This window comes from Parvimonas parva (assembly GCF_045866535.1).
GTDB lineage: Bacteria > Bacillota > Clostridia > Tissierellales > Peptoniphilaceae > Parvimonas > Parvimonas parva.
Genome location: NZ_AP038371.1, coordinates 288,358 through 403,700, shown reverse-complemented (window position 1 = coordinate 403,700; position 115,343 = coordinate 288,358). Strand labels below are relative to the sequence as shown.

At 28.0% G+C, this 115,343-nt stretch carries 124 protein-coding genes, 1 tRNA gene, 1 other RNA gene, 6 pseudogenes, 1 CRISPR repeat array and 1 other annotated feature (2 of these 134 only partly in view); of the genes and pseudogenes, 19 read left to right on the top strand and 113 right to left on the bottom strand.

What is annotated here, in order from left to right; all coding sequences use genetic code 11:
• The 4 genes from pepD to ACKTSI_RS02075 all read right to left on the bottom strand — a co-directional run.
• On the bottom strand, positions 1-21 hold the 5' end (the start) of the coding sequence (gene pepD / locus ACKTSI_RS02090) for a beta-Ala-His dipeptidase (protein WP_201275250.1). It extends 1,395 nt beyond the left edge of the window; 21 of the gene's 1,416 nt are visible here — the first part of the coding sequence; it begins with the start codon at positions 19-21; its stop codon lies beyond the left edge, outside the window.
• Between the two features lie 79 nt (positions 22-100).
• The gene (locus ACKTSI_RS02085) at positions 101-364 is read right to left on the bottom strand and encodes a glutaredoxin domain-containing protein (RefSeq protein WP_407863001.1); all 264 of its coding nucleotides are present in this window, start codon (positions 362-364) and stop codon (positions 101-103) included.
• 9 nt (positions 365-373) lie between these two features.
• On the bottom strand, positions 374-1,765 hold the full coding sequence (locus tag ACKTSI_RS02080; RefSeq protein WP_407863000.1) for a glycine--tRNA ligase: 1,392 nt from the start codon (positions 1,763-1,765) through the stop codon (positions 374-376).
• A gap of 241 nt (positions 1,766-2,006) precedes the next feature.
• Positions 2,007-2,906: a YitT family protein gene (locus ACKTSI_RS02075; protein ID WP_068472520.1), complete on the bottom strand. Its 900-nt coding sequence runs from the start codon at positions 2,904-2,906 to the stop codon at positions 2,007-2,009.
• A 139-nt stretch (positions 2,907-3,045) separates the two neighbouring features.
• Here ACKTSI_RS02075 and ACKTSI_RS02070 point away from each other — a divergent pair, with 139 nt between their 5' ends.
• Both ACKTSI_RS02070 and ACKTSI_RS02065 read left to right on the top strand, forming a co-directional pair.
• Positions 3,046-3,579 (top strand): hypothetical protein, encoded by a 534-nt coding sequence (locus ACKTSI_RS02070; RefSeq protein WP_288979597.1) that lies wholly within the window; start codon positions 3,046-3,048, stop codon positions 3,577-3,579.
• 388 nt (positions 3,580-3,967) lie between these two features.
• Positions 3,968-4,084, top strand: a complete 117-nt coding sequence (locus ACKTSI_RS02065; RefSeq protein WP_231723248.1) for a DUF3343 domain-containing protein — start codon at positions 3,968-3,970, stop codon at positions 4,082-4,084.
• Between the two features lie 104 nt (positions 4,085-4,188).
• On the opposite strand, the gene ACKTSI_RS02060 is transcribed toward ACKTSI_RS02065, so the two are convergent.
• From ACKTSI_RS02060 to infC, 6 genes are read right to left on the bottom strand one after another with little or no spacing between them, the layout of a single operon-like run.
• A complete protein-coding gene (locus tag ACKTSI_RS02060) occupies positions 4,189-4,974 on the bottom strand; it encodes a TrmH family RNA methyltransferase (RefSeq protein ID WP_407862999.1) in 786 nt (261 codons plus the stop codon).
• The gene (locus tag ACKTSI_RS02055) at positions 4,949-5,590 is read right to left on the bottom strand and encodes a potassium channel family protein (protein WP_407862998.1); all 642 of its coding nucleotides are present in this window, start codon (positions 5,588-5,590) and stop codon (positions 4,949-4,951) included. The genes ACKTSI_RS02060 and ACKTSI_RS02055 overlap by 26 nt, the downstream gene beginning before the upstream one ends.
• An 8-nt stretch (positions 5,591-5,598) precedes the next feature.
• Positions 5,599-6,948 carry a TrkH family potassium uptake protein gene (locus ACKTSI_RS02050; protein WP_231723249.1) on the bottom strand — a complete coding sequence of 450 codons (1,350 nt, stop codon included), beginning with the start codon at positions 6,946-6,948 and terminating at the stop codon, positions 5,599-5,601.
• Positions 6,949-6,993: 45 nt separating this feature from the next.
• Positions 6,994-7,338, bottom strand: a complete 345-nt coding sequence (rplT, locus tag ACKTSI_RS02045; protein ID WP_004832268.1) for a 50S ribosomal protein L20 — start codon at positions 7,336-7,338, stop codon at positions 6,994-6,996.
• A 19-nt stretch (positions 7,339-7,357) separates the two neighbouring features.
• On the bottom strand, positions 7,358-7,549 hold the full coding sequence (gene rpmI, locus ACKTSI_RS02040; RefSeq protein WP_004832272.1) for a 50S ribosomal protein L35: 192 nt from the start codon (positions 7,547-7,549) through the stop codon (positions 7,358-7,360).
• Between the two features lie 15 nt (positions 7,550-7,564).
• Positions 7,565-8,077 (bottom strand): translation initiation factor IF-3, encoded by a 513-nt coding sequence (gene infC, locus ACKTSI_RS02035; RefSeq protein WP_288868861.1) that lies wholly within the window; start codon positions 8,075-8,077, stop codon positions 7,565-7,567.
• 297 nt (positions 8,078-8,374) lie between these two features.
• Between infC and ACKTSI_RS02030 the strand changes: the two genes are divergently transcribed.
• Positions 8,375-9,355, top strand: coding sequence for a DDE-type integrase/transposase/recombinase (locus tag ACKTSI_RS02030; RefSeq protein ID WP_407862668.1), 981 nt, complete (start codon positions 8,375-8,377; stop codon positions 9,353-9,355).
• Positions 9,356-9,570: 215 nt separating this feature from the next.
• Here ACKTSI_RS02030 and ACKTSI_RS02025 read toward each other — a convergent pair whose 3' ends face one another.
• From ACKTSI_RS02025 to lpdA, 3 genes are read right to left on the bottom strand one after another with little or no spacing between them, the layout of a single operon-like run.
• Positions 9,571-9,882: a hypothetical protein gene (locus ACKTSI_RS02025; RefSeq protein WP_407862997.1), complete on the bottom strand. Its 312-nt coding sequence runs from the start codon at positions 9,880-9,882 to the stop codon at positions 9,571-9,573.
• Positions 9,883-9,938: 56 nt separating this feature from the next.
• Entirely contained in the window at positions 9,939-12,032 is a 2,094-nt protein-coding gene (locus ACKTSI_RS02020) for a Tex family protein (protein WP_407862996.1), read from the bottom strand.
• 57 nt (positions 12,033-12,089) lie between these two features.
• A complete protein-coding gene (gene lpdA, locus ACKTSI_RS02015; protein ID WP_308578241.1) occupies positions 12,090-13,490 on the bottom strand; it encodes a dihydrolipoyl dehydrogenase in 1,401 nt (466 codons plus the stop codon).
• Positions 13,491-13,707: 217 nt separating this feature from the next.
• On the opposite strand from lpdA, the pseudogene ACKTSI_RS02010 reads away from it, so the two are divergent.
• Positions 13,708-14,346 (top strand): annotated as a pseudogene (locus ACKTSI_RS02010) (transposase); the annotation flags it as partial.
• Positions 14,347-14,415: 69 nt separating this feature from the next.
• On the opposite strand, the gene ACKTSI_RS02005 reads toward ACKTSI_RS02010, so the two are convergent.
• The 21 genes and pseudogenes from ACKTSI_RS02005 to ACKTSI_RS01905 form a co-directional block, all read right to left on the bottom strand.
• Entirely contained in the window at positions 14,416-14,661 is a 246-nt protein-coding gene (locus ACKTSI_RS02005) for a cytoplasmic protein (RefSeq protein WP_407862995.1), read from the bottom strand.
• 77 nt (positions 14,662-14,738) lie between these two features.
• Positions 14,739-15,017, bottom strand: a complete 279-nt coding sequence (locus ACKTSI_RS02000; protein ID WP_407862994.1) for an RNA methyltransferase — start codon at positions 15,015-15,017, stop codon at positions 14,739-14,741.
• A gap of 126 nt (positions 15,018-15,143) precedes the next feature.
• Positions 15,144-15,623 carry a Csac_0668 family 2Fe-2S cluster-binding (seleno)protein gene (locus ACKTSI_RS01995; protein WP_026478197.1) on the bottom strand — a complete coding sequence of 160 codons (480 nt, stop codon included), beginning with the start codon at positions 15,621-15,623 and terminating at the stop codon, positions 15,144-15,146.
• Positions 15,624-15,766: 143 nt separating this feature from the next.
• Entirely contained in the window at positions 15,767-17,611 is a 1,845-nt protein-coding gene (locus tag ACKTSI_RS01990; protein ID WP_407862993.1) for a heavy metal translocating P-type ATPase, read from the bottom strand.
• A 15-nt stretch (positions 17,612-17,626) separates the two neighbouring features.
• A complete protein-coding gene (locus tag ACKTSI_RS01985) occupies positions 17,627-17,848 on the bottom strand; it encodes a cation transporter (RefSeq protein ID WP_003145146.1) in 222 nt (73 codons plus the stop codon).
• A gap of 145 nt (positions 17,849-17,993) precedes the next feature.
• Complete coding sequence (locus ACKTSI_RS01980; protein WP_068472545.1) at positions 17,994-18,362, bottom strand: metalloregulator ArsR/SmtB family transcription factor; 369 nt, start codon at positions 18,360-18,362, stop codon at positions 17,994-17,996.
• 172 nt (positions 18,363-18,534) lie between these two features.
• Positions 18,535-18,642, bottom strand: a pseudogene (locus ACKTSI_RS01975) (DUF1413 domain-containing protein); the annotation flags it as partial.
• Positions 18,643-18,795: 153 nt separating this feature from the next.
• Positions 18,796-18,882, bottom strand: a pseudogene (locus ACKTSI_RS01970) (DNA recombinase); the annotation flags it as partial.
• Positions 18,883-18,889: 7 nt separating this feature from the next.
• Positions 18,890-18,985, bottom strand: a complete 96-nt coding sequence (locus ACKTSI_RS01965) for a hypothetical protein (protein WP_201275920.1) — start codon at positions 18,983-18,985, stop codon at positions 18,890-18,892.
• Entirely contained in the window at positions 18,979-19,323 is a 345-nt protein-coding gene (locus tag ACKTSI_RS01960; RefSeq protein WP_407862992.1) for a DNA cytosine methyltransferase, read from the bottom strand. The genes ACKTSI_RS01965 and ACKTSI_RS01960 overlap by 7 nt, the downstream gene beginning before the upstream one ends.
• Complete coding sequence (locus ACKTSI_RS01955; protein WP_407863117.1) at positions 19,304-19,408, bottom strand: hypothetical protein; 105 nt, start codon at positions 19,406-19,408, stop codon at positions 19,304-19,306. The genes ACKTSI_RS01960 and ACKTSI_RS01955 overlap by 20 nt, the downstream gene beginning before the upstream one ends.
• A 160-nt stretch (positions 19,409-19,568) precedes the next feature.
• Positions 19,569-19,908 (bottom strand): annotated as a pseudogene (locus tag ACKTSI_RS01950) (phage replisome organizer N-terminal domain-containing protein); the annotation flags it as partial.
• Between the two features lie 127 nt (positions 19,909-20,035).
• Positions 20,036-20,563: a PcfB family protein gene (locus ACKTSI_RS01945; RefSeq protein ID WP_407862991.1), complete on the bottom strand. Its 528-nt coding sequence runs from the start codon at positions 20,561-20,563 to the stop codon at positions 20,036-20,038.
• 183 nt (positions 20,564-20,746) lie between these two features.
• Positions 20,747-20,920, bottom strand: coding sequence for a hypothetical protein (locus ACKTSI_RS01940; RefSeq protein WP_197415910.1), 174 nt, complete (start codon positions 20,918-20,920; stop codon positions 20,747-20,749).
• A gap of 73 nt (positions 20,921-20,993) precedes the next feature.
• Positions 20,994-21,230, bottom strand: coding sequence for a hypothetical protein (locus tag ACKTSI_RS01935; protein WP_407862990.1), 237 nt, complete (start codon positions 21,228-21,230; stop codon positions 20,994-20,996).
• 72 nt (positions 21,231-21,302) lie between these two features.
• Entirely contained in the window at positions 21,303-21,674 is a 372-nt protein-coding gene (locus ACKTSI_RS01930) for a hypothetical protein (RefSeq protein ID WP_407862989.1), read from the bottom strand.
• Between the two features lie 788 nt (positions 21,675-22,462).
• Positions 22,463-22,567: pseudogene (locus ACKTSI_RS01925) on the bottom strand (replication initiator protein A); the annotation flags it as partial.
• A 90-nt stretch (positions 22,568-22,657) separates the two neighbouring features.
• The gene (locus tag ACKTSI_RS01920) at positions 22,658-22,903 is read right to left on the bottom strand and encodes a cytoplasmic protein (RefSeq protein ID WP_407862988.1); all 246 of its coding nucleotides are present in this window, start codon (positions 22,901-22,903) and stop codon (positions 22,658-22,660) included.
• Positions 22,904-23,332: 429 nt separating this feature from the next.
• Positions 23,333-25,120 (bottom strand): InlB B-repeat-containing protein, encoded by a 1,788-nt coding sequence (locus ACKTSI_RS01915; RefSeq protein ID WP_407862987.1) that lies wholly within the window; start codon positions 25,118-25,120, stop codon positions 23,333-23,335.
• A 15-nt stretch (positions 25,121-25,135) separates the two neighbouring features.
• Positions 25,136-25,861, bottom strand: a complete 726-nt coding sequence (locus ACKTSI_RS01910) for a hypothetical protein (RefSeq protein WP_407862986.1) — start codon at positions 25,859-25,861, stop codon at positions 25,136-25,138.
• 197 nt (positions 25,862-26,058) lie between these two features.
• Positions 26,059-26,268: a hypothetical protein gene (locus ACKTSI_RS01905; protein WP_407862912.1), complete on the bottom strand. Its 210-nt coding sequence runs from the start codon at positions 26,266-26,268 to the stop codon at positions 26,059-26,061.
• Positions 26,269-26,429: 161 nt separating this feature from the next.
• Here ACKTSI_RS01905 and ACKTSI_RS01900 point away from each other — a divergent pair.
• A pseudogene (locus ACKTSI_RS01900) lies at positions 26,430-27,411 on the top strand (DDE-type integrase/transposase/recombinase).
• 413 nt (positions 27,412-27,824) lie between these two features.
• On the opposite strand, the gene ACKTSI_RS01895 reads toward ACKTSI_RS01900, so the two are convergent.
• From ACKTSI_RS01895 to rplJ, 11 genes are all read right to left on the bottom strand, one after another.
• The gene (locus ACKTSI_RS01895; protein ID WP_068472624.1) at positions 27,825-28,472 is read right to left on the bottom strand and encodes a YaaA family protein; all 648 of its coding nucleotides are present in this window, start codon (positions 28,470-28,472) and stop codon (positions 27,825-27,827) included.
• Between the two features lie 253 nt (positions 28,473-28,725).
• Entirely contained in the window at positions 28,726-29,898 is a 1,173-nt protein-coding gene (locus ACKTSI_RS01890) for a cation diffusion facilitator family transporter (protein ID WP_407862985.1), read from the bottom strand.
• A 2-nt stretch (positions 29,899-29,900) separates the two neighbouring features.
• Complete coding sequence (gene nrdG / locus ACKTSI_RS01885; protein WP_068472626.1) at positions 29,901-30,395, bottom strand: anaerobic ribonucleoside-triphosphate reductase activating protein; 495 nt, start codon at positions 30,393-30,395, stop codon at positions 29,901-29,903.
• A gap of 12 nt (positions 30,396-30,407) precedes the next feature.
• Complete coding sequence (gene nrdD, locus ACKTSI_RS01880; protein WP_407862984.1) at positions 30,408-32,531, bottom strand: anaerobic ribonucleoside-triphosphate reductase; 2,124 nt, start codon at positions 32,529-32,531, stop codon at positions 30,408-30,410.
• 249 nt (positions 32,532-32,780) lie between these two features.
• Positions 32,781-33,158: a YbaN family protein gene (locus ACKTSI_RS01875; RefSeq protein WP_407862983.1), complete on the bottom strand. Its 378-nt coding sequence runs from the start codon at positions 33,156-33,158 to the stop codon at positions 32,781-32,783.
• A gap of 62 nt (positions 33,159-33,220) precedes the next feature.
• On the bottom strand, positions 33,221-34,876 hold the full coding sequence (locus tag ACKTSI_RS01870) for an ABC transporter ATP-binding protein (protein ID WP_407862982.1): 1,656 nt from the start codon (positions 34,874-34,876) through the stop codon (positions 33,221-33,223).
• Entirely contained in the window at positions 34,866-36,656 is a 1,791-nt protein-coding gene (locus tag ACKTSI_RS01865) for an ABC transporter ATP-binding protein/permease (protein ID WP_407862981.1), read from the bottom strand. Before ACKTSI_RS01865 ends, ACKTSI_RS01870 begins: the two co-directional genes overlap by 11 nt.
• Before the next feature lie 133 nt (positions 36,657-36,789).
• Positions 36,790-38,493, bottom strand: a complete 1,704-nt coding sequence (locus ACKTSI_RS01860; RefSeq protein WP_407862980.1) for a proline--tRNA ligase — start codon at positions 38,491-38,493, stop codon at positions 36,790-36,792.
• Positions 38,494-38,791: 298 nt separating this feature from the next.
• The gene (locus tag ACKTSI_RS01855) at positions 38,792-40,339 is read right to left on the bottom strand and encodes an ATP-binding cassette domain-containing protein (RefSeq protein ID WP_407862979.1); all 1,548 of its coding nucleotides are present in this window, start codon (positions 40,337-40,339) and stop codon (positions 38,792-38,794) included.
• Positions 40,340-40,489: 150 nt separating this feature from the next.
• Positions 40,490-40,861, bottom strand: a complete 372-nt coding sequence (rplL, locus tag ACKTSI_RS01850) for a 50S ribosomal protein L7/L12 (RefSeq protein ID WP_311526091.1) — start codon at positions 40,859-40,861, stop codon at positions 40,490-40,492.
• Positions 40,862-40,890: 29 nt separating this feature from the next.
• Positions 40,891-41,394: a 50S ribosomal protein L10 gene (rplJ, locus tag ACKTSI_RS01845; protein ID WP_068472640.1), complete on the bottom strand. Its 504-nt coding sequence runs from the start codon at positions 41,392-41,394 to the stop codon at positions 40,891-40,893.
• A gap of 21 nt (positions 41,395-41,415) precedes the next feature.
• Positions 41,416-41,533 (bottom strand) — a sequence feature (ribosomal protein L10 leader region).
• Positions 41,534-41,647: 114 nt separating this feature from the next.
• Here rplJ and ACKTSI_RS01840 point away from each other — a divergent pair.
• Together ACKTSI_RS01840 and ACKTSI_RS01835 are read left to right on the top strand one after the other, a co-directional pair.
• Complete coding sequence (locus tag ACKTSI_RS01840) at positions 41,648-42,103, top strand: small multi-drug export protein (protein ID WP_068472642.1); 456 nt, start codon at positions 41,648-41,650, stop codon at positions 42,101-42,103.
• Between the two features lie 97 nt (positions 42,104-42,200).
• Positions 42,201-43,643: a leucyl aminopeptidase gene (locus ACKTSI_RS01835; protein ID WP_407862978.1), complete on the top strand. Its 1,443-nt coding sequence runs from the start codon at positions 42,201-42,203 to the stop codon at positions 43,641-43,643.
• Positions 43,644-43,685: 42 nt separating this feature from the next.
• Here the strand turns inward: ACKTSI_RS01835 and ACKTSI_RS01830 are convergent, their stop codons facing one another.
• From ACKTSI_RS01830 to trkA, 7 genes are all read right to left on the bottom strand, one after another.
• On the bottom strand, positions 43,686-46,019 hold the full coding sequence (locus tag ACKTSI_RS01830) for a heavy metal translocating P-type ATPase (RefSeq protein WP_407862977.1): 2,334 nt from the start codon (positions 46,017-46,019) through the stop codon (positions 43,686-43,688).
• Positions 45,994-47,049, bottom strand: coding sequence for a DNA polymerase III subunit delta (gene holA, locus ACKTSI_RS01825; RefSeq protein ID WP_407862976.1), 1,056 nt, complete (start codon positions 47,047-47,049; stop codon positions 45,994-45,996). Before holA ends, ACKTSI_RS01830 begins: the two co-directional genes overlap by 26 nt.
• Entirely contained in the window at positions 47,003-49,417 is a 2,415-nt protein-coding gene (locus ACKTSI_RS01820; RefSeq protein WP_407862975.1) for a DNA internalization-related competence protein ComEC/Rec2, read from the bottom strand. Before ACKTSI_RS01820 ends, holA begins: the two co-directional genes overlap by 47 nt.
• A gap of 306 nt (positions 49,418-49,723) precedes the next feature.
• The gene (locus tag ACKTSI_RS01815) at positions 49,724-50,749 is read right to left on the bottom strand and encodes an L-threonylcarbamoyladenylate synthase (RefSeq protein WP_068472657.1); all 1,026 of its coding nucleotides are present in this window, start codon (positions 50,747-50,749) and stop codon (positions 49,724-49,726) included.
• 3 nt (positions 50,750-50,752) lie between these two features.
• Positions 50,753-51,373 (bottom strand): viroplasmin family protein, encoded by a 621-nt coding sequence (locus ACKTSI_RS01810; RefSeq protein ID WP_407862974.1) that lies wholly within the window; start codon positions 51,371-51,373, stop codon positions 50,753-50,755.
• 12 nt (positions 51,374-51,385) lie between these two features.
• On the bottom strand, positions 51,386-52,831 hold the full coding sequence (locus ACKTSI_RS01805) for a TrkH family potassium uptake protein (RefSeq protein WP_288867780.1): 1,446 nt from the start codon (positions 52,829-52,831) through the stop codon (positions 51,386-51,388).
• Positions 52,832-52,838: 7 nt separating this feature from the next.
• Positions 52,839-54,194: a Trk system potassium transporter TrkA gene (gene trkA / locus ACKTSI_RS01800; RefSeq protein ID WP_288867782.1), complete on the bottom strand. Its 1,356-nt coding sequence runs from the start codon at positions 54,192-54,194 to the stop codon at positions 52,839-52,841.
• A gap of 180 nt (positions 54,195-54,374) precedes the next feature.
• On the opposite strand from trkA, the gene ACKTSI_RS01795 reads away from it, so the two are divergent.
• Complete coding sequence (locus ACKTSI_RS01795) at positions 54,375-55,019, top strand: superoxide dismutase (protein ID WP_201275309.1); 645 nt, start codon at positions 54,375-54,377, stop codon at positions 55,017-55,019.
• A 56-nt stretch (positions 55,020-55,075) separates the two neighbouring features.
• Here the strand turns inward: ACKTSI_RS01795 and ACKTSI_RS01790 are convergent, their stop codons facing one another.
• Positions 55,076-55,201: a hypothetical protein gene (locus ACKTSI_RS01790; protein WP_269902518.1), complete on the bottom strand. Its 126-nt coding sequence runs from the start codon at positions 55,199-55,201 to the stop codon at positions 55,076-55,078.
• Between the two features lie 144 nt (positions 55,202-55,345).
• On the opposite strand from ACKTSI_RS01790, the gene ACKTSI_RS01785 reads away from it, so the two are divergent.
• Together ACKTSI_RS01785 and ACKTSI_RS01780 are read left to right on the top strand one after the other, a co-directional pair.
• The gene (locus ACKTSI_RS01785) at positions 55,346-55,993 is read left to right on the top strand and encodes a thiamine diphosphokinase (RefSeq protein ID WP_407862973.1); all 648 of its coding nucleotides are present in this window, start codon (positions 55,346-55,348) and stop codon (positions 55,991-55,993) included.
• Between the two features lie 138 nt (positions 55,994-56,131).
• Positions 56,132-57,631 (top strand): C69 family dipeptidase, encoded by a 1,500-nt coding sequence (locus ACKTSI_RS01780; protein ID WP_311525839.1) that lies wholly within the window; start codon positions 56,132-56,134, stop codon positions 57,629-57,631.
• Between the two features lie 23 nt (positions 57,632-57,654).
• Here ACKTSI_RS01780 and ACKTSI_RS01775 read toward each other — a convergent pair whose 3' ends face one another.
• On the bottom strand, positions 57,655-57,891 hold the full coding sequence (locus ACKTSI_RS01775) for a hypothetical protein (protein ID WP_068472690.1): 237 nt from the start codon (positions 57,889-57,891) through the stop codon (positions 57,655-57,657).
• 107 nt (positions 57,892-57,998) lie between these two features.
• Between ACKTSI_RS01775 and ACKTSI_RS01770 the strand changes: the two genes are divergently transcribed.
• Positions 57,999-59,024, top strand: a complete 1,026-nt coding sequence (locus tag ACKTSI_RS01770; RefSeq protein ID WP_407862972.1) for a M42 family metallopeptidase — start codon at positions 57,999-58,001, stop codon at positions 59,022-59,024.
• Positions 59,025-59,070: 46 nt separating this feature from the next.
• On the opposite strand, the gene ACKTSI_RS01765 is transcribed toward ACKTSI_RS01770, so the two are convergent.
• The 12 genes from ACKTSI_RS01765 to ACKTSI_RS01710 all read right to left on the bottom strand — a co-directional run bounded on the left by ACKTSI_RS01765 (position 59,071) and on the right by ACKTSI_RS01710 (position 70,129).
• Positions 59,071-60,105, bottom strand: coding sequence for a PotD/PotF family extracellular solute-binding protein (locus ACKTSI_RS01765; protein ID WP_407862971.1), 1,035 nt, complete (start codon positions 60,103-60,105; stop codon positions 59,071-59,073).
• Positions 60,098-60,874: an ABC transporter permease gene (locus tag ACKTSI_RS01760; RefSeq protein ID WP_068472693.1), complete on the bottom strand. Its 777-nt coding sequence runs from the start codon at positions 60,872-60,874 to the stop codon at positions 60,098-60,100. Before ACKTSI_RS01760 ends, ACKTSI_RS01765 begins: the two co-directional genes overlap by 8 nt.
• Entirely contained in the window at positions 60,864-61,691 is an 828-nt protein-coding gene (locus ACKTSI_RS01755) for an ABC transporter permease (protein WP_068472695.1), read from the bottom strand. The genes ACKTSI_RS01760 and ACKTSI_RS01755 overlap by 11 nt, the downstream gene beginning before the upstream one ends.
• Positions 61,692-62,741, bottom strand: coding sequence for a spermidine/putrescine ABC transporter ATP-binding protein (gene potA, locus ACKTSI_RS01750; RefSeq protein WP_068472697.1), 1,050 nt, complete (start codon positions 62,739-62,741; stop codon positions 61,692-61,694).
• A gap of 9 nt (positions 62,742-62,750) precedes the next feature.
• Positions 62,751-63,293: a helix-turn-helix domain-containing protein gene (locus ACKTSI_RS01745; RefSeq protein WP_201275302.1), complete on the bottom strand. Its 543-nt coding sequence runs from the start codon at positions 63,291-63,293 to the stop codon at positions 62,751-62,753.
• A gap of 265 nt (positions 63,294-63,558) precedes the next feature.
• On the bottom strand, positions 63,559-63,798 hold the full coding sequence (locus ACKTSI_RS01740) for a Veg family protein (protein WP_068472702.1): 240 nt from the start codon (positions 63,796-63,798) through the stop codon (positions 63,559-63,561).
• Positions 63,799-64,119: 321 nt separating this feature from the next.
• On the bottom strand, positions 64,120-65,727 hold the full coding sequence (locus ACKTSI_RS01735; RefSeq protein ID WP_407862970.1) for an ABC transporter transmembrane domain-containing protein: 1,608 nt from the start codon (positions 65,725-65,727) through the stop codon (positions 64,120-64,122).
• Between the two features lie 155 nt (positions 65,728-65,882).
• Positions 65,883-66,308, bottom strand: a complete 426-nt coding sequence (locus ACKTSI_RS01730; RefSeq protein WP_308578025.1) for a cytidine/deoxycytidylate deaminase family protein — start codon at positions 66,306-66,308, stop codon at positions 65,883-65,885.
• Between the two features lie 8 nt (positions 66,309-66,316).
• Complete coding sequence (locus ACKTSI_RS01725; RefSeq protein WP_082713876.1) at positions 66,317-66,841, bottom strand: NYN domain-containing protein; 525 nt, start codon at positions 66,839-66,841, stop codon at positions 66,317-66,319.
• On the bottom strand, positions 66,831-67,568 hold the full coding sequence (gene rlmB, locus ACKTSI_RS01720; RefSeq protein WP_407862969.1) for a 23S rRNA (guanosine(2251)-2'-O)-methyltransferase RlmB: 738 nt from the start codon (positions 67,566-67,568) through the stop codon (positions 66,831-66,833). The genes ACKTSI_RS01725 and rlmB overlap by 11 nt, the downstream gene beginning before the upstream one ends.
• A gap of 1 nt (position 67,569) precedes the next feature.
• A complete protein-coding gene (cysS, locus tag ACKTSI_RS01715; protein WP_068472710.1) occupies positions 67,570-68,955 on the bottom strand; it encodes a cysteine--tRNA ligase in 1,386 nt (461 codons plus the stop codon).
• A gap of 262 nt (positions 68,956-69,217) precedes the next feature.
• Entirely contained in the window at positions 69,218-70,129 is a 912-nt protein-coding gene (locus ACKTSI_RS01710) for a glycerophosphodiester phosphodiesterase (protein ID WP_407862968.1), read from the bottom strand.
• Positions 70,130-70,245: 116 nt separating this feature from the next.
• Here ACKTSI_RS01710 and ACKTSI_RS01705 point away from each other — a divergent pair, with 116 nt between their 5' ends.
• Positions 70,246-71,112 (top strand): YitT family protein, encoded by an 867-nt coding sequence (locus ACKTSI_RS01705; RefSeq protein WP_407862967.1) that lies wholly within the window; start codon positions 70,246-70,248, stop codon positions 71,110-71,112.
• 12 nt (positions 71,113-71,124) lie between these two features.
• Entirely contained in the window at positions 71,125-71,955 is an 831-nt protein-coding gene (locus ACKTSI_RS01700; protein ID WP_082713877.1) for an aminoglycoside 6-adenylyltransferase, read from the top strand.
• 845 nt (positions 71,956-72,800) lie between these two features.
• Here the strand turns inward: ACKTSI_RS01700 and ACKTSI_RS01695 are convergent.
• The 38 genes from ACKTSI_RS01695 to ACKTSI_RS01510 all read right to left on the bottom strand — a co-directional run bounded on the left by ACKTSI_RS01695 (position 72,801) and on the right by ACKTSI_RS01510 (position 102,792).
• Complete coding sequence (locus ACKTSI_RS01695) at positions 72,801-73,076, bottom strand: hypothetical protein (protein ID WP_068472718.1); 276 nt, start codon at positions 73,074-73,076, stop codon at positions 72,801-72,803.
• Between the two features lie 141 nt (positions 73,077-73,217).
• On the bottom strand, positions 73,218-73,676 hold the full coding sequence (locus ACKTSI_RS01690; protein ID WP_407862966.1) for a methylated-DNA--[protein]-cysteine S-methyltransferase: 459 nt from the start codon (positions 73,674-73,676) through the stop codon (positions 73,218-73,220).
• Between the two features lie 8 nt (positions 73,677-73,684).
• Entirely contained in the window at positions 73,685-74,836 is a 1,152-nt protein-coding gene (locus tag ACKTSI_RS01685) for an acyltransferase family protein (protein WP_068472720.1), read from the bottom strand.
• Between the two features lie 44 nt (positions 74,837-74,880).
• Positions 74,881-75,975 carry a DNA-processing protein DprA gene (gene dprA, locus ACKTSI_RS01680; RefSeq protein ID WP_407862965.1) on the bottom strand — a complete coding sequence of 365 codons (1,095 nt, stop codon included), beginning with the start codon at positions 75,973-75,975 and terminating at the stop codon, positions 74,881-74,883.
• A gap of 2 nt (positions 75,976-75,977) precedes the next feature.
• Entirely contained in the window at positions 75,978-77,504 is a 1,527-nt protein-coding gene (locus ACKTSI_RS01675; protein WP_068472722.1) for a YifB family Mg chelatase-like AAA ATPase, read from the bottom strand.
• A 7-nt stretch (positions 77,505-77,511) separates the two neighbouring features.
• Positions 77,512-78,003, bottom strand: coding sequence for a molybdenum cofactor biosynthesis protein B (locus ACKTSI_RS01670; RefSeq protein ID WP_068472723.1), 492 nt, complete (start codon positions 78,001-78,003; stop codon positions 77,512-77,514).
• 9 nt (positions 78,004-78,012) lie between these two features.
• Positions 78,013-78,357, bottom strand: a complete 345-nt coding sequence (locus ACKTSI_RS01665; protein ID WP_068472725.1) for a YraN family protein — start codon at positions 78,355-78,357, stop codon at positions 78,013-78,015.
• Positions 78,347-78,979: a ribonuclease HII gene (locus ACKTSI_RS01660; protein WP_407862964.1), complete on the bottom strand. Its 633-nt coding sequence runs from the start codon at positions 78,977-78,979 to the stop codon at positions 78,347-78,349. Before ACKTSI_RS01660 ends, ACKTSI_RS01665 begins: the two co-directional genes overlap by 11 nt.
• The gene (ylqF, locus tag ACKTSI_RS01655; protein ID WP_068472729.1) at positions 78,969-79,850 is read right to left on the bottom strand and encodes a ribosome biogenesis GTPase YlqF; all 882 of its coding nucleotides are present in this window, start codon (positions 79,848-79,850) and stop codon (positions 78,969-78,971) included. Before ylqF ends, ACKTSI_RS01660 begins: the two co-directional genes overlap by 11 nt.
• A 125-nt stretch (positions 79,851-79,975) precedes the next feature.
• Positions 79,976-80,509 (bottom strand): hypothetical protein, encoded by a 534-nt coding sequence (locus ACKTSI_RS01650; protein WP_068472730.1) that lies wholly within the window; start codon positions 80,507-80,509, stop codon positions 79,976-79,978.
• 74 nt (positions 80,510-80,583) lie between these two features.
• Positions 80,584-81,409: direct repeats of the CRISPR family, unit length 36 nt; unit sequence GTCTTAGTACCTTTGTGAATTACACTACTCTCAAAC.
• A 51-nt stretch (positions 81,410-81,460) separates the two neighbouring features.
• The gene (gene csn2 / locus ACKTSI_RS01645; RefSeq protein ID WP_201275280.1) at positions 81,461-82,123 is read right to left on the bottom strand and encodes a type II-A CRISPR-associated protein Csn2; all 663 of its coding nucleotides are present in this window, start codon (positions 82,121-82,123) and stop codon (positions 81,461-81,463) included.
• The gene (gene cas2, locus ACKTSI_RS01640; protein WP_068472733.1) at positions 82,120-82,425 is read right to left on the bottom strand and encodes a CRISPR-associated endonuclease Cas2; all 306 of its coding nucleotides are present in this window, start codon (positions 82,423-82,425) and stop codon (positions 82,120-82,122) included. The genes csn2 and cas2 overlap by 4 nt, the downstream gene beginning before the upstream one ends.
• Before the next feature lie 4 nt (positions 82,426-82,429).
• Positions 82,430-83,311, bottom strand: a complete 882-nt coding sequence (gene cas1 / locus ACKTSI_RS01635) for a type II CRISPR-associated endonuclease Cas1 (RefSeq protein ID WP_201275279.1) — start codon at positions 83,309-83,311, stop codon at positions 82,430-82,432.
• Positions 83,290-87,504, bottom strand: a complete 4,215-nt coding sequence (cas9, locus tag ACKTSI_RS01630) for a type II CRISPR RNA-guided endonuclease Cas9 (RefSeq protein WP_407862963.1) — start codon at positions 87,502-87,504, stop codon at positions 83,290-83,292. The genes cas1 and cas9 overlap by 22 nt, the downstream gene beginning before the upstream one ends.
• A gap of 610 nt (positions 87,505-88,114) precedes the next feature.
• Positions 88,115-88,471 carry a PBECR2 nuclease fold domain-containing protein gene (locus ACKTSI_RS01625; RefSeq protein ID WP_068472741.1) on the bottom strand — a complete coding sequence of 119 codons (357 nt, stop codon included), beginning with the start codon at positions 88,469-88,471 and terminating at the stop codon, positions 88,115-88,117.
• Between the two features lie 95 nt (positions 88,472-88,566).
• Positions 88,567-88,833, bottom strand: an RNA gene (gene ffs, locus ACKTSI_RS01620) — signal recognition particle sRNA large type.
• Positions 88,833-88,923 (bottom strand) — tRNA-Ser (locus ACKTSI_RS01615). Before ACKTSI_RS01615 ends, ffs begins: the two co-directional genes overlap by 1 nt.
• Before the next feature lie 54 nt (positions 88,924-88,977).
• Positions 88,978-89,613, bottom strand: coding sequence for an alpha/beta hydrolase (locus tag ACKTSI_RS01610; protein WP_269754407.1), 636 nt, complete (start codon positions 89,611-89,613; stop codon positions 88,978-88,980).
• A 19-nt stretch (positions 89,614-89,632) separates the two neighbouring features.
• Positions 89,633-89,995, bottom strand: coding sequence for a fluoride efflux transporter CrcB (gene crcB / locus ACKTSI_RS01605; RefSeq protein ID WP_068472742.1), 363 nt, complete (start codon positions 89,993-89,995; stop codon positions 89,633-89,635).
• A gap of 8 nt (positions 89,996-90,003) precedes the next feature.
• On the bottom strand, positions 90,004-90,558 hold the full coding sequence (locus ACKTSI_RS01600; RefSeq protein ID WP_308577440.1) for a class I SAM-dependent methyltransferase: 555 nt from the start codon (positions 90,556-90,558) through the stop codon (positions 90,004-90,006).
• Entirely contained in the window at positions 90,539-90,928 is a 390-nt protein-coding gene (locus tag ACKTSI_RS01595; RefSeq protein ID WP_068472743.1) for a hypothetical protein, read from the bottom strand. Before ACKTSI_RS01595 ends, ACKTSI_RS01600 begins: the two co-directional genes overlap by 20 nt.
• Positions 90,928-91,620 carry a pseudouridine synthase gene (locus ACKTSI_RS01590; RefSeq protein ID WP_288868098.1) on the bottom strand — a complete coding sequence of 231 codons (693 nt, stop codon included), beginning with the start codon at positions 91,618-91,620 and terminating at the stop codon, positions 90,928-90,930. Before ACKTSI_RS01590 ends, ACKTSI_RS01595 begins: the two co-directional genes overlap by 1 nt.
• A complete protein-coding gene (gene scpB, locus ACKTSI_RS01585; RefSeq protein ID WP_374044725.1) occupies positions 91,607-92,188 on the bottom strand; it encodes an SMC-Scp complex subunit ScpB in 582 nt (193 codons plus the stop codon). The genes ACKTSI_RS01590 and scpB overlap by 14 nt, the downstream gene beginning before the upstream one ends.
• The gene (locus ACKTSI_RS01580; protein ID WP_407862962.1) at positions 92,178-92,912 is read right to left on the bottom strand and encodes a segregation and condensation protein A; all 735 of its coding nucleotides are present in this window, start codon (positions 92,910-92,912) and stop codon (positions 92,178-92,180) included. The genes scpB and ACKTSI_RS01580 overlap by 11 nt, the downstream gene beginning before the upstream one ends.
• Positions 92,912-93,523: a site-2 protease family protein gene (locus ACKTSI_RS01575; RefSeq protein ID WP_068472756.1), complete on the bottom strand. Its 612-nt coding sequence runs from the start codon at positions 93,521-93,523 to the stop codon at positions 92,912-92,914. Before ACKTSI_RS01575 ends, ACKTSI_RS01580 begins: the two co-directional genes overlap by 1 nt.
• A 1-nt stretch (position 93,524) precedes the next feature.
• Positions 93,525-94,043, bottom strand: a complete 519-nt coding sequence (locus tag ACKTSI_RS01570; RefSeq protein ID WP_407862961.1) for an NUDIX hydrolase — start codon at positions 94,041-94,043, stop codon at positions 93,525-93,527.
• Positions 94,028-95,746: a DNA repair protein RecN gene (gene recN, locus ACKTSI_RS01565; protein WP_407862960.1), complete on the bottom strand. Its 1,719-nt coding sequence runs from the start codon at positions 95,744-95,746 to the stop codon at positions 94,028-94,030. Before recN ends, ACKTSI_RS01570 begins: the two co-directional genes overlap by 16 nt.
• A gap of 7 nt (positions 95,747-95,753) precedes the next feature.
• On the bottom strand, positions 95,754-96,206 hold the full coding sequence (locus ACKTSI_RS01560) for an arginine repressor (RefSeq protein ID WP_068472758.1): 453 nt from the start codon (positions 96,204-96,206) through the stop codon (positions 95,754-95,756).
• A 9-nt stretch (positions 96,207-96,215) separates the two neighbouring features.
• The gene (locus ACKTSI_RS01555; protein ID WP_407862959.1) at positions 96,216-96,947 is read right to left on the bottom strand and encodes a TlyA family RNA methyltransferase; all 732 of its coding nucleotides are present in this window, start codon (positions 96,945-96,947) and stop codon (positions 96,216-96,218) included.
• Positions 96,947-97,795 carry a polyprenyl synthetase family protein gene (locus ACKTSI_RS01550; protein ID WP_068472762.1) on the bottom strand — a complete coding sequence of 283 codons (849 nt, stop codon included), beginning with the start codon at positions 97,793-97,795 and terminating at the stop codon, positions 96,947-96,949. The genes ACKTSI_RS01555 and ACKTSI_RS01550 overlap by 1 nt, the downstream gene beginning before the upstream one ends.
• Complete coding sequence (gene xseB / locus ACKTSI_RS01545) at positions 97,795-98,052, bottom strand: exodeoxyribonuclease VII small subunit (RefSeq protein WP_407862958.1); 258 nt, start codon at positions 98,050-98,052, stop codon at positions 97,795-97,797. Before xseB ends, ACKTSI_RS01550 begins: the two co-directional genes overlap by 1 nt.
• A complete protein-coding gene (gene xseA, locus ACKTSI_RS01540; protein WP_288868092.1) occupies positions 98,042-99,241 on the bottom strand; it encodes an exodeoxyribonuclease VII large subunit in 1,200 nt (399 codons plus the stop codon). The genes xseB and xseA overlap by 11 nt, the downstream gene beginning before the upstream one ends.
• 13 nt (positions 99,242-99,254) lie before the next feature.
• Positions 99,255-99,602 (bottom strand): hypothetical protein, encoded by a 348-nt coding sequence (locus ACKTSI_RS01535; RefSeq protein WP_308577432.1) that lies wholly within the window; start codon positions 99,600-99,602, stop codon positions 99,255-99,257.
• Between the two features lie 15 nt (positions 99,603-99,617).
• Positions 99,618-100,028: a transcription antitermination factor NusB gene (gene nusB / locus ACKTSI_RS01530; RefSeq protein WP_068472771.1), complete on the bottom strand. Its 411-nt coding sequence runs from the start codon at positions 100,026-100,028 to the stop codon at positions 99,618-99,620.
• A gap of 9 nt (positions 100,029-100,037) precedes the next feature.
• A complete protein-coding gene (locus ACKTSI_RS01525; RefSeq protein ID WP_068472772.1) occupies positions 100,038-100,376 on the bottom strand; it encodes an Asp23/Gls24 family envelope stress response protein in 339 nt (112 codons plus the stop codon).
• Positions 100,377-100,701: 325 nt separating this feature from the next.
• Entirely contained in the window at positions 100,702-101,151 is a 450-nt protein-coding gene (locus ACKTSI_RS01520; protein WP_288868090.1) for a pyridoxamine 5'-phosphate oxidase family protein, read from the bottom strand.
• Positions 101,152-101,164: 13 nt separating this feature from the next.
• Positions 101,165-101,764 carry a response regulator transcription factor gene (locus tag ACKTSI_RS01515; RefSeq protein WP_068472776.1) on the bottom strand — a complete coding sequence of 200 codons (600 nt, stop codon included), beginning with the start codon at positions 101,762-101,764 and terminating at the stop codon, positions 101,165-101,167.
• The gene (locus ACKTSI_RS01510) at positions 101,764-102,792 is read right to left on the bottom strand and encodes a sensor histidine kinase (RefSeq protein WP_201275268.1); all 1,029 of its coding nucleotides are present in this window, start codon (positions 102,790-102,792) and stop codon (positions 101,764-101,766) included. Before ACKTSI_RS01510 ends, ACKTSI_RS01515 begins: the two co-directional genes overlap by 1 nt.
• A 121-nt stretch (positions 102,793-102,913) precedes the next feature.
• Between ACKTSI_RS01510 and ACKTSI_RS01505 the strand changes: the two genes are divergently transcribed.
• Genes ACKTSI_RS01505 through ACKTSI_RS01495 form a run of 3 tightly spaced genes read left to right on the top strand, consistent with a single transcriptional unit; the run spans position 102,914 to position 106,000 of the window.
• Positions 102,914-103,843 (top strand): ABC transporter ATP-binding protein, encoded by a 930-nt coding sequence (locus ACKTSI_RS01505; RefSeq protein ID WP_201275267.1) that lies wholly within the window; start codon positions 102,914-102,916, stop codon positions 103,841-103,843.
• A complete protein-coding gene (locus ACKTSI_RS01500) occupies positions 103,843-104,895 on the top strand; it encodes an ABC transporter permease (RefSeq protein ID WP_068472780.1) in 1,053 nt (350 codons plus the stop codon). The genes ACKTSI_RS01505 and ACKTSI_RS01500 overlap by 1 nt, the downstream gene beginning before the upstream one ends.
• A complete protein-coding gene (locus ACKTSI_RS01495; RefSeq protein ID WP_068472783.1) occupies positions 104,885-106,000 on the top strand; it encodes an ABC transporter permease in 1,116 nt (371 codons plus the stop codon). The genes ACKTSI_RS01500 and ACKTSI_RS01495 overlap by 11 nt, the downstream gene beginning before the upstream one ends.
• Positions 106,001-106,022: 22 nt before the next feature.
• Here the strand turns inward: ACKTSI_RS01495 and ACKTSI_RS01490 are convergent, their stop codons facing one another.
• Genes ACKTSI_RS01490 through queA form a run of 3 tightly spaced genes read right to left on the bottom strand, consistent with a single transcriptional unit; the run spans position 106,023 to position 108,868 of the window.
• Complete coding sequence (locus ACKTSI_RS01490) at positions 106,023-106,703, bottom strand: SdpI family protein (RefSeq protein ID WP_068472785.1); 681 nt, start codon at positions 106,701-106,703, stop codon at positions 106,023-106,025.
• 3 nt (positions 106,704-106,706) lie between these two features.
• The gene (gene tgt, locus ACKTSI_RS01485) at positions 106,707-107,825 is read right to left on the bottom strand and encodes a tRNA guanosine(34) transglycosylase Tgt (protein ID WP_068472787.1); all 1,119 of its coding nucleotides are present in this window, start codon (positions 107,823-107,825) and stop codon (positions 106,707-106,709) included.
• Entirely contained in the window at positions 107,825-108,868 is a 1,044-nt protein-coding gene (gene queA / locus ACKTSI_RS01480) for a tRNA preQ1(34) S-adenosylmethionine ribosyltransferase-isomerase QueA (RefSeq protein ID WP_068472789.1), read from the bottom strand. The genes tgt and queA overlap by 1 nt, the downstream gene beginning before the upstream one ends.
• Positions 108,869-109,097: 229 nt before the next feature.
• Here queA and ACKTSI_RS01475 point away from each other — a divergent pair, with 229 nt between their 5' ends.
• Genes ACKTSI_RS01475 through ACKTSI_RS01465 form a run of 3 tightly spaced genes read left to right on the top strand, consistent with a single transcriptional unit; the run spans position 109,098 to position 111,059 of the window.
• Complete coding sequence (locus ACKTSI_RS01475; RefSeq protein WP_255353726.1) at positions 109,098-109,226, top strand: hypothetical protein; 129 nt, start codon at positions 109,098-109,100, stop codon at positions 109,224-109,226.
• Between the two features lie 53 nt (positions 109,227-109,279).
• A complete protein-coding gene (locus ACKTSI_RS01470) occupies positions 109,280-109,915 on the top strand; it encodes an ATP-binding cassette domain-containing protein (protein WP_068472792.1) in 636 nt (211 codons plus the stop codon).
• Positions 109,902-111,059 (top strand): hypothetical protein, encoded by a 1,158-nt coding sequence (locus ACKTSI_RS01465; RefSeq protein WP_201275263.1) that lies wholly within the window; start codon positions 109,902-109,904, stop codon positions 111,057-111,059. Before ACKTSI_RS01470 ends, ACKTSI_RS01465 begins: the two co-directional genes overlap by 14 nt.
• A gap of 87 nt (positions 111,060-111,146) precedes the next feature.
• On the opposite strand, the gene ruvB is transcribed toward ACKTSI_RS01465, so the two are convergent.
• The 6 genes from ruvB to ACKTSI_RS01435 all read right to left on the bottom strand — a co-directional run.
• Complete coding sequence (gene ruvB / locus ACKTSI_RS01460; RefSeq protein ID WP_288980855.1) at positions 111,147-112,154, bottom strand: Holliday junction branch migration DNA helicase RuvB; 1,008 nt, start codon at positions 112,152-112,154, stop codon at positions 111,147-111,149.
• A gap of 8 nt (positions 112,155-112,162) precedes the next feature.
• On the bottom strand, positions 112,163-112,765 hold the full coding sequence (gene ruvA / locus ACKTSI_RS01455; RefSeq protein WP_068472797.1) for a Holliday junction branch migration protein RuvA: 603 nt from the start codon (positions 112,763-112,765) through the stop codon (positions 112,163-112,165).
• 7 nt (positions 112,766-112,772) lie between these two features.
• A complete protein-coding gene (ruvC, locus tag ACKTSI_RS01450) occupies positions 112,773-113,267 on the bottom strand; it encodes a crossover junction endodeoxyribonuclease RuvC (protein ID WP_407862957.1) in 495 nt (164 codons plus the stop codon).
• 119 nt (positions 113,268-113,386) lie between these two features.
• The gene (locus tag ACKTSI_RS01445) at positions 113,387-113,905 is read right to left on the bottom strand and encodes a hypothetical protein (protein WP_068472800.1); all 519 of its coding nucleotides are present in this window, start codon (positions 113,903-113,905) and stop codon (positions 113,387-113,389) included.
• A gap of 88 nt (positions 113,906-113,993) precedes the next feature.
• Positions 113,994-114,407 (bottom strand): hypothetical protein, encoded by a 414-nt coding sequence (locus ACKTSI_RS01440; protein ID WP_407862956.1) that lies wholly within the window; start codon positions 114,405-114,407, stop codon positions 113,994-113,996.
• Between the two features lie 91 nt (positions 114,408-114,498).
• On the bottom strand, positions 114,499-115,343 hold the 3' portion of the coding sequence (locus tag ACKTSI_RS01435) for a DMT family transporter (protein ID WP_407862955.1). 85 nt of this gene lie beyond the right edge of the window; 845 of the gene's 930 nt are visible here — the last part of the coding sequence; the start codon falls outside the window, past its right edge — the gene reads right to left on this strand; the stop codon is at positions 114,499-114,501.

The window sequence follows — 115,343 nt, the reverse complement described above, 5'->3', positions numbered from 1 at the left end:
AGGTTTTAAATTTTCTAACATATTTACCTCCATAAAATTTAATATATAACAAATATATTATATACTTTTTTGATATGCTTTTGCAAGACATAAATATGAACTAAAAAAGTTTATCGAACTCTTCTATACTAAAAATAATTTTTTCTCCGTCATTAATTATCATAGCAGGAATACCGATTGAACCGTTTTTCTTTGCAAAATCAAAAGCAGAATTTTCTCTAAAAATTAAAAATTTCTTTAAATTTGCTAAATTTTCATTAATGTCAAGATATAAATATTTTATCCCTCTTTTATCCAATTCGTTTTTCATAACAATGCAATCAGGACACATACTTGACCCAAAAACAACTTTTTTATTAATCATAATTTCTCCTTAAAATTCTAAAGATTTTTCTATGAAATCTTTTAATTCAGAAATTTTTATTCTCTCTTGTTCCATAGTATCTCTAAATCTAACCGTTACACAATCATCTTCCAAAGTATCAAAGTCAACAGTTATACAAAATGGAGTTCCAATTTCGTCTTGTCTTCTATATCTCTTTCCAATACTTCCTGAAACGTCTGTATCTATCATAAAATATTTTGAAAGTTCATCATAAATTTCATCAGATTTTTCTGATAATTTTTTAGTTAATGGTAAAATCGCTGCTTTAAATGGAGCTAAAGCCGGGTGCAATCTTAAAACAGTTCTTATGTCTCCATCTCCAATTTCTTCTTCATCATAAGCATTACACAAGAAAGCTAACGCAACTCTATCTGCACCTAATGATGGCTCAATACAATATGGAACATATTTTTCATTTGTAACAGGATCGATATATCTTAAATCTTCTCCGGAAACTTCAATATGTCTTGATAAGTCATAATCAGTTCTGTCAGCAATTCCCCAAAGTTCTCCCCAACCGAATGGGAATAAAAATTCTATATCACAAGTGGCCTTACTGTAAAAACTTAATTCTTCTTGTTCATGGTCTCTAAGTCTTAAAGTTTCTTCGTTCATTCCTAAAGATAATAAGAAATTGAAAGAATAATTTTTCCAATAGTCATACCATTCTAAATCTTCTCCCGGTTTACAGAAAAATTCCAATTCCATTTGTTCAAATTCACGAGTTCTAAAAGTAAAATTACCCGGAGTAATTTCATTTCTAAAAGATTTTCCAACTTGAGCAATTCCAAAAGGAACTTTCTTTCTTGAAGTTCTGGCAATATTTTTAAAGTTTACAAAAATGCCTTGAGCAGTTTCAGGTCTTAAATAAATTTCAGCTTTACTATCTTCAGTTACACCTTGAAAAGTTTTGAACATAAGGTTGAATCTTCTTATATTTGTAAAATTTTTCTTTCCACAACTTGGACAGCAAATATTTTTTTCTTCCATTAATTCTTCAACTTTTTCACTTTCCCAACCATCAACATTTATATCACCAAGATTATTTTCAAAATAAAAATCTTCTATAAGTTTATCAGCTCTAAAACGTGATTTACAGTCCTTACAGTCGATCAAAGGGTCACTAAAACTACCAACATGACCTGATGCAACCCAAACTTCCGGATTCATCAAAATCGCACTATCAAGTCCAACATTATATTTTGATTGTTGAACAAATTTTTTCCACCAAGCCTTTTTAACATTATTTTTAAATTCAACACCCAAAGGACCATAATCCCAAGTGTTTGCAAGTCCACCATAAATTTCTGAACCCGGATAAATTATTCCCCTACTTTTACATAAAGAAACTACTTTTTCCATACTTTTTTCTGATTTCATAATATCCTCCTAAAATTTTACACATAAAAAGGCCATATCGCAAGGGACGATATGACCGTGGTTCCACCCTAATTATGCCTAAAAGACATCTCTTCTTAAAACTATTTACTCCTGATTTCCCCATAATACAAAAATATAATTTCACACCAAACAATTACTCTCTAAAAATTTCATATTATTTTTTATCATTCAACGTAACTATTAACGAGTTAATTTTAACATATTTATAATTTAAAATCAATTACATTTTTCTAACTTTATTTTTTTCTTTTAATACTCTTAGATTATCTTCTGTTAAGTAACTGAAACCTTCTCCGGAAACTTCACTAACTGTTGCAACATTTACAAACGCATTGCTATCAAACTCTCTTATAAATGTCATTAGTTTTATGTATTCCGGTCTTGTAAGAATTGTTTCAATCATAACTCTTTTACTTTTATTAAATCCACCCTTTACTTCATAAAGCGTACTACCTCTAACTATTTCATTTAAAATATAATCGTTAATTCCTTCCCATTTTTGTGAATTAATATATACTTTAATCCTTGTTTTATAACCTGTAAGCACTTTGTCAATAACAACGGCATTAAACATTATTCCAACAATAGCATACATAGCGGCATTAATTCCATAAGCAAAATATCCCATAATCACAACAGAAAAGTCTGCAATAAAAACGCCGACACTTAAGTCAACATGTATATACTTATTCAAAATCTTACCGACAATATCCGTTCCTCCTGTTGATGCATTTTGATTCAATGTCATTGCTATACCGATTGCTGTAACTCCAACTCCTATAACCATACTCATAAAAGGTGTATCCACTAATGGTTTAATATTTGGAAATATTTTTTCAAAAGAAATAAGTGCTATTGACACCACAATTGTTGAATAAATACTAAGTCCACCAAATTCTGCTCCTATAAGTAAAAATGCTAAAATAAATAAAATTACATTTATACTAAGCTGGAATACCCCAACCGGCACTCCAGGTATAAATTTAGACAATGCTATTGAAAGCCCTGCTGTTCCACCAATCGTTAAATTATATGGAACCATAAAGAAATAAACTCCAGCTGATACTAAAACAGACCCCAATGTTGTAATTATAATTTTTTTTAATGTATCCGAATTCATAATTCACCCTCCTATAACAAACAATACAATTATAACAAAAGTTTTTAAAATTTACAACAATAAAAGTCTAGTAGTATTGATTTTTTCATAAAAAAAGTTTACAATTATAATAAATAAAAATTATATATTGGAGGCTTATATGATTAAACAAATCGAATTAAACTTAGAAACTATCGAATCTATGTTATATTTATGGACAGCTTTAGCAGAAAAAGAAAAAGTTGCTGAAAGTTTTTTTGTTGATGTAGCAAAACAATATCCATTAAAAGCTATAATGACTAAAGATTTCGATGAAGAATCAGTAAGAAAAGTTCTTTCTGCTATTCAAAACAGAGAATTGCTTTCTGGAGCAAGTAAAGAAGAAAAAAGATTTTGGAACAACAATATGTGGATGATGGAAGACCTTGAACTTCCAAAACTTATGGCAAAACCTATTAAAGTTTTGAATGTAAACCACCTTATTGATGAACTAAACAAAGAATTTCCAAACAATGATAAAGAAGTTTTAAAGGTATATATAGCTCCTTTACATTTAGATGATTATTATATCGTTGATGGAAATTTAATCATCAACTTCTTTAGAATTATATTACCAGATGGAGAAAATGCATTCATCGAAGGACAACCTATCGACGAATATATTCTTACAAAGTTAAAAGAAGTTTTAAAATAATAATATTTTTATTATATTATTTGTAGGCTTTTAAATTATAAACGTTAAAAATTACACTTTTTTTAATTTTAAATATTTTGTAGGTTTACGATATATGACTATATCCGTAGTCAGTTCGTAGTCAAGTACCACAGCAGAAAAAAAGATTTTTATATGTAGAAAAAGCACCGTTATAGTGCTTTTTTTATTCTTCATCTATTCCATTTTTACAAAATTCTTTGAAGTCCTCTTCTGATGCTCTCCAACATTTACCAAATTTTACCCCTTTTATTTTTATTATAAAAACGTTGAAAATTAGTTGTTTTTATCGATATGGCCTATACACTAAAAAATAGATTATTATATATTTTTTAAAGATACTCAAAATGGTCAAGAACTTTACAAATTAATGAAAGAAAATGGTATAAAATGCACATTAGCCCCTACTCCAAAGACGGCTGACCATTGTTGTAGCATAAGCATTTTATATTATGATAATTCATATAATGATTTGATAAAAAAATGATTGAAGAGCATCATTTAGAAATATTAAAATTTTTCGAAAAAGAAAGAGATATAAATCAAAATAGAATGAGATTCTGTTTCACAATAAAGGTAGTGTCATAGACACTACCTTTTAAATATCTTATACATTATGATTGCCGTTGCGATTGAAACATTTAAAGATTCCATTGAATTATCCATATCTATTTTCAAATGTTCATTTGAAATTTCAAGCATTTCTTTTGAAACTCCATTTGCCTCATTTCCCATAACAACAATATTTTTTTCATCAAAACTAAATTCTTCTAAAAATTTTGAATTTTCACTTAAAGTTGTAGAAATTAATCTGTACCCTAATTTTTGCAACTCTTTTATTTTTTCAATATCACAGCTTACAATATTTGTTCTAAACATAGCCCCCATTGTTGCTCTTAAAACTTTTGAATTATACTTATCTACACAATTTATAGTAAGTATATCCTTTATTCCAAAAGCATTAGCCGTTCTAATTATAGTCCCAAAATTTCCGGGGTCACTAACATTTTCAAGACAAATTATATTTTTAGATGAAATTTTTCTTTCTTCTAAATAATTTACAATTGTTATAACACCTTCAGAATGTTGCATTTCTGTTAGGGATTGAAATAATTTTTCAGATAAAACAATAACTTTATCCAAAACAGTTTCCGGAAAACTAAAATTTTTTAAAAATTCTTTTGTACAAATTATATTTTCAACATTAAGATTCTCACTTAATACCTCAATCAAAAGTTTTTTTCCATCAAGTAAAAACAATTTATACTTATCCCTATTTTTCTTTAAAGATAAACTTTTAAAAAGTTTATATTTTTTATTTTCTTTGCTATCTATTGTTTTAAATTCCATATTATACCAATTTACTAATTCTATCATTTCTACCAGCAACAAGTAAAATATCGCTATCTTTTATAACATAATCAGCACTAATATTTATTTCCAAGCCTTTTTGTGTTTTAACTGCAACTATATTGATATGATACTTTTGTCTAATTTCAGATTCTTTGATAGATTTGCCAATCCAATCTTCAATAGGTGCAATTTCAACAAGAGAATATTCATCTGACAAATTTATAGAGTCCAAAATATTTGAATTACTTATATTATTTGCAACTCTAATTCCCATATCTCTTTCCGGAATAATGACTCTATCCGCTCCTATTTTACTAAGCACCATAGCTTGAACACTATCTGTAGCCTTTGCAATAATTTTTGGAATACCAAGCTCCTTAGCCTCAACAGTTGCAATAATAGAAGTTTTGTAATCAGAACCTATCGCAACAACACAAATATCAAAATTTGAAAGTCCTAGTTCCTTTAAACTTCCCTCAACTCTAACGTCGCAAATGATACTATGAGTAACTTTATTTGCAATAGAGTTAATAACCTCTTCATCTTTATCTATAACCATTACTTCATTTCCAAGTTTTTCTAAGGTAATGGCTAAATTTGTTCCAAATCTTCCACAACCTATAACAACAATTTGTTTCATATTATCTCCTATCCAACAATAACATTTCCGTTTGAATACTTAAATTTCTTTTTATTAACCTTATTATAAAAAGAAAAAATAATTGTAAGTGGTCCAACTCTTCCAATAAACATTAATATAATTATAAATACTTTTGTAATATCTTTCAAGTGTGGTGTTAAATCTTTACTTAACCCAACCGTTGCAAAAGCTGAAACAGTTTCAAAAAGTAGATTTATAAAATCAACATCTTCAATCAAAGTCAAAGTAAATACCACTGTTCCAACCAATAAAAGAGATATAACAAAAATCCCTATCGCCCTTTTAACTAAAGAAAAAGAAATTCTTCTTTTAAAAACTTCTATTTCATCATTATTTTTAATAAAGGAAATAGTTGTTACAATCAATAAAAATATCGTAGTAGTCTTAATACCACCGGCTGTACTTGCAGGAGAACCTCCTATAAACATCAAAAATATCGTAAAAATCGTTGAAGATTCAGTAAAATAAGTTTGATTTATAGAATAAAATCCTGCCGTTCTAGTCGTTACCGATTGAAAGAATGCATTTGATATTTTATCAAAAAAGTTTAAATTTTTTAAAGTATTTACATTAGAATATTCTAAAACAAAAAACATAAATGTTCCAAGGATAACCAATCCTAAAGTCATAACCAAAACAATTTTAGTATGCAAAGAATATTTATTAAATTTAAACTTAGAATTATTTATATCTATATAAACATTAAATCCAAGTCCACCTAAAATTATCAAAGCTGATACAACAAATAACATATACGGTGTTGCATTAAACATTTCAAGACTGTTTTCTCCCAAAATATCAAATCCTGCATTACAAAATGCTGAAATCGCATGAAAAACAGAATAGAAAATTCCTTTAATGCCAAACTTTGGAATAAAAACAAATGACATAAGAAAAGCGCCTACTCCTTCTATTAATAAAGTAGAAAAAATTACATATCTTATCAGCTTAACCATTCCACTAAGTTTTGTAGATCCCATTTGTTCTTGAATAACAAGTCTATCTTTTAAAGTTATCTTTTCGCCCAAAATCATAGCAACCATGGTAGCCATTGTCATAAAACCTAATCCGCCTGCTTGAATTAAGAGCATTATTACGGTCTTACCAAAGTAATTAAACTCGTTAGTTATATTTATAGTCGAAAGTCCCGTTACACAAACAGATGAAGTCGATATAAATACACAATCTAAAAAATTTGTAAAATTTAGGTTTTTAGATGAAAAAGGTAAAAACAAAAGAATTGATCCAACAGTTATAATTAGAAAAAATCCCATAGTCAAAACTGCCGGTGGATTCGTTTCAAGTTTATCTTTTAATTGTTTTATAAAATTTCTCAAAAGAACCTCCAAAAAAAAGTCCCTCTATTTATGAGGGACATCTCTCTATCTTACTAATTCAACTAATTTTTTGAATCCTTCAGGATCATTTATAGCCATTTCAGAAAGCATTTTTCTATTCATATTTATGTTGTTTTTCTTTAGTCCATACATAAATTTGCTATAACTTAAACCATATTGTCTTGTTCCAGCATTGATTCTTGCAATCCATAAACTTCTGAAATCTCTCTTCTTTCTCTTTCTTCCTATAAATGCGTAAGTCATAGATTTCATAATTGCTTGATTAGCAACTTTGAATAATTTAGACTTTGCACCATAATATCCTTTAGCTTGTTTTAATACTTTTCTATGTTTTTTTCTTGCATTTAAACTACGTTTTATTCTTGCCATTATTCTTTACCTCCATAACCTACGGAATCATATGATTGATTCTTTTTTGATCTCCACTGCTAATAACTGTTGATTTTCTTAAGTTTCTAATTCTCTTTGGTGATTTTTTACTTGTTAAGTGGCTCTTATAAGCCTTAAATCTTTTAATCTTACCAGTACCAGTTCTTTTAAATCTCTTAGCTGATGCTCTATGTGTTTTCATTTTAGCCATATCTAAAACCTCCTATTAATCTTGTTTTGGTGATAAAAACATTGTCATATTTCTACCTTCCATTACGGAATCTTTTTCTACATTTCCAAATTCCACAGTAAGTTCTTTAAATTTATCTAAAACAACCTTACCTATTTCAGTATGTCCAAGTTCCCTACCTCTAAATCTTACAGAAACCTTAACCTTATCTCCAGCTTTTAAAAAGTTATTGGCATGTTTAGCCTTAACTTCTATATCATGCTTATCAATACTTGGAGTAAGTCTAATTTCCTTTACATTTATAACTTTTTGTTTTTTCTTAGACTCTTTTTCTTTTTTCAAAGAATCATATTTATATTTTCCATAATCTAAAATTTTGCAAACCGGCGGATTAGAATTTGGAGAAATATTTACAAGGTCTAATTTCTTCTCACTTGCCATATCCAATGCCCTTGAAATTGAAACAACTCCAATTTGATTACCTTCTGCGTCAATTAACCTAACGTCTTTTGCTCTAATCTCTTCATTAATTAAAAGCTCTTTTATAATAACACCTCCACGATAAAAAAATGGCGAGTAAAAAACTCGCCATAATAATTACAAAATCAAAATTATTAAAATATACCTGAAACTAAAAAGTAACAAGGTGAGAGCGAGCACTCTACTTCATTCATCATATTACTCAAATATTTTACCATAAATGAATAAAATAGTCAAGCAATTTAAAAAATTTTTCTAAATCATCATGTTATGATACAATTGATGTGAGACCAAGGGTACAAAAAAAAGAGAATATCCTGTATAATTATTAAAACAAAAAAATTAACTAGAAAGGAACTCTCTTTTATGAATAATATTATATCACAAAATCAAGAAAATATAAAACACAACCAACGTTATATCCCTCATTTACTTCAAACAAGATACCACGCTGTTAAAACTTACAGAAACGGCAATTCTGTTAGCTTTGTTTGTAGAAGATATAAAATATCCAAAGCCTCTCTTATGCGTTGGAATAAAAGATTTGATGGCTCTATTGAATCCCTTAAGGATAAATCTCATAGACCTTTATCTAAACACCCTAATTCTCATACCGATACTGAAATTTATTGGATTAAAAATCTCATTAGAAGAAATCCTAATATTTCTTTGATTGAACTTTACGCTAAACTTAAACTAAATAAAGGTTATACTAGACACCCTTGCTCTCTTTTTAGGTTTCTTAGAAAACTTGGATTTTTTAAAGACGTTAAACAGCCTTCCAAACCCTATGTTCCTAAACCTTATCATACTCCTACTAAAATTGGTGTTAAAATGCAACTTGATGTTAAATATGTTCCTAATTCTTGTTATGTTGGTAAATATCCCGATAAATTCTACCAATATACGATTATTGACGAAGCTACTCGCGAAAGGTTTATTTATCCTTTTAAGGAACAATCTTCTTATAGTACTGTTACTTTTGTTAAAATGGCTATTAAATACTTTGGTTATATTCCTGAAATTATTCAAACCGATAATGGCTTTGAATTTACACATTTTAAAGATACTAAAAGAGTTCATCCTTTTGACAAACTATGTAACGAATTGGGTATTAAACATCAATTAATCAGACCTAGAACGCCTAGACACAATGGAAAGGTTGAAAGAAGTCATAGAAATGACAATGAAAGATTTTATAGTAATCTATCTTTTTATTCTTATGAAGATTTGATTGTACAAATGAAAAAATATCTCTATAAATCTAATAGATTACCTATGCAAACTTTAAATTGGCTCTCACCTATTGAAAAACGTAAAGAATTATTAGAATTAAAGGAGAATTAATTCTCCTTTAATTCTAACATACAGGTTATATTTTTTTATAATTTTTGGTCTCACATCATTTACAAATGTACATTTAAAAAATTTTTCTAAATCAAATTTACGTCATTTATTTGAACATATTTCCATTTTGATAAATTTAAAGTGGTAAATATGATGAAATAAATATTCTTTTACACAAGAATCGTAAATTCATATTTATTTTAACATAAAATTTTTTAAAAATCAAATTTTAATTTTCTTTTTTGAATAAAAACTTCATATATCCTACAAAAACAAATTACATTTGCAAAGCTTTGTGAATATGGTTTTGCATAAGTGCTTATCAACATCGTAGCCATTGTACTTGTTAAAAGTACAATTGCAATAAAAGGATTTTCTAAAACTTCTTTTAATTTACAATTTAAAACTAAAACTTTTAAAACAAATATTAAATATAAAATAAAAGCTACTGCTCCTATACAAAGTCTAAGCCCATTGCTATATGATTGCAACAAATTTACCATTTTTATAAATATTTTACATAACATCACTATTTGTAGTCCTATTATTTTTATGAAAAAAGAAATGCTAATAATCGCATTTCTTACTTCATTGTCAATTTTACTTTTTGTTTTTTAAGGTCTATTTCTAAAATTTTTACCTTTACTATATCAGAAACTTTTAAAACTTCTGAAGGGTGTTTTATAAATTTATTTGAAATTTGTGATATATGAACAAGTCCGTCGTTTTTAATTCCAATGTCGATAAACGCACCGAAATCTACAACATTTCTAACAGTTCCTTTTAATTCCATTCCAACTTCCAAATCTTCTATTGAAAGTACATCTGACCTTAAAATCGGTTTTGGCATATCCTCTCTTATATCACGTCCCGGTCTTTTTAACTCATCAATTATATCTTTCAAAGTTAATTCCCCTACTTCTAATTCTTTAGAAAGTTTTGAAACATTTACTTTATCTAAATCTTTTCCGTAAAGTTTTTTTGCTATTTCATAACTTTCAGGGTGAACCGCCGTATTATCAAGTGGATTTTCTCCATTTCTAATTCTTAAAAATCCTGCTGATTGTGTGTAAGCCTTCGGCCCTATTCCTTTTACTTTTTTAATTTCATCTCTATTTTTAAAAGCACCATTTTCATCACGATAAGAAACCAAATTTTTAGCCATTGTCTTAGTCATTCCTGAAATGTAAGATAAAAGTGAGAATGATGCAGTATTAACATCAACTCCAACTTTATTTACACAATCTTCAATAACATCAGATAGTGTTTCTGTTAATTGTTTTTGATTTACATCGTGTTGATATTGTCCTATACCGATATGTTTAGGTTCAATCTTTACAAGCTCAGCCATTGGGTCTTGGATACGTCTGGCTATTGAGATAGCTCCTCTAACTGTTACGTCCAAGTCCGGAAATTCTTCTTGTCCAAGTTTTGATGCAGAATAGATTGATGCTCCGGCCTCGTTTACGATTGAATAGAATAAATCTTCTTTTTTCAATTCATTTATAAGTTCAACAACAACTTTTTCTGTTTCACGACTTGCAGTTCCATTTCCGATAGCAATTAAACTTACATCATATTTTTTAATAAGTTTTGCTAAAATTTCCTTACTTTCTTTTATCTTTTCTTGTGGCTTTGTAGGATAGATATTTACATGGTCCAAAACTGAACCGGTTTTTGAAATGACTGCCACCTTACAACCTGTTCTATATCCCGGGTCAATTCCCAAAACAACTCTGTCTAAAATTGGAGATTGCATAATATAAGGCTTTAAGTTTTTTCCAAAAACTTCGATTGATTGTGTATCAGCCATTTCTTTTAGATTAGCTCTTATTTCAGTTTCTATTTGTGGGAATAAAAGTCTATTATATCCGTCAACAACTGCATCTTTTAAAAATTTATAACAGAAGTTTTCCTTATCCATACATAATGAAAATAAAATATCATCAATATTTTTTTCATCACTTAGCTTAACAGAAACTTTTAAGGCTTTTTCTTTTTCTCCTCTATTTATAGCAAGTATTCTATGTGCCGGAAGTTTTGAAATCTTTTCAGAAAATTCATAGTACATATCATAAACATTATTTTCTTCTTTTCCTTTTTCAGAAACAAGCACACCATTTTTATTGGCATCAATTCTTAAAACATCTCTAAAATCTTTATCTTCAGAAATCATTTCAGCAATAATATCTAAAGCCCCTGCCATTGCCTGTTCAATATTTAAAACTTCTTTTTCTTCATTTATAAATTCTAAAGTTTTTTGTTCAAAATTATTTTCATTAAGTTTTCTATCTAAAATCAACTCTGCAAGTGGTTTTAATCCTTTTTCCTTTGCAATAGTTGCTCTAGTTCTCTTCTTAGGTCTGAAAGGAAGATAAATATCCTCAACTTTTGAAAGAGTTTCAGCATTTAAAATTTCACTTTTTAATTCGTCAGTCAACTCTCCAAGATCGTCAATTAATCTTATAACATCTTCTTTTCTTTGTTCTAAATTTCTTAAATATTGTAACTTTTGTTCTAAATTTCTAAGTATTTCATCATCTAAATTTCCAGTTACTTCTTTTCTATATCTTGCGATAAAAGGAATTGTATTTCCCTCATCGATAAGTTTTACAGTATTCTCAACTTGAGAAAGTTTTATACTCAATTCTTTTGCAATTTGTTCAAAAATATTCATTACTACCTCTTTACATAAAAAAGGGAGCTAACGCTCCCTTAAATTCTAACAAAATAATTATTTTGCAGGTGCACTGTGGATTGATTTTCCTTCTAATTGGTGAATTGCTTCCATAAATGCTTCTGATAGAGTTGGGTGTGCGTGAATCATTTTTCCAATTGACTCAACTCCCATATCATTTGCCATAGCAACAGTTCCTTCATGAATTAAGTCATTTGCATGAGGTCCTATAATATGGATACCTAAAATTTTCTTTAAGTCTTCAGTTGCAATAACTTTTACAAATCCATCAGCCTCTCCTAATGAAACAGCTTTACCATTTCCACTAAACATAAATTTACTCTTAACATAAGGAATATTTTGAGCGATAACTTCTTCTTCAGTTAAACCAACTTGAGCAACTTCTGGTAAAGTAAATGTACAAGCAGGAACAATTCCTAAGTTAATTTCTGGGTGTTCTCCCATTAATTTTTCAACAACGTGGATTGCTTGAGCACTTGCAACATGAGCAAGTTGAACATTTCCATAAACAACGTCTCCAATAGCATAGATATGGTCAACATTTGTCTTAAATCCTTCATCAGTAAGAACAGCTCCTCTTTCAGTAGCAACACCGGCTTTTTCGATTTCTAATCCATCGATATTAGCTTTTCTTCCTGTTGCTAAAAGAACCATTGTACCTTCAGCTTCTTCAACTTTGTCTTTATCAACTCTCTTAGCTACAACTTTTAATTTACCGTTAGATTCTGCAATTTCACTTGCACGAACTTTGTTTATAATCTTAATTCCAGCTTTTTTAAAGATGCTTGGAATTCTCTTTTGGATTTCTCCGTCTGTTGCAGGTAAAACACCATTAGTAATTACAGTTACTTTTGAACCGAATTGAGCGTAAATACTTGCAAATTCCATACCAATAACTCCACCACCAACAACTACAAGTTCTTCTGGAATTTCTTTTAAATCTAAGAATTCATCACTTGTAATTACATTTGGTAAATTAGTTCCAGCGATTGGTGGAACACTTGGTTTTGAACCAGTAGCAATAATTATGTAATCAGCTGTTACATCTTTTTGTGAACCATCATTTAATTTAACATGAATTGTATGTGGGTCAACGAAAGAACCAAATCCTTTTAGGTATTCAATATTTGGATAAGAACCGATTAAGAATTCTACTCCACCTACGATTTTTTCAACAACTTCACATTTTCTTTCATTAAGTCTTAATGGATCGATTTTACATTCATCCATAAGTAATCCGAATTCAGCTTTTCTGTGAATGTTTTCCATAATTTCAGCATTTTTCCAAAGTGTTTTTGTAGGGATACAACCTCTATTTAAACAAGTACCACCTGGTCTGTCTGCCTCAATAAGTACAACTTCTGCTCCCATTTGTGCAGCTCTAATAGCAGCCTCATATCCTCCTGGGCCTGCTCCGATAACAGCTATCTTAGTCATAAAACACACTCCTTAATTAAATTTTTTAATTTCTAAGTTTTTTAAGTTTTCACTTACTTAAAATTATAGCTCAAAAACAAATTTTTTTCAAGTTTTTAAATAAATTTAACAAAAAAATGTTATGATACAATTGATGTGAGACCAAGGGTACAAAAAAAAGAGAATATCCTATATAATTAAAACAACAAAAAAATTAACCAGAAAGGAACTCTCTTTTATGAATAATATTATATTACAAAATCAAGAAAATATAAAACACAACCAACGTTATATCCCTCATTTACTTCAAACAAGATACCATGCTGTTAAAACTTACAGAAACGGTAATTCTGTTAGCTTTGTTTGTAGAAGATATAAAATATCTAAAGCCTCCCTTATGCGTTGGAATAAAAGATTTGATGGCTCTATTGACTCCCTTAGGGATAAATCTCATAGACCTTTATCTAAACATCCTAATTCTAATACCGATACTGAAATTTATTGGATTAAAAATCTCATTAGAAGAAATCCTAATATTTCTTTGATTGAACTTTATGCTAAACTTAAACTAAATAAAGGTTATACTAGACACCCTTGCTCCCTTTTTAGATTCCTTAGAAAACTTGGTTTTTTTTAAGATGTTAAACAACCTTCCAAACCCTATGTTCCTAAACCTTATCATACTCCTACTAAAATTGGTGTTAAAATGCAACTTGATGTTAAATATGTTCCCAATTCTTGTTATGTTGGTAAATATCCTGACAAATTCTACCAATATACAATTATTGATGAGGCAACTCGTGAAAGGTTTATTTATCCTTTTAAGGAACAATCTTCTTATAGTACTGTTACTTTTGTTAAAATGGCTTTTTCCTATTGAAAAACGTAAAGAATTATTATTTTCTATCGTCTAAAATTTACATATTAAATTTTTGCTATGTTTTTACTAAAACCATTCTTTGTGCATTTTTTCTAACGACTCTTTTGTTAGTGGATATCCAATAGATTCTCCTATCACAGAGTCAATCCCACAATATGGACAAATAGCTGTCCAATCTGGTTCATCTTCACACCAATCTTCTATTTCATTTGGAGAAAATATTTTACAACAATAAAAACAACCACACTTCTTTTCATTTTTAAGTATAGTTTTATTTGCAAAAGAATACTTATGAGCTTCTATACAATCCATAATACCTCCTTATAAAATTTATAATCTTTATTTAAATTGGTATGCTATTTACAATATCCATTATTAAAATGGACACTCTAAGTAGCACACCAACTATTTATTTTTTGAGTTTTAAACTTTGGTACTCTTTGATTTTTATTTTTGCTAGTATTGTAATTTTCTCTTTCTATTAGACCATATTTCCTTTTTACTTGTGCAATATATAGGCTTGAAACTTTTAACCCATATTTATCTAACACATACTTTTTAATTTCTCTATAAGTTGCATCTTTTGAAAAGTCAATTTCAGATAATTCATCTTCAGCTATTTCTATATCTAAATGATGTTCAGTGTTTAGTTTGGACAATAACGCCACCGTCTCAACCCCTATGGTTAAGGGGAACATATCCACACTCGTAGTTGGAAACATATCCAACATTGGCTCTCGTTTGTGGGAAGATATCAACGGTTTTGTCTGTTCGTGAGAACATATCAACTCAAATCATTTCATGGTTAATCCCTTATCAATGGCTTCCTGAATAATCTTATGACAACATACCCCCAAAGGATTGTTTTCCTTACAAAGCGAATTTTTCATTGCTCCAGTTATGGCATTTACTTCTTTAACGGTTTTCGCACCATGCTTTACAACTGCTTCAATTACCTGATCTTCTGTGACTTTGCTGCAATAACAAGCATACTTAGGATCTGCATCTTTCTTAAACCAGATAGGAACCCTAACTTGGTCTTTTAAGAATTTTATTTCTTTATCTAAGTTATAGTAAATAACGTCGCAGTCCTCATTCATGCATATCTTATATTGATCTCCATCAACGGCATTACGATAATCATCTGTCACCAAGTGTTCAACGGTTATCCTACTAACTGTTACTCCTTCATTATTACAGACAGGGCAACTCTCCTTTGTTCTATTTAAATTTTGTGTGATACATTCACAGCAACATTCATCAATAACTTTCAATTACATAACCTCCATATCTTTAAAACCATTTAATTCAAGGTAAATCCCAACCAATTTTCATTTATAGTTTTTAAATTAAAAAATACACCTTGATTGTATCGTCAATTATCGGTATCATTCAAGGGGTGAATAGGAAAAATAGTTTATAGATTCTTTACATTCAAAGCTCTAAAAGCATTTAATACTGCGATGATAGTTACACCTACATCTGCAAATATAGCTGCCCACATAGTAGTTATTCCAAAAGCACTCAAAATAAGAACAATTATTTTTATTCCAATTGCAAATACTATGTTTTGATGTGCAATTTTTAGTGTCTTTTTAGAAATCTTCATTGTAGTAGCAATTTTCGATGGCTCATCAGTCATAATTACAACATCAGCAGCTTCAATGGCCGCATCAGAACCTAAACCACCCATTGCTATTCCAATGTCTGCACGAGCTAATACAGGTGCATCATTGATTCCGTCACCAACAAAGGCAAGTTTACCTTTTTTAGATTTTTGCGAAAATAATTCTTCTAGTTTTTCAACTTTGTCTGCTGGCAACAGTTCTGCATAAACCTTATCAAGACCAAGCTCTTTAGCAACTTTTGAACCAATACTTTTATTATCACCTGTCAACATAACTGTTTGTTTAATATTAGCTGCCTTAAGTTCCTTGATTGCTTGTGCTGAATCTTCCTTTACCTCATCGGCAATTACAATGTAACCTATATATTTGTTATTAACAGCAACATGTACAATAGTACCGATCAGCTCTCCCTTGAAATAAGGGATATCCATCATTTTCATAAGTTTGATATTTCCTGCCATAACCTTTTTGCCATCTACTGTTGCAATAACACCATGACCTGATATCTCTTCTACATCTAAAATACGTTCATTGTCTATTTCTTTGCTATATGCACGTTTCAGTGAAAGTGAAATCGGATGATTGGAATAGCTTTCCGCATGTGCAGTTAATTCTAGTAGCTCTTCTTTGGAAACTCCTTCTGGATGAATTTCCTGTACATTAAATACACCTTTCGTTAGTGTTCCAGTTTTATCAAAAACAACAATTTCAGTTTCTGCTAATGCCTCTAAATAATTACTACCCTTGACTAAAACACCTTTTTTTGAGGCTCCACCTATTCCACCGAAGAAACTCAAAGGAATTGAAATAACTAAAGCACACGGACAGGATACCACAAGGAATGCTAGTGCTCTATATATCCAATCACTAAAAGTCGCCCCGTCTATAACAAGAGGTGGTATAATAGCTAGAAAAACTGCAATTATAACCACAACCGGTGTATAATATCTCGCAAACTTCGTAATAAATTGTTCTGAATTGGATTTTTTACTACTTGCATTTTCAACTAAATCAAGAATTTTACTTACAGTAGATTCTCCAAATTCCTTGGTAACCTCTACTGTAATAACCCCATTAATGTTGATGCACCCACTTAGGATATCACTTCCAACTTCTACTTTACGAGGAACAGATTCGCCTGTTAGTGCCGATGTATCAATCATTGAACTTCCCTCAATTATCTTGCCATCAAGAGGAATTTTTTCTCCTGCTTTAATTACAATAATATCTCCAATTTGTACTTCATCTGGGTCAACTTTGACAAGTTCATCACCTTTTTTAACATTTGCATAATCTGGTCGAATATCCATAAGGCTTGCAATTGACTTTCTCGACTTGCCAACTGCATAGCTTTGAAACAGTTCTCCAACTTGATAAAACAGCATAACTGCAACACCTTCAGGATACTCACCAATAAAAAATGCACCAATTGTTGCAATACTCATTAAAAAATTTTCATCGAAAACTTGACCTTTAAAAATATTTTTTACAGCTCTTTTTACAACATCTCCACCTACAATAATGTAACTTATTATAAAGAGAGCAATCTGTAACCATTCGTTATTTAAACTAAGCAATACTGCTGTAGCTAACACGGCTGCACCAATAATTATTCGCCATAGTCGTTTTGTCATACTAAATAGCCTCCTTTAAGCCTTTTTCATAGTTGTATCGGGTTCGATTTTTTTAACTATTTTTTCGGCCTCTGCTATTATTGTTGGCATTTTTTCATCCTCACCATCAATAACGAGTTTTGTGGTCATAAAGTTAACAGTAGCTTCTTTCACTCCATCAAGCTCATTAATAGCCTTTTCCATTTTTGCCGCGCAATTTGCACAATCTAAACCTTCAAGTATAAATTTCTTTTTCATTATTAAATCCTCCTAAATATTATTTGTAATTTTATTATGAATACTACAAGTCTTTTTCAAATTTTCTTGAAGCATTGCTCATTTGAAATGAAGACTTAAATATATGCCCAAATATCTTCAAAAAATATTCTATTCTACCACATTACTACTTCTCGTTGCTATGAATTAGACCTTGGTCAAATATTTCTCTTACATGATCATCAACTAATGAATAATATACTACTTTGCCTTCTTTTCTGTTTTTCACTAAATTAGCTTGTTTTAAGACTCTCAGCTGATGGGAAATTGCTGATTGTGTCATGTTAAGTAATACAGCGATATCACAAACACACATTTCAGCTTCATGTAAAGCCCATAATATCCTGATTCGTGTTGAATCTCCAAATACTTTAAATAATTCTGCTAGATCATAAAGGCTTTCTTCTTGAGGCATTTTATCTCTAACTTGATTTACAATATCCTCATGAATTAGATTGCAGTCACATCTTTCAATTGAATTAAATTTTTTAGTCATATTATCACCTCTTTTTAAATCATTTCATCTGATTACTTGGACAAGCATTCATACGTTGTATATTTATTATATTATTATTTTTCTCTTGTGTCAATAGTTATATGAGCATTTATTCAAGTATTTTTTATATTATTTAAAATATCTCAAAAACATCTACTAAGACATTAGTACAGTCCTTTCTCGGTATCCTGTTCCATACATATCCTTTAAACAATTCCTTAAAAATAAAGACTTCTCCTTCGTACAAGTTTTCGGTTTCTTTAATAGCTTCATCTAACAGCTTATTACATCACTCATGTGGTCAACTCCTTACCAATAACCTTATAAACAACATTTTTGATAATATCACATGTATAAATCATGTAAAAGTTAATGCAAAAACCGCCAATCAAGAGAACCTAACTCTTAATTGACGGTTTATATTAGTATTAAATCATACTTCCATTTCAATTCCAGATTTAAAGCATATTACAAAGTGGTCATCATAAACACTAACATTCTGGATAATCTTCCTTACTAGGGTATCATCATAACGTGTAACCATTACTGGAACATAAGCTATAAATTTCGTCTTTAAAATGTCCGTTATTTGCAGTTAATATGTTGGGTACATTTTCTAGCACAAAATACTTCGGTCTAACAACACTAACTCCTCAAAAAAATATTTAAATAAATAATTACGTGGATCATCCATTATTTTTCTTTTCCCTTTTTGAGAAAATCCTTGACAAGGTGGTCCCCCAACAATTACGTCTATATTTTTATACTCATTAAAAACATCATCAATATCTAATTTTGAAATATCTTCATTAATCATTTTCACTTTAGGATGATTTTTTTTATAAGAATTAGCTATAGAATAGTCAACTTCATTTGCTAAAACAATTTCAAATCCTGAGTCGAAAAATCCTTTAGATAGTCCACCAACTCCAGAAAACAAATCAATAACTTGTCTTTTCATCTTCTACCCTCATATTCGCTAATTTAGCATATTTTTCTTCTAATTCAACACCGATAAAATTTCTATTTAATCTATAGCTTGCAATTGCAGAAGAACCACTTCCTAGAAATGGATCTACTACTAAATCGCCCTCTCTTTATCTATCTCTATATCTTTCTCTATCTCTATCTCTTGTCGGACATGGGTTGGACTCATTAAGTACAATGTCCTCTGTTTATTTTGTCTGTATCTTCTTTTTTTCTCTGCCCAGGCTGTTTCTGATCCGATTAAGTTTGGTATTTCAGTTAAATAGTATTCATCATTTTCTGTTACAACTTCTAATAAGCCTTAATTGATTAAATAATTAACTGTAACCATTACATCATCGTCTGTTTCATCTATTGTTAGTGCTAACTCTTTTATAAAATCACTTTCTACTCCGTCATAATAGAGTTTGCCCTCATCTTTTAGGCTTAGTAGTAGAAGTTTGAGGTAGATTATCGTGTAGGTATCTCCTCCCGATATTCTCCTTAATCTTTTTATCCTTTTGTCTGTGAAAAATTCTTCTTTTAATTTTATCCAATAATATCTTTTGTTTGTTGCCATATCTGATCCTTTCTTGATTTTCGATAATCGAAATTCTTGATTTCCGATTTTCTTAAATTCTGGACTTCTTCTTTTCGGAAGTCTTGTTTATTATGGTTATTTAAGGGTGTAACTTTTCGTTACTCCCTTAGATTTCTCTGGTCATATCTTTTTTGCTTGGTTTTACTTTTTCTTTTACTTTTCTTTTGACTTTCTCTTTGGTCTTATCCTTGTTCTTGGATAGGTCTTTGTATTTCTTTATTTGTTTTAGGATACTTTCTTTTTCTTTTTTATTTTCCTTGGCTATGACTTGCTTAAAGGCATATTCAATTACTTTTATGTCTTTGGCTTGGAAGAATACTTCATAGTTTTGGCTTTCTTTGTTTTTCATTACTGAAAACTTTACACCAAGTTTGTTTAGTTCTTTTTTTAAGTCTTTGAGGTCGCTTTGATCTATGCTTATGTTTTCTAGTTGTCCTTTCTTGTAGAGGTCTTTTATTTTTATTTCATCACCCATAAGACTTTTTAGGTTTCCATTTGCTTTTTCTAAAGTATCATTCATCTTTTTTCTTATTTCTTTGTCTAAGTTGATTGATTCTTTTGCTGCCTTTATTGTGTATGATATTATGGTTTGTGCTGCTTGCCCTACTTCTTTGCTTATTTCTTCGTTTATCATGCTTTATCTCCTTTGTTTGAATTAAAAAAAGGGAAGTATAGGCTTTAATTTTTCTATACTTCCCTTTGCTTGTTTTTATTTTATTGTTCTTGGTGGTGGAATGCTTTATTTTGATGTTTTTATATATTTCTTAGGTATTTGTACCTTTTATACTTTTAAATAGCTTACAATACCTTTCCACCTTTAGTAGTTTGTGTGTGTTCTTTTGTCTGATAGATAGTTTTTCATGTTGGAATATATAATCTGTATTTCTTCATTGTTCATTGCTTTTATTTCTTCTGTGGTTTTATAGGTTTTGTATGTTCCATCTCCGTCTGCTTTTATGAGTTCATCTATTAGCTCTTGCCTTTTATTCATCTCTATTACCTCCTAGAACTGCCTTTAGTTGTTTGGTCATATTATAGCTTGGATAAGATATTTTTACCAGGTCTTACCTTTCTTGATTTTTGTAATAGTCTTTGGTGGATTGTCTTTTTTCATTAAACTTATCACTATCTAGCTTATACTCTTTAATCTTTTCTATGATACTTTCTTTTCTTCTTTTTACTATATCTTGTTTTAATATCTTCTTCTCTTGATTTTTTAGTTGCCTTAATCTTTCTTCTGTATCGTCTATTTTATCTTTTATTTCTTTTGACTCTTGTCTTATTTGATTTAATTTTTTCATGCTGATCTCCTTTCTTGTAATAAAAAAGAGATAACATTTCTGCTATCCCTTTCAAAGTTTCACTATTAGAATTTATATAATACTCTTTTCGATAATATCTGATATTTCCTTTTGTATAGATTCTATTTTTCTATCTATTCCTTTTTGTTGCATGATATGATTTTGTATCTCTGCTATAATTTTCTTTTGTTCACTTTTTGCAATATTAGGTATCGGAAATTCATTCGTTATATTAGGAAATATATTTGTATTGTTTCCTAATCCTTTTTTATGAATTTCTACTAAATATTGAAAGTATCTACTTCTCATATAATAGTAACAGAATATTGGAATATATCTATTTTCATCAAATCTAAATCTGATTATAAAATCACTAAAAATAGCATTTATATCTTGTGTTACTAATGCCACTTTTCCAATTCCACCTTCTCCTGATCTCATCATCAAAATATCGCCTTTTTTTTACTTTTGTAGAATATGCTTTTTTTCACCTTTTGGTTTTTTAATGAATTCTTGTCTTCATAGTCTGCTAATACTGTTTTTAGATTCTGATAATCTATTTCCCATGTACTAATGTCAGCCATAGTAATGTAATAACATTCCGTATCTTCTTCAAAATCTTTTGGTGCTATACCCTTACCAGTCATTGAAATATTAGATAAAGCTTTCTTTATTTTCACGCTATTTTTACTCAATTCATCAGTTACAAAAATTCCTGCTTTCCTATGATATTTTGCACTAAACCTTAAATCAACATTGTTTGAAAAATCTTCTAAATTATTTATTTGAATTTTATTTGATTTCAATTCATTAAATAAATTAAAATCATATCCAAAAAAACTTTCTAATGCATTGTCTATTATTTCCTTTATATTTTCTTTGCTACTTTTGTATTTTAATAAACTCTTTCTTAGAGGATTTGTCTTTTCGAGTACTTCTTTTATTTTTTTATTGCTTATTTGCAGCAAAGGTAAATTCATTAAATCATATTCGTTTAAATTAGGTTGTGCCTTTTGAGATGCTATGTTCCTAAATAAATTATAGTAAAGATCCGATTGAAAAATCATTTCATAAAATTCTACTTCTACATCATCTCGATTTTTTCTTAATATAGAGATATTATTAGAAACAGTGCCACCTATTACATTTTTACTTGCACAAATCTTGCCAACTGTACTTCCAATCATTGCAATAACCAAATCATCTTCTCTTAGTATTTTTTCATCTGGTAACTCACAATCATCACTTAAGTAAATTAAATCTTCCATTAATACCATAGGTAACCTAATGAAATTATACATTTCAGATTGCCTATTATAAAAATAATCAAAATTCATTCTTGCCCCCTTTCTTTAAAATAAAAAAACGACAGAATTATTATTTTCTATCGTCTAAAATTTACATATTAAATTTTTGCTATGTTTTTACTAAAACCATTTTTTGTGCATTTTTTCTAACGACTCTTTTGTTAGTGGATATCCAATAGATTCTCCTATCACAGAGTCAATCCCACAATATGGACAAATAGCTGTCCAATCTGGTTCATCTTCACACCAATCTTCTATTTCATTTGGAGAAAATATTTTACAACAATAAAAACAACCACACTTCTTTTCATGTTTAAGCATAGTTTTATTTGCAAAAGAATACTTATGAGCTTCTATACAATCCATAATACCTCCTTATAAAATTTATAATCTTTATTTAAATTGGTATGCAATTTACAATATCCATTATTAAAATGGATACTCTAAGCAGCACACCAACTATTTATTTTTTGAGTTTTAAACTTTGGTAGAAGTCTTGAACTCCTTGTATTTACATAACTATTTGCCTCTGTCACTATTATGACACGAAACCCACAAGCAGTATCTAGTTTCATCACGTGTTGGATACAAGGAAACCTTACCCTTAAACCATGAAACCCTAGCTTGGAACTCTGAAACTTTAGAGCTTGGAGTATCATATTATTTTTTATTGAGAATAATAAAGCATATCTCAAATAACACTCAAAAGATAACATACAAAAAGATGGCTCTAACATATCGCTAGAGCCACCTTTTAATAAACAATGCTAGTTACTTAAAACAAGCAGAGCCTACTTATTTGCTTTCTTTCATCATTTTCTTCTTAAGAAGAAGTGCAAGTCCGGCAATTGAGAAACCAAGCGCTGTGAGCAAGCCCGCAAAAGATGCTGATTCGCCTGTCTTAGGAAGCATGCCAATATGCTTTTCAGGCTGCGGCTTAGGAGCCGGTATCTCAGACTGCGGCTTCAATTCCGGTGTAGACGGATTTGGAGTTGGATCCGGTGTCGGCACAGAATCTTTCGTGTAAATAGCATACACAGTCATATCACTATTAACTACGCTTGCTCCCGTAAATGCAGTACCTTTACCGTCAGCCTTTGTATTCCATTCCTTGAAGGTATAACCAGCCTTCGTTGGATTGTTCGGCATAGACTGATCTTTTAGATTGTCCGTATCAATAGCCTTACCTGTCTCCACTTTAACAGTAGCAACCGTAGAATCACCATCTTTAAAAGTCACAGTGTTGTAATAATCCGGTATTGGTGACGGAGTATCTTTCTTCGTGTAAATAGCATACACAGTCATATCACTATTAACTACGCTTGCTCCCGTAAACGTCTCACCCTTACCGTCAGCCTTTGTATTCCATTCCTTGAATGTATAACCAGCCTTCGTTGGATTCTTCGGCATAGACTCATTAGTCAACGCATCAGTATCAATAGCCTTACCAGTTTCTACCTTTACTGTTGCATGCGTATTATCGCCATCCTTGAAAGTAACCATGCTTTGAGCAGGCTTAACAACATTAAATGTATATTGGATTTTATACTGACTGTCGTTAGCAGCTAAATTGCTATCTTTACCGCTAGCTTCTTGAGGGGCTGCAAAGTAATGTATATATGTCCATGTCAGACCTTTATTCTGTCTAACTTCGTCATAGGTGGATCCTCCAACATTCATATACTCAAGGAAACCACCGATGGAACCAGTAACAACATTCTTACCTTCCACGGCATCTTTAGTAATAGCTATATCTTTCATAGATACAGAGATTGTATTGAGAGAATTTAACTCATTCTTAAATTGGTCTTCCGTTAAGAACGTTTCTCCAGCGCCTTTTCTTCTTAGCGTAACGGTAAGTGTCATACCAGTTTTAACTTCTCCGCTTACAGAAGTGGAGAGCGTGAGTAAATCAGAAGATGCATCAGATGTTGCCGTTGCTTTAGATATATCAAATCCCTTAGGAAACTTGATGGTGTAAACAAGCTGTGAATCCGTTAAAAAGCGTAATGTTCCTTTAGCCTTTTCGTTCCTATACATGTCATGACCAGAAAGTTCTGAGAAAATCGGCTGAGATAGCCAGTTCATATTTGAGAGTGTTAATTTCAAACTTGACAGATTATCACCAGCAGAAATCTTTACATCTTTTGATGTTGTGTCATTATTATAGGAAAGATCTCCATAAAACATTGGATTATCTGTCATTGGAACAGCTGGATCATCCGTTGCACTTTCAGGCTTATACTCTTTAAGCATCTTCAAAAGTGGAGAAAGCGCAGGTTTTCCATCATCTGAATGAATGCCTGTTGAATAGCTAAAATACAGAGTTTGATCAACAGCATCCTGACCACCTATTTTTTTAATTGCATCAGGAATTTTAGTTTCTTCAGGTTTCAGAACACCTTTAGGGACGGCTGCAATTTTTGAATCGCCAAAAATATCTGTATTTGCTTTTTCAAGTTCAATCCAAGTATTCCCTGTTTTCATGGAGTTAAAATCTTCAGCCACTTCCGCATGCGCTACACCCGATGAGAATGTGGAAATGAGCAACACTGAAAATAGTATGCTTAAAACTTTCTTCATAAAATACTCCTCCTATTAGCGCACAACATTAACGGTTGTCTTATTAGTCTTAATATCAACAATTTGCTTTTGGAAAATGAACTTCTTATAAAATAATTCACATTTTCCTTCAGCTGTTATCTGTCCTAAATTCTTAACAGAATCGTCTTTAACTTCTACAGAATATGGAATGCTGATAGAAATAAGATGCCCTGTCATACCTGCTTTTCTTTCATTTTCATATAGCTTAAAGAAGCCCTTGTAGTCGTTCCAGTTTCCAAGACTAAAAGTAAAAGTTACCGAATTGGCGTCTTTATCGTATGATTTTTTGATTTCACTAATCATAGAAGTGTTTGCAGAGCAAGAAACCTTTTCTAAATTAACATTGAAATTTTTAGGAAAAGTGATAGTATATTTAGCTGTTGGGAAATTTTGTCCCTTATCAAACATAACCAAATTCTCAAAAGCTCTACCATGAGAATCGGTCTTCCCCTTAAAGTCTTTAATATATTTTTGGTATGCGCCTTCTAACAGATCGCTTGTTTCGACAGATCCTGAAACAACACCCTCATAGTAAAGATTACCGTCTTTGTTAACATCCTTACCTGCATTTTGTAATGCATCTGTTATAGTAATTGTTCCTACAATTTTATCTTTTGCAACTTGATCATATTCACTTGTTACATTACTTCCAGCCGCAAATGCCTGAGTAGTTCCAGTCATTACGCCAAATGCTATTAATGTAGCCATCAATATGCCCATTGTCTTTTTTACTAATATTTTCATCTTTTACCTCCGTATAATTTTTATTTTGTTTTTTCCGTATAACCCCACCTATTACATTGAAAACACCTCCTTAAAAGTGTTAACGCGAAACAATCTAGACATAAAAAAATGTGCATCTTCACATGCTTTACGCATAGAAAAATGCACACTAAATAAAAGGTTGTTTAAGCATATTACAACCTTGTCTTGTCTTGTCTTGTCTTGTCTTGTCTTGTCTTGTCTTGTCTTGTCTTGTCTTGTCTTGTCTTGTCTTGTCTTGTCTTGTCTTGAGCATTATAATCGCCTTCTTTTAATTTGTCAAGTCTTTTTTTATTATATACAGTTATTATATCATATTTCCATGATGAAATAAATATTATTTTACACAAGAATCGTAAATTCATGTTTATTATATCATATTTTTAAATATAAAGCTACTTATATCTTATTTTATATAAAAGTATTATGTTATGATACAATTGATGTGAGACCAAGGGTACAAAAAAAGAGAATATCCTGTATAATTAAAATAACAAAAAAAATAACTAGAAAGGAACTCTCTTTTATGAATAATATTATATCACAAAATCAAGAAAATATAAAACACAACCAACGTTATATCCCTCATTTACTTCAAACAAGATACCATGCTGTTAAAACTTACAGAAATGGTAATTCTGTTAGCTTTGTTTGTAGAAGATATAAAATATCTAAAGCCTCCCTTATGCGTTGGAATAAAAGATTTGATGGCTCTATTGACTCCCTTAGGGATAAATCTCATAGACCTTTATCTAAACACCCTAATTCTCATACTGATACTGAAATTTATTGGATTAAAAATCTCATTAGAAGAAATCCTAATATTTCTTTGATTGAACTTTATGCTAAACTTAAACTAAATAAAGGTTATACTAGACACCCTTGCTCCCTTTTTAGATTCCTTAGAAAACTTGGCTTTTTTTAAAGATATTAAACAACCTTCCAAACCCTATGTTCCTAAACCTTATCATACTCCTACTAAAATTGGTGTTAAAATGCAACTTGATGTTAAATATGTTCCTAATTCTTGTTATGTTGGTAAATATCCTGACAAATTCTACCAATATACAATTATTGATGAGGCAACTCGTGAAAGGTTTATTTATCCTTTTAAGGAACAATCTTCTTATAGTACTGTTACTTTTGTTAAAATGGCTATTAAACACTTTGGTTATACTCCTGAAATTATTCAAACAGATAATGGCTTTGAATTTACACATTTTAAAGATACTAAAAGAGTTCATCCTTTTGACAAACTATGTAATGAATTGGGTATTAAACATCAATTAATCAGACCTAGAATACCTAGACACAATGGCAAGGTTGAAAGAAGTCATAGAAATGACAATGAAAGATTTTACAGTAATTTATCTTTTTATTCTTATGAAGATTTGGTTGTACAAATGAAAAAATATCTCTATAAATCTAATAGATTACCTATGCAAACTTTAAATTGGCTTTCACCTATTGAAAAACGTAAAGAATTATTAGAATTAAAGGAGAATTAATTCTCCTTTAATTCTAACATACAGGTTATGTTTTTTTATAATTTTTGGTCTCACATCATTTACAAATGTACAGCCTATTTTATGCTTGTGCTTGCGTTAGTATTTATTAAGATAGTCTTTGTTTTTTTTCCTTGTCCCACTTGGAACTGCTCCAAATCGGTTGGGTGCCCGGGAACCTTGTTATTTCATAATCAAAATAATTTAAAAAAGATTTTTTAAAATTAACAAAAGGAGCTTATGTATTTTTAAAAAATCCTCTTTATGTTGACGGAGTAGCTTATCCTCACCACAATGTAAAATTTGGGCTTAATGAAAAATATTTTATAAATGGAGTTAAATTCTTCGTACAAGCAGTTAGCGACTATTTAAAATAGTAAATAATTTTAAACAAATAGAGAGAACGTCTGTTCTCTCTATTCTTTTATAAATACAAATTTATTTTCAAAAGACATTTCTTCACTGAATTTATATCCCTCTTTATTAAATTGTTTTATTCCTTCTATATTTTCAATTTTGTTTTTAGTTATAAAGTTTAACATCATTCCCCTTGCTTTTTTTGAAATTGTGGAATGTTTTTTTAATTTTCCATCAGCATTTTCAAAAAATTCAAAATCTAAAAACTTTTCATCTGTAATATATTTTTTTATTACTTTTGAAAATTCATCACTTGCAAGATTAATGATTAAATTTTCATCTTTTAAAACTTCTTTTGCTATCTCATCTTTCCAAAAATTATATAAATTTCCCATTTTCGTTTTCATAAGAAAATCAAGTCTATACGGATTTATCAAATCAAAAGGTTTAACTGCACCATAAAGCGCAGAAATAATAATTAAATGCTCCTTTATATACTCTAAATCGCAATTGTCAAACTCCTCCCTATTAATATTCTTATAACACATTCCGTCATACATATAAAAAGCTTTACAATAATCTTTTGAAATTAACACTTCCGGAACATTCTTTAAAATTTCATTCGTCTTTTCTAAAAAATTTAAGCCAAAAGAAAATCTCTCACAAGTTTTAGAAATTGTCTTTGCAGGTGATAAAATTATTTTCATATTTCTCTCCTATTTCTTTAATAGCATATACTAATAGTAGCAATTATAACATCTACTAGCTGTAAAAGTCAATTTATTATTTATAATTTGGACTTTTCAATTGTTATGATACAATTGATGTGAGACTAAGGATAATAAAAGAGAATATCCTGTATAATTAAAATAATAAACAATTTAGCTAGAAATGAACTCTCTTTTATGAACAATATTACACCATAAAATAATGTACAAAAAATAGCACCGAAGCGCTATTTTAAAAGTATTCATATAATATTGTTATTGAAGTTTTTAATTCTTCATCATAATTTTTTATCAGTTCTTCAAACTCTGATTTTAAACTGTTCTCGTCAAAATTTTTATCTAGTTTATTTCCATCTAAGACTAATTGCAAACCTACAAAGTATTTATATCCTTGTTTGTAAATTGCAAAATCATGCATTGATTTTATATAGCTAAACTTATTTTTCCAATTTTCAGTAATTTCTTTTAACTCAATTTCTCTTTCCGTAAAATTTCCCCCGACCGGTTCAACATGGATTACTAGAACAATTTCATACTTTTCATAAATTTCTTTTTCAATCAAACTCATAAGATTATGTGCTTTGATTAAACTCATTTCAGAATCAACTTCAACATCAACAGTTGCAATTTTTTTATTATTTCCATATGTATGAAAAGTGTAATTGTGTATTCCCAAAATTTCTTTGTGCTTTTCGATGTCTGTCAAAACTGACTTTATCAATTCTACACTTGGTGCCTCTCCAATAAGTTGGCTAACCGTTTCCTTTGCAAGTGAAAAACCGGAAAATAAAATAAATGCAGAAACTACAAGTCCAACTACTCCGTCAATGGGAAAAGTAGTATAATCTGCAAAAATCATTGCAATTAAAACAACTGAAGTCGTACAAACATCACTTAAACAATCGACAGACGTTGCTCTTAAAATACTTGAGTCGATAGCTTTACCTAGTTTTCTGTTAAACAAACTCATCCAAAGTTTTACAAAAATAGAAACAACGAGAAAAGCAATTCCTATTTTATTCATAACAATTTTTTCAGGGCTTATAATTCTTTCAATCGACGTTTTTGTAAATTGTAAACCAACAAGCATAATCATCATAGAAATGATTAATGTCATTATGTACTCAACTCTACCATGCCCATAAGGGTGGTCCTTATCTGGTGGAGCAGAAGAAAATTTAAATCCCAAAACCGTTGCAAAAGAATAAATCGCATCAGAAAAATTATTTACGGCGTCAGCTGTTATTGAAACTGAATTTGCAAAAATTCCTATTAAAAACTTTGATACTCCCAAAGTAACATTTAAAGATGTTCCTATTAACCCTGAAAAATATCCAACTTTTTTTCTATCGTACTTATCTGTATTTTCAATTCTTGAAATACTCAATATTTTTTTATCTATCATATTTACTCCATAAATAATATAATATTTCCACTTTCCAGCGTCTTTTTTATGTCGATAATTCTTTGGTTTGATGAACCGCGAAACTTTAGGGTTAAATCTTTTAATCTATAATCAAATCGTCCATCAACTAGAACATCACATTCCTTTAAAAGTTCAAATCTGTCATCATCTTCAAGAATTTCTTCAAAAGTATATCCTGAATAAATCCAAATATTTTTATTTACACTTTTTTTAATATCTCTTACAATTTCAAGGAGCTCTTTGGCATTTTGCATTGGTTCGCCACCAATTAAAGTAAGACCGGAAACATTTTTATCACGTAAATAGTCTATTACTAAATTAGTAGTTTCTTTAGTCCAAAGCTCCCCAAAATTGAAATCCATATATTTTCTATTAAAACAATCTTTACAATTATGTGTACAGCCAGTTACGAAAATACTAGTTCTGATACCAACACCATTTGCAACATCATAAGCTCTTATCTGACCATATCTCATTTTAATCCCTCGCTATATATGAAGAACTCTAGCCTTTATTTCCTTAGTTCTACCTTCATTCCAGAAATTTTCTCCAAGATAACCACAAGTTCTTCTCGTTACATTCATTTTTTGCTTGTCTTTATTATGACATTGTGGACATTCCCATTCATTATATTCGTTTATGATTATTTCTCCATCAAATCCGCAAACATGGCAATAATCTGATTTTGTATTAAATTCAGCATATTGAATATTATCATAGATAAATCTAATCATTTGTTCAACAGCTTCAACATTATGGTTCATATTAGGAATTTCTGCATAAGAAATACAACCCCCTGTTGACAATTTTTGGAAATCTTCTTCAAATCTAAATTTATCAAAAACTGAAATATTTTCCCTAACATCAACATGATAACTATTTGTATAATATCCCTTATCTGTTATATCCTTTATTTCTCCATATTTCTTTCTATCTATAGAACAGAATCTGTGAGTTAAACTTTCAGCAGGAGTTCCATATAATGAAAATGTCATTCCTGTTTCTTCACTCCAACTGTCAGCCGCTTCTTTAATTCTCTTCATAACTTTAAGAGCAAACTCTTTTCCCTCTTTTGTTGTATGACTAACACCCTTTACACACATTGTAGCCTCATACATACCAATATATCCAACAGAAAGAGTTGAATATCCATTTTCAAGGTATTTCTTAATACTTTCACCTTTTTTAAGTCTAGCAATAGCTCCATATTGCCAATGAATAGGAGAATTATCACTCTTTACATTTTGAAGAAGTGAGTTTCTGAATAAAAGTGCTTTTTTTACAATTTCAAGTCTTTTATCCAACATTTCAAAGAAACCTTCTTCATTTCCTGTATTTAAAATTCCTATTTGAGGTAAATTCAAACTTACAACACCTTGGTTAAATCTACCTTCAAATTTATAATTTCCATTTTCATCTTTATATGGTGCTAAGAATGATCTACAGCCCATAGGTCCAAATACATTTCCTTCATAATGTTCTCTAAGTTTTTTAGCAGAGATATAATCAGGATACATTCTCTTTGCAGTACATTTTGCAGCGAGTTTTGTTAAATAATAATATTTACTGTCTTCTCTTACATTATTTTCATCCAAAACATAAATCAATTTAGGAAAGGCTGGTGTAATATAAACACCTTTTTCGTTTTTAATTCCTTCTAATCTTTGTTTTATTATCTCTTCAACGATTTGAGCAACTTCGTCTTCATATTCAAAACCGTCCTCAACATACATAAATAATGTAACAAAAGGACTTTGTCCATTTGTAGTCATCAAAGTATTTATTTGATATTGAATAGTTTGAATACCTGCCTCAAGCTCTTTTTTAGTCATTGCTCTTGCAATATTTTCGATATCTTCTTCATCAGTTAAAATTTCTTTTGCAAGTTTTAAATGTTTTTCATAGCTCTTTCTAAGATATTTTCCTAGATGAGCAACATTTAAGCTTTGTCCACCAAATTGACCTGACGCAACCTGTGCAATTATTTGAGTCATAACTGTACAAGCTACTTGGAAAGACTTTGGAGTTTCAACCATTTTACCATTAATTACTGTTCCATTATCAAGCATATCTCCAATATTAACTAGACAGCAATTGAACATAGGTTGAATTAAATAGTCCATATCATGAAGATGTATAGCTCCTTCGTCATGAGCCTGAACAATATCCACAGGAATTAGCATTCTTCTTGCTATATCCTTTGAAACTTCTCCGGCAATCAAATCTCTTTGAGTTGATGCAAGAATAGCATTTTTATTTGAATTTTCATTTATAACATCTAAATTTGTCTTATCAAGAAGACCCAAAATACTTTCGTCAGTAGTATTTTTAAGTCTTTTAAAAGTTTGCACAGCCTTATAGTTTTCATAAGCTCTGGCAGTTGCAGGATTTCCATACTTAATTAAGCTGTAGTAAACATGATCTTCTATATCATATATACTCATCTTCTTTCCGATTGTTGTTGCAAAAGTTTCTATCTCTGATGCAATCTTTTCAGCCAATCCTTCTTCGTATACTCCTGTACTGCTATGCATAGCTTTTTTTATTGCAATTGCAATTTTATTTGCGTCAAAATCTACTTCTTGACCATTTCTTTTTATAACTTTAATCATAACTACCTCCTAAAATACTTCATAAATGCTCGATAGTAAGATTATATCATCAACAATATATATTGTCAATCAATAGTTATTAAACTATATATAGTATATTTATTTGTTTTTACTCATTAAATCCCTCTTGAAAAATTTTATAACAATTTGTAGAATGAGAAAATTAAAAATAAAATAAAAAATTTTTTAAAATTTTTTCTCTTACACAAAAAATAAAGTCGATATAAATTTTATACCGACTTTGTTAAATCACTTATCTTTAATTGTCTTTATTCCAAAAGCAAAATATACTATATGGCAAAACCAAACTAGCCCTAAAATAATTCTTCTGATATTTGTATTTTTCATAAAATAGAATCCCGTCCCCATTGTTATTGTAAAAATTATAATAATTTTTAACTTTGTCTTTAATGGAAGTCCTTTTCTATTTACAATTTTCTCTATATTGTTTTTATACAAATTCGTTTCGACAAACCATTTGTGCAACTTTTTAGAACTTCTTGCAAAGCAAAATACTGTTACAACATAGAAAGGAAATGTCGGCAATATTGGTAAAAACACTCCAACTGTTCCTATTGCAAAAAATATCAACCCTATCGCAATCCAAATATATTTTACTAAATTCATTCTATATTACCTCTCATAATCTAATATATCAATGATAACATATTTCATATTGATTGGCAATATTATATTTCAAAGCAATTTCCTTTTTCGACTTTATAAATTACATCTGCAAATGAAACTGTACTCATTCTGTGTGAAATTAAAAATACCATTCCCTTACAATTTTCTCGAATCAAATTTAATATAATCGATTCATTCAAAGTATCCAAGTTGCTTGTTGGCTCATCAAAGATATATACTTCAGCTTTTTTAAGTAATGCTCTCATAAGTTCGAGTCTTTGCATCTCTCCACTTGAAAAAATAATTTTTTCAGAATTTATTTTAGTATCAAGTCCATTTTCAGTTGATAAAATTTTATCCTTTAATCTACATTTTTCAGCAATTTCTAAAATTTCTTCATCAGTAATCTTATCATTTCCTAAAACTAAATTTTCTCTGATTGTTTGAGAAAAAATTTGTGGAAATTGTGGAATATAAGCAATTTTTTCTTGTAATTTTTTGCTATCAATCTCTAAAATATCATCTTCATTTAAAAATACTTTTCCATTTTTAGCCATATACCATTTCATTACAATTTTCATAAGCGTACTCTTACCAGAGCCACTCTCTCCAACAAGTCCAACTATTTTTTTATCTTTAAAATTCAAATTTAACTTTTCAAAAATTAATTTATCTCTATTAGGATATGCAAAATCGACATTTTCAAACTTTATTTCATCTAAATTTACAATTTCTTTTCTTCCGTCATTTCCGCTTGGCTCTTCTTCATCTAATAATTTAAAAGTATTTCTTCCAGCCTGTAATGCACGTCCAAGTCCTAGAGGAAGTCTGCTAAGCTCTAAAAACGGAGCAAAAGATGAACTAAATACAGCCAAAGTTATTACAGCATTTTTCACAGTAATTAATTTTCTATTTATAAGTACAAAGTCTGCATAAGCAAAAGCTAAAACTCCAAAGCCTATAACTAAAAAACTAAAAGTGAATTGTAAAAAGTTTAATTTTGAAACCTTTCTTTCTTTTTCATTCACAATTTTACTTTCTCTTTCAAGATTTTTAAATCTCTCTTTTTCAACTCCAAGTTGTAGTAAATCTTTCATACCTTTTAAACTATCTAAAAAATATGAAGTATATGATTTTCTAAATTTCTGTTGAATTTCAAGATGAGGTTTTAACTTACTTGAAAATACATTAGGTATAATAACTGCAAGTGTAAAATAAACAGCTATTGCTATTAAACTTAAAACAAAATTATGATATAGAAAATATATAAAAAGCAATATTGAAACGATAGTTCCTGTTGTAATCGGAGCTAGAGTATGTGCAAAAAACACTTCTAAAGCCTCAACATCTTCCCCTATAAGTTTTAACAATTCTCCACTATCTTGTGAATCAAGTTTTGAAGGAGCAAGTCGTCTAAGTTTAGAAAAAATTTCTCTTCTAAAATCTGCCAAAACTTTAAACGCAACAAAATGTCCGAAATAATGCTCTCCATACCTAAAAAGTCCTCTTGAAATTGCAAGTACAACCAAAAACACAAGAGAATATATTTTTAAATCTTCACCATTTAAAACTCCAAATCCTAGTGAAATAATTTTCGCAGGGATATAAACTGTAATTAAAAAGCCGAAAACAGCAAAAAATACTGCTAACAAAATAATAGGAAGTAATCTTTTCATAAAATTTATAAGTCTTACAACTAATTTTATATTATCTTTCATTTAAAATTTCCTCCATTTCATTTTGTTTATCTAATAATAATTTATATTCAAAGTTTGAAACATACAAATCACAAGGCTTTCCAAAATCCCAAGATTTTTCTTGTCCCATAAATAACACAAAGTCCGACTTATGAACCTGTTTCATCTTATGGGAAATAAACATCACTATTGAATCTTTTGAAATAAGTCTAATCAAATCTAAAATTGCATTTTCATTTTCCGTATCGACACTTGAAGTCATCTCATCAAAAATATAAATCTTTCTATTTGCAAGTAAGCCCCTTGCACAGATAATCTGTTGCCTTTGTCCCGGAGAAATCAACTTTCCATTTTCTCCAACAATAGTATCAAAACCATTAGGTAAAGTTTTTACAAAATTTAAAATATTTTTTTCTTCAATCCATTTCAAAATTTCATTTTCAGATAATTTTGTCGCTTTCTTTAGATTGTCCATAATACTTTCATTAAAAACATAACTATCAGGAGAAATGTAAAAACCTAAAGAATTTATATCGCCCTTTGAAAAATCTTTCAAAGATTTTCCGTCAAGCAAAATTTCTCCAGAATAATTTTCAAGATTTTTAAATAAAATTTTTGCAAATGTACTTTTTCCAAGTCCACTTTCTCCGGCAATTGCAAATAAATTTCCTTTTGAAATTTCAAAATTTATATCATCTAAAATTTTTCTTTCTCCATAAGAAAAAGATAAATTTTTAAATTCAATTCTTTCAACATTTTCAAGTTTAATCTTTGAGTTTTCAATCTTTTCTTCTAAATTTGCATTGTCTAAAAATGTAAAAATTCTGTCTGCCATTTTAGTATTCATCATAAGCAAATGCATACAATAGCCCAATTCTCTAATCGGAGTAAAAAATTCAGTTGCAATCAAAATAAAAAATATGAAATTAAAAATTGACATATTTCCCTTTGAAATTGACATAACAGCTAAAAATCCTGAAATTACAATTCCAAGATACATAACACCGTCCATATATCCGACAGATTGAAGTTGAAACTTTAAAAGCTCCATTGTAGAAAGTCTAAACTCTTCTGCACTTTCATTAAATTTTTTCTCATAAATTTCATCGGCACTATAAGAATAAAGTGTATTAAGTCCCTTTAAATCGTCCATAAACAAATTGCTAACGTCCATATAAGTTGACCAATAATGTTGCATAATCTTTGCAGAACGCTTCTGTATCAAAATAATTGAAATCGGAATAAAAGGAATACTAATCAAAAAAACTAAACTTCCAAGTGGATAAATAAAAAATACAATAGCTAAAATTGTCGCACAATTAAGATATGTCCTTAAAGTTGTTGACAAATAATTGCTATAAAAAGTATCCAAGCTGTCAATTCCCTGAGATGCAACAGTAAGCACGTCAGCATAAGAATATTTTTTTGAAAATTCTTCATTATTCTTTGAAAAAACATTGAAAAATTTATTTTTCAAACTGTCTCTTGCAAATTGTGATGCCACACCTTGATAATTTTTAGAAAAAATTGAAATTACAAAACCAAAAATATTTAGTCCAATAATAATTAATGCGTAAATAAGAAGATTAAATTCAATCCCGTTAAATAAATTAGAAAATCCCTTAGCAATAACACCAAAAGAAATTATTCTCATCAAAAATTGAATCCAAGCCAAAAAAGAACTTAAATAAACGACCTTCATCTTATCTCCAAGCTCTTTTTTCAATCTGTTCTTCAATTCTTTTCGCCTTTCTCGACTTATCTTTTGCTTTTGAATTTTTGTACTAAAATCACTATCCATAAAAAACTCCTATAAAAATTAATATAAATTATTTATATGATAACCTATTGATTTAAAAAAATCAAGAAAAAAGGTCAGAGAGTTTTTACTCCCTAACCTTAGTTGTTAAACGAATTTTTTCTGTTTTAGTTTTTTATTTTATTTTTCTAACTTCTTCAACAACTCTATTAATTGCCTCTTCTGATGACATTTCAAAATTTTCCATTTCTTTTCTTGTTGAAAATTCGATTATGTTTTCACCCGCTTTTTTACCAACTGTAATTCTTAGAGGAATTCCAATTAAATCTCTGTCGTTAAACTTAACACCGATTCTTTCTTTTCTATCATCAAGCATTACTTCAACACCTTGTGATTCTAATTCGTCATGAATTTTTTCTCCAAGTTTCATTTGTTCTTCATCATTAATGTTTACAACTGTAACTATCGCATGGAACGGAGCAACTTGAATTGGCCAGATAATTCCCTTTTCATCATTGTTTTGTTCAATGATTGCAGTAATACTTCTTGTAATTCCTATACCATGACTTCCCATCCAAAAATATTGACTAACTCCATTTTCATCTAAGAAAGTTGCATTTAATGCTTTAGAATATTTTGTTCCTAATTGGAAGATATTTCCAACTTCTATTCCTCTTGCAAATTTTAACGGATATCCACTTTCAGGGCAAACATCGCCCTCTTTAACCATAAGTAAATCTTCAACGATTTCTCCGTCAAAATCTCTACCAAAATTACAATTTATATAGTGATGACTTTCTTTATTACCACCAACTACAACATTTTTCATAAGAGTAACTCTTTTATCTAAAATTTTTCTAACTTTCAAATCAACCGGCCCTGTATATCCTGCAAATGTTCCAATCTTTGAAATCATTTCATCGTCCATCATTTCAACTTCATGTTCAGGAACTCCAAGATAGCCACAAAGTTTTGTCAAATTAAGCTCTCTATCTCCCGGAATAAATACTATAACAGGTTCTCCTGCAACAATCAAATCAACAGCTTTAACACATTTTTGAGTTTCCTGTTTTAAAAAGTCGGAAACTTCTTCTATCGTCTTACAGTCAGGAGTGTAAACTAATTCAAGTTCTTTTTCTTCCCCACTTTCATCAACTTTATAAACAACTTTTGCCTTTTCATCCGTTGCTGAATATCCACTTTCATCACAATAGCAGATAACTCCCTCTCCTACATCAGAAAGAGCGATAAATTCATGTGAACTGTTTCCTCCCATTGCTCCGGCATCTCCGGCAACAATTTTGTAATTAAGTCCTAATCTGTTAAATACTTTTTCATAAGCCTTCCACATTTCTTTATATGATTCCATCATCATTTCAGGGCTTACATCAAAAGTATAGGCATCTTTCATTGAAAATTCTCTTGCCCTATTGATTCCAAAACGCGGTCTTTTTTCATCACGATATTTAGTTTGTATTTGGTAGATATTTAAAGGTAATTGTTTATAACTTTTTATTTCCCCACTAATTAAAGTTGTAAAATATTCTTCAGCTGTTGGTCCAAGGCAAAACTCTCTTTCATTTCTATCACTAACTTTAAACATTTCAGGTCCAAAAGTTTGCCATCTTCCTGACTCTTCCCAAATTTCTTTTGGTTGAAGTGCAGACATCAAAATTTCATATCCACCCATTCTATCCATTTCTTCTCTTACGATATTTTCTACTTTTTTAATTGCTCTATATCCAAGTGGAAGATAAGAATAAATTCCTGCAGCAGACTTTCTAATCATTCCTGCCCTTAAAAGCAATTTATGGCTAATAATTTCTGCCTCTTGTGGGTCTTCCCTAAGTGTAGGCATATAGTATCTTTTCATTTTCATAACAAAATTCCTCCGTAATATATTTTAAGTTTTCAGCAATAAAAAAACGGCTAACATCTCCAAGAGACGAAAGCCGTGGTACCACTCTAATTTATACTCAAAAGCTATAAGGCACAACCCTGTACTTTTAATACAAGCTCAAAGATAGGTTCAATTTCCTCTGTAAAAGTTTTTCACCAAACAACTTCTCTCTACATACAGATAAAAAATTTACTATTTCTTTTCATCACTAAAATCTAACTAAGATTAATTTATTATATTAAATTTAGCAAAAAAAGTCAACTGCATTTAACTTTTTCTACATATAAATAACTTCATCAAATTTATCTAAAAAGTCTTTTTCTACATTATGTGTAATCATAATTATAGTTTTATCTTTCATTTCTAATAATTTATTACAAACATAATCTTCCATTACTTTATCCATTGCAGAAAAAGGCTCATCTAAAAGTAATATATCTCTGCCGGATATAACTGCTCTTAAATAATTTACAACTTGTTTTTCTCCACCACTTAACTCATTGTTATTTTCTGATTTTAATAAGGTATCAACTTTATTACTTGGAATGTATTTATTGTCATTTTCTAAAACATCTTTATTGAAACTGTCAAAAATACTTACATTATCCCAAAAATTTTCAGAAAATATATGAGATTTTTGAGTTAAATACATTATTAATTGATTGCAAAATCTATAAGAAACTTCTTTACCATCAATCGTAATATTACCTTCAGTACAAGACAAATTACCATTTATTAGATTTAAAAGTGTAGATTTCCCCTTTCCACTTTCTCCAATAATAGCATATTTCTTATTTTTTTCAAATGTATGAGAAAAATTTTTGATTATATAGTCATCATATTTAAAACTAACATTATTGCATTTTATATTATTGTCAAACTTTACATCTTCAATGCTTAAATTTTTATTTTTAGAAATTTCTAAAAGCATATCATTCATAACTGTTTCTACCGATTTTTTCCAGCTTATCGCATCAATTACAGTACGAAGTGGAAACATAAAATTTTGAATATATGCAATGGTAGCAGTTGCTATCCCTGCTGTAATCTCTCCCTTATACAAGAAAAACGCCATAATTGCAAATGAAGATATATTAATCAAATACATAACAGTTCCATTTAAAACATTTACAAAAGTTTTAAACTTTCCAAAACTAAATCTACTATCTTCCATTTCGTCAAGAGATTTTTTGTGATTTTTCTCTATGTTTCTATATGTAAAACAGTTTATAAAAGAATAACCACTTAATAAATCTATAATCTTTGAATTGTAAGATGCCGTATCATCAAGCAATTTTTTATTTTTTTCTGAAAATTTCTTAGCAGTTAAATTAGGTAAAAACAAAACAATTAAAGCGACTAAATATATTATAATTGCCATTTTGTAATTTAACAAAAAGATATAAATCGCATAGATAATAAATGAAATTGAAGATTCAAATATTAGCATAACATACTCTAAATGCTCCTCACAAGCAGCAATATCATTATTTAATCTTGAATTGTAATCCCCAATACTGTTTTTGTAAAATTCATTGGGTTCTTTGCATATTATTACAGAAAACAATTCTTTTCTCATATACAAATTAAATTCTTTTTCAAGCCTCCAACTACTTCTTTGACTGATATATTGTGCTCCCATACCGATAATTACAAGAAGAGTAAATATTCCTGTAAGTTTAATAACATCATAAATACCATTACTGTAATTATCATCAACCATATATTTAACAACAGTAGGAAGTCCTGCTATTGCAAGTATATATACAAAATGGAAAAAAATTCTAAAAAATATGCTCTTTTTAAATTTTTTTAAAATTTTCAATTAACTCTCCTCCCGTATAAAAATAAAATATGTAAATCAAGCTAACTCTAATTATTATAAAAAAAGTGGCTAACAATATTAGCCACTCACTTTTACCACTTTTAAATTTAATCAAAATATTAAATTTTTAAAATTAAACAGTCGATAAGACTACTTTAATTCAACAGTAGCTCCTACTTCTTCTAATTTAGCTTTCATTTGTTCAGCTTCTTCTTTAGCTACTCCTTCTTTGATAGCTTTTGGAGCGTTGTCAACTATTTCTTTAGCTTCTTTTAATCCTAATCCGCTTAAGTCTTTAACAGCCTTAACAACTTTCATTTTTTCTGCTCCAACTGATGCTAAGATTACATCAAATTCTGATTTTTCTTCTGCTGCTGCAGCTGCTTCTCCGCCAGCTACTGCTCCTACTACTACTGGTGCTGATGCAGAAACTCCAAATTTTTCTTCTGCTGCTTTAACTAATTCATTTAATTCAAGAACTGATAATTTTTCAATTGCTTCTAATATTTGTTCGAAATCCATAATATACCTCCTAAAATTTTACGCAACCATTAAGCTGCTTCTTCTTCTTTTTTCTTTCTTAGTGCATCTAACATATACACAAAATTTGATACTGGTGCCTTGAAACTTCCAAGTAACTTTGCGATAAGTACTTCTCTTGATGGAATATCTGCAACGGCTTTAACTTCGTTAGAATCTAAAATTTTTCCTTCTAAGATACCAGCTTTAATAACTAATTTTTCATTTGACTTAGCAAATTCGTTAGTGATTCTTGCTGCAGCTGTTAAATCTTCTCCTGAAAAAGCAACTGCGCTTGGTCCTTCTAAGTATTGACCGAAATCTTCAAAACCTAATTCATTGAAAGCTAATTTCATCATAGTGTTTTTGTAAACCTTATATTGAACACCAGCTTCTCTGTATTTGTTTCTTAATTCAGTAACTTGTTCAACAGTTAACCCTCTGTAATCAACTAAAACTAAAGAACCTGAACTTTCGATTTTTTCTCTGATTTCTGATACAACAGCTTGTTTTTGTTCTAAAACAAAATCTTTCATCTCTTTCACCTCCACAAAAGGCTACATATAAAAAAATCTCTACCAAGAGTAGAGATAAAATACAAAATAAAGTATTTCCACCTATGTAGGATTTTTAAACGAATGTCCCTACGGTCTTGGGTAGCCTATAAAATTAACATATATATTATATCATATTTCAAAATAAATGCAATACTTTTTTAAAAATTTTTTCATATTTATTTTATTTTATTTTTGTGGTAGAATTATATATATAATTAATTAGGTGGATTTTATGTTAAAATATTTTTTAATTTTATTTATTTCAATGTTACCTGTTGTTGAGTTAAGAGGAGCGATTCCTTATTCACAAGCAATGGGTCTTCCAATTTTAAGTTCATATATAATTGCAATAATTGGAAATTTAATTCCTGTTCCTTTTATTTATTTTTTTTCAAAAAAAATTTTAATTTGGGGAGAAAATAAAAAATATATTGGAAAATTTTGTGAAAAACTTTTATTAAAAGGTCATAAAGCCGGAGAAAAAATCTTAAAAAAATCAGGAAAAAGCGGAACTTTAATTGCACTTGCTCTTTTCATCGGTATTCCATTTCCAGGAACTGGAGCATACACAGGAATACTTGCCGCAAGTATTTTAGATATTGATTTTAAAACAAGTTTTTTATCAGCGATAATAGGAGTAATTTTGTCAGGAATCATTATGTCAACAATTAGTTTTGGAATTTTTTAGGAGGACAATTTTGTTCTCCTTTTGTATTGCATAAATTTAAAATTTTGGTTATTATATAGGTAGATATTTTTATCTAATTTAATTTTGGAGGTATATTATGGATTTTAAAATTGGAAATTCCGGATTAGTTAAAGTAATTTCTTTATTTGAAGGAAATGAAATTTGTGGAATTAGTGAAGAATTAAAAAACTATGTAAAAGAAAGTAAACTTTTTAATGGAAAAAGAGGAGAAATTTTTTCAAATCTTGGACCAAATTCTGAAAATATAATTTTATTGGGATTAGGTAAAGAAGAAGAAAATTCTCTTGAAAATATTAGAAGAGCTTACTTATCACTTGGAAAAAGTTTAAAAGCAAATAATGTAAAATCTTGTAACATAGAAGTAAAAAAATTTGATGGACTTTGCTATAAATTAGTAGCTCAAGCTATGATTGAAGGTATTGTAAATGTAACTTATTCTTTTGATAATTTCTTAAAAGAAAAGAAACCTTGTTTTGATTGCGAAATATTTTTAAGTATTGTTGAAGACAAGAGAGAACATATTGAAAGTGGAATCGAAGAAATCAAAGCAATCATGGAAGCTGTATTTATGTGCAGAGATCTTGTAAATAGACCTGCAAATGATATTTATCCTGAAACTTTGGCAAATTTTGCTAAAGAAGAACTTGAAAAAGTTGGTATTGAAGTTGAAATTTTAGAAAAGAAACAAATAGAATCTTTAAAAATGGACGCATTCTTAGCAGTTGCTCAAGGTAGCGACCTACCACCTAAATTTATAATTATGAAACATTTACCAAACAAAGATGAAAAACCTATCGTTTTAGTTGGTAAAGGTTTAACTTATGATTCAGGTGGATATGCAATCAAACCTGCTACAGGAATGGTTACTATGAAAACTGATATGGGTGGAAGTGCCTCTGTTATTTCAACAATGTATGCAGTAGGAAAAATGAATGTTCAAAGAAATGTAATAGCCCTTGTTGCAACTTGTGAAAATATGATTAACGGACACGCTTACAGAAACGGAGATATAATTTCTTCAATGAAGGGTTCAACTATTGAAGTAGTTAATACTGATGCCGAAGGAAGATTGACTTTAGCTGATGCTATTTACTATGGTGCTTCAAAATTAAATCCTGAATGTATAGTTGACGTTGCAACTCTAACAGGTGCTTGTATTCAAGCTCTAGGTTCAAGAGTTATCGGTGCTGTAAGTAATAATGATGAAGTTTTTGCAAAAATTAAAGAATCTGCAGACTTTATGGGTGAATATTTATGGAGATTCCCTGTTTATGAAGAACATAGACAAAGTGTAAAAGGAAAAGTTGGAGATTTGTTAAACTCAACAGGAGCAGGAAGTGGTGGTGCAATCACTGCCGGAGTTTTCTTAGAACATTTTGTTGAAAATACTCCTTGGGTTCATTTAGATATTGCAGGTCCTTCATTCTCTCAATCAGCTTGGGGAACAAATCCTGAAGGCGCAAGTGGAACACCTGTAAAAACTCTTTATAACTTTGTAAAGAAATATAATAAAAAATAATTTCAATTAAAAATGGTATGCTTTTTGTAGCATACCATTTTTTTAAAACTTAAATCTTCTTAATCTTAAACTGTTTAAAACAACACTTACTGAACTAAGGCTCATTGTAAATCCTGCAAGCATTGGGTTTAAATATCCAAAGGCTGCAAATGGAATTGCAATTATATTATAGAAAAATGCCCAGAACAAATTTTGTTTTATTATCTTAAGTGTCTGTTCGCTAATATTTATTGAATTTAAAAGTGTATTCAAATTTCCATTCATCAAAGTAATATCGGCAGTTTCCATTGCAATATCCGTACCTGTTCCCATAGCAAAGCTAATGTCTGCACTTGCAAGTGCCGGAGCATCATTTATTCCGTCCCCTACCATTGCAACAATTTTTCCTTGTTTTTGCAATTCTAAAACTTTTTGAGATTTTTCGTCCGGCATAACTTCGTAAAGTACATTTTCAATTCCAAGTTTGTTTGCAACTTTCTTCGCAACAACTTCACTATCTCCTGTTATCATAAATACGTCAATATTTTTTTCTTTTAATTTTTTTACGATTTCAAAAGCATTGCTTTCAACTTCATCTTCTAAAACCACAAAGCCGGAAAGGCTGTTTCCTATTGAAATAAAAATTGTAAGTAATTCATTTTCTATATTTAATTCTAATTTTCCGATTTTTTCTTCAATAAATTTCTTTTTACCAATCAAAACTTCTTCATTATTATAAATTGCTTTAATTCCCATTCCTGCAATAACTTTTAAAGCTGAAAATTCAATTTCTTTTACATTTTTTTCTTTACAGAAATTAACTATTGACTTAGCTATCGGGTGGTCAGTATTTTTTTCTAAGGAATAAATTATACTTAAAAAGTCATCATCAGATAAATTTCCATTGTTTTTAATTTCGATAACTTTTAACTCTCCGGTTGTTAGAGTTCCGGTTTTATCAAAAATTATACTATCCATCTTATGAATTTTTTCTAAAACTTCTCCACTCTTTATTAAAATTCCATTTTGTGCAGAAACTCCCGTACCGGACATAATCGCAGTTGGAGTTGCAAGTCCAAGTGAACAAGGACAAGCGATAACCATAACTGCACAGCTATTTAACAAACTTGTTGTAAAATCTTTTGTAATTAAATATGTTATCAAAAGAGTTACAAGTGATGACAAAATTACTCCGGGAACAAAAAACGCAGAAATTTTATCCGCAAGCCTTTGAACCGGCGCTTTTTTAGTTTGTGCATTTTGTACTAAATTCAAAATTTTTGATAAAACAGAATTTTCAATAGTGCTCTTTGCCTCAATCTTCAAAATTCCTTCAATATTATTTGTCGCTCCGATAACCTTATCGCCAACATTTTTTTCAACCGGAACGGATTCACCGGTAATCATAGCTTGATTTACAGAACTATTTCCTGAAATGACAACTCCGTCAACAGGAATTTTTTCATAAGGCTTAACTAATACAATATCTCCGATTTTAACATCTTCAATATTCTTTTTAACCTCTTTATCTCCCTCAATTACTATTGCAAAATCAGCTTTTAAGTCCATTAACTTCATAATAGCTCCAAAAGTATTTGACTTTGCATTTGCCTCGAAAAATTTACCAAGTAAAATTAAAGTTATAATCATTGCAGAGCTGTCAAAATAAACATCAAAACTTCCGATTAATACCTTATAAACTGAATAAAAATACGCCATTGAAGTACCAAAAGCAATTAAAACGTCCATATTTGTACTTTTATTTTTCAAATTTTTATAAGCATTTATATAATATCTCTTTCCAACATAAAATTGAACAACACTAGCTAAAGCCCATTGAACATATCCACTCAACATAAACTTGTGCATATTAAACATATGGAAAAACATCGAAACCATAAGAGGAATACTAAAAATCAAAGATATTATCAAATCTTTCTTTAAGCCTTTAATTTCATCTTCATATATATTTTTTCTTACCTCTTTTTCCTTTTTTACGGAAATTTTAAACTTTTCTAAAACAGAATTAATTTCATCTAATGAAACAACGTCTTTTAGATATTTTATTTTTAAAATATCTTCCTCATCTTTTACCAAAACTGTATCTTTTTCTTTAAGCTCTGAAATTATATTTTCAATATCAGACAGTTTAAGACTACTCTTTTCAATCTTTAACTCATCACGTTTCGGCTTAAAACCAAGTCTTTTTATAACTCCGATGAGCCCTTCAACCTTTGCTCCGTCTACAACAGATACTGTAACAGTTTTGCTCATAAGATTTACAGAAACATCTTCTACAATCTTAAGTTTAGAAAGTCCCTTTTCAACTTTCATTACACAGGATTGACAAGTCATTCCGTCTACAAAAATATTAACTTTTTTGCTCAACAAAAGCACCTCCTAATGACATTTTTGAAATTAAAATCTCTAACAACAAGTCCATATCTCTACTCTTTGTCTTTATATCAGCCTCTACTGAATAAGCTAGATGAATATAATTACAAAGAGTTTCTACTGAAAAATTATCGCAAACGGAATACAATTTTTTACATTCATAATTTGAAATTTTAAGTTCTTTAGAAATATAGTCTATATGTTTTTGTTTTGACTTCAAAACTTTTACTCCTAAAAGATTTCTTATATATCTAACAATCATATAAAATGTAGAAAAAGAATTTTCTCCTGACTTTTTAAGTTCAATTAAAATTTTTATTGAATTTTTATAGTCTTTTTTAGAAATCATATCAAGCAATTTAAAAATACTATTTTCAAATTTATCTATTAAAATTTCATCAACATCTTTAAAATCCAATATTCCTTTTGAAAAAGAATCCGTTAGTTTTTTTACTTCATTTTCTACATCATATAGATTTTTTTCTCTACTACTATCTAAATACCCAATTCTATCGATAATATATTTTAATACAATATCTTTAACTTCGATATTTTTTGAAACAAATCTTTTTTTAATAAATTTAAAAAGTTCAATTTCATTAAATCGAGTAAGCTCAATATTATGACCTAAAATTGAAATTTCTTTATAAAATTTTCCACGAAAAGCAACGCTTCCCTTCATCACCAAAAGAAGAACTGTCGTCTTTGGGATTTTATTTATATAGTCGTACATATCTTCAAAAAAAGTTTTGTAAGTAGAAACACCACTTTTTGAAAGATTTACATTATTAACTATAATAAGCCTTTTATTGCTAAAAAAAGGCGCCGTTTCACAATCAATCTTTAGTTTCTGCAAATCAATTTTTGCAAAATCATACTCAGCATAATTCATATCAAAAAAATCTTTTTGAATAATTTTTTCTTGAAACAATTCTACAAATTTGTCAATCAAAAAAATTTCTTCTCCACTTAAAACATATATTCCATTAAGCTCTCCATTTTCCAAGAGTTTCATCGCCTGTATATAATTCATAATTCCTCCTAAAGTTTAAGTCTATAACTAAATTCTTTTTAATTTTAATTAAAACGAAAAACACAAACAAATACATTATAATATTTAAAATATCCATAAAATAAAATTTTACAAAAACAAATATATTATCCTTTAAATCTCGAAAACCGATAATTTTTTCTTCAAATCTATCCAACTCAAGCATAATATTCCCTTGTAAATCCGTTCTAAAAACATCAATTCCTACCGATTTCATCCTACTTAAAGCATCTTTATGTGGGTGATTATATCTGTTTTTATATCCACAAGAAATTATTGCACTTTTAGGACTTGTTGCAAGTAAAAATTCACTCGAACTAGAATTCTTACTCCCATGATGAGCAACTTTCAGATAATCACAGTCTATATCTTTTTTAACAAGTTGATTTTCTGTAAAAGCTCCAATATCTCCTGTAAAAAGTATCTTTTTCCCATTCACTATCGCTTTAACTAAAATAGATCTCTCATTTTCTTCTAAAGTATCTCTAGCCTTAAAAATTTCCAAATCCATATCTTTTAAATCTATTTTCGTACTATTTTCAATATCATAAATATTTTTTGCCTTAACTTCTCCATATTTTTTTACAAAATCTCTATATCCGTTTTTTCTGAAAAATAAATTTTTAATCTCCACTTCTTTGGATAAATAAGTCAAATTTTTGCAATGGTCAGCATCTAAATGTGAAATAAACACAAAATCTAAAGTTTTAACTCCACTTTTCTTTAAATATGGAATCAAAACGGATTTTCCGTTATCTCCATTACCAAAAGTGCTACCACCTGTATCGATTAAAATATTATTATATTTTCCTCTTATTAAGCAAGCATCTCCTTGCCCTATATCTATAAAATTTATTCTAACTTTATTTTCATAAAAACATGAAATATTTGTAAAAACAAACATAAGAAAAATAGAAATAATTAAGAATTTCAAATTTTTAACTTTGAAATATCTTAAATTTCTTCTTTCAAAGTAAATTAAAATTAAAATATATGTAAAAATCAAAAAAACTAAATTGTATTCATAAAAATTTATATTTAGATTAATATTTTTCAAAAATTCAACATTTATTCTTATAAGACTTAGCAAATTATTTACAAAAAAGCCTAAAATTAAAGATATTTTTAAACTTAACAGTCCAAATAATAACATAAAAAACGAAATAACTATACAAATTACAAAAATTGGCGTTAAAAATAAATTGCTAAAAAATGTCGTCAATGAAAATTTGCCAAAAACATATAAAATAATCGGTAAAATCATAAGAAAAATAGAAAAAGTCAACTTAAAAGATTTTCTTATAAAACTATCTCTACTTTTTGAAAAATATGGTAAAATTTTTATAATTCCAAAGACTGAAAATGTACTTAAATACAATCCAACATCAAAAATCATATATGGATTTATGAGTAAAATGATAAAAAAAGTTAAAAATAAGTCATTTTCTCTGTCTTTAATCTTTCCAAAAAGAGACGAAAAAATCGTGATAAACAAAAATATTTCTGCTCTTACAACACTTGCAGGATTTCCTATCAAACCAGAATACAAAAATATAAAAAATAAAATTATAAGCTCTCTAAAAATTCTTTTAAACGGTAAAAAAATCAAAATCTTACTTAAAACAATGTAAATAATTCCAATATGTAAACCACTAACTGCTAAAATATGAGAAAGTCCTATCTCTCTAACATCATTTTCAAAGTCTGTATCAAAACTGTTTGAAAGAAATATTTTTTTCATAATATTTGAATTTTCTACTGAAAGAGAATTGTCAAAAACATTTTTAACATAAAAATAAAAACTCCTCTTTAAACTTTGTTTTTCTCCAATTTTCTTAACATCGTTTGAATAAACATTAGAAAAAATCTTGTTTTTTAGATTAAATTTTTTATAATCAAAAAGTCTAGGATTCCCATTTGAACGTATTTCTGTAAGTTTTCCACTTACTTTTATAATATCTCCAATTTCAAATTGTTTCTCATTTGTAAAAAGTAAAATTTTTTCACAGCTTTCTACATTTTCAATACTTTTTAATTTAATTTCGTGTTTGTATCCATTTCCGTTAGAAACAAGAGTTGAATTTAAAACTTCTCCGGTAAAAGTAATCTTTCTATCAAAAAAATCTTTTAAATCGCTCTCTTTTTCAGCAAAAAAGATAACAAAAAATCCTAAAGAAAACATCAAAAGAAATAATTTCAATCTATTGAATTTTAAAATATGTGAAATAAAAAACGCAAAAACAAAAATTAGAGCACAATAAAATTTTGTAAAATGCTCAATCTTCAAAAAATAACAAAATAAAATTCCACATATCAAAGAAATTAAATAAAAAACAATATTTCTTTTCATACTTCCTCCAAATACAAAACAGCAAAATTATTTTTCTTATATATATTATATCATAATTCCTTTTTTATAATTAGATTTAGGTTATTATGATGAAATAATTATAGCTTTATCATAAGGCATAAATCCATAATTATTATATCATATTTTATACAATAAAAAAGCAGTACAATTTGATTGACTGCGTTTTATCTGATATTAAATTTAAAAACAACTTTATGATAAAAATCCAATCCTTTTACGATACTTAATATTCGGTTATTTTTTGGAAAACTTATTATTTAACAATAAAAAAAGAGCATAAGATCTTTAATCTATATATTTTATATTCCCACTTGCTGATTTTTTTAGTCTATTCATTATTGAAAAACCTAGTCCTTGTTCTTCACAACCTTCAACAATAATTAAATCAACTTCTTTTTTGTCCAATTCTCTAAGACCTTTAAATAAATTTTGGGACATTTCTTCTAAGTTGTTAATTGAGCCTAAAGACAATATATTTTCATTTTGTATATTTAAAATAGTTTCATCAAATTTAAATATTCCAACTTTTAAATTTTCATTATCTTTTAAGATATTTTTAATTTCTTCTGATGATTTTTTTCTATCTTTTGCCACGATGACTAAAACTTTTGCCTTTGGAGCATAATGTTTATATTTTTGTCCCGGAGATTTAGGAATTGTATTTCCAGTTACAAGTGCATCGTCAATTAAAATTTCATCTTCGTATTTCAAAAAATCCTCTCTTGTATAAAATCCCGGTCTTAATATTGTATATGGTTTTTTAGTCAAATCTAAAACTGTTGATTCTATTCCAATATTACAAAGTCCTCCGTCAATTATTGCAGAAATTTTTCCGTCCATATCAACAAAAACATCTTCAGCTGTTGTTGGGGAGGGCTTACCTGAAATATTTGCTGACGGTGCAGCTATCGGAACGCCACATTCTTCGATTAAACTTCTTGCAATTTCATTGCTAGGCATTCTAATTGCCACTGTATCAAGTCCACAACTAACTCCGTTTGGTATTATTTCTTTTTTCTTCATAATTACTGTTAGAGGTCCTGCCCAAAAGTTGTTTAAAAATTCTTTTATTTCATCATTTAAACCATAAACTAAACTTTCCATCATTTCATAACTTGAAATATGTAAAATCAATGGATTATCCTGTGGTCTGTTCTTTGCTTTAAATATTTTTGAAACCGCTATTTCTGATAAGCCATTTGCTCCAAGACCATAAACTGTTTCTGTTGGTATCGCAACAACTTCATCATTTAATATTAATTTTGCAGATTCTTTTATATTTTCTTCTGTTGGTTTTAGTATCTTAGTCATAAATTATTTCTCAATCCCTAAAGATTTTTTTGCTAAATGGTCTGCAAGGTCATTATATTTATCATTAGAATGAGCCTTAACTTTTACAAATAAAATCTCTATTTCCTTTCTAAACTCTCTAATCTTATCTCTATATCCCATTGTGAGTGGCAAGTTACATTTCCACTCTCCATTAGCCCAAGATGAAATTCCCTGATAATCATAAAAAATTATAATTTTTTTCTTTCCAAGCTTTATTGCCTCACTAATCGCCCTAACCGAACCAAAAAGTTCTCCGGTTACATTTCTACTTTTTGCAACTTCAGGATTTTGTCCTTTACCATAGAGTTCAACAATATCATCTTTTAAAATAAGTACAACACCATATCCGTATTCTAAAGTATCTTTTTTATATGAGCCGTCAACATAAGCTATAATTTCATCATCACTTGTAATTTCAAATTCAAACTCTTCCGATTTTAATGCTATATTTTTATCATCTAAATATTCTTTAGCTTTATCCAAAGATTGAAAAGATTTATAAATCGCTCCAGAAAAACCTACAACTTGTTTTTTACATTCGTCCCAAGTTTCAAAAATTCCGGTAGATTTTCCAACCTTAACTGCATAATATTTTTTAGCCAAAAATAACCCCTCCTATTTCTTTTTCCAAGTTGTTGATGAAAATAATACTAATATAGGGAATATTTCAAGTCTTCCTGCAAGCATTGCTAAGGATAAAACTATCTTATTGAAATAAGTAAGACTTGCATAATTTCCTGTAGGTCCTACAATTCCAAGTCCTGGTCCTATATTATTAAATGTCGCCATTACAGCTGAAAAAGCGGTTATAAAATCCGGAACTGTAAAAGAAATCAAAATTGTAAAAATTATTACTAAAAATATATAAATTACAAAATAACTCTTTACCTCTTCCACAACTTCATTTCCAACAAGTTTGTTATCTACTTTTATACTTAAAACTCTTTTAGGATTTATAGCTTTTCTAACTTGTAAAATAGATGACTTTACCAAAATAATAAATCTGGATATTTTAAGCCCACCTGCAGTTGATCCTGCACAAGCACCTGTAAACATCAAGAACAATAATATGGCACGAGAAAAAGTCGGCCATTTTCCAAAGTCAACAGTAGCATATCCGGTAGTTGATATTATTGAAGAAACTGTAAAAAATATGTCCTTTATAGCAGTAAGATATGAAGTATAATTATGTCTTATATTGAAAAATATTAAAACAACACTTCCAAAAACTATAAGCAAATACCATCTTAATTCTTCACTCTTAAATCCATCTCTTGCTTTTCCTATTAGAATAACATAATATAAATTAAAATTAATCCCGAATATTATCATTGCAGTTGCTAAAATCATTTCAACTGCCGAACTATTATAATATGCAATTGAATTAGCTTTTATTCCAAAACCGCCTGTTCCTGCCGCTCCGAAAGCATGAACAAAAGAGTCAAAAATAGGATGACCAACTAAAATTAACACAATTATTAAAATGCCTGTCATAGCAAAATAAATTTTATATAAAAGTCTGGCAGTATAACTCATTTTTGCAACAAATTTCCCAAAAACAGGTCCCGGAACTTCTGCTTTCATAATATGAGAATTTCTATTTGAACGAGGTAAAATTGCAAGTGCAAAAACTAAAATTCCCATTCCTCCAATCAAATGTGTAAAACTTCTCCAAAATAATATTGAATGACTAATTTCTTCAACATTTGTCAAGATGCTGGCTCCGGTAGTTGTAAATCCACTTGAAGTTTCAAAAAATGCATCTATAAAATTTGGTATTGAACCTGAAAAAACAAACGGTAAAGCTCCGAAAGCTGATAAAAGTATCCAAGATAATGAAACTATTATAAAGCCCTCTTTTTCATAAAAAGCACCACTTGCATCAGATTTATATCCTAACAAATAACCACTTAACAATAATAAAAACATTGTTACTAAAAAGCTTAAAATATTGCTATAATTTTCTTTATATATGAAAGAAACTATAACAGGTAAAAGTAAAAATCCTGCCTCAATATATAAAATCTTACTCAAAATATATCTTATAATCTTATTATTCATAATACACCTAAACCAAAATACTATCTATATTTTGTATCACATTTGCCTTTGAAATTATTATTACAGTATCTCCAACCATTATAGAATCTTCTCCGGTTAGAAAAATCAATTTATTATCTCTGATTATATATGCTATAAGTACATTGTCCTTTATATCCAAATCTTTTAAAGGAATGTCTATAGCTTTAGTTTTCTTATTTATTTTTATTTCAACAGCCTCAACATCATTAGATAGTCTATGTAAGGTTTCTATATTTGAGCCTTCACTGTTAATAATTGATCTAACTACACTTATTATTATATCTGAAACTAATTTTTTAGGTGTAACAAAAGAAAAAGTATCTGTTGGCGAAATTATATTTAAAAGAGAAATTCTACTGACTTTTGCTATTGATTTTTTAACATTAAGTTTTTTAGCAAACATTCCTAACATAATATTTTCTTCATCAATTCCTGTTAATGCTACACAAGCGTCATAATTCTTCAATCCTTCTTCATCTAGAACATCAGAATCTGAACCGTCTGCACAAATAACTTTCACTTTTGAAGGAAATTTCTCACTAAATGAAGTTGCTATTTCTCTATTAACTTCAACTAATTTTACCTTTATATTTTCCTTAATTAAATTAGATATTAAATAATAAGAAATTTTGCTACCACCTATTATAAAAACAGATTCTATTTTTTTATCTCCAATTTTTAACATATTATAGAATTTATAAACAAATTCATCAGTTCCTGTAAAGTGGACTTTGTCTCCTTCTCTTATAACAAATTCTCCTGAAGGTATAAAAATTTCACCATGTCTCTCAACAATTCCAATTAAAATTTTTATATTAAATTTTTGTTGTAAATCCTTAATTTTAACATCTTTTAAAGGACTATTTTCTCCAACCGAAATTCCTATAAGCTTTACTCTACCATCAACAAAAGTTTCAACTGAATGAGCAAAAGGATACTTTAATCCTCTAGAAATTTCTCTGGCAGCAACAAATTCCGGATTTATTACTAAATCAATCCCCAATGCATCTTTAACAAAATCATATTTAGCATAATATTCAGGATTTCTAACACGAGCTATAGTATATTTTGCACCCAAATTTTTTGCGAATATACAAGATATAATATTTACTTCATCACTATCAGTAACGGAAATAAAAATATCACTATCTTCAACTCCTGCTTCATCTAAAACCTCATAGTTTGTTCCGCTTCCAAAAATTCCCATAATATCATATTTAGATAACATCTCATTCAATATTTCTTGTTTTTTTTCTATTAAAACAATATCATTATCTTCTATATTCAAATCAGTAAATAAGTACTCTCCAACCTTACCGGCTCCAACAATTATAATTTTCATAAATACCTCCAATTCATAGTATATCATATTTTTTAAAAACTTCAATAGAAACGAAATCATTATAAAAAATATTCATAATTTGATATTAATTATTAAAGTTTTAAAGGTTTTTCTAGGGGTAAAATAGAGTTGTAAAACAAATATGTTTTTTAATATTATTTAAATTTTAGGAGGAATAAAATGGCATTTGAATTAGTAAAATTAAATTATGCTTATGACGCATTAGAACCAGTAATTGATAAGGAAACTATGGAAATTCATCATAGTAAGCATCATCAAACTTATGTAAACAATTTAAACAACTTAATTAAAGATACAGTTTTTGAAGATGCTACTCTAGTAGAAATCTTAACTCACTTAGAACATGCTCCAGAAGATAAGAAAAACGGAATTAGAAATAATGTTGGTGGAGTTTTCAACCACAACTTATTCTGGGAAAGCATGACTCCGGGTGGAGCAAAAGAACCTGTTGGAGAAGTTGCTAAAAAAATAGCAGAAAAGTTTGAAAGTTTTGAATCTTTCAAAGAAGAATTTAACAAAAAAGGTGCCGGACAATTCGGTTCAGGTTGGGTATGGCTTGTAGCTGATAAAGATGGAAATATTGAAATAGTTTCAACTCCAAACCAAGATTGCCCTATTACTTGTGGAAAAATTGTTCTTTTAGGAAATGACGTTTGGGAACATGCTTATTACTTAAAATATCAAAACAGAAGAGCTGAATACCTAAAAGAATGGTGGAAAGTTGTAAACTGGGATATAGTTGAGGCTAGATACCAAAACGGAATGAAAGAAACTTGTTCTTGTGGTTGTGGCTGTGGTTGCTAATTAAATATTGTATATTAAAAGAGATTTCAAAAATGAAATCTCTTTTTTAATGTAAATTATTCTTCTTCATCAATAATTTCTGCAACATACAACATCAATGAACATATAATTGATGCGAAAAGAACGACAAAAATGGATAATTTTTTAACATCGCTTGGTGAGTTTATATTCTCTAAATACATAGTACACTCCTTTATGTAATAATTTCACTGTAATTTACTAATTAATTACTTAATAATATCCTATGTATTTATGAATAATTCAAAAGTTTAAAAAGCTTTTAGAATATGATAGAATATATCTATATAAAAATCTAGGAGAATAAAATGAAAATAGCTTATATATTTTTTAATGGTGTACTTTTAGGAAAAGAAGAATTTTTCAAAAATTTTTTCAAAGAAAATAATGGAGATATTTTTTGTGCAGATGGTGGTGCAAATCTTTGTTATGAATTAAAATTAATTCCTAATGAAATTTGGGGCGATTTAGATTCTATTGATAAAAATATTTTAAAATTCTATGAAGAAAAAAATGTAATCATAAAAAAATTCCCAAAAGATAAAGACTTTACGGATTCAGAATTAATCTTAAACAGTATAAAAGAAAAAAGTTATGATAAAATATATTGTATTGGAGCTTTAGGTGGAGATATAGACCACGAGCTTACAAATATAAATTTAATGTTCAAATATAATAATTTATATTTTCTAAAAGAAAATGAAATACTTTTTAAAATTGAAAAAGAATTTGAATTTAAAAATTTAAAAGATACAAAAATTTCATTTATTCCTTTTTCAGAAAAAATTGAAAATTTATCTTTAAACGGTTTTAAATATAATGTTGAAAATATAACTCTTAAAAAGGGAGATTCCCTTTGTATGAGCAATATTATAAAATCAGATTTTGCAAAAATAATTTTTGAAGAAGGAAAAATTTTATGTGTGATAAAAAATTTACCTTTCCATAATGCTTAGCATCTGGTGAATTTAAAAAAATAATTTGATATTTATTATTAAATATATTTACTTTTTAAATTTTTTGGAGTATAATGTAGTTGTAGCATAAGAGAAAATGTTATGCAAAAAAATTATATTTTAAAAGGGGATTAAATTATGGCTTGTACTACAATTCTTGTCGGAAAAAATGTTAGCTTTGACGGTTCAACTATGGTTGCTCGTAACGAGGACTCTCCGTCAGGTCAATTTTGTGAAAAAAAATTCATCGTTGTTCACCCAAATGAACAACCTGTAAAATACAAATCAGTTCTTTCTCATGTTGAAATTGATTTACCTACTAATCCTATGCGTTACACTTGTATGCCTAATGCAGTCGATAACAACGGAATTTGGGGAGCTTGTGGAGTTAATGAATTAAATATTTCTATGTCTGCAACTGAAACTCTTACTTCAAACGAAAGAGTTCTTGGTGCTGACCCACTTGTAGAATTCGTTCCAGCAGTTGGAAAAGAAGGAGATGAAAATTACATTCCTGAAAAAGTTGGTGGAATTGGTGAAGAAGATATGGTTACTTTGGTTTTACCATATATCAAATCTGCTCGTGAAGGTGTAATTAGACTTGGAGAAATTTTAGAAAAATATGGAACTTATGAAATGAATGGTATCGCATTCCAAGATGTTAATGAAATTTGGTGGTTAGAAACTATCGGAGGTCATCATTGGATTGCAAGACGTGTTCCTGATGATTGTTATGTAATTATGCCAAACCAACTTGGACTTGATTATTTTGATTTAGAAGATGCTTTTGGCGATCAAAAAGAATATATGTGTTCAGCCGATTTAAAAGAATTTATAAATAGATACCACTTAAACCTTTCTATTGATGGAGTTTTAAATCCAAGAGATGCTTTTGGTAGTCATTCAGATGCTGACCATACTTACAACACTCCAAGAGCTTGGATATTACAACGTTATTTCAACCCAAGCACAAATTATTGGGATGGAATGGACGCAGACTATGTTCCTGAATCTGATGATATTCCTTGGTGCAGAACACCTGATAAGAAAATAACTGCTGAGGATATTAAATATGCACTTTCTCATCATTTCCAAGGAACTCCTTATGACCCATACGGAAAGTTCTCAGATGAAAAAGGTAAATTTAGACCGATTGGAATTAATAGAAATAACTTCTTAGGACTTGTTCAAATAAGACCTGATATGCCTGAAGAAATTAGAAGTATCGAATGGCTTTCACTTGGTTCAAATGTATTTAACGCAATGATTCCTTTCTATGTAAATATAGATAAAACTCCAAAATATCTTGCAAATACAACTGGAACAGTTACAACAGAAGATTTCTACTGGACAAATCGTTTAGTTGGAGCTTTGGCAGATGCACATTATGCATCTTGCAGTTCACATATTGAACGTTACCAATTAGCAATTCAATCAAAATGTACTGAAATTTTAAATAAATATGATAATGAGTTTTTAAGTGGAAAAGTTTCAAAAGAAAATATTGTTGCATTCTGCGAAAAAGCTAACGAAGAAATCGCGACTGAACTTAGAAAACAAACAATCGACCTACTAAGCAAAGTGCTTTACACAGCAAGTTGTGAAATGAAAAATGGTTTCTCAAGGTCAGATGCTTAAAAATTTGAAATTTAAAGGGAGTATTATTTTACTCCCTTTTTCTTTTTACCTTTTTTGCTATTTTTATTAATCTCTTTTTTCAATTCTTCCCTTTGTTTTTTAAAATAATCTAAAATACTGAATAATTTCAAAATTAAAATCATGGAAATTAAAATTTTTTCAAAAATTCCAAACTTAAAAAATATTAACATTGCAATACAAATCGAAACTATCAGTACATTTATGATTAAATTAAACTTTTTACTTGCTAATATATTCATAATATCTCCTTTTTTAAAATCAGCTAAAGTATATCACTTAGAGGCTTTATTGTCAATTTAATTATATTAATGTATAATATATATATTAAACAAATTCGGAGGTTTTTATGGATAGAAATTATGTTACAAATTTATTAGAAGAATTGTTAAATATTTACAGTCCGACAGGAGATACTGAAGATGCAATTCGTTTTATGGAAGAAAAATTTAAAGAATTAAATATTCCTACAAGAAGAACAAACAAAAATGCTTTAATCGCTACAATTGAAGGAGAAGAAAAAGAGGCTATAACTTTTTCAGGACATGTTGATACATTGGGCTTAATGGTTAAAGAAATAAAATCAAACGGACGTTTAGCTTTTAGTTTAGTTGGTGGTTTTTCTCCAACAAGTGTTGAAACTGAAAATGTATTTATAAAAACTTATGACGGAAAATTAATTCCCGGAACTGCACTTTACAATGAAGCATCAGTTCACGTTTACGATACTACAACAACAGCAACACGTTCAATCAAAAATATGGAAATTAGAATTGATGAAGATGTTAAGACAGCAGAAGATGTAAAAAAACTTGGAATTTCTGTTGGCGATTTCATCTGTCTTGACCCAAGATGCAGAATTTATGAATCAGGATTTATTAAATCAAGACATTTAGATGATAAAGCTTGTATAGCGAGTATGATGGGACTTGCAAAACATATTGTAGAAAATAAAATCAAATTAAAAAATACAATTAACTTCTTCATAAGCAATTATGAAGAAATCGGACATGGCTCAAGTTTCATTCCAGAAAATACTGTTGAATTCTTCGCTGTAGATATGGCAGCTCCGGGAGTCGGACAAGAATCAGACGAAAAAGCTGTAACAATCTGTGCAATGGATTCCTCAACACCTTATGACTTAGGAATGAGAAACAAATTAAGAGCTATTGCTGAAAAAAATAATATCGATTATAGAATCGACATTTACCCACATTACGGCTCAGACGCAACGGCTGCACTAAGAGCAGGACATGATATTCGTTGTGCCTTAATCGGACCGGGAGTTGACGCAAGCCATAGCTATGAAAGAACTCATATACTAGGAATAGAAAACACATACAGATTAATGTTAGAATATTTATTAGACAGATAATTCAAAAGGCTATTGAAATCTCAATCTCAATAGCCTTTGTTTTTTATTAGTCTGCTTTTACGTCTGTCCAAATGTTGTCATACTCTTTTACAAAGTCTGATGGGTCTTTGAATACTTCCATTTTTTTGAAATATTCATCATCTATTTTGGATATTGATTTTACCAATTCATTTTCGTCGATTACTTCTTGATTTGGAACGGCGTAATATGTGTATTCCATATTTTTTTTCAAAATTTCTTTTCTGATTAAGAAATCAATTAGCTTATGTGCGTTTTCTTTATTTTTAGAATCTTTTAAAATTACCATTGAGTCAAACCAAAGGTTAGTTCCCTCTTTTGGTGTTACATATTCAAACTTTTCATCCGAATCTAAAAGTTCTGTCGCATCTCCTGAATACATAACGGCAATTCCTGCATTTTCAGCTAACATATTATCTCTTGTTTCGTCAACAAGATATGCAAGTATGGATTTTTTTTGTTCTATTAAATCTTTTTTTGCAATTTCTAATTCTTTTTTATTTCTTGAGTTCATTGAAAATCCATTTTTTAAAAGGGCAACTGCTAAGCTATCTCTTGAACTGTCTAGCATAACAATTTTATCTTTATGTTTTTCACTCCACAAATCACTCCAAGAAGTAATCTCTCCGTCAACTAAATTTTTATTATACAAAATTCCCAAAGTTCCCCAATACATAGGAACTGAATATTTTGATTCAGGGTCATATTTTTTATTCAAAAACTTTTCATCAATATTTCCATAATTTGAAATTTTGCTCTTATCAATCGGTTCAAGCATATCTTCCTTAATCATTTTTTCAATCATATAATCAGAAGGAACAACTATATCGTAATTACTTCCTCCTTGCTTTATCTTTAAGTACATATCTTCATTGGTAACAAAAGTTTCGTAATTAACTTTTATACCTGTTTCTTCTGTAAATTCATCTAAAACTTCTTTGTCGATATATTCTCCCCAGTTATACATATTTACAACATTACCTTCTCTTTTACTGCAAGAGGAAAGTAAAAAAATCATACAAAATGAGAAAAGTATTTTTAAAAATAAATTTTTTCTAATCATATAGTACACCGTCCTCGCTTTTCTTATTTATGATAAGTAAAAGAACAAGCATTGCAATAAACATTAATGTTGATAATGCATTTATTGAAGGATTGATTCCTTTTCTTGCCATAGAGTAGATTTGTGTACTCAAGTTTACAACACCATTTCCACTATTAAAATACGCAATAACGAAATCATCTAATGAAAGTGTAAACGCAAGTAAAGCACCGGCAAAAACTCCCGGCTTTATCTCTGGTAAAATCACCTTTCTTAAAGCATAAAAAGGTGTAGCACCCAAATCCATTGCAGCCTCGGGCAAAAACTTATTCATCTGTTTCATCTTAGGATAAACGGATAATATTACATAAGGCGTTGCAAGAACGATATGTGATAAAAGCAATGTTGAAAAACCATAGTCAATATTAAATACCTTATACAGTACCATAAGAGAAATAGCTATTACTATATCCGGATTTAAAACCGGAATATAGTTAAGATTTAAAACTACAAACTTTTCACTTTTTTTCATATAGTATATCCCGATAGATGCAACTGTTCCTATGAATGTTGCTATTATTGTAGTCAAAACAGCAATCAAAACTGTGTAATAAAGAGCAGATAAAACTTCTCTATCATTAAACAATTCAACATACCATTTAAATGTTACCCCAGTAAAAGAACCACGAAGTTTAGAATCATTAAATGAATATAATATAAGCACAAAAATCGGCGCATATATAAATAAAAATACTAATGAAATATAAAATTTCCTAAATTTATTTCCCATTTTCCACCTCTTTTGAATACTCTGGGTCAAACTTATTCATAACGAAAAGTGAAACTAAAATCATAACCAAAAGTACCATACTCATAGCTGACCCAAAATTCCAATTTCCTGTTACTCTAAATTGTTGTTCTATTATATTTCCTACTAAATTTTCCTTGTTTCCACCCAAAAGAGCAGATATTTCAAAAGTTGAAATCGCAGGAATAAAAACCATAGTTATCCCTGTAATAACTCCCGGCAAACTCATTGGAAAAATCAATTTTGTAAAAGTCTTCACCCTATTTGCACCTAAATCGTGAGATGCCTCAATATAGTCCTTATCAATCTTAATTAAAGTTGTATAAATAGGTAAAATCATAAAAGGTAAAAAGTTATAAACCATACCTATTAAAATTGACGTATTTGAATACATAAGATTTAATGTTGGCAACCCAAAGAATTTTAAAATAGAGTTTAAAAGACCGTTTTTACTTAAAATGCTAATCCAAGAATAAGTTCTAAGTAAAAAGTTCATCCACATTGGAATTACCACCAACAAAATCATCATATTTCTAGTTTTTAATTTAAACTTTGTTATAAAATATGAAAAAGGATAGCCGATTAAAAGACATAAGATAGTGGATAATACAGCCATTCTTAAAGACCTTAACAAAACTTTTAGATAAGTAGGATTAAAAAATCTTTGATAATGTTCCATTGAAAAAATAAAATTTTCTCCACCATAGTCAAGGGAATACTTTGCTATGAAAACTAGAGGAACAACAATAAAAATTACTAACCATACAACGTATGGATATGCAAACCTCTTAAATTTCATCTATACTTCTTTCGCTCCTTTTTTCATAATATGAATATTATCAGGTGTAACTCTAAGTCCAACCTTTGAACCAATAGGTTTGTTAATTGTTGAATGCACCATATATTCAAAGCCATCAACTTCTACTAAAATCTCGTAGTGAACGCCTTTAAAAATTTCAGATTTTACAACACCAACCAACATTCCGTTTTCTTCATCAACAAGTTCTAAATCTTCAGGACGAATTACTACATCAATTTCTTCATTTGGTAAAAATCCTTTATCAACACATTTGAATTTTCTATTTGAAAAACTAACAACAAAATCTTCATTCATAACTCCGTCTAAAATATTACTTTCACCAATGAATGATGCTATAAATGCATTTTTAGGCTCATTGTAAATATCTATCGGAGTTCCAACTTGTTGAATTTTACCGTCATTCATAACTACAATTGTATCACTCATCGTAAGAGCCTCTTCTTGGTCATGAGTTACATAAACGAATGTAATTCCAACTCTTTTTTGAATATTCTTAAGTTCAACTTGCATATCTTTTCTAAGTTGTAAATCCAAAGCACCAAGAGGTTCGTCTAAAAGTAAAACTTTAGGCTCATTTACTAAAGCTCTTGCTATTGCAATTCTTTGTTGTTGTCCACCACTTAAAGATAAAATAGACCTTTTTTCATAACCTTTTAAGTTTACAAGTCTTAACATTTCCTTTACTTTTTCATTAATAATACTTTCAGACATTTTCTTTATCCTAAGACCAAAAGCAATATTTTCATAAACATTCATATTTGGAAAAAGAGCATATTTTTGGAAAACTGTATTTATATTCCTTTCATAAGGAGGAACATTTGAAATATCTTTCCCCTCAAATAAAATTTTTCCACTTGTTGGAATTTCAAATCCTCCGATAAGTCTTAAAGTTGTAGTCTTTCCACAACCTGAAGGTCCTAAAAGAGTTAAAAACTCCTTATCTCTGATATATAAATTTATATCGTCAAGAACAATATTATCTCCAAAACTTTTATTTATATTAACTAACTCAACTGCATGATTTCCCATAAATACCTCCTAAAAACTTGGTGGATTTGTAATCCATAATACCTTAGATTCTTTTTTAGACAAATTCACTATACTTCTTTCAAATTGTCCACTTGTATAAAAACATTCACCCTCTGTTAAAACATAAACCTTAGCTCCAAGATGAAGTTCAACTTTTCCCTTCAAAACATATCCAAACTCCTCACCCTCAAAAGGCTCGTAAGTTCTTGAAAAACTTTTATTTTCATTCAAAGTTATAATTATTGGTTCCATTGCATTTTTTTGTGCATTTGGAACAATCCACTCTAATTTACTATTTCCATTTTCAAAAATTGTTTCAAAAGCATCAATTTTTTGGAAAACAAATTTTTCTTCCTTTTCTTCTTTAAAAAAGTCAGAAATATTTGTACCAAGAGCCTCCAAAACATCTTCCAAAGAACTGATTGAAGGAGAAGTAAGTCCTCTTTCAAGCTGAGAAATAAAGCCTTTTGTAAGCTCTGCTCTCTCTGCAAGTTCTTCTTGAGTAAGTCCTAAAATGGTTCTTAAATTTTTTATCTTTTCACCAATATCCATTTTTATTTCCCTCTTTTATAACACTATATTAAACAAATAATATCTCTATATTAAACAATAAATATTATATCACAAATAAATCTTTATTCAATAGATTTTTATTAAAAATTTAAAATTTTTTATAAAAATTTTAAAATATTAAACAAATTTTTTTAAATTTATTTTTTCTAATGCTATAATTAAAAATCATTATCCCCTAACACTCTCTCAATGTTTTGCAACAAAAAAAGAGCTTTGAAAACTCAAAGCTCTAATTAGATACATATTAACTTGCCTTTAAACTCACTTGTGATGTTAAAACATCAAAATAAGAATATGAAACAGTTCTTTTTTTTTGTTCCTCAGTTTCAACCTCAACAGTAAAAAATGATGTGAACACATCTTCAATTACTCCCTTAATCTCAACATATTCTTCTTTACTTCTTCTTATAGTAAGCGATACCTTTCTCCCAATGTTGTTTCCCAAAACTTTTTTAATCATTGCTAACTTTTCTTTTGTATTCATAACAGCACCGTCCTTTTATATATTATACCATAAAAAATAATTTAAGTCAAATTAATTTAAATAGATAAAATATTTGAAAAATTTTAGCAACATTTTTTTCTAAACATAATGTAAAAATTTATCCAATTTTTCATTTTCCAAAAGTAACAAAGTATATTTTAAACTTTATTGCGTGTAGGTAGTATATATTTTGTTTGTTGCTAAAGTTAGTACTAGATTGACACATTTGCTATGTAAACGGCTCAACATGACATATCAGGAGCTTTAATCATCAAAGTACTATGATGTTAAAAATTTTTTAATTCTAAAGGTAGTGTTTTTTTACTTCTTAACTAACTTTTTATCCATAACAGCATAAATCTCGTCTGAAATTTCTTCATAAAGCAAATCGTGAGCAATTAGAATTATTATGCTATTTTCTTTTTCTTCTTTAAGAAAATCTCTTAATATTACCTTTGAATCAACATCTAAATTAGCTGACGGTTCATCAAGTAGAACAATATTCTTGCCTTGCATAAATGTTCTAATCAAAAATAGTTTTTGCCCTTCTCCAAGTGAAAGATTTGCAGGGTTTGTTTTTACTTCATAATTTTCGTCCTTTGCATTAAATCTTTTTAAAAGATTTCTCATTTTTGAAAGCTCTTCTTCACTCTCTGTTTCAGACAAAATTATATTTTCTCTAACACTTCCGTTAAATAACATTGCCGGGTTATAAAGATATGAAATTTCTTCTTTTTGATTTTCTGCTATTCTAAAATATCCACACTTTTCTTTAATTTGATTTACAGAATAAACTCCTGCCAGTAAATTTAAAAGTGTAGTTTTCCCTGTTCCGTTATCTCCCTTTAGTATGTAAAGCCCATTTTTAGAAATTGTAAAATCTTCAATCTTAAATAATAACTCATCATTTGCATTTGTAATTTCAACATTTTTAACTTCTATCGGATTTTCTTGTTTTACAAAAAGTTTTGAATAATTATTTTCTTCATTTTCATAATTCAAAAAATTTCTAATTCTTTCAAAACTTGCTACAGAAGAATTTGCATTTGCCTTTAGATTTGCAATAGAAGTTATAGGAGTGTAAATCATCTGTGCGTATTGCAAAAACATAATCAAAGTTCCTATCGTAAAAATTCCTCTATGTACAAAACTTGCCCCCAAGATTAACACTATAAAAGGGCTAAGAGTTGAAATAAATTTCGGAAATTCCATATTTAAAATTAAAAATTTATGCTTTGTACCTGTAATATTCCAACGTTTTTCTGCTATATAATTAAATTTCTTAAAAAACAAGCCCCAAGCCTTAAACAACTCAATACTTGTTTTTTTATAAACAACATCTTCTTCTTGTTCAAAAATTTTGTCATTTAATTTCATCTCTTCACTTGCAAGTTTTTCCATTCGATTTTTATTAAAATAATTTCCAAGATAATAAATCGGTATTAATATAAAAGTTATTATTGCAAGTATGTAATTAATTTTTATCAGTATAAAAGCTACTAATAAAATCTTTATAGAATCCACTACTAAATCTATTTTTAAATTAATATATGTATAAACTACTGCAACATCATAATTCAAAAGATTTAAAATCTTTGCCTTATTCATACCTTCATAGTCCGGTGTATTTATCTTAGAAATCTTTTTTACAATTTCTTTTTGATAGTTCAAAACTGTTTTGTTACAAAAAATCTGATTTAGATAATCGCATAAATAACTTAGTCCATGAGAAAAAGACGCAAATAAAATTATTCCAATTATGTACAAATACAATTTTTCAGTCTTTATATTCCCTACATTATCAAGCACATACCTAAAAATATATGGAAAAACAAGAGAAATCAGATAAACTATAAGCGAAAAAGCACAAAGAAAAATCACATAAGACCTTTTCAACTTAATCGGCAAATCAAATTTAGAATTTTTCATAAAAACCTCCACAAACGTTTTTTATTGATTAGATTATACTCCAAAAACACAAAATAGTAAATAGTTTTGTATATTATATTTTGTATAATATAAATTTTAAAATACTTGGTCTTTACTAAAATTTACAACAAAAAAGAAGTATTAAAAAATACTTCTTATTGACCAATTTTTATATATTCTATTTTATTTCTTTCTAACAATTCAATTGCATATTCGTCCATTCTGTAACTATTTTCGTAATAGATTTTTGAAATTCCTGCTTGTATTAATGCTTTTGTACAGTTTAAACAAGGAAAATGTGTTACATAGCAAGTGCAACCTTTTACCTTTATTCCCTCTCTTGCACAATATAAAAGTGCATTTTGTTCTGCGTGTATTGTTGCAATACAATGTCCGTCCCTCATTGTATGTCCAACTTCATCACATTGTGGATTTCCTGAAATTGAACCGTTATATCCGGTTGAAACAATTCTGTTATCTTGATTTACCAAAACGCAACCAACATAAGCTCTGTCGCAAGTACCCCTTGTAGCAACCATTCTTGCCAAATCCATAAAATATTCTTCCCAAGGTTTTCTCATAACTTCTCCTAACCTTTCCCAAAAAGTTTTTTTTCGATTTCTTCTAATTGAAATATTGTTTTATCATCTAAAGTGTTTAGATAACTTTTGTTTTTAACTCTGTTTTTATTTTCGTATCTATTCATTTTGTTTTTTAAATTTTCATATCTGAATAGAAGTTCTTTGCTCGTTAAAACAACTCCTCCTCTTTGTGTAACGAGTTTTTGAATAAGAGTGTCATCTGTTCCAACTGAAACTAAAATCTTTCTGCCAAGCTCGTCTAATTTTTTTTCAATATATTGGTCTGCTGTTTCATTCTGTTTTGTATAGACAACTTCAATTCCTTTTATTATTTCCGAGCTTGCTTTAAAATTAATTTTATATGCATCAAAAACAAGTAGCAAATCTATTCCTGTAAGTTTTGAAAATTCTCCCATATCGTAAATTAATTCATTTCTTGCATTTTCAAAACTTAGTTTTAGAAATGGAATATATTTTTCCCAAGCGTTTAAAATATTGTAACCATCGATTATGATTAATTTTTTAGTTTTCATCTCTCTGTCTTAAAGCCTCATAAACTAAAATCGCACAGGCATTTGATGCGTTAAGGCTTGAAACTTTACCTTTCATTGGAAGTTTAGTTAAGAAGTCGCATCTTTTTCTTATAAGTTGTCCTATTCCCTTTCCTTCATTTCCAATTACTATTGCAATATTTCCTTTAAAGTCCATATCCGTATAAGTTTTTTTCGCCTCTCCACAAGCTCCGTAAATCCATATATTTTCTTTTTGTAATTTCATAATCGTATCTGCAATATTTGAAACTTTTGCTATTTTCATATGATTTATTGCTCCGGCTGAAGATTTTTGAACAACTGAGGTTACCGGTGCTTGATTTCTCTTTGAAACTATAATTCCATGAACTCCTGCTCCCTCGCAAGTACGAATTATCGCTCCAAAATTATGTGGGTCTTCGATTTCATCAAGAATTACTAAAAACAAATCTTCGTTTTTATCTCTTGCACTTTGTAAAATTTCTTCAACACTTGAATAGTCGAAACTTGAAACTAAAGCGCAAACTCCTTGATGAACAACTCCCTCTGACATATTTTCCAATTTATATTTATCAATTTCTGAAATTAATATTCCATTTGCTTTTGCTTTTCCAATTATTTTATTTATAGAGCCTTTTAAATCTCCCTTTAAGATATAAATCTTTTCTACTTTTCTATCACTTTCCAATGCCTCTAAAACAGCATTTCTTCCAAATATATAATCGCTCATACTACACCCTTTTCCAAACGACACCATTTCTAGTATCTTTTAATTCAATATTCATTTCTTTTAAAATATCACGAATTTCATCTGCTCTTTTAAAATCTTTATCTTTTCTGGCTTGTTGTCTTTCTTCAATTAACTTTTCAACTTTTTCATCTAAGTTATCATCTTCCTCTTTATATAAAAGTCCTAAGATTGACGCAAAGTCTGAAAGTAATTTAAATGCTCCTCTAACTACTTTCAAATCCGTATTTTCATCAAAAGTATTTGTATAACGAATAAGTTCAAAAATTTTAGAAATTGCATCTGATGTATTCAAATCATCGTCCATACAATTTAAAAATTCATTTTTAAGCTCAACTAACTTAGAAATATCTCCGTCTTCTTTTTCTTCACAAATTTCCAAGAGTCTTTCGATATGTTCTTTTCCATTATACATTCTTTCAAGACCGTTTTTAGTTTGCTCCATAACTTCTCTACTAAAATTAAGTGGATTTCTGTAATGAGTTGAAAGAATCCAAAGTCTTACAACTTCAAGAGAAAATTCTTTTTGAATTTCCTTTATCGTAAAGAAATTGCCCTTTGACTTACTCATCTTTACATTATCAACATTTATCATTCCGTTATGCATCCAGTAGTTAGCAAAAGTTTTGCCATTACAACATTCTGATTGTGCTATTTCATTTTCGTGATGAGGAAATTGTAAATCTTCTCCACCTGCATGAATATCAATAGTATCGGCAAGTAATTTTTTCGCCATAACCGAACATTCCAAATGCCAACCCGGTCTACCAAGGCCCCATGGACTTTCCCAAGCAGGTTCACTTTCTTCTTTACGTTTTTTCCAAAGTGCAAAGTCTAGTGGATTTCTCTTTTCATCAGAAATATCTATTCTTGCTCCAGCTCTTAAATCGTCAATATTTTTTCTTGATAATTTTCCATAATCTTTTACTTTTGTAATGTCAAAATAAACATTACCGTCAACATTATAAGCAATGTCTTTTTCTTCAAGAGTTTTTATAAATTCAATCATATCTTCGATACATTCAGTAGCTCTTGGGTGAATAGTATGACTTTCAAACAAGTTTAAAGCAATACTATCTTCAAGGTATGCATCAATATATTTTTTTGTAACATCTGTAAATGCAATATTTTCTTCCCTAGCTTTATTTATAATCTTATCGTCAATATCTGTAAAGTTGCTAACAAATTTAACGTCATATCCAAGATATAACAAATATCTTCTAAGAGTATCATAAACAATCATCGGTCTTGCATTTCCAATGTGAATATAGTTATAAACCGTTGGACCACAAACATAAATCAACGCTTTATTCGGATTAATCGGTTTAAAATCTTCTTTTTTTCTAGTTAATGTATTATAAATTTTCATTTCACACCTCTGTTTAAATATTATAAAAAATCGCCCCTTGAAAAACAAGAGACGAAAAAATTCCGCGGTTCCACTCTATATTGAAAACTCCACTTAAATTGCTATAAAGTCGCAAACAATATACTCCAAGGGTGCACCTTCAACACGATGTCTTTCACCACATAACACCTCTCTAAAAACCGTTGTTTCTCTCCCTCTTCAATGTATATATTCTATTGTTAATAGAATACTAAATTATTCAAAAAAAGTCAATAATTTAAGTTTAATTTTTCCTAATCATTTCTTCTTTTATCTTCAATAGCAAGTCAACTCTATCTGTTATAATTCCGTCAACTTTTTTATCTATCAACATTCTCATTTCTTCTTCTGTATCTATTGTCCAATAACAAACAGCCATATTATGTCTATGAATTTTGTAAATTAAATATTTTGTATCCAAAGGAAGTTTTTCAAATCTTGGAATCATCATTGCATGAGTATTAAACTTTTTAAAACCGTCATATCCAAAATATGAAGAATAAACAACCTCTTTAGTCTTTTCCATAGAGCCTGAAATGATTATTTCTCCATGACTGATTTTTCTTAAATGTTTAAGATTTTCTTCATTAAAGCTGGCGAAAATTACATTTTTCTCTAACTTATATTCCTTAACAAATTTATATAAAAGCTCTGCTGACTTTATTCCGTTTTCTCCGTCATCTTTAATGTCGATACTATAAACAACATTATCTCCAAACTTTCTAAAAAAATCCGAAACTTCCATTGGATAAAGACCGTTAACTCTATTTTCAACATAAGGAGCATTTCCGTTAATATCTTTAAATCTGTAACCAAAATTAAATTCTTTTAATTCATCATAAGTATAGTCAATTACTTTTCCTGTTCCGTCAGTCGTTTCATCAATATCTTCATTATGTTGAGTAATTATCTTGCCGTCCTTTGTAAGTCTTATATCCGTTTCAAAAGCATCAACTCCCATAGCAAAAGAATTTACAAAAGCAAGTTCAGTATTCTCAGGAAATAAATCGCTTGACCCTCTATGTGCAAATACAAGAGGAAATTTTCCGTTTCTAAAAACTTTTCTAGCCTTTCTTTCCTTTTTAAAAGTAAATACTTGTAAAAATAAATAAATTACTAAAATTAAAAATAAAACACTCCATAAAAATAAATTCATAAAAACCTCCTTAAAACGATTTTTTTGTATATAGTAATTATATCATATTTTTCTATTATGTGATATAATTATTATGACTTAGTTTTAATTAAAATTATTAAACGGAGGTGGTATTTATGTTAGAAGATTTTTTTGGAGATAAAAAATATTTTCTAAGAACTATTTTTTATATTCTCCTTGGCGACTTGATTTGCTCTTTCGCCGTTGTTAAACTTTTAGTTCCAGCAGGACTACTTTCAGGAGGTCTCGGTGGTATCGGACTTATGATTGAATATTTGACAGGCATACCTACCGGTATTTCAGTTTTCATCTTAAATTTACCGATGATGATTGTTGGAGCATTCTTTTTAAATAAAAAATTTATGACCTACGCATTTTTATCTACTTTTATCTATTCTTTCATACTGGTTGCTATGCGTCATATTCCATTGGATTTTAAACTTAACAATAATATGTTGTATGCAATTTTTGGTGGCTTTGTAAATGGTGTTGGAATGGGGATTTTATTCAAACATGGCGCTTGCCAAGGTGGACTTGATATTCTTGCAACTATTTTTAAAACAAAACTAAATGTAAATATCGGTTCATCACTAATGGCAATAAATGCAATTATAATTGGAATAGCATCATATATCTTCAGTCTTGAAAGAGGACTTTTGACTATCGTGTCAATGTATGTTGCATATAAAATGTTAGATAAAATTCAAATGGGTTTTGGAGATACAAAACAAATTATGATTGTAACCTCAAAGCAAAGAGAAGTTACAGATAGAATCTTATCAGATTTACATAGAGGTGTTACACTTCTTCATGGAGAGGGTGCATTTACACATAAACAACAAAATGTAGTATATTGTATCGTTAGTACAAGACAAGTTGTAACTATTAAAAAAATACTGGACGAAGTTGACCCGACTGCGTTTTTAATAATATCAGAGGCCTATGAAGTAAAAGGTCGTGGATTTAAAGCACAAGAAATTTAGGAGGATTTTATTTTGAAAAAGATTTTAACATTTAATGAACTTAAAGAAATAGCAAAAAAAATAGCAATGGATGACGACAGAGTTGAAAAACTATACATAGAACAACTTGAAACACAAAGCATGTCCAGCGATGTAAACTTTTTTAATATCTTGTATTTAGTAAAAGATTTATCATTTGACGATACAGCACTTGAATTTATTCAATGTTTCGGCGATGTACTAACTATGTTTGAAAATACTGAAAATGAAAAAGTAATAGAATACAAAATAATTTACGAAAACTTTACACAAGGAATTTTTAGAATTATATCAAAAAAAGATATTGAAACTTTAAAAGACCTTGAAGAAAAATATATTTGTGTACTTAACAAAGATGAAAATCAAAAAGCAGGCATATATATTGAAAAAAATATTCATAAAATCACAGAAGATGAATTTTTAGAAAATACTTGTTCATTTTTCTGGAATGTTTTAAAATTCGGAAACAAATTATGCTCAAAAGAAATTTTAAATATCGCTGAAGAATACAGAGAAATCTTAGCTCTATTAGATGAACATTTAAAACATTATGTACTATCTGAAAACAAATATATTATAGACCTTGGAAAAGAAAATAAGTTGGTATTCAATTATGTAGAAACAGAAATTTTTGAAAAATATCTAACTTGCTACTCAAAACTAGAGTTAGATTCACTTTGGGTCGCACTATTCAATATCTGCGGACTATTTAGACGACTTTCACTACAAATAGCAATAAACCTAAGATTTGAATACGCAAAAGAATTAGATAGAGATACAGTAACACATTTAAGAGAGTTAAAACAAAAAGCAAACAATAGATAGAACAACAAAAGTGCATCTTTCGATGCACTTTTTATATCTAAATATTTAATTTTAGTTTTAGCAAAATCCAAATTTCTTTACACTTGAACTTCAATTTTAGTTTTTGTAAATTTATCAAGTCAATACCTTTAGCATACTTTAAGCTAATTACCGATATATTTTATTCTATCAACAACCCTCTACTTTCATATTCTATACATACATTATTTATGATAAATCTACAACCACAACTGTTTGTAATATCTTTTGTGCCTATATTACTTCACATTGTATCCTGTGTAATTCATATTCAACTAATCTTTTTTGTTTAATACTACCCTTATAAACAATCACCTTCAAATATTGAAATACTTAAAAATCTTTCATTTTAAAATATTTTTATATTCTATCTACATATTAGTTCTATCATCATACAACTTAACACAGTGATTTTTTAGATTAGTTTTTCTTTTTTGTTTCTAACTTTAAAATTACACTTTACCAATCTATCTGTTCACAAAATCTATTAACTGTTTTTTAAGTTGCTGGAATCGTAAGTTTTTACTAAAAACAAACTATTCAGCAACTCTTGCGAAATTGTTTTTAATATTTTCATTGGTCTTACCTCCAGTTTCAAACTATTTAACGCGTTATCTTGTTTGTTGTATATATTATACCCCATTAATTTAAATTTGTCAACACTTTATTGTGATTTTTTTTTAATTTTTTTCACTTTTTTTACATTTTTTTGAAAATTTTTAGAATATTTTCGTTTTTTATGTTTTTTTCTTATTTTTTTAATTAATTTTTTACAATAAAAAAGCAGTTTAAAAGTTTTAGACTAACTCCAATACTGCTTTGTTTTTTTATTTATTAGTAAATAATACCACAATTGCTAAAATGGATAATATTATTGTTACTAATAAAAGTAATAATATTTTTTTGTTAGAAATTTTATTATTATCATCTTTATTTAGAAAACTATTAAGTCCAAATGTAAAAATATTTAATAATAACAATGCATGCAATAAGCTTCTTCCTTCATCATAACCAATTTTCCCAGAAATACTTAATATAAAGAAAATAGCTAGTAAAATATTAATTACAATAGCAGCAATAATATTTAATTTTTTAAAATTCATAATTCGCTCCTTTCATTTTTGAAGAAATTTATATTATTTGTATTATTCATCATTTATATTTTTTTACTTTATTTTTTTACTAAATTCATTATCCAATATAAAAAATATTTGTAACTTTTTGTAAACTCTTTATTTTCCTTATTATCTTAAATTTTTTCTTTCCAACTCCAAAAGTTTTTGTTTTATTTCTAATCCTTCAGCATAACCAACAAGTTTTCCATTACTTCCTATCACTCTATGACAGGGAATTAAAATCGGCAATTTGTTTCTATTATTCGCTCCACCAACAGCTCTTTGTGATTTCTCATTTCCGATTTTTTTAGCTATATCTTTGTAACTGCAAGTCTTTCCATAAGGAATTTCCATTAAAGCCTTATAAACTTTAATAGAAAACTCTGTTCCATTTAGTTCAAAAGGAAATGTAAAATTTTTTCTTTTCCCACAAAAATATTCTTCCAATTCTTTTTTAGCAAGTTTTAAAATTTCAGTTTTGGGATTAATATTTTTTTCATTCTTTACAAATTTAATCTCAATTACTTTATTTTCTTCTTCAATTATTTTTATCTTTCCAACTAAAGAATCAAAAACTGTATAATTCATAAATTCTCCTATTTATTTAAGTTTAAAGCTATATATAATTTTTTAAATAATAAATTCAACAAATACGAACTTATTATTGTTAATCCAAATAGAGTTAGAAGATAAACTATATCTACTTTTAAATATAGAGCTAATATTCTCATAACAAGTCCATGAATCATATACATTTCAAAAGAAATCTTTCCTAAAAAAGATAATACTCTATTTCTTATCAAAACAAATTTAGAATAGACCTTACTACTTTCTGCAATGAAATTCACATTGTATTTCCCAATGGATTTTGTTTTTTTATAGTAAAAACTTTTATGAATTACAAGTTCTCTAAAATTGATCTTCTTTGAAATTAATAATATCATGATTATAAAATTCAAACAAAGAATATTTTGAATAATTGCATAATTAGAATATATTCCCATCTTTGAAAACATATTAATAATATTATACTCTCTATTATTGGCTATATAGAATGACCAAATAGATATAATCAACAGTATTTTATAAAAATGAGTACTTAACACTCTTTTAATTTTTTCTTCAAATATTTCAAAATACATTCCAAATATCATACCTATCATACTGTTATACCACCAAATTCCAAAGCCTATTCTTTTTAAAACAAAGATATAAACAAATATCAAAAATGAGAAAATAAGATATGATATTTTTATATTTTTGAAAAATTTAAAACTAAAGTAAAATATTAGATATATTACTAATATGGAATTTAGATACCAACCATTATTTATTATAGATGATCCACTTTTATATACATTAATTATTGAACTTATAGTATATGCTTTATGGAAAATCAAAATATTTAAAACTATATAAATAATAGTTACTATAAATATTGGTAATAACAATTTAAAAAATCTCTTTTTAAAAAATCCTTTTAAATATTTTTCTCTATTAAGATTTACCTGTTTAGTCATTCCATAAGCAGAAATAAAGAAAAATACACTAACAGCATACATTCCAAAATTTGCAAAGTAATGAATTATTGGTAAATTATTTTCCACTTGCGAAACATGATGTAAAATTACTATAATCGAAAAAATTCCTTTAAACACTAAAGTATCTTCCTTAGACATCAAGTCATAATCTCTATTTGGTATAAACATAATTATAAAAGGTAAAATTAAAAAAATTATTTTAATCATAAATCCTCCATTTTTATAAAAAAGAGATAAATTTCATCTCTTAATTAATCAACTACAAAAATTCCTCCATTTAGCTCTTTTATAAATCCCTTAAGTTCCAATGCAGTTAAAATTGTATTTGTTTCTATAATTGAAAAACCTGTTATTGTTGAAATTTTATTTTGAGATTTCGGCTCTTCATTAATTAAATTATAAATCAAAAGTTCTTTTGCATCTAAAATATCCAAATCTTTTTCTTTTTTATTTTTATTTAAAATAAATTCCGAAAAATCCATAACACCGTCTATAATATCCTGATAATTCGTAGCAATCAACGCCCCGTCTTTTATCAATTTATTCGTTCCTTTGCTGTATAGACTGTTTATATTTCCAGGAAGTGCAAAAATTTCTTTTGACTGTTCATTTGCAAATCTTGCAGTTATAAGTGTTCCTGAGCGTTCTTGTGCCTCTATTACAAGCAAGGCTTTTGAAAGTCCTGAAATAATTCTGTTTCTAACCGGAAAATTATGTGCAAGTGGTGGCATTCCAACAGGAAACTCACTCATCACTGCACCATTTTCTATAATTTCATCATACAATCTGTAATTAGTTTTAGGATAAGCTATATCAACCCCACAACCTAAAACGGCTATCGTTCTTCCACCTGATTTTAAAGCAGCTCTATGTGAAATTGAATCAATACCTAAAGCCATTCCTGATACAATTCTTATCCCAAGTTCTGAAATGGATTTTGAAAAATATTCCGTTGCCCAAGCACCATAATTCGTACACTTTCTTGATCCTACAACGGAAAGTGCAAATTCATCTTCAGGTAAAATATCTCCCTTATAGTAAATAACTTGAGGAATGTATTCAATATCCCTTAAATTAATTGGATAATCTTCACTTAAAATACTTACATATTTAACTTTCTTTTTCTCTAAAAAATCTCTATAAGCATCTGAATTAAATTTTTCTCTCTCTTCAACTAATTTTTCAATATTATTTTTAGTTAAAAGCTTATTTTCTTTAAAATATTTTTCAGATAAATCAAAAATATTTTCAATATGTTCCAAAGTAAAATGATTTAGTAATTCATCTTTAATTTTATAATCAAAATTTAAAAAACTCAAAAACAGTAAAGCATCTTCATTTTTCATAACTAACTCCAATATTTATTACTCAAACTTCTATATCTGATAGCCTCTAACAAATGTTCTTCCTTGATTTCTTCACTTCCGTCCAAGTCTGCTATAGTTCTTGTCAATTTTAAAATTTTATTGAAAGACCTTGCTGAAAATTTGAACTTTTTAAAAGCAAATTCAATTATTTTTTCAAGTTTTTCATCAAGTACAATATATTTCTTTATCTGTCTTGCAGAAAGACTTGCATTATTATAAATTTTTTCGTTTTTATATCTTTTAAGTTGAATTTCTCTAGCTTTTTCAACTCTTTTTCTAATATCAAAAGAAGTTTCTAAAACTTCCTTTGAAGATAAATCATCATATTTTACAGGCTCAACTTCAACTTGAATATCAATTCTATCAAGTATTGGCCCTGAAATTTTACTTAAATATCTCTGTATCTGTAACTGTGAACAAGTACATTTTTCAGTTTGTGAGCCATAGTTCCCACAAGGACAAGGGTTTAAAGCACAAACCGTTACAAAGTTTGAATAATATGTTATTGATGAATTAACACGAGAAATTGTAACTTTTCCGTCCTCCATCGGCTGTCTTAAAACTTCAATAGCTTGTTTTGAAAACTCAGGAAATTCATCTAAAAACAAAACTCCGTTATGTGCAAGTGAAACTTCTCCCGGTTTTGGAATTTTTCCACCACCAACAAGTGAAATCGGACTGCTTGTATGGTGTGGAGAACGGAAAGGTCTTTGTGTAATCAACTTATTATTTTTAAGTTTTCCTGCAACCGAATATATCTTAGTACATTCAATACACTCATCAAAAGTAAGTTTTGGTAAAATTGTTGGCAATCTCTTTGCAATCATAGTTTTTCCACTTCCGGGTGGCCCAACCATTAACAAATTATGTCCACCTGCTGCAGAAATCTCCATTGCTCTTTTTAAATTTTCCTGACCTTTTATATCCGAAAAGTCTATATCATATTTTACTTCTTCATCTAAATTTACATTAATAATTTCTTCTTTTTTTATTTCAGTAATTCCATTTAAACAATCAACTAATTCCTTTAAATGTGAAACAGGATAAATTTCAATTCCCTGAACGATATTTACCTCATCTTTTATAGTTTGTGGAATAAAAAACTTTTTAAAACCAAGCTCTTTTAATGAAATAATCATCGGTAAAGCTCCATCAAAAGTTATAATTCTTCCGTCAAGAGAAAGTTCTCCTAAAAAAATTGTCTTTTCATCAGGTAAATATTCAATCACACCAATAGCAAGCAATAAACTCACAGCTATTGCCAAATCCATTTGTGAGCCGTCTTTTTTCAAATTTGCAGGAGCCAGATTAATCGTAATCCGACCCGGTGGAAGAAAATATCCACTATTTGAAATCGCAGACTTAACTCTTTCCTTTGATTCCCTTATTGACAAATCAGGAAGTCCAACGATATTAAAAGCCTGAAGTCCGGTTGATAAATCAGCCTCTACATCAATATCATAACCATTCAATCCATTTAACACACAAGTCTTAGTCTTAGAATACATATCTTACCTACTTTCTAGCACATTCTGATGCCGTTCCAAGAAGTATTTGAAGTCCATGTTCTACCGAATCAATAATATACTCTAAAGATTCTCTAACAGCTTTCGGACTTCCAGGTAAATTTACAATCAAACTATCATTCCTTATAACTGAAACTGCTCTTGAAAGCATCGCTCTCTTAGTTATAGTTAAGCTATATTGTCTGATTGAATCACAAATTCCAAAAGCATTTTTGGTCGCCACATTCAAAGTCGCCTCAGGCGTAACATCTCTTTTACTAAAACCCGTTCCACCGGTTGTTAAAACTAAATTCGCACCCAAAGTATCACAAGCATATTTTAACTTTTCTTCAATTATCTCCCTCTCGTCCGGAATTATTATCTTTTCTATAACATCATAATTATTTTCTTTTAGTATTTCAACGATTACCTCTCCTGAAGTATCAACTCTTTCTCCAACTGATCCTTTATCAGAAACAGTAATTACATAAGCAGTAAACATAAAAACCTCCTAAAAAGCATTTTCTATATGTGTAATTTTATGCTCATCAAAAATTATCTCTATAACATCAAAACGAATTCTGATTCCAAACAAATTTTTCTCAAGCATATACATTTGTGCAACATCTTGTATCTTTTTTATCTTATTTTTATTTACAAATTCTCTGGGAAAACCGAATTTCACATTTTTTCTAGCCTTAACCTCAATAAAAACTACATAATCCTTATCTTTTGCAATTATATCTATCTCTCCAAAAGGCTTAAAAAAATTCCTTTCAAGCAACTCATATCCCTTTTCTAAAAGGAATTTAACTGCTAAATCCTCTCCCAAATTTCCAATATCTTTAGCTTTCATATTCTTTTTTCTTTTCAAAATATTTTTTCAAAAAAGTTACTCTATGAATTGGAGTAATTCCACTTTCATCAAGACCTTTGTAATGTGCCTTTGTACCATAACCCACATTTTTTATAAAATTGTAGTTCGGATACTTTTCTTCATACTCAACAAACATAGCATCTCTAAATTCCTTTGCAATTATTGAGGCACAAGAAACCACATAAGAAAGTTCATCACCATGAATCAAATTAATCTGTGGAATATCGACATCAACCTTTTCAGCATCAGTTATTAAAAAATCTCCCACAACTTTATTTCCATTTAGGTCTTTTATATTTGAAATTGCAATCTTCATCGCAAGCCTACTTGCTTGTTTTATATTTATCTCATCAATCTTTACATTATCTACAATTCCAATCCCATATCCGACACATTCAGCCAAAATTTTATCATAAAGTGCAAGTCTTTTCTTTTTAGAAAGTTTTTTACTGTCCGTAACTCCATCTATTGCACTATCTTTTTTCATTATAATTGCACAAGAAACGACAGGCCCTGCAAGGCAACCACGACCAACTTCATCAACACCTATGATTAAATTAAAATTTTCATAAATTTTCTCTAATTCTTCCTTAATTTCCATTTTCTTCCTCAACTTTTTCAAGGTCCTCAACAGTTTCTAAAGTAATCCTACCAAGTTTAACCTTTCTAAAATCATCAAAAACTAAATTTGCAACTTTAAAATAGTCAATTTCATTTTTCTTTAAGATTGCTCCACGATTTCTACCTATTTCGTCCATTAAAAATAAAGTATCCTCGTAAAAATCTTCAGATAAATTATATCTATTTTTCAAAATATTTATATCTCTTTTATTTAACTCATCAATGAAACGAAAAGCTAAATTTTCAATATCCATAATCTCATCTTTAATAGCACCGGTAAAAGCTAAATGCAACCCTGTTTGCTCATCTTCAAACTTCGGCCACAATACCCCTGGAGTATCTAAAAGCTCCAAATCATTTTTCGTTTTTATCCATTGAACTTGCTTTGTAACGCCGGGTCTATCTCCTATTTTTGCACTTTTTCTTTTTGAAACCGTATTTATGAAAGTTGATTTACCAACATTTGGAATACCTACAATCATCATTCTAATCGTCTTTGAAGAAAGATTTTTTTCCTCAAGTTTTTTAAATTTATCAGCTAACATTTCCTTTGCAAGTGGATAAATCTTATCTAACCCCTTAGAATGAAGTGCGTCAATAACAACCGCACCATAGCCTTTACTTCTATAATAATTAAGCCATTTTCTAGTTTCATTTTCATTTGCCATATCCGATTTGTTTAAAATCATTATTCTTGGCTTATCTTTTAAAACATCGTCGATAACCGGATTTTTACTACTTATCGGAATTCTTGCATCAATAATTTCTCCAACAATATCAACCAATTTTAAAGACGCTCTTATATTATCCATAGTCTTTTTCATATGACCCGGATACCAATTTATATTCATTAATTATTCCTCCAAATTTATATTAATTAAAATAATATTCCTCTTAAATTGTACCATATTTCCCATTAAAAAACTACTTTTACAACAAAAAAGAGCTAGCCTAGACTAACTCCAAAAATTTTTTATTACATAGCATAACCACTGTATATTAAAGATAAAGGCAAGAAGAATAAATACGGTGCAGTAAATATTGCCATAATTAAAGCCATTTTTCTTTTATCTTTTTCATCAATATCAAGATTTTTAAAACTTATTTTCAAGTTGAAAAAGTAAATACAAATTCCGGATAATAAAACTGCCAATGCAACAATAGTAAATGCATAAATATTTGCAATAGGATTTGACATTATATAAATAACAATATTTTTTTCAAACCATTTTATAAAAGCACTCGATTCTCCTCCTATTGTTCCTAAATAAGTTACTAAAATCAAAAATACAGAACCGATAAAGTCCGACAAAAATCCAAATATGAATACTTTAAAAATAACTTTTTTATATTTTAAAAACGCCTCCTCTATCTTTAAAAATTTCAAAGATATAAAAATTACAAGTGAATCTACAATGAAATTTACAGGAATTGCAATTACCCAAGTAAATGGAATTAAAATTAACAACCAAACCGGAAAAAATACATTGTAAAGTTTTAAATTTTTCATAAACCACCTCATAAGTTAACACACAAAATATAAAATCAATTGATAAAACACAAAAATACTCTTTTGTCATTTTTAATTTAACATTTTTGTGAATTACACTACTCTCAAACTCTGTCTTTCTATAAGAAATGCCTGGAAAAGTCTTAGTACCTTTGTGAATTACACTACTCTCAAACATTTCTTAAAATTACCTTATTTGTCCCTTTGTCTTAGTACCTTTGTGAATTACACTACTCTCAAACCTTTTTTCTGGATTGTCTTTTAAGTCTTTGGTCTTATTACCTTTGTGAATTACACTACTCTCAAACACTTTTATAACTTCATTTATTTGTAAATCAGTCTTAGTACCTTTGTGAATTACACTACTCTCAAACCTTTGGTAAATCAATCACTTCTTCAGTTTGTCTTAGTACCTTTGTGAATTACACTACTCTCAAACTATAAGTCCCTCAACTCTTGATATAACTTGGTCTTAGTACCTTTGTGAATTACACTACTCTCAAACAATAATAAATGAGCTATTACAAGATAAATAGTCTTAGTACCTTTGTGAATTACACTACTCTCAAACTGCGTTGTTTGTATTTAGTCCATCTAAAAAGTCTTAGTACCTTTGTGAATTACACTACTCTCAAACACTCTACTTGTATTACTATCTGTTTATCTAGTCTTAGTACCTTTGTGAATTACACTACTCTCAAACTGGAGCAGAGGCACATACAGGAATTTTTAGTCTTAGTACCTTTGTGAATTACACTACTCTCAAACTCTGTGTGCAGTATGTAATACTTTTTCATTGTCTTAGTACCTTTGTGAATTACACTACTCTCAAACCTGCTTCTGGTGTTGGATAAGCCTTCCTGCGTCTTAGTACCTTTGTGAATTACACTACTCTCAAACCTCAAATAAAAATTTTTGTGAGAGTTTTTATGGTTACGAGCCATTGTATAATCAATAGATTTCGCATAAATCATCATCTATTATAAAGATACTTTCTTTTTGTAGTTTACTAATAGTAATACTTTCAACTAAAACTATATTAAAATCATTATATATCACATACTCATAAAAGTCAATTATTTCTTTTTCGCTAAAATTTTGTTTGAAATTTATAAATATAAAATTTTTTATTCCAAATAATTCGTTTATTATATTCATATAATTAATTATTCTATCTAAATCTAAATTTTCATAATTTTTTATTTTTAATTTAACCGACTTTAATAAATCTAGTATGTCCATTTCACTATCAATTTCCAAATATAAATCATATTGAGATATAATTTTATATATAAAATTCTCGATTTCAGACTTTATTTTAAAACTTTCATCAGAATATTCTAACAAACTTATTTCTTTAATTTTTTTATACATTTTTGTTAAACACAATTTATTAATATCAAAAGAATAGTAATCATTAAAAGTAAATAAAAATTTTGAAGGTGCAATCAACTCATTTCTATCGAAAAGTAAAATTTTACCATCTTTTATATCAAGTTTATTAACAAAAGAATCAACTACTTCTCTATATTCTTTTTTATTTTCAATAATTAATACATTAATTTTTTCATTCAAATCTAAATGAAATTTAAAATTTTTTATTTGTAATTTCAAAATATTTCTATCCTTTCATCACTATCTAACATATTTGAATTATATTCTCCTACTAAAGTTTGCATTTTTTGAAACTGTTTTTCTGTAATATTAATTACTTGAACAAGTCCTTTTGGTGGCAAATTTTTCTTTAATTTTGATATAAAATTTTCAGCTGAAGTAGAATTCAACAACATTTTTACATACAAAGATTCCTGTAACATAATAAATCCATTTTGTATTAAAAATTTTCTGAAACATCTATATTCTTTTAAATCTTCTTTTTCTATTGTTGGTAAATCAAAAAATAATAAAATTCTCATAAATCTATAACTCATTTTCATATAACCTTAAATTTGAAAAATCTTCACTATCCAAAGCATCTAATAAACTTTTTGTATAAATTCTTATTGCGTCTTGAATAAAATATTTTTGTCCATTAATTATAACTTGACTAGATAAAATTTTCTGTATTTCTCTCTTCTCATCTGTTCCAAAATTTTCAATATTCATCTCAACAATCTTTTTATCTATTATTGGCCTAAAAGGCTCCATTAAGTCACAGGATAAATTAAATGGATTAAACTTATTTTTATGAAATATTCCTAGATTTGTTATATATCCATTAGAAACAATTTCTCTGTTAAAAATAGAAAGTATTATAGAATATCCATAATTCAATGCCATATTAATCGGATTTTCTTTATCTTCCCTACAAAATGAATTTCCAAAAATAGCATTAAAATAAACTTTAGCAGAATGTCCTTCTCTATTAGTTTTATCAAAATTTTCTATTTCTACCATATATTCTTCCAATAATTTATATTGCTTAATATTAAAATATCTTAAAAGCTCCTTCTGATTTTTTATTTTTTCGAATACTATAATAGCCCAAAGTTTGCCTTTTATTTCATCTTTCCAATTAGCTTGAAATTTAATTCTCTCACTACAATCAAAAGAGCCGTAATAAGAGATGAGTTCACTTTGAGGATTATGCATTTCATCACAAAAAATAACTTTTATTTTGTTTTTTACAAGCTCACTTAAAAGAGCAGTAGTTATAGAAACAGATGTGCTTTCTACTATAAGCACACCTATTTCTCCAATATTTACTTGACTTAACTTATCATTTTTTCTTATATTCATATTATTATATCTTAAGTCAAGTTTACATCTATCAGTTATTACTATTGTTCTCCATCCTGCCATTTTTCTAATCCTTCTTTTTTCTCAAAAAGTCCTGTAACAGATTCATCCACAAATTGAATATCTTTTTCAACAAGTTGCTTAAATTTTTTACCATGTAATTTCCCAAAAGCCATGCTTAATCCTTCAAATGAAAGATTACCATTTTTATCTAATTTTTGTTTTCCATTTTTATCTAATTCAGGTTTTTCTAATAATTTAAAATTACCATAAGTATCTTTTTTGAAAATTTTTAAAAATTCTAATAATAATTTTGCTTTATCAAGTAAATTCAAATTTTTAAAACAATCAAACACTTCTATTAATTCATCATATTTTTTACTATTATAATAATTAGCATAAATCTTTGAATTTAATCTTTCACAAAAATATTCATACAACTTTATAAATTCTATATTTAATCTCTCTTTTGCCTCATCTGTTGTTTCATTTCTATCATTTTCTGAAGTTTTTTTCAAGAAATTAATTCTATATTCTCCATTTTTAACATTATTATTGTTATTATAAAAAGCGGATAAATGTTTGATATATTTTAAATGTTCTCCATCTGAATAAAATTGTTTTGAATTTTTTATTTCTAATTTATTATCTGTAAATCCAACAATTCTATATGGATAACCATTTAATAAAATTTTTTGTTTTAAATTTACTTTTCTAATAAATTTAGGACTATTATATCCTTTGTCTTCTAAATATTTTTCAATATCCTCGTTAGAATTTATTTTTTCTCTATCAAATATAAAAATTCTATCAAATCCAAACACTTCTTTATTTTTATCAATATATTTAAAAACAACAAAATATGCAGGCATAAGCGTACTAAAATATCCATATTTTTCAGCAATTTTGCAACTATCTTTTAAACTTGATTTCAATAATTTAGGAGTATTTGGAATTACAGTTAATTTTTTATCGATTTTAGATTTTTTTAGTATTGTCAAATCAAACAACTGTCCTTTACCCTCAGTAATCATTTGAGTAATATTAGCCGTCTTTTTATTTATCATTTTGGAAATAGTATTTATAGAATAGTCTTTTAGCCAAGCAACATTTTCTCCTCTTGAAACATCATAATCAAATATTTTCTTAAAATTATAAGTTTCTCTAGTATTATCAACTTTTCTTCTATCTTCTATAAATTTCCAATAATTTTTGGTGAATTTTGTATCAAAGACATTTCCAACAACTATATTCAAATAGGCATCTTGAGCATGATGTGCATCATTTAAGTCTCTAACTTTTATTATCCCATACTTTTCTCTAAAATCACTCACTAAATTAGCTTTAGAACAAACAACATCAGTATTTTGGAAAATAAACTCAAAAAGTTTTTTTACTTCTAAAGTTGACTGCCTTGTAGTTACTAATTGTCTAGAAATAAATCCTGATAATTCATCATCTGAAAAATAAGTATTTCTTCTTAATCTATTATATTTTTCAATAGTAATAAATCCTTTTTCTCTTAAAAAATTCCAAAATTTATTCATCCTAAGTCTAATAGATTCGTCCAAATAATCCCTATTATCTTTATCTTTATTTATAGTTTTTTCAACTAAAACAATATTATCAAAACTATCATCTTTTAATTTAGATTGAGGAATTATATGATCTATATCGTAAGTATTAGCAAATAATAGTTCATTTAAATCAATATTTTTACCTGTGTACATAGATTTTCCGAGTTGCATAAAGTATAAAAATAATTTTTTCTCTCTTAATCTATTATCATCATAATTGTCAACTGATAATTTTAAATTATCTAAATTGTTCAAAAATTCCTCATTTGAATCTTTCATATTCGCATATAAAGTTTTTATACGCTCTTTTCTCTTTTCAGTTTTCTTCCCCTTTTCTCCTCCACCTCTTGCCATTTCAATAAATATTTTTTTAGGATTTTTACCTGTAATTTTCTTTATTTCCATAGCAATTTTATAAGTTTGAATTATAGAACGTTTAACCGATGGAGAAACATATAATTCATCTACATATTCATTAATATTAAATTTTTCTAAAGTATTTTCTTGATTTTCTTCTGCAACTTTCTCTGATAGATTAAATTTTTTAGAAGTAAATTCCATAAAATTATAATTTGTACTTCTTAATGCAACAATTATATTTTCAAATGATTCAGACTCTATCACATTTTCAAAGCATATTTCTGTTAATAACCTTTTAGATAACCTACCCCATTTGTTAAATTTCATTTTATTTATCTTTTTTAATTCATCATCTGAAACATAGTCTTTAAACTCTGTATTATTTATTGCATTTTTAAATAGTTTTTTATCATCACCATAAAAGCATTTAAATTCTATACATTTTTCAACAAAATTATATCCTCTTAAAGTATCTATTTTATCTCCAATTACCTTTTTAAATTTTATATAACTATCTAATTTTGATTTAAATTCATTATCTAGCCCTGAAATATCTTCTTTTTCCACAAAAATTTGTTTAGTTTTTAAGTAATCTACAAATTTTTTCTTTGTAACCTTAGAAGTTGTTTTAAAAAGCTCATCAATAATTTCATTTTTTAAAACAACATTTATAAATTCATTTTTAATTTTTACTTTATTTAATTCATTTAATAATTCATACTCTGAATATAGTAAAGAATTTTTAGGAAGTACATTTTCTGTTTTCAAATAACTACACCTATTAGACATTCTTTCAATAAATGCTTTCGCACTTTCTTCCATATCTACTATTTTTTCAAAATTCCAAGGAGTAATTTTTTTATTTTCTTTAAGTTTAGCCCAAGAAAATTTACCTTTTAAAGTCCCAATATAATAAGGAATTCTAAAAGTAAAAAGTTTTTCTATTCTTTCAATATTAGTAATTCCATCAATTTTTTCTAAAAGAAAATCATAGTATTTACTTTGATTTTGTAAAATTTTTTCCAGTTCTATTTTATGAATTTGATATGGTATAACACCATTATCGTTGGTTTTTAGTTTTGGTAATAATTTATTTTCATTTAATTTCAAGTTTATTTTTTCTAAAACTGCGTCATTTTCTTCATATTCTTTTATCTTAGCAATATATTCTTTTATTTCTTTATTTAAATCTTCTTGAGTACAAGTGTTTTTCTTTTTACCATTATTTAAGCTAGATGAAATATACGATACATAATTCTTTTCCTTGTTTTCATTTCTAAAAAATTCAAAATAGTCTTTTTTAGGTAAATATTTTTTAAAAATATATTTTAAATTACATAAATCACATTTATGCTCATCATAAAGATTAACTTTTGATTCTGAAATGTATTTATTCCCTTTCAAAATATTATTTAAAATCATAAAATCATAAACTTTTTTACAAATATCGATAAGTAAAATATTTTCTCCAAGACTTAATGCTATTTCATCTCTTTTTTCATCATATTCAATTTCTGATAAATTTATTCCTTCATTTTTTTCTTTTTCTTCATAATTAATAAAAATGTCCTTAAATTTAACTCTATACCCTATGCAACAACGCAAAACACTCTGTATAACTTTACTATCAATTAGTGAAACAAATGATTTTCCCTTTGAAGTTTTATTCTCTTTACTACAAATTATATCTTTTATATTATCACATAAATTAATATCTAAATTTTCTTCTAAATTCTCACTTAAATAAGCAGATAATTCAGAAAATACTTCTTTAAAATCAGTTACACTATCAAAATCTTGACCTTCAAATATAAAGTGTCCTCTATATTTTAATATATTGTGAATAGCAAGGTAAATCAATCTTATATCGAACTTTTTATTTTCATTTTTAATTAGCTCATTTCTCAAATGATATACAGTTGGAAAATCTTTATAATATTCCTTATCTGTATAGTTTTCATCATTAAAAATAGGAAATCTAAAATCAAAAGTTTTATCCTCATTATGCAAAGTACTTTCTTCAAGCCTTCTGAAGAAATTTTTATCAATTTTACAAATTTCAGTTTCAAAAATTTCTTCAAGATATTTTAATCTTTTACTTCTTCTCTCTAATCTTCTTCTAGAATTTCGTTTTACTCTCCTCTCCTTTGCAGTTTTAGCCTCATCAAACAATCTTGCACCCCACATATCTTTTTTGTTAAAACGAAGAAGATTATAAGATAAATCACTTACTGCCCAACCTACAGAATTTGTACCAATATCAAATCCTAAGTAATAATCATTAAATTCTTGTTTCTTTTTTTCAATATTTCCTTTCATAAATCCTCCTTATTTATTAATAAAATTTTCCAAAAAAATTTGACAAATTTAAATTTTTATATTATAATTGCTACAGAATAGCTTAATACCTTTGTGAATTACATTACGAGTTCAAATAAAAAGTTATTCAAATCGCCCTAAAGGCTAACCTATATGTTTAGGTCAAACTCACGAAAGTGAGTTTTTTTATTGTAAAACAACAAAGTTCACGGCTACTCACTTGATGAGTAGTATTTATTGAAGATTGGATTAACGATTATCCTAAAAAAATATTCGATTACAAAACACCTAGAGAAATTTTTTTATGTGACTAATTTATTCTTGCAATTTTTAAAACTATTTTAATACCAAGAAAACCTTTTATCATAGCATAGTTAAATTATAAGTATATAAACGATTTTTGTCAATATTTTTATTATTTAATATCATTTTTTTATATGCCTTAAAATTTCCCGCAAAAAAAAGAGCCAGATTACTCTAACTCTCCTGTGTTTGATTTAAGTAGTCGGTTGGTCGGTGTATCCAACATCTCAGATACCTTTTGCAAGGTGTGGCAGGAACCCTTTCTGCCCTCAACTACTTATTTGTTACTTATATTATACCCATTTTTTTATTTTTTGTCAACTTTTTTCAATCTTCCACTAAATTTTCTGCTCTCTAATTTATAATCATTTATGGTATACATACTGGCAATAAAAAATTTATCTTTTGTTTTGTTTAGTTTTAAAGCCAACAAAACATTTTTTTCAAGGCATTTCACATACTCCAAACTTATTTTATTTTCATTTGGATTTATTCCAACATAATCCGGATTTTCTATTATATTCTCAACATCATCAATATATTTTATAACATCATAATGTTTTCTTTTTTCTATATGTCTTTTCAATCCATGTCTTGAATACTCAATTTCTGATAATTCAGATTTAATTCCCAATAAATCTTTAATGCTATCTTTTACTTTCATATACTCTACCTCTTGAGTATATTTTATCATAAATAATGTAAAATTTAAACTCGTATAAAAAAAGAGCTATCTTTACAGATAACTCTTTACTATGTAAGCACACCCAAGGTTGCTTAACAAAAAATGTACGGTACCTTTGTAGTTAGCTCAGAGTAAGCAATCTTACGGCACATAGAGTATTTTACTTATGGCTGCTTCCGTCAAGACCTGACCAGGTTCGTAAAGCTCTATTGCGTAAGGACCCACTCGTCAACACCACTTTCAAAAGTCGGCTACACCCCTTGAAAATCTAACTTGGGAATTCAGTCCTGCTATAGCAGATTGCAGGTTACAGGGTACTGCTAACACCCCACCTAGTGCATGGCGGAGAGCGAGGGATTTGAACCCTCGAAACGCTTTTGACGTTTACACGATTTCCAATCGTGCTCCTTCGACCACTCGGACAGCTCTCCACAATACTTATATATTATAAAGTATTTTTTTAATTTAGTCAACAATTTTTAATTTCACTTTAAAAACTCTGAAATTTTAGTTGCTATTTCTTTTGGCTTTTCTGTATAAAAATTATGTGTAGTATTTTCTATAAAATAAACTTTTATATTTTTACTTCCTGTCTTTTTATATTTTTCAACTTTTTTATTTTTATACTCATAAGCATCTTTAGGTAAATCAGATAAAAGCAATAAAATTTCATCTTTCAATCCTAGTGAAAATATATCTTTGTAATCATCATACCTTATGTCAAATAAAGAAGATATTATATTTATATCCATATTCAAACCATTTTCTAAAATATAATTTCTTGAGTATTCTTTTTCTTCCTCTAAGGTAGTTTTCATATAATCATCTTCAAAAATTCCACCATCTAAGATAATTATTTTTTTCGCATATAAAAATCTTGAAAACTTTAATAATAAGTCTGCTCCTAAGGAATAACCCATTACTAAAGAATTTTTTGGAATAACCGATTTAATCCAATCTAAAAATTCTTTTTCATTTTTTATATTTACATCAATATTTGAATATTGTCCCGGAATATCTATATATTTTATTTCATATCCATATTTATTTAATTCTAAATTAAACTCTGTTGTAGTTTCAATTTTACTACCTAATCCAGATAAAAAATATATTTTCTCCATATTTAATAAAATTATCTCCTTAATTTCTACTTGAAATAAAAATCCCAAACATAACGCCAAGCAAACATAATACAACACTCAATATTATATAAATTATTGCCATAACGGGCTTATTAATTTGAAATAAGTTATTTGCTTCTAGTGAAAAAGTTGAAAAAGTTGTAAAGCCTCCACATACTCCAGTTTTGAAAAACAAAGTTAAGTTTTTTGACCAATTATTTTTAACCGAAATACCAACAACAATTCCAATTAATATTGCTCCAAGCAAATTTGTTATTAGTGTTAAAATCGGAAATGTATTTTTATATGGAATTAAGCTAATTGAATATCTTAAAATTGCTCCAATAGCTCCACCTAATCCAACAACTAAAATCTCAATCATAAATACCTCTAACGCTTTTGAATCATAACCACATAAGGTGGATTATTTTTTTGATTTTCGAACAAAAATTTAAGAACGGTAAATTCTTTTTGTTCCAAATTTTTTAAAAACCTTGAAATCTCTGCACTCTCTATTTGTCCACATAAATGTCCTATGTAGAAAGTTATAAAAATTACTCCGTTTTTATTTAATTTTCCCAATAATTTTTTCAAACTTTTTTCAACATCGACTGCATTTGTAGTTATATTCTTATCTCCTTTTGGCAAATATCCCAAATTATACATTGCAAAATCAACATTTTCTTTTACATATTTGTCAAAATCTCTATGATTTTCTAAAATTAATTCATAATTTGAAAAATCTTCAAGCAATTTTTTTGAATTATCCAAAGCATCTTGTTGTATGTCGAAACAATAAAGTTTTTTTGGCTTTAAAATCTCTAAAATATTTTTAGAATCAAAGCCGTTTCCAACTGTCATATCCACAGCAACTTCGACATTTTCAACATAACTTTGCATAAAAAATTCTATTAAAGTTTTTGTATTATTTATTTTTACACCCACTGCAACTCTTTCCTTGTTCTAAAATTTCTTCAATATCACAGATATATAAATTTTCTTCTTTTTTAGTTATTCCTAAAATTCCGTCAAAAAATATTCTTGAATAAAAAGTTTTTTTCTCTTTTAAATATATTTTATAAGCAATACATTTTAAGAAAAATCTGTTAAATCTTTCCATCCCCTCATCATATTTTATTTCTTCCAAATAATAGTCCTCATCTCTAAAGGTAAGTTTTACATATCCGATTATATTTTCTTCCATAACCAAACTGAAATAAAATGTTGGAATGGATAAGTCCATACTGCCACTAATTCCGTATTTAACATAAAGCTCTTCAAACTCTTCTGGAGTAGCATTTTTCAATCCTATCATTACAAACTCCTTAAATATTCTATTTCTTCTCTATTAAGTTCTCTATAATTTCCTATTTTTAAATTTCCAAGTTTTATTTTCCCAAAGGCAATTCTCTCAAGAGAAACAACTTCATAGTCCAAAGTTTTAAACATTTTTCTTATCTGCCTATTTCTGCCCTCTTTCAAAAAAACTTTCGCCATATTATTTTTAAAATCAAAAATTTCAAATCTTGCTTTTCTTGTAATTTTCCCTTCAAGCGTTATTCCATTCGATAATTTTTTTAAATCACTCTCTTTTAAAGTTTTATCAACTTTTACAATATATTCCTTTTCGACATTATGGCTTGGATGAGTCAGCTTAAAAGCCAAATCTCCATCATTTGTTAAAAGCAAAAGTCCAAAGCTGTCTTTATCAAGTCGTCCAACCGGATAAATTCTCTCTTTAGACTCTATTAAATCAACTACAACTTTATCTTCGAAAGGGTCTTTAAGGGTACTTGCATAACCAACAGGTTTATTTAAAAGAAAATACCTCTTTTCTTTCTCTAAACTAATCTTTTTTCCCTCAACCACAATTTCATCCTCTTGTGAAACGTCAAGACCTTTTTGTGCAACTTTTCCATTTACAAAAACTTTTCCATTTTCTAAAAGCAAATCTGCACTTCTTCTTGAACAATATCCGGAATTTGCAATAAATTTATTTATTCTCATCTTCTATTTCCATATTTTCATCTTCAACTATTTGATTTTTTTCTTCATCAGAAATAAATTTCTCTATATCGGGCAAATCTTTTAAAGATTTTAAATTAAATTGATTTAAAAAGTTTAGAGTAGTCTTATAGATTATCGGTTTTCCAATTCTATCAAGTCTCCCTGCCTCTGCAATAAAATCCTTTGAAAGCAAAGTTTCTATTGAGCTGTTACACTTAACACCTCTTATCTCTTCAATCTCTTGTCTGGTTATCGGCTGTTTGTAAGCAATAATCGCCAAAGTTTCTAAAGTAGAGTTCGTTAAATGTTTCATCGTTACTTTTTCAAAAAGCTTTGAAATAATCTCGTGAAATTCTTTTCTGGTCTTTATCTGATAGTGATTAGAAATTTTTTGAATAAAAAGTCCTCTCTTTTGAAATTCAAATTCTTCTACAAGTTCATCAGCTAAAACACTCGCCTCTTTTACAGAAATTTCCAAAACTTTTGCTATATCATCAATCTTTAAAGGGTCGCCATAAACGAATAGCAACTGCTCGATAACTTGTTTATATTCTCTACTATTCAACATCATCACCCACTAAATTAAGTTTAATATTCTTATCTTTATCTTGAAAAATACTTACAAAATTATTTTTTACAAGTTCTAAAATAGACATAAAAATTGTTATAAGCTCACTTTTTGTTCCATTATAAAAAATTAAATCTTCAAAATAAACTTCTTTCTTTTCAAAAATTTTTGTCTTTATCATAGAAATATACTTTTCTATTGGAAACAAATCTTTTTCTATAATTTTTTCAAAAGAATTTTCTTCTATCTTGTTCTTATACTGATTTATTATATTTTCCATTAAAGTCAAAAGTAAATTCACATCAGTATTTAAAATAATTTCCTTATCCTCTGTAATGTACTCAGTTATATCCGATTGCATTTTTGAATATGCTTTACTTCCATCATTTTCCAAATTTTTAAAGTATTCTCCAACTTTTTTAAACTTTCTATACTCTATAAGTCTTTCGATAAGCTGTTCTTTTGTAACAATCTCTTCATCCTCTTCATCTGTAACTTTTGGAATAAGACTTCTCGATTTAATTTCAACCAAAGTGCTTGACATAAGTAAAAAAGCTGATATATCCGTATCTTCTCCATAAACGGAATTTTCTATTACTTCAAGATAATACTTTGTAATCTTACTTATCTCAATATCGTATATATCAACTTTTTGTTTTGAAATCAAATCAAGTAGCAAATCCAAAGGTCCTGAATATGCATCTAAATTAACAACTAATTCCATTACATTACCAACATAGACGCTATTTTAAGGATAAACCCACCAACAGTTTGAACTGCAGGAGTTAAAAATGTTCCGAAAGTTCTAGTCAATATAAGAGCAAGTAAAATGAAAGTTGTATAGTTTGAAAGTTTAAAATATTCATATTCAACTTCTCTTGATAAAAATGCACTTACAAAAATTGCACCGTCAAAAGGTGGTAAAGGTATTAAACCAATAATCCCAAATACAATACTAATTGAAAAAACATCTCTAAAAAGCATAAATAAAAATACACTTTTTGAGCCTATCATCAAATAAATTATTGCTGAAATCAAAGCTATCAAAAAACACATAACAGCATTTGATAAAGAATAAATTATTTTTCCCCAAAATCTATTTTTAAAATTACCCACATTTACTTGTAAAGGCTTAGCCCAACCAAATTTAAAAATCAAGAAACAAATAAAACCAGTTATATCAATATGATTAACAGGATTTAAACTTGTTGCTCCGTTAAGTTTTGGTGTGTCATCTCCTAAAGCCAAAGCAACATTTGCTTGAAAAATTCTACAAGCTATAATTACAAACATTATAGCAATAGCGACAACTAAATGTTCCATTAAAAAGTCCATACTACCTCCTATTCATTTCATTTAAAATAGCCATAGCCGTTTTAAAATCATTTATCTCTCCATTAAAATACATTTTCTTTAAATCCTCAAAATGAATTTTTACAATACTTAAATTCTCATCATCATCTTCAGGTAATTTAGAAGAAAACAAATCACAAGCTCTATAAATCACTGTTTTTTCAGTACAAAATCCAATACTATTATATCCTTCAAAAACTTTTTCTAAACTTTTTGAACTAAAACCAATCTCCTCTTGCAATTCCCTAAGAGCAGTTTCTTCATAATTTTCTCCATCTTCAACAAGTCCTGCGGGAATTTCCAAAACGTCCATTTCAACCGGAAATCTAAATTGTTTTACTAAATAAACATAACCGTCTTTGTCAATCGGAAAAATGGCAACAGCATCTTTATGATCAACAATTTCTCTTTTCAAAACTTTTTCTTCAGTTTCAAAATATTCGAGTTTTAAATCTAAAATTCTACCCTTAAAAATTTCTTCTGTTTTTATTTTTTTATACATCTTAATTTTTCCTTTTTCTCATCAGCTATTCTTATCATTTCTTTAGACTGTCTTATAGTTGTTTCGTTGATATTTGCTCCACCTATAAGTCTTGAAATCTCCATAACCTTATCTTCATAATCTGCACATAAAACTTTTGACAAAGTTGTATCTCCAACAGTTTCTTTACTGATTATAAAATGTGTATCGGATAAAACTGAAATTTGTGGTAAATGAGAAATTACTAAAAGTTGATGATTTTTAGAAATTTCAGCAAGTTTTTCTCCAACAATTTGAGCCGTTACACCACTTATACCCGTATCAATTTCATCAAATACAAGAGTTGAAATCTTATCTCTATCGGATAAAACTTTTTTAAAGCCCAACATAATACGGCTCATTTCTCCACCTGATGCAATCTTGTAAATCTCTTGTAAAGCCTCTCCTTTATTTGTAGAGATTAAGAAATTAACTTCATCAAAACCAATATGTGTAATTTTATTGTTCGTCTTTATATCTATTTTAAAAATTGAATTTTTTAAATCCAAATCTAAAAGTTCTTTCTCAATTAATTTTTCTAATTTTATTGCAATTTCTTTTCTTATATTTGAAATTTCATTTGCAAGATTTTTATATTCATTGCTCAAAGTTTTAAGTTTATTGTTCTCTTCTAAAAGCATATCCTTTGAATGTTCAAGCAAATATAAATCTTCTTCCAAAGAATTTTTATGCTTTATAAGACCTTTTTTATCCGTTCTATGTTTCCTCTTTAAGTCATTCAAAAGATTAAATTTTTCTTGTAAAATCATCAAACTCTCTTCGTCAATATAAATACTTGAATGATAATTTTGTAATTTTTCGAAAAGTTCTTTTAATTCAAAAGAAATATTTTCTAAATCCTCACTAAATTTAACATTTTTATCATTTTCTTCCAACAACAAAACATTTCTATTTATTTCATTTAAGAAAGAAAAAATATTCAATTCTGAATTTTCTCCGTCAAAAAGTTCAACTAAATTTGAACAACATGATAAAATTGTTTGACTGTTATTAAATTTATCAATTTCATTCTCGATAAATTCTTCATCTAAGGTTTCAAGTTCTAAACTGTTTAGCTCTTCAATTTCTTCCTTTATTTCAGCAATATTCTCATCGAAATTACTTACTTTATTTTTTAATTTCTTTAAATTTAAACTTGTCTTTTTTATTTTTCCGTATAACAATTCTAATTTTTTTAGTTTTTCTTTAAAAGCATCATCACAAAAACTATCCAAAACATCGACAAAATTAGTTCTATTAAATAGAGTGTAACTGTCATGTTGTCCACAGACATTTAAAATATTTATCATAATTTCAGATAGGATTGAATTGTTTACCGTTTTGTTATTTATCTTTGAAACAGAACGACCGTTTTTATTTATATTCCTTGAAATAACAAGCATTTTATCTTCAATTTCTATATCTAAATTAAGCATCTCAAATTTATTTTTCAAAATTTCTTCTTCATAATTTGATAGAAAAAAAACTCCTTCAACATAAGCATTGTCAGTACGTTTACCGATGAAAGAAGTATTAGCTCTCCAACCACAAAGCAAAGAAATGGCTCCAATAATTATAGATTTACCGGTTCCGGTTTCTCCTGTTAAAATGTTAAGTCCTTCAGTAAAAGAAATTTTTGTTTCATCAACAATAGCTAAATTCTTTATATATAATTCAGATAACATACTATCCCTACCTTAAAAGTTTCTTTATATCTTCAATAACCTCATCTAAAAATGATTTATCATCAACTGCAATAAAAATCGTATCCGTTCCCGTAACAATTCCGCTTACCATTTTAAGTTTAGCACTTTCAATGTAAGTTCCACAAATACTTGCTGTATGTGGAATTGTCTTTATGAGTATCATATCTCCATTATGTTTCATAGACAAAATGGCAAGTTTACAAATTTTATTAAGTCTTTCATCTAAAGAGTCATACATAGAATCGACAACTTTGTACTTATACTCTCCGTTTTTATTTTGTACCTTTAAAATTTTTAACTCTTTAATATCTCTTGAAACAGTAGCTTGTGTAGAATGAATACCCTTTTTTTCTAAGCACTCGGAAAGTTCCTCTTGTGTCTTTATCTCGTTATTTTCTACTAAATCTAAAATAATTCTCTGTCTTGTATATTTTTTCATAAAATCCTCTTAAAAAATTCCTTTAATAAGCGCTAATTTTTCTTTATTTCCATCTCCACCAAGAATTGGGGAATCAATTATTTCAAGCACTTCAAGTTTATTTGCAAGTGCATAAAGTTTTACTTTTTCAACAACATTTTCTATAACTTTTTCGGACTTTACAATCCCTTTTTTATTTAAACTTTTGCCCTCACATTCAAATTGTGGCTTTATAAGTGCAACAATTTTGCTATCCTCTTTTAAAAATTTATACAAATTTTCAAAAATATATTTTAAAGAAATAAAAGAAACATCAATAGAAATAAAATCTACTTTTTCACCTATCACTTCAAAATCTAAATATCTAAAATTTGTGTTTTCCAAGCTCACAACTCTTTCATCATTTAACAAACTATCTACAAGTTGATTCGTCCCGACATCTATTGCATAAACTTTTTTTGCTTTTTCGTTAAGCATAATTTGAGTAAAACCACCGGTTGATGCTCCAATATCCATACAAACCAAATCTTTTAAATCAAGTTCAAAATTTTTAATTGCTGAGTCTAATTTTATTGCACCCCTACCAACATATGTATCTTCAACAGTAGAATTTACAGTAACTAAATTCTCATCAACAAGTAAAGATGCTTTTTCTATAACTTTTTCGTCATAAAAAGCCCTTTTTTCTAAAATAATATTCTTTGCGTGAGTTCTTGACTTTGCAAGACCAAGTTTAAGTAAACAAATATCAGCTCTTTCCATTAGTAAGTCCTTTTTTTCATAAAATCTATAAAATTTACAAAAAATTCTTTTTTTCCGGAAATTTTATTTATCTGTTCAAAAGCAAATTTATTTAACTTTTCTATTTTTTCTTCAACTTCAGTTTTTCCCAAAATTGTAGCAAAAGTTTTTTTATTTAGTCTTATATCCTCATCAAAATCAAACAAATCATCTTGAAGTTGAAATACAAGTCCTAAACTTTTAGCATAGTTTTCCAAGCAAATTAAATCTTTATCGCCTGCTCCTGCAAGTTTTGCCCCTGCTAAGATAGATGCCTTGAAAAGTTCTCCTGTTTTTAAAGAATTTATAATTTCAATGTCGTTTAAAGATTCTATTTTATTTTCAAGGTCTAAAAATTGACCGTAAATCATTCCATTTATACCACTTGAATTTAAAATTATTTCACTTGAAGATAGTGCATTTTTGATTTCATCAATATTTTCAAGACTTTTTATAGCCTTAACCATAATCAAATTAGCATTATTTAAAAGCTCATCGCCGACTAAAACGGCATTTGACTGTCCGAATTTACCATAAACGGACAGAACTCCACGTCTAAATTTATCATCGTCCATTTCAGGCAAGTCGTCATGAACTAGAGAATAATTGTGAATAAGCTCAATGGCAACGGAAAAATCTAAAGCCAAATCACAAACTTCCTTGTAACTTTTATAAGCCTCTAAAAGCAAAATAGCCCTTATTCTCTTTCCACCAACGGAAAAAGAATAAGCACACATTTTTTCAAACTCATTTTCATTTTTGTAAACTAAATTAAGTCTATCTTCAATAATTTGTTTGTCTTTTTTAATTAAACTTAAAAATTTTTCCATTACAATTCCAAACTCACTTGTCCGTCTTCTAATGTCTTTTCAACAAATTTTTTCTCTTCATCTTCTGCTTTTTCATCAAATAAAAATAGTCTGCCCTCTTCTTTTTCCAATATTTCAACTAATTCTTTGTGAAGTTTCATTCCCTTTTTATATAATTCAATACTCTTTTCAAGGCTTAATTGTTCCTTTTCCAGAGTATTTACGATTTTTATAAGTTCTTCTATTCCCTTATCGTAATTTCCTAATTTAATTGCCATCTACAATCTCCTTAACATCAGAAATAATCTCTCCATTAGAAACTTTAAGTTTCAAAGAATCTCCTACATTTACAGCTTTAATATCCTTTACAATCTCATCATTTTCATTATAAATAATGCTATAACCTCTTTGTAAAACACTATTTGGATTAATAATCTCTAAAGATTGTCTTTTAAAATCAAGTAACTGTTTATTATAATTAAAAACTGCGATAATCTTTTCGTCTAAAGACTTTTTCAAATTCTCCAAATTTTCCTTTAATGTAGTTATTCTATTAGCCGGATTATAATATTCCAATTCTTTTTTCAAATGTTCCAGCTGAATTTTATCAGCAGAAATTTCTTCCAATATATTTTTATTAAGTTTCTTCTCAGCCTGAGATAAAAATTCTCTTATTTCGTCCATACTAACTGATGAAAGCTCTGCTCCTGCCGTTGGAGTTGCTGCTCTTTTATCCGCAACAAAATCCGTAAGCATTGTATCTATCTCATGTCCAACAGCTGATATAATTGGTTTTTTACAATTAAAAATGGTTCTAATAAGATTTTCATCATTAAACGCATTCAAATCTTCAAAAGAACCTCCACCTCTACCAACTATAATTGTATCAATAAAATCTAGCGAATCTAAGTACTTAACACCCTCAGCTATCTCATCACTTGCACCAATACCTTGCACCTTTGCAGGATAAAAATAAATATTTGCAATTCTATATCTTCTTCTTAAAGTATTTAAAATATCACGAATTGCAGCTCCATTCTTAGCTGTAACAACTCCAATATTTTTAGGAAACTTTGGAATAGGCTTTTTAAATTCAACATTAAAAAGACCCTCCTTTGAAAGCTTTTCCTTTAAGGCTAAAAATTGTTCATATAAATTTCCAAGGCCAACCCTTTCAACATTTTTACAAAGTATTTGGTAGTAACTTCCCTTTTCGTAAGTCATAATAGTTCCGGTTACAACAACCTTTTGTCCGTCAGTAAGATTTAAACTACTTGCAATCGGAACTGTTTTAAAGACTACACATTTAAGCACAGCTTCATCATCTTTGATGCTAAAATAACTATGACCACCGGACTTTTTAAAATTAGATACTTCACCTTCAACACTAATATTGGATAAAAAAGAATCTCTTCTAAGTATATTGGAAATATACTTACTAACCTCTTTTACCTTAAATGTTGTCATCAAAATTCTCCTATTAATAAACCATTAAAAGTACCCCTGAAATAACAAAAATACTCAAAATAGGTAATATATGTTCCTTCAATGATTTTATAGATAATTTAGGTACTGCTATGAAAGCCATTAAACTACAAACAACCGGAACATAAAAAGCAACAATTAAGTAAAACTGTCTCCAACGTAAAAAGTTTATATTCATACTGTATTTAAAAAATACGAAAATAGCAATACAAATCGCACTAAAAACAGGATAAACAATCCATTTTCTTTTATCAGCAGTTCCTACTAAATAAGTTGACACAGCAATCCCTATAAAAGGAATAGCAATAAATCCAATTAACAATAAAGTATTTAATAAACCCATAGCAAACTCCCAAAATTAAATTTTATTTTTTGCTCGAACAATAGTTCCGAGTATTCCATTTACAAATTTATATGAGGCGTCAGTGGAATATTTATTAGCAATCTCAATAGCCTCATTTATGGCAACACTCTCAGGAATGTCGTCTAAATAATAAATTTCGTTAACTGCAACTCTAAGAATCGCCAAGTCAATCTTAGCTATTCTACTGTAATTCCAGCAACCCTCTAAATTTTCTTTTATTATGTTGTCAATATCATCAATATTATCGATTATAGATTTACAGTTTTTTCTAATATATTTAAGCTCATTACTTGGTAAATCAAAATATTCGATAAAACTTTCTATCTCATCACATTTAAAACTGTTGTGGATACTTAATTGATATATCAACTTCATACACCACTCACGTGCCTCACTTCTAGTCATAAACCCTCTCTACTTTTCAACAGACTCAATGCAAATATTAACTCCTAAAACTTTAATACTTGTCATTACTTCTACTTTTAATTTTATATTTTCTTGAATTTTCTTTACAATTTCTTCAAGTTTTTGTCCATACTCAACAGAAACTTTAACAGAAATTTCTATTCCACTTTCTAGAAAATTAATTTCTATTCCTTTTTTAGAATTTTTTGCATTAATTTTTTCCGCATCAGATGGAACACCAACGATAGATTTTACTCCTTCAACTTCAATAGTTGCCATAGCGGTAATCATATAAAAAATATCGTTAGATATTTTGATGCTACCATTTTCAAACTTATTTTTATTCATAATTAATACACCTCCACTTATTAAGTATTATACCATATTTTCAATTTAGATAATTTTTCAAAGGTAAATATGGTGAAATAAAAATTTCATTTTGAAATTCTCTATTTGTAACTTTCATTATATCAAAATTAGCAAATTTATTCAATTAAAATTAAATATTTATACAAAATAAAAAATTTTTTTTAATCAATCTAATATATTTTTTTAATAAAAAATAAAAAAATAACATGAAAACAGTTAGAAAAACAATTTACTATATGTTATATATAACAAAAATCTGAAATCTCCTTGTTTCAAAACAAAAAGCCAACGAAATGTTGGCTTTTTATCTTACATATTTTTTCATAGTATATTTTTTATTTTTAACATCAAATACTTCTATATAAGGCACTCCTTCAATATAATGCCAACATTCAATATATATAGGTTCAATTTCCAATAAACGTTCACTTTCTAAAAGTGAATAATTTTTGTATGAACTTGGATATTTTTCTTTAAATATTTCACAAAATGTTTTATTTTCAATAGGTCTCCCGACATCACAACATATCCCATTAATCTGAATATTATCAATACATAGAGACACATTAGGATTTACAATTATCTGATTATATTTTTTAAAGTTTTTATCCGTTTGAAAATAAAATTTTCCATCTATTACAATTATACTCACCATTCTTGATGTTACAAAGTCATCTTTTGATGTTGATAACACCATAAATTTACTTCTTCCAATTTTTTCAAAGAATTTAGAATATTTTTCTTTAAACACCATATTCTCCTTTCAATTACTTCGTATAATAATATATTGCAAGTTGCGTTCTATCTCTAAGTTCTAACTTTTCTAAAATTCCTGAAATATAATTTCTAACAGTTCCCTCACTTAAAAATAATTTTTCAGAGATTTCTTTATTAGATAATCCCTTAGCAATTTGTTCTAATATTTCAATCTCTTTTTGAGTTAAAAGATTAAAATCTTTTTTTGTAGTATTAAAAAGATTTTTTAAATTCAGTTCATTATCTAAAATTTTATTTCCAAGACTTACACTTTCTATCGCAGGAATTAGTGATGCAACATTATCCTTTAAAATAACTCCTAAAACACCTTTGTTTAAAGCTCTAATTATATCATCTCTATCATTGAAAGTTGTTAAGAGCATTATTTTGGCATCTTTGTCAAATTCTAAAATTTCTATTGCAACATCAACTCCATTTACTTCTTTCATTCTTATATCCAAAATTACTACGTCAATTTTATTTTCTTTGTATGTTTCAATCGCTTTTTTTGAATCTGTTGTTGCAAGTACAATCTCATACCCACTTTTTCCAAGTATGGTACTTAAAGCGTTTAACACCAAAGAATCGTCATCAACCATTAAAATTTTCATTACTTTTCACCCTTATCTATCGCAATATTTATCTTAAATCCATTATCTGTAATTACATTGAAAAGTCCTCTGTACTTTCTTGCAATTTCCTCCATCGACAAAATCCCAAGTCCATCGCTCTTTTCAAATTTTATATCCTTTCCATTATCAAAAATTGTGATAATATATGCCTTTTCATTTTCAATAATTTTAACTGTAAAGCTATCTCCATTTGAATGTTTTGTAAAATTAGCAAAAGCCTCTTTAACAATACTTAAAATATCAAAACTCAAATTTTCATTCATTTTCGTTTTTACTTTATAAATCAATTTTGTTTTAACATTAGGAATATCAATTAATTTTCCAATATAACTTTCCAAGTCAAAAGACGATTTATACATATTGTGAATTATTTTTCTTATATCAACCATTCCGATGGATAAATTTTCTCTAATTCTTTCAATAGAAGTTTTAACCTCTTTGTCTTCAACTATAAATTCTAAAGCTCTAAGCTCTAAAATAGACGCTGAAATTGTATGTCCTATCGAATTGTGCAATTCTTTTGAAATTTTTTCTCTTTCTTTTAAAATATTTTCATAATTTTTTCTTTCTTCTTCAAGATATAAATTTTTTAAATTCTTTTGAAGTTTATATTTTTCTTTATGAAAATTCAAAAATTCTCTATGATAGAAAATTTTTCTCTCATAAAGTTCTCTATCATATTGAGATAGACAAATTATAAGCAAAGAAAGTGCTAAAAAATCAAATTCTCCGGTAATTAAAAATACCAAAAATATCGGAACATTGTATATCGATTTTTTATACAAAGCGTATATTAAAACAAAGCTAAAAAATCTAAATTCCGGAAAAAAATACATTAAAATAGAAAAAATCACAGACAAAACAAAGCTGTAATAAATATTTTCTTCAATTTCTACAATGAGCATAAAACTCAAAGAAACTAAACTAAAAATTGCAATATTAATTGCTCCTATGCTATCTGAAAACAAAAACATTAAACTTAATAAAAAATATTTTAAAAATACCATATCATCACCAAATATATTTTACCATATTTTTCAAAAAATTACATTTGTCATATTGATAAAATTACATAATACACTAATTTTTTAAAAAATTTGTTGATATAATATTGGTGAGGTGATAATTATGATTATAAAAATAGAAGATTTAATTAAAAGTTTTAAAGAAAAAATTGTTTTAGACCATTTTAATTTATCTCTTGAAAAAGGAGATGTACTTGGACTTATAGGTCCAAACGGTTGTGGAAAGACGACTTCAATAATGTGTATGCTTTCTCTTTTGAAATATGACAGTGGAAATATTGAAGTTTTTGGAAAAAAAGATATTTCTAGTGAATATGAAATTAAGAAAAAAATTGGAATTGTTCCTCAAGAACTTGCTGTTTTTAATAATTTAACTGTAAAAGAAAATATCGACTATTTTTGTGGTCTATATATATCTAATAAAAATGAAAGAAAAAGGCTTGTAAATGAAGCTATTGAATTTACAGGACTTCAAAGTCATGAAAAAATGTTGGAAAAGAAGCTATCAGGTGGGCTTAAAAGACGTTTAAATATCGCTTGTGGTATTTCACATAAGCCTGAACTTGTAATTTTAGACGAGCCAACAGTTGCAGTAGATGCTCAAAGCAGAAAGTTTATCTTAGATGGAATTAAAAATTTAGCTGAAAATGGATCATCAATTCTTTATACTACTCACTATTTAGATGAAGCTGAATATCTTTGCAATAAAATTTCTATTATGGATAATGGAAAAAATATCTTAACCGGAGATATGCAAACTTTGATTAATGGAGTAAGTGTAAAAGAAAAGATTACAGTTGTAGGTTTTATAAAACCTGAAATTATTTCAATCTTAGAAAAACAAGATGAAGTAATTGATGTTGAAGCGAAGGAAAATCAAGTAACTTTTAATTATTCTAGTGATACAGGAAACATTAAAAAATTAATTCATTTACTTGATGAAAACAATGTAGTTTATGAAGAAATTTTTTCAAAGAAACCTAAACTGGAAGATATTTTCTTAGAAATGACAGGAAAGGAGCTTAGAGAATAATGGGAATTTTATCTGCTTTAAAAGTAAATTTGCTACATTTAACTAGAGATAAACTAACTTTATTTTGGAATACTTTTTTCCCTATAATTTTAGCTACGTTTTTTTGTCTTATAATTCCTAATATTGGCAAAAATTTTGATAAAGTAAATGTTGGAATTAACAAAAACAATCCACATGAATACATTTTAAAACAAATTCCATATCTTAATCTTAAAGAAGTAAAAGAAGATGTTCAAACAGATCTAAAAAATAAAGAATATAAAGCATTTATAGAAGATGATTTATCTTTAAAAATTATATCATCTAATTCAGAAGTTATGGTTGTTAAAAATATCCTTGACCAAATAAAACAAATGTATGAAACTAAAATTAATCAGGAAGAAATTATAAAAAATATTGATAAAGATTTTATAGAGGACAAAAACCATGGTGTTACAGGTGTTGAACCCATACTTTTTTCAATAATTATTATGGCAAGTCTATATACTATGTTTGATGGCGTTATCTACATAGATAATATATTATATGATTCGTCTGATTTTGCAGTAAGAATGTTAGTTTCTCCAATAAAAAAATCAACTTATTTGCTAAACGGAATAATATCTGCACTTATACTTACAGGTTTTAATTCTACATTATTGATTATTTATTTAAAACTTGTATTTGGGATAACCCTGATAACAAACTATTTGGCTTCAATAATTACAATAATTATTATTATGATTTTTGGAATTACATTAGGAATGTTCCTTGCCGTTACACTAAAAACTAAAACAGAAACTAAATCTATGGTTGGACTTGGATGTATTCTTCTAATGAATTATACTTCAGGAATGATGGGCTCAAGTGTAACAAATGCTATAACTTCAGCTTTCCCTATAATAAAAAAGATAAATCCTACAATATATATGGAAAATGCCTTATTAGGTGTAAATATCGCAAATGACAATAGCTACTTGATTTCAATGGCTAAGTATGTAATTCCATTTACTCTAGTTTTATTTGGAATTGCATTAGTATATTTGAGGAGGCATAAGTATAATGATATTTAAAAATTATATGAAAATATTTATTAAAAATATAAAAGCCGTTTTAGTTTCTTTCATAATTTTTATGGTTATGTTGATTGTATTTACCAGTTCAAAAAATAATGACGTTGAATTTAAACCTATGAAGCTGAACTTAATGATAAATGATGAAGATAAAAGCGAAGAGTCAAAAGCCTTAATAAATTATTTAAAAGAAAAACATAATGTAAAAGAAGAAAAAATTACGGAAAGCGAAGCAAGAAAACAAATTGTTGAGGATAAAATTATAGCTTATATGGTAATTAATAAAGATTTTAAACAAAATTTGTTAAATAATAAAAAAGCAATTTCGATTTTAGCACCAACAAAAACTTCATATATAACCTTTTTAAAAATAGATTTAAAAAGTTATCTCAATTACACATTGTCTGCAATAAATTCAAATGTTGATCAACAAGAGGTAATAAATACATTAAAGAAAGAGATTGATGTAAAGATAATAGATACTAAATTATATAATCAAGAACAAGGACAAGAAGCCTTTAACACTACTTTTTTAATCTTAAGTTATATAGTTTTTACGAGTATAATTTCAATAATTATAAATATTGATGCTGAATTTAAAAAAGAAAGTCTTTTAAAAAGAATGGCTTTATCCCCTTATAGTCAAAAATCACAAACTTTACAACAATTTTTAGCTCAGGTAATAATATCTATATTAATATCAAGTTTTTATTTAGCTGTTTCAATATCAAGAGTGAATAAATCAATAGCTAAAATTGATTTAATATATATGAGTTTAGCAGTATTTATATTTTCATTTACTGCAATTTCACTAGGACAACTACTTGTATCAATTTCAAAGGATGTAAAAGTTGTAAATGGTGTAAATTCTGCTTTCACATTAATAATGGCATTTTCATCAGGAGTATTTTTACCAATGAAATTCTTACCACAAGGATTAATAAATGTTTCTAAATTTATGCCACAATATTATTTTGTAAAGTTTTTAGAAGAAATAAATTTTGAAAAATTTTTACTATTTGTTGCATCACAAGTTATATTCATAGTATTTTATACACTACTAGGAATATTCATAAAAAGATACAAATTAAAAGAAGTCGCTTAAACGACTTCTTTTAAAATTTAATTTATTTATTTTTTCCTTTATACATTGTTTTGTATTTCATTCCAATTGTTCTGCTTATATAATTTGAAGATATTGCACAAATTATTAGAGTAAACAATGTTGTAATATATAACTGGTTTTGATTTCCTATTATCCATGATACAATCAAAACAAAAATTCCTCCTGCAATAAAGACAACTCCTGAAAATTTATTTGCATAGTTAAAAACTATATCGTTATTCATTGTCCATTTGTTCCTTATTGCAAATTCACTTTCTTTTTTAACTCTTCTAAGATAAATTCCATAAAATACAATTAGTACAGCTATCAAAGAAAAAACTATTCTAATTACAAAAAAAGGAATTTCCATTTTTGAATTTTTTAACATAAGTTTTAAAACTGAAAAAGTAAAATAGTTACACATAATGGAAATAAGTAAATTTACAAAGGCAACAACAGTTACTCCCGTAGGATAATTTTCATCAGAAAATTTTTTCTTTACTCTTTTTAAATAAGTTATTCCAAAGAATGATAAAACGACATTTATGATTGCAAATGTGTAAATCATATATGAGCCGATAAAAACTTCTTTTCCATTTTTAATAAAAGCCAAAACAGATGCTGGCAATACAATAAATCCTGCTGTTGCAAGTATTATTGGAGTTATTGCTAAAATTAATAATAGTTTTAAAAATTTATTCATATATTAATCCTCATATCCATATTTTTGGTAAAATTCTTTTTTGTATTCTAAAAATCTGTCTTCTCTAATCGCTTGTCTAATATTTTCCATAGTTTTAAGTAAAAATCTCAAATTATGGATTGATAAAAGTCTTGCTCCTAAAATTTCATCAACATTTATTAAATGTCTAATATATGCTCTTGTATGATTTTTACAAGCATAACAATCACATTCATCATCAAGTGGAGAAAAGTCTTTTGCATATTTTGCATTCTTTATAACAAGTTTTCCTTTTGAAGTCATCGCAGTTCCATTTCTTGCAATTCTAGTTGGAAGAACACAGTCAGCCATATCAATTCCTGCCTCAACCGCCTCAAATAAATAATCAGGCGTTCCAACACCCATTAAGTATCTTGGCTTATTTTCCGGCATAAATTGTGCTGTGTAGTTCAAATATTCAACCATAATTTCCTTAGGTTCTCCAACACTAAGTCCACCGATTGCATAACCCGGTAAATCCATATCAATAGTAGCAAGAGCAGATTCTCTTCTCAAATCTTTAAACATTCCCCCTTGAATAATTCCAAAAAGAGCTTGTTTATCCGTATTTTTATGATAATCTTTACATCTCTTTAGCCAACGTAAAGTTCTCTCCATAGAATTTTTAACATAATCATAGCTAGCAGGATATGGAGCACATTCATCAAAAGCCATCATAATGTCTGAGCCTAAATCATTTTGAATTTCCATTGATTTTTCAGGAGAGATAAAATGTTTTGAGCCGTCAATATGCGACCTAAATTCAACGCCCTCTTCAGTTATTTTTCTAATATCCCCAAGACTAAAAACTTGAAAACCACCACTATCTGTTAAAATCGGTTTATCCCAATTCATAAATTTGTGAAGTCCTCCTGCCATTCTTATAATCTCTTGACCGGGCTTTAGATATAAATGGTAAGTATTTCCAAGTATTATTTGTGAGCCAATGTCTTTAAGTTCATCAACATTCATAGCCTTTACAGTTGCACGAGTTCCAACCGGCATAAAGATTGGAGTTTCAATAACTCCTCTATTTGTATAAATCTTTCCAAGCCTTGCATTACAATCCTTAGACTTTTTTATCAATTCATATTTTAATTCCATTATTTCTCCTTTTTAATTAGCATTGCATCTCCAAAGCTAAAAAATCTATATCTATTTTTTGTTGCCTCATTATAAGCATTCATTATTATTTCTTTTGATGAAAAAGCACTAACAAGCATTATTAAAGTTGACTTTGGCAAATGGAAGTTTGTAATCAAACAATCTACAACTCCAAACTCAAATCCAGGATAGATAAAAATATCGGTATCTCCGTTACAAGCAACTAATTTCCCATATTTTTTATAAACTGTTTCCAAAGTTCTAACACTTGTAGTTCCAACAGCAAAAACTCTATTTCCATTTTCTTTTGCAGAATTTATAATTTCAACACTTTCTTTAGAAATTTCATAATATTCTTCATGCATTTTATGTTCCAAAACATTATCAACCTTTACAGGTCTAAAAGTGCCAAGTCCAACATGAAGTGTTACCCTTGCAATCTTAACACCTTTTTCCTTCAATTTTTCCAAAAGTTCATCTGTAAAATGAAGTCCTGCAGTTGGTGCAGCAGCAGAACCATTATGTTTTGCATAAACGGTTTGATACCTATTTTTTTCTTCCAATTTTTCGTGAATATAAGGTGGTAGTGGCATTGTTCCAAGTTCATCTAAAATCTCCTCGAAAATTCCATCATAAGAAAATTTAACAAATCTCTCTCCATCAACGCTTATTCCAACAACTTCTCCAACTAATTTTCCATTTCCAAATTCTACCTTTGAGCCGATTTTCATTTTCTTACCCGGTTTTACCAAAGTTTCCCAAGTATTATCCTCATGTTTTTTCAAAAGTAAAACTTCGATTACCTCTTCCTTATTCGGTCTTGAACCGAAAAGTCTTGCAGGAATTACTTTCGTATCATTTATTACAAGTACATCACCTGAATTTATATATTCTACTATATCCTTAAAAACTTTATGTTCTAAATCGAAATTTTCTCTATTTACAACTAAAAGTTTTGAACTTGATCTATCCTTAAGCGGAAACTGAGCAATCAAAGACTCATCAAGCTCAAAATCAAAATCATCCGTTTTTAAACTTTTCATTAACTCTCTTCCTTCTATATAAAATATAAAATACATCTACAAGATTATATTATATATTGTTTTTCAATATTTTTCAAATTTTTTAAATTGTTTTTTATATCAATAGATTATAATTATCAAAATTATTGACAAAAAAATTTTTTTGTGCTACCATCAGGTTGATAGGAAGTGTGCTTTCTATATTTGTGTCTGCAGATAGAATATCTTTTAAAAAAGGAGCTGAGTTTTTATGTCAGCATTGATAGCAGCAGCATGGGTTTATGGTCCTCAAGCTGTAGCATGGGTTATAGCAAATGGTCCTATGCTAATTCAAATGGGAGCAGCTGCATTTGTTCTATTGAGTCAAATGTTTGGCTAAACAACAAGGATACATTAACTGTAGCCTCTTACATATTTTATTAGGAGAGTTTTATGATTTTAAAAAAATTAAGCCATTCTTTTGAAAATTTTTCAATTTATGTTGAAAATATAAATTTTGATAAGGGAAAAATTTATGCACTCATTGGAAAAAATGGTGCAGGTAAAACGACATTAATGAATGCAATAACAAACAATTTAAATTTAAACGGAAATATTGAAATGGATATTGATGAAGATAAAATTCTTTATATTCCAACTGAACTTAACGCCTATGAGTTTTTAACTGTAAAAGAGTTTATAAATCTTTTGTTAAAACATAATGATACAAACTCAAATTACGATTATGTTATAGAAAAATTAAATTTAAAAAACAAAGAAAATGAATTAATTGCAAATCTTTCACAGGGAATGAGTAAAAAAATCGCTCTATCTCCTATATTTATACGAAATTTTGATTTTTTAATTCTGGACGAACCATTTAACAGTATAGATATAAACTATATATTTGAGCTTAAAATCTATCTAAAAGAGATTTCTAAAGATTGTGCTATTTTGATTTCTTCACATATTTTAGATACTCTTTCAGATATATGTGATGAATTTTTTATAATGAAAGATGGAAAAATTGTAAAAATTTTAGATAAAAGTACAGAAAATTTGGAGAGTGAAATTCTTGAATGTATTTAAAATAAATTTTGAAGTTTTTAGGAAAAGATTTAAAATAAAAAATATTTTTAACCTAATAGAATTCTTTGTATCAATACTATTTATGATTTCATTAATACATATTGGATTTATTCTATTTGGCAAGTATGAAGATATGTATCTTCTAAAAAGTTTATTCTTTTTTACAATAATTATTGAGTTTGTCTTCCCAAACTATAATTTAAACAATAAATTAAAACTAAAATCATTTTTTGGAAAATTAAAAACTGAAGAAATAGAAAGATACTATTCTTCAAAAAGTTTAATTAGATCTTTGATAATAGGTTTTTTTGTGTTTATTCCATACAGATTAGATTTGATAAATGTAAGCCTATTCTATATGACAATTGTATCATTGCTATTTTTAGTTGTTATAGGACTTAGAAAAATATTCAATAAAGTTGATTTTCAGTCATTTTTACTATTGATTAGATTTAGTATAATGTTTTTGCTTTTAGTATTTGTAAAAAAAGGAACTGGAGAGATTATAAAAAATTTTGCAAATAAAATTTCTTTTTTTATTTACTTTTTAGTATTTTTTGCCTTTGTCCATATATCAATAAAAATATTAAATTCTATAAAGTCAAATTATATTAAAAAACATAATTTTTCAAAATTTTTAACAAATTCAGAAAAATATTTTGGATATAATTTTTTATATGTTATAAGAAATGGAAATTTTCTAAGGAACATATCCTTATTTTATACAATATCAATTTTGACGATTTATAGAGAAACAATTGAAAATGCAATAATTGCTTTTACTATTTCAGTTGTTTTAAATGGAATTTCAAATTTATTTGCTATTTTCAAAATAGAACATAATCGTTTTAATTTTATATATGATAAAAATTCATTAAAAAATATAAACAAACTTAAAATAACAGATAATATAAAACTTCATCTTATTTCAACGATTTTTATGTTTCCTGTAATTTATTTTAAAGTCGGATTGATTTTAACAGTGAAAATAACTTTTATATCAACACTAATTACTATATTTTCAACGATTGTAGTATTAAATTTTATACAAAACAAGAATTATAAATACAATAAAAATGATATAATTATAACTATAATTGTAACCTTAATACTAACAATAATTGGAACTAACTTAATAGTATAGAGCGAACCATTCCCCGATTCTTTGCATCGGCTGGGTCCCCGGGAACCTTGTTGTTCCACAACAAAAAAAGTAACGGTTAAATAATCGTTACTTTTTTATTCTACCAAAATGTTTATATGCTTTATCCGTTACAATTCTTCCTCTACTTGTTCTGCTTAGAAAGCCTATTTGTAGTAAATAAGGTTCATAAACATCTTCTATTGTAACCCTTTCTTCTCCGGTAGATGCAGCTATTGTATCAATCCCAACAGGTCCACCTGAAAAATTATCTATTATTGTAGTAATTATTTTTCTATCTATCGTATCTAAACCTAAAGCATCTACTTCTAAAATATCAAGTCCGTCTTTACTCGTTTGCAAATCAATCTTTCCATCTCTTTTAACCTGCGCAAAATCTCTAACCCTTTTTAAAAGTCTATTTGCAATTCTTGGAGTTCCACGAGAACGTCTTGCAATTTCTATCGCCCCGTCAGCATCAATTTCAACACCTAAAATACCCGCAGAACGAGTAATAATTTTTTGTAAATTTTCAATGCTATACAATTCAAGATTAAGCATAATCCCAAATCTATCTCTAAGAGGTCCTGTAAGTTGTCCCGTCCTTGTAGTTGCCCCTATCAAAGTAAATTTTTCAAGGTCGATTCTAAGACTTCTTGCACTTGGACCTTTACCGATTATTATATCCAAAGCATAATCTTCCATAGCAGGATATAAAATTTCCTCAACACTTTTATTTATTCTATGAATTTCATCTATAAATAAGACATCATCTTTACTTAAATTAGTCAAAATACTTGCAAGGTCGCTCGGCTTTTCAATAGCAGGACCTGAAGTAACTCTAATATTAACTCCCATTTCATTAGCAATAATATTTGCAAGAGTTGTCTTTCCAAGTCCCGGAGGCCCATACAAAAGACAATGATCTAAAGGCTCGTTTCTAGTCTTAGCAGCCTCTATAAAAATCTTTAATCTCTCTTTTGCTTTTTCTTGACCTATGTACTCATCAATCCACTTCGGTCTTAAACTTGTTTCTATATCAACATCTTCCCTCGAAAAACCAGTTCCGATAATTCTATCTTCAAAATCTTCAAACATAATAACACCTATAATTTTTTCATACTAAGTTTAATAATATCTTCAATTTCCATTTCATCAATATTAATGCTTGAAAGGAATTTTTCAATATCATTTTTCATAAACCCTAAATTAACCAAAGCATCTAAGACAAGCTCTCTCTTTTCAAAATCTTTACCACTTGTTGTGATTTCCATTTCTCCGGTTGAAATATCTTTACTACTGATACTGTCAATTGAAATCTTGTCTTTTAATTCCAAAATGATTTTTTGAGCAGTTTTTTTGCCAACTCCCTTTGCAGTTGAAAGAGAAACAGCATCTCCATTTACAATAGTAAGTTTCAAACTGTCAACAGACATTGACGATAAAATGCCACAGGCAACCTTAGGACCTATACTATTTACACTAACAAGCATTTTAAACATCTCAAGCTCATCAAGAGTTTTAAAACCAAAAAGAGCGACATAATCTTCCTTCACAATATAGTCTGTATAAATCGTATAAAAATCCCCAACATTTACATTAAAAATTGTATTGTTGGAAGTAAAAATCTTATAACCTATTCCATTATTATCTATAACAATATAGTCATTATAAATAAATTTAAGTTCACCACTAATATATTCGTACATAAAACACCTATTTCATTCTAAATTCTTCTTTAAATTTCAAACTAAAAAAATGGCAAAGAGCAATAGCCAAGGCATCTGCCGCATCATCAGGTTTTGGAATCTCTTTAAGTTTAAAAATCATCTTAACGCTCTCTTGCATTTGCTTTTTATCAGCCATACCATAGCCGGTAATAGCTTGTTTAACTTGTAAAGGAGTATATTCATAAGCTAAAATATTTTTCTTTATAAAAGATAAAATTTCAACACCACGAGCTTGTGCAACATTTATTACCGTCTTAACATTCTTGTTAAAAAACAGTTCCTCAATCGCAAGTTCATCAACATTATGTAAATCAATCAATTTATTCAATTCTTCATCAATAATCTTAAGTCTATCAGGAAGTGGAACTCCCGCCTTGGTTTCAATAACACCATAGTCAATAAGTCTAACTCTATTACCAATCGCTTCAATAATTCCATAACCAACAATTGCAATCCCAGGGTCTAATCCAAAAATAATCACAAAAAATCCTCCAATACTACCCCTTATAATAACATAAAACACATATTTTTTCAATTAAAGAAAGTGATATTTATTGCACAAAAAAAGCAAGAACTAAATCTTGCTTTTTAATTTTCTTATTATTCGTAATCTTCACAGCTTAGTAAATCTTCTCTCTTAACTTTACCTTTTTCATCGTAAGTCATTTTACTGAAGTTAATTAAGTGAGGTATCATATTAATCTTTCTACATTCAATTAAATGAACAACTTTGCTTAAATCTCCAACTTCTTTAGCTTGAGTTTTCATGATTTTCATCATTGAGTACTTAAGTTCAGTTTCTTTAAAAGTGATAGTGTTCATTCCTTTTTTATTGAAAGCAGCTTGAACCATTGATTCACAGTTTTCTTCTGTAAGTGCAGGAATTAAAATATAATCTACATCACTTGCAGCTTCGATACCAGCTTCATCTTTAACTTGAACAGTTTTGTGTGAACCTTTAGCAACAGCCATAACAGCTGCCATAAATGGTCTTATTCCAGCAGATCTATGACCTGAAATAATTAAAGTTTCTCCTTTAGCAATAGCTTCTTCGATATATAGACCATGTTCTTCTTTCATATAACCTGAGTCTACATGTTTTTGTAACATTGGATGCATACAAATTTCCTCCTTTTATTTTTTCAATTATATCTATTATACTACATTTTTGATTTTAAATAAATACTTTATTAAAAAAAATTAAAATTTATCTCTTTTTTCTTTGTAATTTCCTAATCTCATTATTAATTCTAGTCATTAAAGACTTAACTTCTGATTCATCATTAAGATTTTTTATTTCCAGATTATATCTCTTTTCAATTGCTTTAACAAGAGAATCAACATACATATTCCTAACTTCTGATAAATTACTCTTTATAAAATGTGAATTATCTAAGAAATGTTCATAAACTTCTCCATCGGAAATTCCTGTTGCATCATATAATTTACAATAAGTAACTGTAACATATTCTGAATTTGTTTCATTTAATTTGAAATTTCCAACTAATTCATCACTTGTTACCAATTCATATTCTATATTTTCGTTAATCGGTTCATACACATCATCTAAAAATTTGTATGTTTCAATATCAATAATGTATTTTTGTCTTAAGTATTCCATAAGCCCTCCTAAAAAAAATAAATGTTTGTACTTCTCCATGGTACTAATTAATTTATACCACTTTAACGAAAAGAAAAACATTTATTTAAAATTAATTACTAAAAGATAGTACTATTATTGATAAAGTTACTATTAAAACGCCAATAAATAAAGTTACTGTTAATGAAGTTGATAAAAACAAAACAGAAAGAATAACACTCCAGACACTAAATGTACTATTAAGTGCCATTCCTTTTGAAACTCCATTTAATTTCATAGATTTATAGTAGAGCAAGTAACTTAGTCCTGCAAAAAAACCTGAACAAATTAAATATTTTAAAATTTCAAAATGTCCTATTGTAACTATAAACCCACTAAATAAATTTAAAAATGGTAAAACTAAAAATAATATAGTTAATCCCGAAACAATTTCTCTTATATTTAAAATTATCTCTTCTTCAAGCTCTTCTTTGCTTGCAAAATTTACAATCGTAGCCTCTAACCCCCAGCTAAAACTTGCAATAACAGAAAATAAAATTCCTAAATAAAAATGTGGATAATTACCGGCTGGTTTTGTATAGGATAAAATAAAAGTTCCAACTATACAGCCTAAAATACATAAAAAAGTTTTTAAATTTACTTTTTCTTTCAAAAAAACAGCTGATAAAATTGTTCCAAACATTGGGCATAGTGCAGAAATAGGAATTGCATAAGCAGAACCTGCTAGAGAAATGCCCATAATATATGAGCATTGTCCAACAGGTCCACCTATCAAGCCTGCAAAACAAACCATTTTTCCGGTTTTTGTTTTTAACGCAGGTAATATTAACTTTAATTTCCTAAAAACTCCATTATATCCTAGAACAAATATCCCGGCAAACAAGTCATTAAATCCGGCAAAAACTAAAGGCAAGAAAAATAAAATTCCAACACTATAATTTTTTAAGTATTCACTTC

Excerpts from the sequence above, each read along its gene's own strand:
- ACKTSI_RS01490 (WP_068472785.1), bottom strand. The coding sequence starts at position 106,703 with ATGAATAAATTTTTAAAACTATTATTAATTTTAGCAATAACTCCAATA.
- ACKTSI_RS01570 (WP_407862961.1), bottom strand. The coding sequence starts at position 94,043 with ATGTATAAAAAAATAAAAACAGAAGAAATTTTTAAGGGTAGAATTTTA.
- ACKTSI_RS01980 (WP_068472545.1), bottom strand. The coding sequence starts at position 18,362 with ATGACTAAAAAATTTAATTCAATTGAAAGATGTGACTGCAATCTAATT.
- nusB (WP_068472771.1), bottom strand. The coding sequence starts at position 100,028 with ATGACTAGAAGTGAGGCACGTGAGTGGTGTATGAAGTTGATATATCAA.
- ACKTSI_RS01765 (WP_407862971.1), bottom strand. The coding sequence starts at position 60,105 with ATGATTAGAAAAAATTTATTTTTAAAAATACTTTTCTCATTTTGTATG.
- ACKTSI_RS01815 (WP_068472657.1), bottom strand. The coding sequence starts at position 50,749 with ATGACTAAGATACTAAAACCAACAGAAGAAAATATAAAAGAATCTGCA.
- ACKTSI_RS02080 (WP_407863000.1), bottom strand. The coding sequence starts at position 1,765 with ATGAAATCAGAAAAAAGTATGGAAAAAGTAGTTTCTTTATGTAAAAGT.
- ACKTSI_RS02005 (WP_407862995.1), bottom strand. The coding sequence starts at position 14,661 with ATGGATTGTATAGAAGCTCATAAGTATTCTTTTGCAAATAAAACTATA.
- ACKTSI_RS01920 (WP_407862988.1), bottom strand. The coding sequence starts at position 22,903 with ATGGATTGTATAGAAGCTCATAAGTATTCTTTTGCAAATAAAACTATG.
- ACKTSI_RS01835 (WP_407862978.1), top strand. The coding sequence starts at position 42,201 with ATGGATTTTAAAATTGGAAATTCCGGATTAGTTAAAGTAATTTCTTTA.
- cas9 (WP_407862963.1), bottom strand. The coding sequence starts at position 87,504 with ATGAAAGGAAATATTGAAAAAAAGAAACAAGAATTTAATGATTATTAC.
- ACKTSI_RS01760 (WP_068472693.1), bottom strand. The coding sequence starts at position 60,874 with ATGGGAAATAAATTTAGGAAATTTTATATTTCATTAGTATTTTTATTT.
- ACKTSI_RS01745 (WP_201275302.1), bottom strand. The coding sequence starts at position 63,293 with ATGGATATTGGTGAAAAGATAAAAAATTTAAGAACCATTTTAGGACTT.
- ACKTSI_RS01535 (WP_308577432.1), bottom strand. The coding sequence starts at position 99,602 with ATGGGTTTATTAAATACTTTATTGTTAATTGGATTTATTGCTATTCCT.
- ACKTSI_RS02030 (WP_407862668.1), top strand. The coding sequence starts at position 8,375 with ATGAATAATATTATATCACAAAATCAAGAAAATATAAAACACAACCAA.
- ACKTSI_RS01985 (WP_003145146.1), bottom strand. The coding sequence starts at position 17,848 with ATGAAAAAGAAATTTATACTTGAAGGTTTAGATTGTGCAAATTGCGCG.
- ACKTSI_RS01510 (WP_201275268.1), bottom strand. The coding sequence starts at position 102,792 with ATGGTATTTTTAAAATATTTTTTATTAAGTTTAATGTTTTTGTTTTCA.
- xseB (WP_407862958.1), bottom strand. The coding sequence starts at position 98,052 with ATGGCAATTAAATTAGGAAATTACGATAAGGGAATAGAAGAACTTATA.
- ACKTSI_RS01890 (WP_407862985.1), bottom strand. The coding sequence starts at position 29,898 with ATGATAGATAAAAAAATATTGAGTATTTCAAGAATTGAAAATACAGAT.
- rplJ (WP_068472640.1), bottom strand. The coding sequence starts at position 41,394 with ATGAAAGATTTTGTTTTAGAACAAAAACAAGCTGTTGTATCAGAAATC.
- ACKTSI_RS01675 (WP_068472722.1), bottom strand. The coding sequence starts at position 77,504 with ATGTATTCTAAGACTAAGACTTGTGTGTTAAATGGATTGAATGGTTAT.
- ACKTSI_RS02025 (WP_407862997.1), bottom strand. The coding sequence starts at position 9,882 with ATGTTATGTAAAATATTTATAAAAATGGTAAATTTGTTGCAATCATAT.
- ACKTSI_RS02065 (WP_231723248.1), top strand. The coding sequence starts at position 3,968 with ATGAAAGAAAATGGTATAAAATGCACATTAGCCCCTACTCCAAAGACG.
- ACKTSI_RS01500 (WP_068472780.1), top strand. The coding sequence starts at position 103,843 with ATGGGAATTTTATCTGCTTTAAAAGTAAATTTGCTACATTTAACTAGA.
- ruvA (WP_068472797.1), bottom strand. The coding sequence starts at position 112,765 with ATGTACGAATATATTAGTGGTGAACTTAAATTTATTTATAATGACTAT.
- ACKTSI_RS01625 (WP_068472741.1), bottom strand. The coding sequence starts at position 88,471 with ATGAAAGTAAAAGATAGCATTAAAGATTTATTGGGAATTAAATCTGAA.
- rplL (WP_311526091.1), bottom strand. The coding sequence starts at position 40,861 with ATGGATTTCGAACAAATATTAGAAGCAATTGAAAAATTATCAGTTCTT.
- ACKTSI_RS01575 (WP_068472756.1), bottom strand. The coding sequence starts at position 93,523 with ATGGACTTTTTAATGGAACATTTAGTTGTCGCTATTGCTATAATGTTT.
- queA (WP_068472789.1), bottom strand. The coding sequence starts at position 108,868 with ATGAAAAGTTTAAAAACGGATGATTTTGATTTTGAGCTTGATGAGTCT.
- ACKTSI_RS01775 (WP_068472690.1), bottom strand. The coding sequence starts at position 57,891 with ATGAATATATTAGCAAGTAAAAAGTTTAATTTAATCATAAATGTACTG.
- ACKTSI_RS01475 (WP_255353726.1), top strand. The coding sequence starts at position 109,098 with ATGTCAGCATTGATAGCAGCAGCATGGGTTTATGGTCCTCAAGCTGTA.
- ACKTSI_RS01740 (WP_068472702.1), bottom strand. The coding sequence starts at position 63,798 with ATGAATACAAAAGAAAAGTTAGCAATGATTAAAAAAGTTTTGGGAAAC.
- ACKTSI_RS02075 (WP_068472520.1), bottom strand. The coding sequence starts at position 2,906 with ATGAATTCGGATACATTAAAAAAAATTATAATTACAACATTGGGGTCT.
- ACKTSI_RS01795 (WP_201275309.1), top strand. The coding sequence starts at position 54,375 with ATGGCATTTGAATTAGTAAAATTAAATTATGCTTATGACGCATTAGAA.
- ACKTSI_RS01610 (WP_269754407.1), bottom strand. The coding sequence starts at position 89,613 with ATGGAGAAAATATATTTTTTATCTGGATTAGGTAGTAAAATTGAAACT.
- ACKTSI_RS01725 (WP_082713876.1), bottom strand. The coding sequence starts at position 66,841 with ATGAAAACTAAAAAATTAATCATAATCGATGGTTACAATATTTTAAAC.
- ACKTSI_RS01555 (WP_407862959.1), bottom strand. The coding sequence starts at position 96,947 with ATGGAAAGAGCTGATATTTGTTTACTTAAACTTGGTCTTGCAAAGTCA.
- ACKTSI_RS01695 (WP_068472718.1), bottom strand. The coding sequence starts at position 73,076 with ATGAATTTTAAAAAATTAAATATTATTGCTGCTATTGTAATTAATATT.
- lpdA (WP_308578241.1), bottom strand. The coding sequence starts at position 13,490 with ATGACTAAGATAGCTGTTATCGGAGCAGGCCCAGGAGGATATGAGGCT.
- rpmI (WP_004832272.1), bottom strand. The coding sequence starts at position 7,549 with ATGGCTAAAATGAAAACACATAGAGCATCAGCTAAGAGATTTAAAAGA.
- ACKTSI_RS01820 (WP_407862975.1), bottom strand. The coding sequence starts at position 49,417 with ATGAAAAGAAATATTGTTTTTTATTTAATTTCTTTGATATGTGGAATT.
- ACKTSI_RS01915 (WP_407862987.1), bottom strand. The coding sequence starts at position 25,120 with ATGAAGAAAGTTTTAAGCATACTATTTTCAGTGTTGCTCATTTCCACA.
- ACKTSI_RS01550 (WP_068472762.1), bottom strand. The coding sequence starts at position 97,795 with ATGGAAAAATTTTTAAGTTTAATTAAAAAAGACAAACAAATTATTGAA.
- nrdG (WP_068472626.1), bottom strand. The coding sequence starts at position 30,395 with ATGAGATATGGTCAGATAAGAGCTTATGATGTTGCAAATGGTGTTGGT.
- ACKTSI_RS01755 (WP_068472695.1), bottom strand. The coding sequence starts at position 61,691 with ATGAAATTTAAGAGGTTTGCATATCCATACGTTGTATGGTTAGTAATT.
- ACKTSI_RS01470 (WP_068472792.1), top strand. The coding sequence starts at position 109,280 with ATGATTTTAAAAAAATTAAGCCATTCTTTTGAAAATTTTTCAATTTAT.
- rlmB (WP_407862969.1), bottom strand. The coding sequence starts at position 67,568 with ATGAGCGATTATATATTTGGAAGAAATGCTGTTTTAGAGGCATTGGAA.
- ruvB (WP_288980855.1), bottom strand. The coding sequence starts at position 112,154 with ATGTTTGAAGATTTTGAAGATAGAATTATCGGAACTGGTTTTTCGAGG.
- scpB (WP_374044725.1), bottom strand. The coding sequence starts at position 92,188 with ATGTTGAATAGTAGAGAATATAAACAAGTTATCGAGCAGTTGCTATTC.
- ACKTSI_RS01895 (WP_068472624.1), bottom strand. The coding sequence starts at position 28,472 with ATGAAAATAATTTTATCACCTGCAAAGACAATTTCTAAAACTTGTGAG.
- ACKTSI_RS01875 (WP_407862983.1), bottom strand. The coding sequence starts at position 33,158 with ATGAATTTAGTAAAATATATTTGGATTGCGATAGGGTTGATATTTTTT.
- crcB (WP_068472742.1), bottom strand. The coding sequence starts at position 89,995 with ATGATTGAGATTTTAGTTGTTGGATTAGGTGGAGCTATTGGAGCAATT.
- ACKTSI_RS01690 (WP_407862966.1), bottom strand. The coding sequence starts at position 73,676 with ATGAATTATACAGTTTTTGATTCTTTAGTTGGAAAGATAAAAATAATT.
- ACKTSI_RS01945 (WP_407862991.1), bottom strand. The coding sequence starts at position 20,563 with ATGATAAACGAAGAAATAAGCAAAGAAGTAGGGCAAGCAGCACAAACC.
- holA (WP_407862976.1), bottom strand. The coding sequence starts at position 47,049 with ATGAATTATATACAGGCGATGAAACTCTTGGAAAATGGAGAGCTTAAT.
- ACKTSI_RS01785 (WP_407862973.1), top strand. The coding sequence starts at position 55,346 with ATGAAAATAGCTTATATATTTTTTAATGGTGTACTTTTAGGAAAAGAA.
- ACKTSI_RS02060 (WP_407862999.1), bottom strand. The coding sequence starts at position 4,974 with ATGATAGAATTAGTAAATTGGTATAATATGGAATTTAAAACAATAGAT.
- ACKTSI_RS02070 (WP_288979597.1), top strand. The coding sequence starts at position 3,046 with ATGATTAAACAAATCGAATTAAACTTAGAAACTATCGAATCTATGTTA.
- ACKTSI_RS01735 (WP_407862970.1), bottom strand. The coding sequence starts at position 65,727 with ATGAAAAATTCTAAATTTGATTTGCCGATTAAGTTGAAAAGGTCTTAT.
- ACKTSI_RS01870 (WP_407862982.1), bottom strand. The coding sequence starts at position 34,876 with ATGAAAGATAATATAAAATTAGTTGTAAGACTTATAAATTTTATGAAA.
- ACKTSI_RS01960 (WP_407862992.1), bottom strand. The coding sequence starts at position 19,323 with ATGAAAAGACAAGTTATTGATTTGTTTTCTGGAGTTGGTGGACTATCT.
- cysS (WP_068472710.1), bottom strand. The coding sequence starts at position 68,955 with ATGAAAATTTATAATACATTAACTAGAAAAAAAGAAGATTTTAAACCG.
- ACKTSI_RS01495 (WP_068472783.1), top strand. The coding sequence starts at position 104,885 with ATGATATTTAAAAATTATATGAAAATATTTATTAAAAATATAAAAGCC.
- ACKTSI_RS01670 (WP_068472723.1), bottom strand. The coding sequence starts at position 78,003 with ATGTTTACTGCTTATGTAATTACTGTTTCTGATAAAGGATCAGTTGGA.
- ylqF (WP_068472729.1), bottom strand. The coding sequence starts at position 79,850 with ATGAATATAAATTGGTATCCGGGTCATATGAAAAAGACTATGGATAAT.
- ACKTSI_RS01595 (WP_068472743.1), bottom strand. The coding sequence starts at position 90,928 with ATGATAGGATTGAAAAATGCTACTCCAGAAGAGTTTGAAGAGCTTTAT.
- ACKTSI_RS01990 (WP_407862993.1), bottom strand. The coding sequence starts at position 17,611 with ATGACAAAACGACTATGGCGAATAATTATTGGTGCAGCCGTGTTAGCT.
- ACKTSI_RS01520 (WP_288868090.1), bottom strand. The coding sequence starts at position 101,151 with ATGGTGTTTAAAGAAAAATATTCTAAATTCTTTGAAAAAATTGGAAGA.
- ACKTSI_RS01525 (WP_068472772.1), bottom strand. The coding sequence starts at position 100,376 with ATGAATAAAAATAAGTTTGAAAATGGTAGCATCAAAATATCTAACGAT.
- nrdD (WP_407862984.1), bottom strand. The coding sequence starts at position 32,531 with ATGATTAAAGTTATAAAAAGAAATGGTCAAGAAGTAGATTTTGACGCA.
- ACKTSI_RS01805 (WP_288867780.1), bottom strand. The coding sequence starts at position 52,831 with ATGAATAATAAGATTATAAGATATATTTTGAGTAAGATTTTATATATT.
- ACKTSI_RS01665 (WP_068472725.1), bottom strand. The coding sequence starts at position 78,357 with ATGAAAGCTAAAGATATTGGAAATTTGGGAGAGGATTTAGCAGTTAAA.
- ACKTSI_RS01710 (WP_407862968.1), bottom strand. The coding sequence starts at position 70,129 with ATGAATTTATTTTTATGGAGTGTTTTATTTTTAATTTTAGTAATTTAT.
- trkA (WP_288867782.1), bottom strand. The coding sequence starts at position 54,194 with ATGAAAATTATAATTGTTGGAGCCGGTAAGGTTGGAGAGTACTTATTT.
- ACKTSI_RS01705 (WP_407862967.1), top strand. The coding sequence starts at position 70,246 with ATGTTAGAAGATTTTTTTGGAGATAAAAAATATTTTCTAAGAACTATT.
- ACKTSI_RS01840 (WP_068472642.1), top strand. The coding sequence starts at position 41,648 with ATGTTAAAATATTTTTTAATTTTATTTATTTCAATGTTACCTGTTGTT.
- ACKTSI_RS01930 (WP_407862989.1), bottom strand. The coding sequence starts at position 21,674 with ATGATGAGATCAGGAGAAGGTGGAATTGGAAAAGTGGCATTAGTAACA.
- ACKTSI_RS02055 (WP_407862998.1), bottom strand. The coding sequence starts at position 5,590 with ATGAAACAAATTGTTGTTATAGGTTGTGGAAGATTTGGAACAAATTTA.
- cas2 (WP_068472733.1), bottom strand. The coding sequence starts at position 82,425 with ATGAGAATTTTATTATTTTTTGATTTACCAACAATAGAAAAAGAAGAT.
- ACKTSI_RS01580 (WP_407862962.1), bottom strand. The coding sequence starts at position 92,912 with ATGGAATTAGTTGTTAATTTAGATGCATATTCAGGACCTTTGGATTTG.
- ACKTSI_RS02085 (WP_407863001.1), bottom strand. The coding sequence starts at position 364 with ATGATTAATAAAAAAGTTGTTTTTGGGTCAAGTATGTGTCCTGATTGC.
- ACKTSI_RS01910 (WP_407862986.1), bottom strand. The coding sequence starts at position 25,861 with ATGGGCATATTGATGGCTACATTAATAGCATTTGGCGTAATGACTGGA.
- ACKTSI_RS01685 (WP_068472720.1), bottom strand. The coding sequence starts at position 74,836 with ATGATTAAAATAATTTTTTTAATTTTACCTTTTATAATTATGTTTATA.
- ACKTSI_RS01515 (WP_068472776.1), bottom strand. The coding sequence starts at position 101,764 with ATGAAAATTTTAATGGTTGATGACGATTCTTTGGTGTTAAACGCTTTA.
- ACKTSI_RS01770 (WP_407862972.1), top strand. The coding sequence starts at position 57,999 with ATGGATAGAAATTATGTTACAAATTTATTAGAAGAATTGTTAAATATT.
- rplT (WP_004832268.1), bottom strand. The coding sequence starts at position 7,338 with ATGGCAAGAATAAAACGTAGTTTAAATGCAAGAAAAAAACATAGAAAA.
- ACKTSI_RS01780 (WP_311525839.1), top strand. The coding sequence starts at position 56,132 with ATGGCTTGTACTACAATTCTTGTCGGAAAAAATGTTAGCTTTGACGGT.
- ACKTSI_RS01935 (WP_407862990.1), bottom strand. The coding sequence starts at position 21,230 with ATGAAAAAATTAAATCAAATAAGACAAGAGTCAAAAGAAATAAAAGAT.
- ACKTSI_RS01860 (WP_407862980.1), bottom strand. The coding sequence starts at position 38,493 with ATGAAAATGAAAAGATACTATATGCCTACACTTAGGGAAGACCCACAA.
- recN (WP_407862960.1), bottom strand. The coding sequence starts at position 95,746 with ATGTTATCTGAATTATATATAAAGAATTTAGCTATTGTTGATGAAACA.
- ACKTSI_RS01660 (WP_407862964.1), bottom strand. The coding sequence starts at position 78,979 with ATGGAAATTAAGGAAGAATTAGAGAAAATTTATGAAAATTTTAATTTA.
- ACKTSI_RS01730 (WP_308578025.1), bottom strand. The coding sequence starts at position 66,308 with ATGAGAAAACCTTGGGAAGAATATTTTATGGATTTGGCAAGAATGGTT.
- ACKTSI_RS01650 (WP_068472730.1), bottom strand. The coding sequence starts at position 80,509 with ATGAAAAATTTAAAACTTTACAATGTATTTTTTCCGGTTTGGTTGTTA.
- ACKTSI_RS01790 (WP_269902518.1), bottom strand. The coding sequence starts at position 55,201 with ATGTATTTAGAGAATATAAACTCACCAAGCGATGTTAAAAAATTATCC.
- ACKTSI_RS01940 (WP_197415910.1), bottom strand. The coding sequence starts at position 20,920 with ATGAATAAAAGGCAAGAGCTAATAGATGAACTCATAAAAGCAGACGGA.
- ACKTSI_RS01505 (WP_201275267.1), top strand. The coding sequence starts at position 102,914 with ATGATTATAAAAATAGAAGATTTAATTAAAAGTTTTAAAGAAAAAATT.
- ACKTSI_RS01905 (WP_407862912.1), bottom strand. The coding sequence starts at position 26,268 with ATGAATTTACGATTCTTGTGTAAAATAATATTTATTTCATCATGGAAA.
- ACKTSI_RS01590 (WP_288868098.1), bottom strand. The coding sequence starts at position 91,620 with ATGAGAATAAATAAATTTATTGCAAATTCCGGATATTGTTCAAGAAGA.
- potA (WP_068472697.1), bottom strand. The coding sequence starts at position 62,741 with ATGGGAAATCATGCAGTTGAGTTAGTTAATATAAATAAAAGTTTTGGA.
- ACKTSI_RS01440 (WP_407862956.1), bottom strand. The coding sequence starts at position 114,407 with ATGGAATACTTAAGACAAAAATACATTATTGATATTGAAACATACAAA.
- dprA (WP_407862965.1), bottom strand. The coding sequence starts at position 75,975 with ATGAAAAATGAAGATGCTTTACTGTTTTTGAGTTTTTTAAATTTTGAT.
- cas1 (WP_201275279.1), bottom strand. The coding sequence starts at position 83,311 with ATGGCAGGATGGAGAACAATAGTAATAACTGATAGATGTAAACTTGAC.
- tgt (WP_068472787.1), bottom strand. The coding sequence starts at position 107,825 with ATGGAATTAAAATATGAATTGATAAAAAAGTCTAAGGATTGTAATGCA.
- ACKTSI_RS01865 (WP_407862981.1), bottom strand. The coding sequence starts at position 36,656 with ATGGATAGTGATTTTAGTACAAAAATTCAAAAGCAAAAGATAAGTCGA.
- xseA (WP_288868092.1), bottom strand. The coding sequence starts at position 99,241 with ATGACAACATTTAAGGTAAAAGAGGTTAGTAAGTATATTTCCAATATA.
- ACKTSI_RS02020 (WP_407862996.1), bottom strand. The coding sequence starts at position 12,032 with ATGAATATTTTTGAACAAATTGCAAAAGAATTGAGTATAAAACTTTCT.
- ACKTSI_RS01560 (WP_068472758.1), bottom strand. The coding sequence starts at position 96,206 with ATGAAAAAATATACAAGACAGAGAATTATTTTAGATTTAGTAGAAAAT.
- ACKTSI_RS01445 (WP_068472800.1), bottom strand. The coding sequence starts at position 113,905 with ATGCATCCAATGTTACAAAAACATGTAGACTCAGGTTATATGAAAGAA.